The sequence below is a fragment of the uncultured Campylobacter sp. genome, from assembly GCF_938039205.1.
Taxonomy (GTDB): domain Bacteria; phylum Campylobacterota; class Campylobacteria; order Campylobacterales; family Campylobacteraceae; genus Campylobacter_A.
In genome coordinates this window covers 1-94,868 of record NZ_CALHVM010000049.1, presented here as the reverse complement: position 1 = coordinate 94,868, position 94,868 = coordinate 1, and the positions used below count along the sequence as shown (strand labels likewise).

At 44.0% G+C, this 94,868-nt stretch carries 93 protein-coding genes, 6 tRNA genes, 1 other RNA gene and 2 pseudogenes; 43 read left to right on the top strand and 59 right to left on the bottom strand.

Features of this window, described 5'->3' with window-relative positions:
- Positions 1-169: pseudogene (locus Q0394_RS07225) on the bottom strand (dihydroxy-acid dehydratase); the annotation flags it as partial.
- A gap of 108 nt (positions 170-277) precedes the next feature.
- Here Q0394_RS07225 and Q0394_RS07220 point away from each other — a divergent pair.
- Complete coding sequence (locus tag Q0394_RS07220) at positions 278-1,729, top strand: MBOAT family O-acyltransferase (protein WP_298946435.1); 1,452 nt, start codon at positions 278-280, stop codon at positions 1,727-1,729.
- 8 nt (positions 1,730-1,737) lie between these two features.
- Positions 1,738-2,775, top strand: coding sequence for a hypothetical protein (locus Q0394_RS07215; RefSeq protein WP_298946434.1), 1,038 nt, complete (start codon positions 1,738-1,740; stop codon positions 2,773-2,775).
- Positions 2,776-3,047: 272 nt separating this feature from the next.
- On the opposite strand, the gene Q0394_RS07210 is transcribed toward Q0394_RS07215, so the two are convergent.
- Entirely contained in the window at positions 3,048-3,866 is an 819-nt protein-coding gene (locus tag Q0394_RS07210; protein WP_298057662.1) for a CsgG/HfaB family protein, read from the bottom strand.
- Between the two features lie 112 nt (positions 3,867-3,978).
- Here Q0394_RS07210 and Q0394_RS07205 point away from each other — a divergent pair, with 112 nt between their 5' ends.
- From Q0394_RS07205 to Q0394_RS07185, 5 genes are all read left to right on the top strand, one after another.
- Complete coding sequence (locus Q0394_RS07205; RefSeq protein ID WP_298946433.1) at positions 3,979-4,374, top strand: hypothetical protein; 396 nt, start codon at positions 3,979-3,981, stop codon at positions 4,372-4,374.
- Positions 4,375-4,458: 84 nt separating this feature from the next.
- Complete coding sequence (locus Q0394_RS07200) at positions 4,459-5,799, top strand: Na+/H+ antiporter NhaC family protein (RefSeq protein WP_298946432.1); 1,341 nt, start codon at positions 4,459-4,461, stop codon at positions 5,797-5,799.
- Positions 5,800-6,084: 285 nt separating this feature from the next.
- On the top strand, positions 6,085-8,355 hold the full coding sequence (flgE, locus tag Q0394_RS07195; protein ID WP_298946430.1) for a flagellar hook protein FlgE: 2,271 nt from the start codon (positions 6,085-6,087) through the stop codon (positions 8,353-8,355).
- Positions 8,356-8,444: 89 nt separating this feature from the next.
- Positions 8,445-9,065, top strand: coding sequence for an FAD-dependent thymidylate synthase (thyX, locus tag Q0394_RS07190; protein ID WP_298946429.1), 621 nt, complete (start codon positions 8,445-8,447; stop codon positions 9,063-9,065).
- A gap of 86 nt (positions 9,066-9,151) precedes the next feature.
- Positions 9,152-10,168, top strand: coding sequence for a hypothetical protein (locus tag Q0394_RS07185; RefSeq protein WP_298946428.1), 1,017 nt, complete (start codon positions 9,152-9,154; stop codon positions 10,166-10,168).
- A 94-nt stretch (positions 10,169-10,262) separates the two neighbouring features.
- Here Q0394_RS07185 and ruvC read toward each other — a convergent pair whose 3' ends face one another.
- Positions 10,263-10,736 carry a crossover junction endodeoxyribonuclease RuvC gene (ruvC, locus tag Q0394_RS07180; protein ID WP_298055869.1) on the bottom strand — a complete coding sequence of 158 codons (474 nt, stop codon included), beginning with the start codon at positions 10,734-10,736 and terminating at the stop codon, positions 10,263-10,265.
- 113 nt (positions 10,737-10,849) lie between these two features.
- Here ruvC and dnaA point away from each other — a divergent pair, with 113 nt between their 5' ends.
- The 6 genes and pseudogenes from dnaA (at position 10,850) to Q0394_RS07150 (ending at position 19,034) form a co-directional block, all read left to right on the top strand.
- Positions 10,850-12,160: a chromosomal replication initiator protein DnaA gene (dnaA, locus tag Q0394_RS07175; protein ID WP_298946427.1), complete on the top strand. Its 1,311-nt coding sequence runs from the start codon at positions 10,850-10,852 to the stop codon at positions 12,158-12,160.
- A gap of 138 nt (positions 12,161-12,298) precedes the next feature.
- Entirely contained in the window at positions 12,299-13,366 is a 1,068-nt protein-coding gene (dnaN, locus tag Q0394_RS07170) for a DNA polymerase III subunit beta (protein ID WP_298946426.1), read from the top strand.
- Positions 13,367-13,383: 17 nt separating this feature from the next.
- Positions 13,384-15,693: a DNA topoisomerase (ATP-hydrolyzing) subunit B gene (gyrB, locus tag Q0394_RS07165; protein ID WP_298946425.1), complete on the top strand. Its 2,310-nt coding sequence runs from the start codon at positions 13,384-13,386 to the stop codon at positions 15,691-15,693.
- Complete coding sequence (locus tag Q0394_RS07160) at positions 15,694-17,085, top strand: EAL domain-containing protein (RefSeq protein WP_298946424.1); 1,392 nt, start codon at positions 15,694-15,696, stop codon at positions 17,083-17,085.
- A 9-nt stretch (positions 17,086-17,094) separates the two neighbouring features.
- Positions 17,095-17,493 (top strand): annotated as a pseudogene (gene queF / locus Q0394_RS07155) (preQ(1) synthase); the annotation flags it as partial.
- A 311-nt stretch (positions 17,494-17,804) separates the two neighbouring features.
- Entirely contained in the window at positions 17,805-19,034 is a 1,230-nt protein-coding gene (locus Q0394_RS07150; RefSeq protein ID WP_298946422.1) for an HD domain-containing protein, read from the top strand.
- A gap of 4 nt (positions 19,035-19,038) precedes the next feature.
- Here Q0394_RS07150 and ffs read toward each other — a convergent pair.
- An RNA gene (gene ffs / locus Q0394_RS07145) (signal recognition particle sRNA small type) lies at positions 19,039-19,136 on the bottom strand.
- Positions 19,137-19,189: 53 nt separating this feature from the next.
- Between ffs and Q0394_RS07140 the strand changes: the two genes are divergently transcribed.
- Both Q0394_RS07140 and Q0394_RS07135 read left to right on the top strand, forming a co-directional pair.
- Entirely contained in the window at positions 19,190-19,624 is a 435-nt protein-coding gene (locus tag Q0394_RS07140; RefSeq protein WP_298792704.1) for a hypothetical protein, read from the top strand.
- A 132-nt stretch (positions 19,625-19,756) separates the two neighbouring features.
- Entirely contained in the window at positions 19,757-20,272 is a 516-nt protein-coding gene (locus Q0394_RS07135; RefSeq protein WP_298946421.1) for a hypothetical protein, read from the top strand.
- Between the two features lie 129 nt (positions 20,273-20,401).
- Here the strand turns inward: Q0394_RS07135 and Q0394_RS07130 are convergent, their stop codons facing one another.
- Both Q0394_RS07130 and nrdD read right to left on the bottom strand, forming a co-directional pair.
- Entirely contained in the window at positions 20,402-21,088 is a 687-nt protein-coding gene (locus tag Q0394_RS07130) for an anaerobic ribonucleoside-triphosphate reductase activating protein (RefSeq protein ID WP_298946420.1), read from the bottom strand.
- A 17-nt stretch (positions 21,089-21,105) separates the two neighbouring features.
- Positions 21,106-21,267 carry an anaerobic ribonucleoside-triphosphate reductase gene (gene nrdD / locus Q0394_RS07125; protein WP_009494742.1) on the bottom strand — a complete coding sequence of 54 codons (162 nt, stop codon included), beginning with the start codon at positions 21,265-21,267 and terminating at the stop codon, positions 21,106-21,108.
- Between the two features lie 148 nt (positions 21,268-21,415).
- Between nrdD and tpx the strand changes: the two genes are divergently transcribed.
- Complete coding sequence (tpx, locus tag Q0394_RS07120; protein ID WP_298946419.1) at positions 21,416-21,940, top strand: thiol peroxidase; 525 nt, start codon at positions 21,416-21,418, stop codon at positions 21,938-21,940.
- 263 nt (positions 21,941-22,203) lie between these two features.
- Here the strand turns inward: tpx and Q0394_RS07115 are convergent, their stop codons facing one another.
- Positions 22,204-24,579 (bottom strand): ribonucleoside-diphosphate reductase subunit alpha, encoded by a 2,376-nt coding sequence (locus Q0394_RS07115; RefSeq protein ID WP_298946418.1) that lies wholly within the window; start codon positions 24,577-24,579, stop codon positions 22,204-22,206.
- Positions 24,579-25,922, bottom strand: a complete 1,344-nt coding sequence (gene purB, locus Q0394_RS07110) for an adenylosuccinate lyase (protein ID WP_298946417.1) — start codon at positions 25,920-25,922, stop codon at positions 24,579-24,581. The genes Q0394_RS07115 and purB overlap by 1 nt, the downstream gene beginning before the upstream one ends.
- Positions 25,923-26,046: 124 nt before the next feature.
- Between purB and Q0394_RS07105 the strand changes: the two genes are divergently transcribed.
- Entirely contained in the window at positions 26,047-26,955 is a 909-nt protein-coding gene (locus Q0394_RS07105; protein ID WP_298946416.1) for an RluA family pseudouridine synthase, read from the top strand.
- Positions 26,956-26,965: 10 nt separating this feature from the next.
- Positions 26,966-27,139 (top strand): hypothetical protein, encoded by a 174-nt coding sequence (locus Q0394_RS07100; protein WP_298946415.1) that lies wholly within the window; start codon positions 26,966-26,968, stop codon positions 27,137-27,139.
- Between the two features lie 671 nt (positions 27,140-27,810).
- Here the strand turns inward: Q0394_RS07100 and Q0394_RS07095 are convergent.
- Genes Q0394_RS07095 through hisF form a run of 5 tightly spaced genes read right to left on the bottom strand, consistent with a single transcriptional unit; the run spans position 27,811 to position 30,564 of the window.
- The gene (locus Q0394_RS07095) at positions 27,811-27,936 is read right to left on the bottom strand and encodes a hypothetical protein (RefSeq protein ID WP_298946414.1); all 126 of its coding nucleotides are present in this window, start codon (positions 27,934-27,936) and stop codon (positions 27,811-27,813) included.
- Positions 27,917-28,021: a cellulose biosynthesis protein BcsF gene (locus Q0394_RS07090; RefSeq protein ID WP_295147635.1), complete on the bottom strand. Its 105-nt coding sequence runs from the start codon at positions 28,019-28,021 to the stop codon at positions 27,917-27,919. The genes Q0394_RS07095 and Q0394_RS07090 overlap by 20 nt, the downstream gene beginning before the upstream one ends.
- Entirely contained in the window at positions 28,018-29,109 is a 1,092-nt protein-coding gene (rlmN, locus tag Q0394_RS07085; RefSeq protein ID WP_298946413.1) for a 23S rRNA (adenine(2503)-C(2))-methyltransferase RlmN, read from the bottom strand. The genes Q0394_RS07090 and rlmN overlap by 4 nt, the downstream gene beginning before the upstream one ends.
- Complete coding sequence (locus Q0394_RS07080) at positions 29,106-29,771, bottom strand: purine-nucleoside phosphorylase (protein ID WP_298946412.1); 666 nt, start codon at positions 29,769-29,771, stop codon at positions 29,106-29,108. Before Q0394_RS07080 ends, rlmN begins: the two co-directional genes overlap by 4 nt.
- Positions 29,772-29,808: 37 nt before the next feature.
- Positions 29,809-30,564, bottom strand: a complete 756-nt coding sequence (gene hisF, locus Q0394_RS07075; RefSeq protein ID WP_298946410.1) for an imidazole glycerol phosphate synthase subunit HisF — start codon at positions 30,562-30,564, stop codon at positions 29,809-29,811.
- 103 nt (positions 30,565-30,667) lie between these two features.
- Between hisF and rsmA the strand changes: the two genes are divergently transcribed.
- Genes rsmA through Q0394_RS07055 form a run of 4 tightly spaced genes read left to right on the top strand, consistent with a single transcriptional unit; the run spans position 30,668 to position 35,373 of the window.
- Positions 30,668-31,531: a 16S rRNA (adenine(1518)-N(6)/adenine(1519)-N(6))-dimethyltransferase RsmA gene (rsmA, locus tag Q0394_RS07070; RefSeq protein WP_298946409.1), complete on the top strand. Its 864-nt coding sequence runs from the start codon at positions 30,668-30,670 to the stop codon at positions 31,529-31,531.
- Positions 31,479-33,629: a ribonuclease J gene (locus Q0394_RS07065; protein ID WP_298946407.1), complete on the top strand. Its 2,151-nt coding sequence runs from the start codon at positions 31,479-31,481 to the stop codon at positions 33,627-33,629. Before rsmA ends, Q0394_RS07065 begins: the two co-directional genes overlap by 53 nt.
- A 9-nt stretch (positions 33,630-33,638) precedes the next feature.
- A complete protein-coding gene (locus tag Q0394_RS07060; protein WP_298789647.1) occupies positions 33,639-34,598 on the top strand; it encodes a KpsF/GutQ family sugar-phosphate isomerase in 960 nt (319 codons plus the stop codon).
- A gap of 1 nt (position 34,599) precedes the next feature.
- Positions 34,600-35,373, top strand: a complete 774-nt coding sequence (locus Q0394_RS07055; protein WP_298946406.1) for a pseudouridine synthase — start codon at positions 34,600-34,602, stop codon at positions 35,371-35,373.
- 366 nt (positions 35,374-35,739) lie between these two features.
- Here the strand turns inward: Q0394_RS07055 and Q0394_RS07050 are convergent, their stop codons facing one another.
- The 15 genes from Q0394_RS07050 to Q0394_RS06980 all read right to left on the bottom strand — a co-directional run bounded on the left by Q0394_RS07050 (position 35,740) and on the right by Q0394_RS06980 (position 50,930).
- Positions 35,740-36,249, bottom strand: a complete 510-nt coding sequence (locus Q0394_RS07050) for a hypothetical protein (RefSeq protein WP_298946405.1) — start codon at positions 36,247-36,249, stop codon at positions 35,740-35,742.
- The gene (locus tag Q0394_RS07045; protein WP_298946404.1) at positions 36,246-37,199 is read right to left on the bottom strand and encodes a hypothetical protein; all 954 of its coding nucleotides are present in this window, start codon (positions 37,197-37,199) and stop codon (positions 36,246-36,248) included. The genes Q0394_RS07050 and Q0394_RS07045 overlap by 4 nt, the downstream gene beginning before the upstream one ends.
- Entirely contained in the window at positions 37,196-37,870 is a 675-nt protein-coding gene (locus Q0394_RS07040; protein WP_004321767.1) for an ABC transporter ATP-binding protein, read from the bottom strand. The genes Q0394_RS07045 and Q0394_RS07040 overlap by 4 nt, the downstream gene beginning before the upstream one ends.
- Positions 37,867-38,976 (bottom strand): FtsX-like permease family protein, encoded by a 1,110-nt coding sequence (locus Q0394_RS07035; RefSeq protein WP_298946403.1) that lies wholly within the window; start codon positions 38,974-38,976, stop codon positions 37,867-37,869. Before Q0394_RS07035 ends, Q0394_RS07040 begins: the two co-directional genes overlap by 4 nt.
- Complete coding sequence (locus Q0394_RS07030; RefSeq protein ID WP_298055323.1) at positions 38,966-39,154, bottom strand: hypothetical protein; 189 nt, start codon at positions 39,152-39,154, stop codon at positions 38,966-38,968. The genes Q0394_RS07035 and Q0394_RS07030 overlap by 11 nt, the downstream gene beginning before the upstream one ends.
- Positions 39,151-40,287 (bottom strand): nitrous oxide reductase accessory protein NosL, encoded by a 1,137-nt coding sequence (locus Q0394_RS07025; RefSeq protein WP_298946402.1) that lies wholly within the window; start codon positions 40,285-40,287, stop codon positions 39,151-39,153. Before Q0394_RS07025 ends, Q0394_RS07030 begins: the two co-directional genes overlap by 4 nt.
- A 14-nt stretch (positions 40,288-40,301) precedes the next feature.
- Entirely contained in the window at positions 40,302-41,147 is an 846-nt protein-coding gene (locus Q0394_RS07020) for a tetratricopeptide repeat protein (RefSeq protein WP_298946401.1), read from the bottom strand.
- Between the two features lie 11 nt (positions 41,148-41,158).
- Positions 41,159-43,855, bottom strand: a complete 2,697-nt coding sequence (gene ccsA / locus Q0394_RS07015) for a cytochrome c biogenesis protein CcsA (protein WP_298946400.1) — start codon at positions 43,853-43,855, stop codon at positions 41,159-41,161.
- Between the two features lie 18 nt (positions 43,856-43,873).
- On the bottom strand, positions 43,874-44,845 hold the full coding sequence (gene nrfD / locus Q0394_RS07010; protein ID WP_298946399.1) for an NrfD/PsrC family molybdoenzyme membrane anchor subunit: 972 nt from the start codon (positions 44,843-44,845) through the stop codon (positions 43,874-43,876).
- Between the two features lies 1 nt (position 44,846).
- Positions 44,847-45,530 (bottom strand): 4Fe-4S dicluster domain-containing protein, encoded by a 684-nt coding sequence (locus Q0394_RS07005; RefSeq protein WP_298946398.1) that lies wholly within the window; start codon positions 45,528-45,530, stop codon positions 44,847-44,849.
- A gap of 36 nt (positions 45,531-45,566) precedes the next feature.
- Positions 45,567-46,379, bottom strand: coding sequence for an FKBP-type peptidyl-prolyl cis-trans isomerase N-terminal domain-containing protein (locus Q0394_RS07000; RefSeq protein WP_298791448.1), 813 nt, complete (start codon positions 46,377-46,379; stop codon positions 45,567-45,569).
- Positions 46,380-46,433: 54 nt separating this feature from the next.
- Positions 46,434-48,500 carry a cytochrome C gene (locus Q0394_RS06995; RefSeq protein WP_298946397.1) on the bottom strand — a complete coding sequence of 689 codons (2,067 nt, stop codon included), beginning with the start codon at positions 48,498-48,500 and terminating at the stop codon, positions 46,434-46,436.
- A gap of 97 nt (positions 48,501-48,597) precedes the next feature.
- Positions 48,598-50,037 carry a DUF3365 domain-containing protein gene (locus Q0394_RS06990; protein ID WP_298946396.1) on the bottom strand — a complete coding sequence of 480 codons (1,440 nt, stop codon included), beginning with the start codon at positions 50,035-50,037 and terminating at the stop codon, positions 48,598-48,600.
- Entirely contained in the window at positions 50,021-50,716 is a 696-nt protein-coding gene (locus Q0394_RS06985) for a response regulator transcription factor (protein WP_298946395.1), read from the bottom strand. Before Q0394_RS06985 ends, Q0394_RS06990 begins: the two co-directional genes overlap by 17 nt.
- A 138-nt stretch (positions 50,717-50,854) precedes the next feature.
- A tRNA-Ala gene (locus Q0394_RS06980) sits at positions 50,855-50,930 on the bottom strand.
- A gap of 117 nt (positions 50,931-51,047) precedes the next feature.
- Here Q0394_RS06980 and Q0394_RS06975 point away from each other — a divergent pair.
- The 5 genes from Q0394_RS06975 to Q0394_RS06955 all read left to right on the top strand — a co-directional run bounded on the left by Q0394_RS06975 (position 51,048) and on the right by Q0394_RS06955 (position 51,613).
- Positions 51,048-51,122 (top strand) — tRNA-Gly (locus tag Q0394_RS06975).
- 25 nt (positions 51,123-51,147) lie between these two features.
- Positions 51,148-51,234 (top strand) — tRNA-Leu (locus tag Q0394_RS06970).
- A gap of 10 nt (positions 51,235-51,244) precedes the next feature.
- A tRNA-Cys gene (locus Q0394_RS06965) sits at positions 51,245-51,318 on the top strand.
- Between the two features lie 19 nt (positions 51,319-51,337).
- Positions 51,338-51,493 (top strand): hypothetical protein, encoded by a 156-nt coding sequence (locus Q0394_RS06960; protein ID WP_004321784.1) that lies wholly within the window; start codon positions 51,338-51,340, stop codon positions 51,491-51,493.
- A 30-nt stretch (positions 51,494-51,523) separates the two neighbouring features.
- Positions 51,524-51,613 (top strand) — tRNA-Ser (locus Q0394_RS06955).
- A 124-nt stretch (positions 51,614-51,737) separates the two neighbouring features.
- Here the strand turns inward: Q0394_RS06955 and Q0394_RS06950 are convergent.
- Together Q0394_RS06950 and Q0394_RS06945 are read right to left on the bottom strand one after the other, a co-directional pair.
- Positions 51,738-53,510, bottom strand: coding sequence for a DUF4209 domain-containing protein (locus Q0394_RS06950; RefSeq protein ID WP_298946394.1), 1,773 nt, complete (start codon positions 53,508-53,510; stop codon positions 51,738-51,740).
- 26 nt (positions 53,511-53,536) lie between these two features.
- Positions 53,537-54,025, bottom strand: coding sequence for a YbaK/prolyl-tRNA synthetase associated domain-containing protein (locus Q0394_RS06945; RefSeq protein WP_298946393.1), 489 nt, complete (start codon positions 54,023-54,025; stop codon positions 53,537-53,539).
- 206 nt (positions 54,026-54,231) lie between these two features.
- Here Q0394_RS06945 and ung point away from each other — a divergent pair, with 206 nt between their 5' ends.
- The gene (gene ung / locus Q0394_RS06940; RefSeq protein ID WP_298946392.1) at positions 54,232-54,918 is read left to right on the top strand and encodes a uracil-DNA glycosylase; all 687 of its coding nucleotides are present in this window, start codon (positions 54,232-54,234) and stop codon (positions 54,916-54,918) included.
- Positions 54,919-55,129: 211 nt separating this feature from the next.
- Here ung and Q0394_RS06935 read toward each other — a convergent pair whose 3' ends face one another.
- On the bottom strand, positions 55,130-55,435 hold the full coding sequence (locus tag Q0394_RS06935; RefSeq protein WP_298791979.1) for a hypothetical protein: 306 nt from the start codon (positions 55,433-55,435) through the stop codon (positions 55,130-55,132).
- Between the two features lie 79 nt (positions 55,436-55,514).
- On the opposite strand from Q0394_RS06935, the gene Q0394_RS06930 reads away from it, so the two are divergent.
- Positions 55,515-56,033, top strand: coding sequence for a pyridoxamine 5'-phosphate oxidase family protein (locus Q0394_RS06930; RefSeq protein ID WP_298946391.1), 519 nt, complete (start codon positions 55,515-55,517; stop codon positions 56,031-56,033).
- Positions 56,034-56,133: 100 nt separating this feature from the next.
- Here the strand turns inward: Q0394_RS06930 and Q0394_RS06925 are convergent, their stop codons facing one another.
- Positions 56,134-56,406 carry a DUF5339 family protein gene (locus Q0394_RS06925; protein ID WP_298946390.1) on the bottom strand — a complete coding sequence of 91 codons (273 nt, stop codon included), beginning with the start codon at positions 56,404-56,406 and terminating at the stop codon, positions 56,134-56,136.
- 156 nt (positions 56,407-56,562) lie between these two features.
- Between Q0394_RS06925 and Q0394_RS06920 the strand changes: the two genes are divergently transcribed.
- Entirely contained in the window at positions 56,563-58,716 is a 2,154-nt protein-coding gene (locus tag Q0394_RS06920; RefSeq protein WP_298946388.1) for a TonB-dependent receptor, read from the top strand.
- A gap of 214 nt (positions 58,717-58,930) precedes the next feature.
- Here the strand turns inward: Q0394_RS06920 and Q0394_RS06915 are convergent, their stop codons facing one another.
- Entirely contained in the window at positions 58,931-59,284 is a 354-nt protein-coding gene (locus Q0394_RS06915; RefSeq protein WP_122867015.1) for a hypothetical protein, read from the bottom strand.
- 109 nt (positions 59,285-59,393) lie between these two features.
- Between Q0394_RS06915 and Q0394_RS06910 the strand changes: the two genes are divergently transcribed.
- The 4 genes from Q0394_RS06910 (at position 59,394) to Q0394_RS06895 (ending at position 62,797) form a co-directional block, all read left to right on the top strand.
- Positions 59,394-59,813 (top strand): helix-turn-helix domain-containing protein, encoded by a 420-nt coding sequence (locus tag Q0394_RS06910; protein WP_298946387.1) that lies wholly within the window; start codon positions 59,394-59,396, stop codon positions 59,811-59,813.
- A gap of 45 nt (positions 59,814-59,858) precedes the next feature.
- Positions 59,859-61,043, top strand: coding sequence for a replication-associated recombination protein A (locus tag Q0394_RS06905; protein ID WP_298946386.1), 1,185 nt, complete (start codon positions 59,859-59,861; stop codon positions 61,041-61,043).
- A gap of 51 nt (positions 61,044-61,094) precedes the next feature.
- The gene (locus Q0394_RS06900; protein ID WP_298946385.1) at positions 61,095-61,283 is read left to right on the top strand and encodes a hypothetical protein; all 189 of its coding nucleotides are present in this window, start codon (positions 61,095-61,097) and stop codon (positions 61,281-61,283) included.
- A gap of 110 nt (positions 61,284-61,393) precedes the next feature.
- Complete coding sequence (locus Q0394_RS06895) at positions 61,394-62,797, top strand: sodium:alanine symporter family protein (RefSeq protein ID WP_298946384.1); 1,404 nt, start codon at positions 61,394-61,396, stop codon at positions 62,795-62,797.
- 133 nt (positions 62,798-62,930) lie between these two features.
- On the opposite strand, the gene Q0394_RS06890 is transcribed toward Q0394_RS06895, so the two are convergent.
- Both Q0394_RS06890 and purM read right to left on the bottom strand, forming a co-directional pair.
- Positions 62,931-64,175, bottom strand: coding sequence for a Zn-dependent hydrolase (locus tag Q0394_RS06890; protein ID WP_298946383.1), 1,245 nt, complete (start codon positions 64,173-64,175; stop codon positions 62,931-62,933).
- A 401-nt stretch (positions 64,176-64,576) separates the two neighbouring features.
- Positions 64,577-65,560 carry a phosphoribosylformylglycinamidine cyclo-ligase gene (gene purM / locus Q0394_RS06885; RefSeq protein ID WP_298946381.1) on the bottom strand — a complete coding sequence of 328 codons (984 nt, stop codon included), beginning with the start codon at positions 65,558-65,560 and terminating at the stop codon, positions 64,577-64,579.
- A 70-nt stretch (positions 65,561-65,630) separates the two neighbouring features.
- On the opposite strand from purM, the gene coaE reads away from it, so the two are divergent.
- Positions 65,631-66,299 carry a dephospho-CoA kinase gene (coaE, locus tag Q0394_RS06880; RefSeq protein ID WP_298946436.1) on the top strand — a complete coding sequence of 223 codons (669 nt, stop codon included), beginning with the start codon at positions 65,631-65,633 and terminating at the stop codon, positions 66,297-66,299.
- Between the two features lie 121 nt (positions 66,300-66,420).
- Here the strand turns inward: coaE and Q0394_RS06875 are convergent, their stop codons facing one another.
- From Q0394_RS06875 to rpmI, 3 genes are all read right to left on the bottom strand, one after another.
- Positions 66,421-66,909, bottom strand: coding sequence for a hypothetical protein (locus Q0394_RS06875; RefSeq protein ID WP_298946380.1), 489 nt, complete (start codon positions 66,907-66,909; stop codon positions 66,421-66,423).
- 171 nt (positions 66,910-67,080) lie between these two features.
- On the bottom strand, positions 67,081-67,434 hold the full coding sequence (rplT, locus tag Q0394_RS06870) for a 50S ribosomal protein L20 (RefSeq protein WP_002944116.1): 354 nt from the start codon (positions 67,432-67,434) through the stop codon (positions 67,081-67,083).
- 82 nt (positions 67,435-67,516) lie between these two features.
- Positions 67,517-67,708 (bottom strand): 50S ribosomal protein L35, encoded by a 192-nt coding sequence (gene rpmI, locus Q0394_RS06865; RefSeq protein ID WP_298792879.1) that lies wholly within the window; start codon positions 67,706-67,708, stop codon positions 67,517-67,519.
- 212 nt (positions 67,709-67,920) lie between these two features.
- Here rpmI and Q0394_RS06860 point away from each other — a divergent pair, with 212 nt between their 5' ends.
- The 5 genes from Q0394_RS06860 to Q0394_RS06840 all read left to right on the top strand — a co-directional run bounded on the left by Q0394_RS06860 (position 67,921) and on the right by Q0394_RS06840 (position 75,157).
- A complete protein-coding gene (locus Q0394_RS06860) occupies positions 67,921-69,420 on the top strand; it encodes a C69 family dipeptidase (RefSeq protein ID WP_298946379.1) in 1,500 nt (499 codons plus the stop codon).
- A gap of 462 nt (positions 69,421-69,882) precedes the next feature.
- Positions 69,883-72,156 (top strand): 5-methyltetrahydropteroyltriglutamate--homocysteine S-methyltransferase, encoded by a 2,274-nt coding sequence (gene metE / locus Q0394_RS06855; protein WP_298946378.1) that lies wholly within the window; start codon positions 69,883-69,885, stop codon positions 72,154-72,156.
- A 225-nt stretch (positions 72,157-72,381) separates the two neighbouring features.
- Positions 72,382-73,263 (top strand): methylenetetrahydrofolate reductase, encoded by an 882-nt coding sequence (locus tag Q0394_RS06850; RefSeq protein WP_298946377.1) that lies wholly within the window; start codon positions 72,382-72,384, stop codon positions 73,261-73,263.
- Between the two features lie 457 nt (positions 73,264-73,720).
- Positions 73,721-74,680, top strand: coding sequence for a DUF3137 domain-containing protein (locus Q0394_RS06845; protein WP_298946376.1), 960 nt, complete (start codon positions 73,721-73,723; stop codon positions 74,678-74,680).
- A 156-nt stretch (positions 74,681-74,836) separates the two neighbouring features.
- Positions 74,837-75,157, top strand: a complete 321-nt coding sequence (locus Q0394_RS06840; protein ID WP_298946375.1) for a hypothetical protein — start codon at positions 74,837-74,839, stop codon at positions 75,155-75,157.
- Between the two features lie 722 nt (positions 75,158-75,879).
- On the opposite strand, the gene infC is transcribed toward Q0394_RS06840, so the two are convergent.
- From infC to Q0394_RS06770, 14 genes are all read right to left on the bottom strand, one after another.
- Positions 75,880-76,395: a translation initiation factor IF-3 gene (gene infC, locus Q0394_RS06835; RefSeq protein WP_122872973.1), complete on the bottom strand. Its 516-nt coding sequence runs from the start codon at positions 76,393-76,395 to the stop codon at positions 75,880-75,882.
- A gap of 172 nt (positions 76,396-76,567) precedes the next feature.
- Positions 76,568-78,388 (bottom strand): threonine--tRNA ligase, encoded by a 1,821-nt coding sequence (thrS, locus tag Q0394_RS06830; protein WP_298946374.1) that lies wholly within the window; start codon positions 78,386-78,388, stop codon positions 76,568-76,570.
- 543 nt (positions 78,389-78,931) lie between these two features.
- Positions 78,932-79,267, bottom strand: a complete 336-nt coding sequence (locus tag Q0394_RS06825; protein WP_298791792.1) for a phage head closure protein — start codon at positions 79,265-79,267, stop codon at positions 78,932-78,934.
- Positions 79,254-80,903: a terminase TerL endonuclease subunit gene (locus Q0394_RS06820; protein ID WP_298946373.1), complete on the bottom strand. Its 1,650-nt coding sequence runs from the start codon at positions 80,901-80,903 to the stop codon at positions 79,254-79,256. Before Q0394_RS06820 ends, Q0394_RS06825 begins: the two co-directional genes overlap by 14 nt.
- Positions 80,903-81,241 carry a hypothetical protein gene (locus tag Q0394_RS06815; protein ID WP_298946372.1) on the bottom strand — a complete coding sequence of 113 codons (339 nt, stop codon included), beginning with the start codon at positions 81,239-81,241 and terminating at the stop codon, positions 80,903-80,905. The genes Q0394_RS06820 and Q0394_RS06815 overlap by 1 nt, the downstream gene beginning before the upstream one ends.
- A 104-nt stretch (positions 81,242-81,345) precedes the next feature.
- Positions 81,346-81,639 (bottom strand): HNH endonuclease, encoded by a 294-nt coding sequence (locus Q0394_RS06810; protein ID WP_185898160.1) that lies wholly within the window; start codon positions 81,637-81,639, stop codon positions 81,346-81,348.
- Positions 81,636-81,911: a head-tail connector protein gene (locus Q0394_RS06805; protein ID WP_298946371.1), complete on the bottom strand. Its 276-nt coding sequence runs from the start codon at positions 81,909-81,911 to the stop codon at positions 81,636-81,638. The genes Q0394_RS06810 and Q0394_RS06805 overlap by 4 nt, the downstream gene beginning before the upstream one ends.
- Positions 81,911-83,122: a phage major capsid protein gene (locus Q0394_RS06800; RefSeq protein WP_298946370.1), complete on the bottom strand. Its 1,212-nt coding sequence runs from the start codon at positions 83,120-83,122 to the stop codon at positions 81,911-81,913. The genes Q0394_RS06805 and Q0394_RS06800 overlap by 1 nt, the downstream gene beginning before the upstream one ends.
- A 10-nt stretch (positions 83,123-83,132) precedes the next feature.
- On the bottom strand, positions 83,133-83,678 hold the full coding sequence (locus tag Q0394_RS06795; RefSeq protein WP_298946369.1) for an HK97 family phage prohead protease: 546 nt from the start codon (positions 83,676-83,678) through the stop codon (positions 83,133-83,135).
- Between the two features lie 2 nt (positions 83,679-83,680).
- The gene (locus Q0394_RS06790; protein WP_298946368.1) at positions 83,681-84,835 is read right to left on the bottom strand and encodes a phage portal protein; all 1,155 of its coding nucleotides are present in this window, start codon (positions 84,833-84,835) and stop codon (positions 83,681-83,683) included.
- Between the two features lie 448 nt (positions 84,836-85,283).
- Positions 85,284-85,733 carry a hypothetical protein gene (locus Q0394_RS06785; RefSeq protein WP_298793318.1) on the bottom strand — a complete coding sequence of 150 codons (450 nt, stop codon included), beginning with the start codon at positions 85,731-85,733 and terminating at the stop codon, positions 85,284-85,286.
- Entirely contained in the window at positions 85,733-86,083 is a 351-nt protein-coding gene (locus Q0394_RS06780) for a hypothetical protein (protein WP_298793316.1), read from the bottom strand. Before Q0394_RS06780 ends, Q0394_RS06785 begins: the two co-directional genes overlap by 1 nt.
- The gene (locus Q0394_RS06775) at positions 86,080-86,316 is read right to left on the bottom strand and encodes a hypothetical protein (RefSeq protein WP_298946367.1); all 237 of its coding nucleotides are present in this window, start codon (positions 86,314-86,316) and stop codon (positions 86,080-86,082) included. The genes Q0394_RS06780 and Q0394_RS06775 overlap by 4 nt, the downstream gene beginning before the upstream one ends.
- A 214-nt stretch (positions 86,317-86,530) precedes the next feature.
- Entirely contained in the window at positions 86,531-86,755 is a 225-nt protein-coding gene (locus Q0394_RS06770; RefSeq protein WP_298793313.1) for a hypothetical protein, read from the bottom strand.
- A 135-nt stretch (positions 86,756-86,890) separates the two neighbouring features.
- On the opposite strand from Q0394_RS06770, the gene Q0394_RS06765 reads away from it, so the two are divergent.
- A complete protein-coding gene (locus Q0394_RS06765; protein WP_298793311.1) occupies positions 86,891-87,106 on the top strand; it encodes an XRE family transcriptional regulator in 216 nt (71 codons plus the stop codon).
- Positions 87,106-87,327: a hypothetical protein gene (locus Q0394_RS06760; RefSeq protein WP_298793309.1), complete on the top strand. Its 222-nt coding sequence runs from the start codon at positions 87,106-87,108 to the stop codon at positions 87,325-87,327. Before Q0394_RS06765 ends, Q0394_RS06760 begins: the two co-directional genes overlap by 1 nt.
- A 252-nt stretch (positions 87,328-87,579) precedes the next feature.
- Here the strand turns inward: Q0394_RS06760 and Q0394_RS06755 are convergent, their stop codons facing one another.
- The 7 genes from Q0394_RS06755 to Q0394_RS06725 all read right to left on the bottom strand — a co-directional run bounded on the left by Q0394_RS06755 (position 87,580) and on the right by Q0394_RS06725 (position 92,875).
- Positions 87,580-89,058, bottom strand: coding sequence for a hypothetical protein (locus tag Q0394_RS06755; protein WP_298946366.1), 1,479 nt, complete (start codon positions 89,056-89,058; stop codon positions 87,580-87,582).
- A gap of 1 nt (position 89,059) precedes the next feature.
- A complete protein-coding gene (locus tag Q0394_RS06750) occupies positions 89,060-89,698 on the bottom strand; it encodes a hypothetical protein (protein WP_298946365.1) in 639 nt (212 codons plus the stop codon).
- Between the two features lies 1 nt (position 89,699).
- A complete protein-coding gene (locus tag Q0394_RS06745) occupies positions 89,700-89,900 on the bottom strand; it encodes a hypothetical protein (protein ID WP_298946364.1) in 201 nt (66 codons plus the stop codon).
- 122 nt (positions 89,901-90,022) lie between these two features.
- A complete protein-coding gene (locus Q0394_RS06740; protein WP_298793299.1) occupies positions 90,023-90,274 on the bottom strand; it encodes a hypothetical protein in 252 nt (83 codons plus the stop codon).
- 118 nt (positions 90,275-90,392) lie between these two features.
- Positions 90,393-91,328 (bottom strand): hypothetical protein, encoded by a 936-nt coding sequence (locus Q0394_RS06735; RefSeq protein ID WP_298946363.1) that lies wholly within the window; start codon positions 91,326-91,328, stop codon positions 90,393-90,395.
- Positions 91,329-91,347: 19 nt separating this feature from the next.
- Entirely contained in the window at positions 91,348-92,616 is a 1,269-nt protein-coding gene (locus tag Q0394_RS06730; RefSeq protein WP_298946362.1) for a site-specific integrase, read from the bottom strand.
- A gap of 183 nt (positions 92,617-92,799) precedes the next feature.
- Positions 92,800-92,875, bottom strand: a tRNA-Val gene (locus tag Q0394_RS06725).
- A 334-nt stretch (positions 92,876-93,209) separates the two neighbouring features.
- Between Q0394_RS06725 and Q0394_RS06720 the strand changes: the two genes are divergently transcribed.
- Entirely contained in the window at positions 93,210-94,763 is a 1,554-nt protein-coding gene (locus tag Q0394_RS06720; protein WP_298946360.1) for a flavocytochrome c, read from the top strand.
- The last annotated feature ends 105 nt before the right edge of the window (positions 94,764-94,868 follow it).

Here is a 94,868-nt window from a genome sequence, read left to right as displayed (position 1 = left end):
AAATTTCGGAGTATTTGTTGAGGAAAAAGTGCCCCGGGATGATCTCGATGAAGCTGTTTGCTACGCCGATAAAGGGTTTTTCAAAGTCCTCGTCCTTTAGCCCCGTCGCTCTTAGCAAGCTTCTGTGCGGCGCGCGCGTATAGCCTTTTTTGATGATGTCGCTTCTCAAATTTGATCCTTTTGGTGAAATTTGGGCGATTTTATCGAATTTAGCTTTAAAAAGCTTAATTTAAATCAAATTTGAGTATATTTAAACTCTTTTAAAATAAGGGTAAAAATGCTTTTTAACTCATTTGCGTTTATAGTTTTTTTCTTACCGATTACTTTTGGAGTTTATTTTGTTTTAAATAAACTTAAATTCGTTCAACTCAGTATCTTTTGGCTCACGGTCGCTTCGCTATTTTTTTATGGATATTGGAATTTTATTTATATCCCGCTTATTTTAGGTTCGATTACGTTTAACTTCTACGTCGGTCATCTGCTCTGCGCTCACCCATCTCGCAAAAAACTTATTTTATGGGCGGGCGTCGCGGCAAATTTAGCCCTATTGGCCTACTACAAATACACCGACTTTTTGATAGAAAATTTTAACGGAATTTTCGGTACCGACGTACCTTTGCACCACGTTATTTTGCCTCTTGGCATTAGCTTTTTTACATTTACGCAAATAGCGTTTTTAGTGGATTGCTACCATGAAAAAGTAAAAGAACCCAGCTTCCTTCGCTACGCGCTTTTCGTTACGTATTTCCCGCATCTTTTAGCCGGTCCTATCATCCACCACGCCGAGATGATGCCGCAGTTTGCAAATTTACGTTTAAAGCGCATAAACTATAAAAATTTAAGCATCGGACTTTTTTTATTTTCGATCGGACTTTTTAAAAAGGTCGTAGTGGCCGATTTTTTCGCTAGATTTGCCCTTCACGGTTTTGACGTGTATACGACTCTTAGTATGAGCGAGGCATGGATCACGAGCCTTAGCTACACTTTTCAGCTATATTTTGACTTTAGCGGTTACACCGATATGGCGATCGGCATTTCATATATGTTTAACATTATCTTGCCGTTAAATTTCAACTCCCCCTACAAAGCGCTAAATATCCAAGACTTTTGGCACAGATGGCATATGACGCTTTCGAGATTTTTACGCGACTACATCTATATCCCGCTAGGCGGTAACCGTAAGGGCGAATACCGCACTTACGCTAACGTTTTTGCAGTATTTTTGCTAGGCGGACTTTGGCACGGGGCTGGTTGGATGTTTATCATCTGGGGCGCGCTACACGGGTTTGCGATGATGATTTGCAGATTTTACGGCGCGCATTTTCGCCCGATGAATAAATTTTTAGCTTGGTTTATAACGTTTAATTTTATAAATATCACTTGGATATTTTTCCGCGCCAGAGACCTAGATAGCGCGATGAAAGTGCTAAAAGGCATGTTTGATTTTAGCTCGGTTAAGATAAATTTTAACTACTTAGAGTACATAAGCAACTCTCTGGGATACAATCAAATAAATTTTATGGAAACACCGCAAATAGCCATGGGTACGTTCTGCGCTATTATGGGTATTACGCTTTTGGTTACGATTTTTGGGCGAAACTCGAACGAAATGGCCGCTAGAGCAAAATTTGGCTTTCTTACCGCACTCTTTACGGCATTTTTGCTTGCTTTGGTTTTTGCGATTAACTCCGGCGCGCAGGAGTCGCCGTTTTTGTACTTTAACTTTTAGGATTAAATTTGAAAAAATATAAAATTTTTCTTTTGACGCTTCCTATTTTGACGCTAGTTATGATCGCGTTTTATATGGCGTTTGCGATGTTTCTCATCAGGGTTTCGTCGGCTCATCACTACGCGTATAAAAACTACCTCATCTCAAATACGACCGAACAAAACCGTATCATCGTCGAAAGCGGCTCAAACTCCTATCACGGTATCAACTCCCAGATGCTTGAAAAGCACTTTGGCAAGCTGGTTATAAATTTAGCCGATCACGGCGGTTATCCGCTACGCCACAGACTCTACCGAGCGGCCAAACTAGCGCATAAAGGAGATATTTTTATCCTGCCTTTGGAGTACAGGTACTACATTAACGATGTTCCGCCCGATACTTATTACTACGGACTTTTTTTTGAGATTCACCATTTTTACGACTATTTACCGTTTTTTGAAAAGCTAAAAACTATATCGCAAATCCCGTTTCAAGCATTTATAAACGCGGCGATAAGAGACTATAAAGAAATAGCGGCGTTTGAGATAAATTTCGATAACTTTATCAACAAAAAACCTCAAGCCGTGCATGATTTTTCGCCGGATTTTAAAAACGGCGAACGCGGCGACTACAAATACATCGGCAAAGTAGAAGAAGCCAAAGACACGCAGATGGCGTGCCAAAAATACATATTTTTCACCGATTTTTCAGGCGGCAAAATCGGTATAAGCGATATTTTCAAAGAAAATTTAAATTTTATGAAAAAGCTTGAGCGCGAAAAAGGGATTAAATTTATCTTTACCTACCCGGCCGTCGCGGGCGATGATTGCTACGATCTAAACGACCCGCACGCCGCGGATAATCAAAAATTTCTAAAAGAGGTAAAAAAGCTCATCGAAGATAACGGCTTTGAGATGATCGGCGATTATAAAGATAGCTATTTCCCGCGTAAATTTCTGCACGACACGTGGTTTCATCTAGTACCCGAGGCCAGAGATATGCGCACGCAAAAGCTAATCGAAAATCTCGAAAAGTCAAAATACGCAAAAGAGCTACACGCGAAGTAAAATTTAATATTTACTAGCGAGCGTAAATTTGGACTTTTGCTTTCTAACTAAGTTAAATTTGAGTAAATTTTACTCACCGTCATAATTTTTCGAACTAGAATTTGAAGTAAATTTAACGCAGGTCTTTTTAAATAGGAAATCGAAATTTGACGTAGAAAAATATGCAAATTTGAGCCCGAAAGCCCAAATTTAAGCGCAAAGCAGAGAGATTACCTTGCGCTTAAAAAAGCTAGAACGCCTTTTGGTCGCATCTAGCCTAACGAAGATAAAAATTAATCCGCTACTTTCATCGCGCCGCCCGCGCCCAAACCGCCTTTTACGGTTTGCATTTTGTAGTTTCTGACGGCTTCTATTAGGTTATTCATCGAGTCGGTGAAGGCTGCTACTATAACCTTACCTTCAGGCGTATTAGCATAGGCCCCAAGTCCTCCGCCTACCTTACTACCAAATAAGCCTCCAAGTCCTGCAAAGTCCGTGTTTCTAGCGCTTCCCTCGGCTGCCGCTAACTGTACGCCCGATCGGTTTTCGATTAGCGTTAGAACAGTACTTACGTCGCTCGTGCTAAACCCGCCGGCTACGGTACCTGCAACCGAGCCGAAAAATGCGCCGACAACGCCGCCTAGTCCGCTAGTATTGCTCTCGCTAAATGTTATCGTAGGAGTTAAGGTATAGTCCGCGGCGACCATCTGACCTTTTTTGAAATTTGAGTTCTTTCTAAGCTCGCCCGACTCCATCAACGCGCGCTCTTCTAACATTTGGTTAAATGCCTTGCTACGCTCGACGACTACGAAGCAGTTTGACTGCTGAGCTAGGAGCCTAAGAACCGGGATAGTAGATGTTAGTTTGTACTGCCCGGTTACGACGGAGTACCAGTCGCTATTTCTATCCTCATAAATCGTAACCGTACCCATAGACTCGGTACATCTGGTTAGTCCAGAGTTAGTATTGTGCGCGCTTGAACCCGCAGCTGAGCCAGTAGCCGTCGTTTTAGCCCCAGGCGATCCCATACTCATCGACGACATACAACCCGTCAAAAGAAAAGGCAAAGCCAAAGTCGCAATCTTCGATGCGTTAAAAAACGATTTTTTCATTTATAACTCCTTAGATAAATTTACAAAATTGTAATATATTTGCGCTAAAAATTTACTTTATTTTAAATTTGATGTTATAAAATGATTTAGAAATAACCAGGAAGGATTTAACATGAAAAAACTTGTTTTAATCGCTATTTTTTCAGCGTTTTGTTTAAATTTGGCAAACGCTTACGACCGTTATTCAAACGAATCTTTAATAGTCATCCCGGATAACAGCTACAAATACAAAAAACGCCGCCACCGAGATAGATACGACGACGACGTAGTGATATATATGGACCCTCCATACGGCGGCTACAAACAAACCGACCGAGGCAGGGACTACCGCGACAAACTAGTCGATCAGTACATAAAAAACAATAACATAAAAAAAGGCGGCTCGAGCAAATCGGACGATCGAAGCTACGAGAGAGGCTATGACGACGGATACGACGATGGATACCGCGATAGACGCGACGATTATTACTATTCGCCTCGCCCGCAAGTAGGCATCCGCGTTAGATAAATTTGACGCCCGTTCGCCGCTAGTCGTCAAATTTGACCGGCGGCGAAATTTGATTTACGAATTTGATTTACAAAAAGGAAAATAATGCTAACCAACCCCGTCGTGATCAGTATCCTAGTGATGACTGCGCTTTGTTTGCTGAGATTTAACATCCTGCTTTCCATCCTCGTCTCCGCCCTAGTCGCGGGTCTCATCTATCACGGCGGATTTGCCGGCGTAGAGGCCTTTTTTGGCGCGCTAACAGCTACCACATCGACGCTGATAACCGGCATGAAAGGCAACCTAGAAACCTCGCTCAGCTACATCCTGCTCGGCGCTCTCGCAGCCGCGATAGCTAATACGAACCTAACGGCGATCCTCATAAACGCCGTTAGCAAGGCTCTAGCAAAAACCAGTACCTATTTCGCGCTTATCATCGCCGCGATCGCGTGCTTGTCGCAAAATTTGATTCCCGTGCATATCGCTTTTATCCCGATTCTCATTCCTCCGCTTTTGCCGCTGATGAACCGCCTAGGCATCGACCGCCGAGCCGTCGCGTGCGCACTAACTTTCGGACTAAAGGCGCCATACGTGAGCCTTAGCGTCGGTTTTGGCCTTATCTTTCACGGTATCATACAAAAAGAGCTCGCAAACAACGGCGTAACGGTACAGATGAGCGAGATCTCAAGCGTGATGTGGATAGGCGGAGCCTCGATGCTAGTCGGACTTTTTTTGGCGATTTTCGTCTTTTACCGCAAAAGACGCGACTACGCGCACACTAAATTTGAAACGAGCGAAGAGCAAGAGGCACAGTTGGCCGCAAGCCTAGAAATGACTAAAAAAGAGTGGGCGGTGCTAGGCGGCGCAGTAGTAGCCTTTGGGGTGCAAATTTACACAGAAAGCATGCCTCTTGGCGCGCTTCTTGGGCTTTTAGTCATGATAGCTTTGGGCGGTATCGAGTACCGTAAAATCGACAAAATCATGGATAGCGGCCTAGCGATGATGGGCTTTATCGCATTTATTATGCTCGTTGCCGCAGGCTTTGGCTCGGTTTTGCGCGAGAGCGGCGGTATCGAGCAGCTAGTGGGCTTTGCTAGCGAGGTGGTGGGCGGCAAAATAGGCGGCGCGATACTGATGCTAGCTATCGGTCTGCTCGTTACTATGGGTATAGGCACGAGCTTTGGCACGATACCGATCATCGCGGCGATCTACGTGCCGTTTTCGCTATCGCTGGGATTTTCTCCGGCGGCGATCATCTTGTTAGTTGGTATCGCGGCGGCTCTGGGCGATGCGGGCAGTCCCGCTAGCGACAGCACGCTAGGGCCTACGAGTGGTCTAAACGCCGACGGCCAGCACAATCACATCTACGATACGTGCGTGCCGACTTTTATATTCTTTAATATACCGCTACTAATCGGCGGCGTTATAGGCGCGATGATTCTCTAAATTTGGCGGCTCGTCTTTTTCCGCTATACGGCATTGAAATTTAAATTTTAAGCTCGGCAGACTATATGTCTAGCCTACGCTTAAAATTTAAATTCCGCCTTGCCTAGCGAAAAAATACTTCGCCTTGACTTTTTACGTTCAAATTTGAAGCCGAATTTGTAAATTTTGACTCATACACTCTTTTCCGTCGTTACCTTCTACAACACTAAACTAAAATCAAATTTAAATTTGGAACGTCTTTTGCTTAAGTCATCTTAAAATTCACTTTTCAAAAAGGATAAAGCTATGATGAGATCACTTTGGTCGGGCGTTACGGGACTACAAGCTCACCAGATCGCTATGGATGTTGAGGGTAACAACATCGCTAACGTCAACACAGTCGGATTTAAATACAACCGTGCAAATTTCGACGACCTTATCTACCAAACTTCGCGTATCGCCACCGCACCGCAAAATCAACACGGCGGCGTAAATAACATGGAAGTTGGCCTAGGCACGCAGATAAACTCCACTACGAGGATTTTCAAGCAAGGCTCGTTGCAAACCACCGACAAGCAAACCGATATCGCGCTTCAAGGCGACGGATTTTTCATGGTGAGCTCCGACGGCGGCAAAACCACCTACTACACCAGAAACGGCGACTTTTCAAGAGACAGCGAAGGTAACTTCGTCGATAACGGCGGTAACATCGTACAAGGCTGGATGAGAGATGAGGAAACAGGAGAGATAGATCCTACTAGACCTATCGGCGATATAAAGATCCCAGTCGGCCTAACCGTGCCTGCGCGCGCTACGACAAACATCGCGCTAAAAGGAAACTTAGACAGCGGTAACGACGTAGGAAATAAAAAGATACCTATCTACAAACTAGACCAGTTTCATAACGGCGTAGATTTAGATAACGACGGAACTATAGCCGGTAGCGAAGTGCACGACGAAAATAACGTCGGTGCAAATAGATTCTACGTAAATAAAAACGGCGAACAAAGGATGACGGAGCGCGGAGCCGATTTAGGAGTATTATTTAACGGAAACGGCGATGCATATAACCTAAGAGACGCTCAGGGAACCGGCGGACAAGGTATATGGGCTAGCTATGCAGACGCCAAAACCGATGGATTAACCGTAGCTGGTGTAGGAGCTGATGGGTCTTTCGCTGCTCCTGGCAAAAAACTCAATATAACGCTAAATGGGAAAAATATAACTGGTGAAAATATACTAACTATCGGCCAATTAGCAGGTATAATAAACGGTAAATATAGCGAAACCGGCGTAGAAGCTAGCGTAGTAAACGGCAATAAACTAGTGCTAACTAATAGAAATAATCTTGGCACTACGGCAAATATGAAAAATATAAAAATGACCGTAAATACAGGTGGAGTTCCTGCAGATGACACAGGATTAACCGATATAAAAATTATAACTGCGTATCAATACGTATATAATAAAACACACGTATCTGCTACGCATGCTTACGACGATACAAAAGAAAGAGAAGTAACCACTACTGAGGATTTACGTGAAGCCATGCAAAGAGATGCAAGAGAATTTACCAACTATGATCATGTGCAAAATCCAGCAGTAACCGGAACTAACCCATTACCGGCAGCAAATCAAAATAACGGCGCACAAGTTATCGTAAACGAACACGGCCAATATCAATTTAAAAATCCTAGCGCTGCCGGCGCCAAAGACATGAATATTGCCGTAACCGGTTTAACAAACGCTACTAAAAACGTAACCGAAAACGTCAAATTTACAGCATCTATGGCGCCTATTTCAGGATCTTTAAGCGCAGGCGGAGCAACTAGGGTAACCGATAGCTTAAATATGGCTGCCCATAGTTCAAGTACCGATCTTTACGATAGCTTAGGCACAAAACATAACGTAAAAATGGATTTTATAAAACGCGGCTATACAGAAAACGGAGGAACAGAGTGGACGATGGTCATCCAAGTGGCCGAGCCAAACTCTATAAATACCGTAGAACCTAGAAACGTAGTAACAGGTTACGTGAGATTTAACCCGGACGGTTCGCTAGCGACGTATAGTCCTGCCAGTATCACTTTCGGCGCACAAAACGGTTCGGCTATCGGCCAGCACATCGAGCTAAAATTCGGTACTACGCAGACCACCGACGGACTAACGAGCACCGATAATAACTCAAGCACCGCAGACATCAGTCAAGACGGCTACGCTAGCGGCGAGCTAAACGGTATCAGGATAGATCAAAGCGGAACGCTAGTAGGATCATTTACGAACGGCCGAAGCCTAGGACTAGCGCAAGTGGGCGTGGCTAAATTTGCAAATAACCAAGGCTTAGCCGGCGAAGGCGGAAACCTCTTCTCACGCACGGCAAACTCCGGCGATCCGATCATCGGTGCGGCTCAGACGGCTGGACGCGGTAAGATCTCAGCCTCGAGCCTAGAGATGAGTAACGTCGATCTATCTCGCTCGCTAACTCAGCTCATCGTCGTACAGCGCGGCTTCCAGGCCAACTCAAAGACGATAACCACGAGCGACGAAATGCTAAACACGCTGCTTCAATTAAAATAATTTATTTCTTCGGGCTTTAGTTTCGTCTAAAGCCCTTTTTATTCATTTTTAGCTAAATTTACCGCTAAATTTAACTAAAAGAGTCAAAAATGCAAGTAACGCTTCTAAATTACACCCCGCTAAACATCTGCTCGCACGCTATCCGAACGTGCTGGCAAAGCTTTGAAAAAGGCGACAACGGCGGCGAAAAAGATGTCGAGCTCATCGAGCGCGTCGGTAATAAATTTAAACACGCCAGCACGCTTGAGCACCTCTACTACAACTTCTACATCCAGGGTATCTCGCGCGCCCTACTGCAAGAGCTAGCCCGTCACCGCGTAGCTAGCCTCAGCGTCAAATCAACGCGCTACACGCTAAAAGAGCTCAAAAAAGAGGCTAAATTTGAGCTTGGCGACTTTGATCGAGCGGCGAGATTTATAGTATTAACGGGCGACGAAACGGTCGATAACGCAAGCATCAAAGCGCTGGAAAACCTGCGCGAAATCCTCGCAAACACGACAAAAAGCCTCGACATCGTCAAATACTGCCTACCAGAGTGCTACAAAACCGAGCTAACGTGGAGCGTAAACGCGCGCAGTTTGCAAAATTTCCTCTCGCTTCGCAGCTCAAAATCAGCTCTTTGGGAGATCAGAAACCTATCGCTAAAACTTTACGAGTCGCTACCGCAGGAGCATAAATTTATATTCGAGGATCACGTAAATCAGGAGTAATAGAGCGCTTTGTGACGCCTCCAAGATAAAAGCAATGCTATGTGAAAATTTTAAGACGAAATTTAAGGCAAGATCAGGGGCGATAAATGGAACTATTTGATATTTTTAAAAAGGATAAATTTGACGTCGATGTGCGCTCGGACGGCGTTTTCATCGGCGGCGTAAACTGCGGGTTTGATCTAGCTAAATTTAATGAAGCCTTGGGCCAGCCGCGCGTGATCGATGACGGAGAGGGCATAAGCCGCTATTTTTGGGATGAGGCGGGGATTTTTGCCTTCGTGCGCGCAGACGAGCTCGCAGAACCGAAGCTTTCCGAGATAAATTTGATGCTTGAGGTCGCAAAGGGCGTGCAGCACGAGGTTCCGCGCAAGCTATACTGCGGCGCGTTCACGCTAGAGGGCAGACCGCCGCTTGAGGCTGTACCGGAGCAGGAGCTGCGCGGCGCATATATATTTTTGGAGCTTAGCCTGGGTAAATTTGAAGTATCACTAGCTCTCGCGCAGGCCGTACAGGAGCGCATAGGCGCGATGGACTTCGCCGAGCGCTTCGCTAAGCGCGACACCGACGAGATCGCAGACATCGTGCGAGCTGCGAAAATGCCGATAGGGCGCGTCTGTATCAATCAAAAAGAGAAAAAGCTAAAGCCGAGGCCGAGCGATAAATTTAAGCTTCCGTGTGCGGTGGGCGAGACGCTAGCGTTTAAAAATTTCAATTTTAAAATCGCCGTGATGAACGAGCTGATGTACGAAAAAGCCCTGCTACAGCCTAAATTTGACGTGTTTGAATACTGCGAGGAGCGCGGCATCGATCCGTACGCGGACTTCGGCGCGCTGCCGCAAGCCAAAAAGTGGTTCAAGGACTATCCGGTTCCTGTGGATTTGGCGGAGCAGCTGAGCGAGCTATATCTTGACGGCGGAAATGAAATTTATCTGCAAATCGCGCCTGATTGGGACGGCGAGGACGAGATTTTCGACATTAAAAACATAGATGCCGCCGAGCTTGCGCCCCTCAAAAATCTTAAAAAAATCGAAACGACCGGCATCGGCATATCCAAAAAGGCGCGAAAAACCTGCGCGGATGCGGGAATTACGATAGTTGATTAGGCGCGGAGATAAATTTTAAACAATCAAATTTTGCACTCAAAAATGGCAAAATTTGAAGCCAAATTTTACTAAAAAAACAAGCGAAAATTTGAGCTTATTTTAAGCGTAAATTATTCGCGTGCGTTAGCGCGATAGCGATGGCGTCGGTGATATCAAGCGGTTTGATCTCCTTTGTTATACCGAGGATTTTCTTAACCATAAAGGCCACCTGCTCTTTGTCGGCCTTGGCTTTGCCCGTGACCGTTTTTTTGACCTGAAGCGGCGTATACTCGGCAAAATCTCCGTGAAGCTGCAAAATTTTAAGACTAAGCGCTCCTCGAAACTGCGCGAGTTTTAAAACCGTTTTTGGATTATAAGCAAAAAATATGTCCTCGATCGCCACCTCGTCAAATTTGTGATTTTTAAAAATCAGGTCGAGTCCCTCGCAAAGTTCGGTGATTTGATACTGCAAAGAATTCGGTTTTATTTTGATTAGTCCCGCCTCGATCAAAATAGTTTTCACGGGCGTCTTTTCGACGATCGCATAGCCGCAATTTCGCGATCCCGGATCGATTCCTAAAATTTTCATCTCATCCTTTTCAACGGTTTTTCACGCTTTTTTCACGGCGTGAAAAACGAATTTCAACGCCATTTTAACAAATTTAAGATAAAATCTAGCGAATCAATCTTAAAGGCAAAAATTTGGTCGCAAACGAGGTTTTGGAGCTACTTTCCAAAGAAATTTTACCGTCAGAATTTGAATGCTACATCAAGCAGCTTAAATTTAACGAAAAAAGCTCAAATTCGACAAACGTCGTATTTAACGCGCCAAACGAGATTATCGCCAAATTTATCCAGACCAAATACGCCTCAAAAATCGCTCACCTTTTTGAAGTAAAAACCGGGCAAAAACCGGTCGTTGAAGTCCAAGCCCCGACCAAAACCGCAAGCAAACCGGCCAAAAAAGTGGACGTCAAAGAGATAAAAGCGCAAAGCAGCCTGCTAAATCCAAGCTACACGTTTGAAAATTTCGTCGTCGGCGACTCGAACCAGTTTGCATTTTTAAGCGCAAAAGCTGTTTCCGAGCAGCTGGGTAAAATTTACAATCCGCTTTTTATCTATGGCCCGACTGGACTTGGCAAAACTCACCTTTTACAATCGGTCGGAAATTTTTGTCTAAACGGCGGCAAAATGGTCATTTGCGTAACAAGCGAGCAGTTTATCACGGACTTTACTTATAACCTCAACAACCACTCGATGGAGCGATTTCGCGAAAAATACCGAAACTGCGATGTTTTACTCATCGACGACGTGCAGTTTTTAGGAAAAACTGATAAAATCCAAGAGGAATTTTTTCACACGTTTAACGAACTTCATGCCAAAAACGGTCAGATAGTAATGACCTCGGACCGCCAACCAAAGCTGCTAAAAGGCTTTGAAGATAGGCTAAGAACGCGTTTTGAGTGGGGTATCATCGCAGACATCACGCCGCCGGAGCTCGATACTAAAATCGCAATCATCAAGAAAAAATGCGAGTTTGATAAAATTTATCTCGACAAAGACGTCATAAACTACATCGCAACGAATATGGGCGATAACATCCGAGAAATCGAAAGCGCGATAATAAATTTAAACGCTTACGCAAGACTAATGAGGCAGGAAATCACGCTAGAGTTTGCTAAAAATATCCTGCGCGATCAGATAAAAGAAAAGCGCGAAAATATAAACCTAGAAAATATCGTAGAAATCGTAAGCAAAGAGCTAAACGTCAAACCAAGCGAGATGAAAAGCAAATCACGCTCAAAAAATATCGTCGAAGCTAGGCGCATCGTGATATATCTGGCTAAAAATTTGACGCCAAACTCGATGCCGCAGATTGCGCAATTTTTCAACATGAAAGATCACTCCGCTGTAAGTCACAGCATAAAAAAAATAAACGAACTAATAGAAACGAACGAATATTTTAAAGTTCGCGTCGAAGAACTAAAAAATAAAATTTTAACCAAAGAGTAAAAACGTGAATAAAAGTGAAAAAATAAGCAGTTTTTTTAACGCTGCAAATGCCCTATTTAAAGCAAATAAAAGCAGTTTTAAACTTTTCACGCCCACTACTAATGCTACTAAAAGAAATTTAAAAACAAAAGGAAAAAAATGAAAGTCGCGATTAATAAAAACGCTTTAGAAAGCATCGTAACAAATAGCAATTCTTACCTAGAGAAAAAAGATCTAAGCGCTATAACTTCGCATATATTTATTGGAGCTAAAGACGGTATCCTAAATATAAAAGCAACAGACCACGAGATCGGTCTAGCCTATAAGCTCTCAAACGTCAAAATCATGGACGAGGGAAATGCTACTGCAAACGGTAAGAAGTTACTTGACATCATAAGAAGCTTAAAAGACGAAGAAATAACGCTAGAGACGGTAAATAACTACCTCTACATAAAACAAAAAAACTCAAAATATAAGCTTCCAATGTATAAATTTGAGGATTTTCCAAATTTTCCGACGATAGAAAACAAAAATAAATTTGAAGTCGACGCCGTAATGCTTGGACGAAGTTTAAAGAAAATTTTTACAAGCATAGATAATAATAACCCTAAATTTGAGCTAAACGGCGCTCTTATTGACATTAAGCAAAACTATATAAACATAGTCGGCACCGACACGAAAAGGCTTAGCGTTTTTAGATTTGAAACGCCAACTCAGAACGAATTTTCCCTAATAATCCCAAAAAAAGCCATTAGCGAGATACAAAAGCTATTTTTTGACAAGATTGAAATTTACTACGACGATACGACTCTGATCGCTCAAAGCGCAAATTTCGAGTTTTTTACAAAGCTTATAAACGGCAGATTTCCTGACTACAACAGAGTAATCCCGCAAGAAATCAAACGAAGACTAAGACTAAGCAGAGATAAGATGATAGAAGGCATCAAAACCGTCTCAATCATCTCTGAGAGCACGAAAATAGTATTTGCTCCTCAAACCATAAGCTTTGAAAGCATCGTCGAAGATAACTCGGAAGCTAAAACGACGATAGAATTTGCAACCGGACTTGAAGAAGAGATCTACGTCGGCGTGAAAAATAGATACTTGCTTGATTTCCTACAAAACATCGAAGAGGAATATTTCGAATTTGGATTTAACGACTCAAATTTAGCCTTTACGGTGAGCTCAAACGAGCTAAAAACGGTAATCATGCCGATAAATTTATAAAATAACAAAGGTAAATAATGCAGCAAAATTACGGCGCGGAAAATATTAAAGTTTTAAAAGGGCTCGAAGCGGTTAGAAAACGCCCCGGCATGTATATCGGCGATACTAACATAAGCGGCCTACATCACATGATCTACGAGGTCGTCGATAACTCAATAGACGAGGCGATGGCTGGCTACTGCGATACGATCGATATCGAGCTAACGCGCGAAGGCTCGGCGATAATCAGCGATAATGGTCGCGGTATACCGGTAGGTATGCATCCGACGGAGAAAATTTCAGCTGCAACGGTCGTTTTAACCGTGCTTCACGCTGGCGGTAAATTTGATAAGGACACTTACAAAGTCTCAGGCGGCTTGCACGGAGTTGGCGTTAGCGTAGTAAACGCCCTTTCTAAAAAACTGGTCGTAAATATCAAACGTGACGGCAAACTACATAGACAAGAATTCTCAAAAGGTATCCCGCAAAGCGACCTTGAGGTTATAAAAACCACAAATAGAACCGGAACTCAGGTAGAGTTTTGGCCGGATGACAGTATTTTTGAGGTTACGGAATTTAACGATGAAATTTTAGCTAAACGTTTTCGCGAGCTAGCCTATCTAAATCCAAAAATAACGATAAATTTTAAGGATCAAAGAAACGGTAGAAGCGAGAGCTTTCACTACGAGGGCGGACTTGAGAGCTTTGTAACGGATATGAATAAAAACGAAGCCGTAAGCAAAGCCGTATCATTTAGCGGCGGCGAAGAGGACGTTTTAGTCGATTTTGCACTGATGTACAACGATACTTATAGCGAAAATTTACTAAGCTTCGTAAATAATATCAAAACCCCTGACGGCGGTACGCACGAAGCTGGATTTCGTGCGGGTTTAACTCGCGTGATAACAAACTATATCGCAGCAAACGCTGCAGCCCGCGAAAAAGACACGAAAATCACGGGCGAAGATATCCGCGAAGGCCTCATCGCAGTTATAAGCGTCAAAGTACCAGAACCGCAGTTTGAAGGCCAAACGAAAGGAAAATTAGGCTCAAGCTACGTAAAACCGATCGTTCAAAAGATGGTTTTTGAGGTACTTAGCAAGTATTTTGAAGAAAATCCGATTGAAGCTCGCGCGATAATGGAAAAAGCGTTAATGGCGGCACGCGGACGTGAAGCTGCTAAAAAAGCTCGCGATCTAACGCGTAAAAAAGAGGGTCTAAGCATAGGAACTCTGCCCGGTAAACTAGCTGACTGTCAGAGTAAAGATCCAACGATCAGCGAGCTTTATCTGGTGGAGGGCGACTCCGCGGGCGGCTCGGCCAAGCAAGGACGCGATAGGGTATTTCAGGCGATTTTGCCGTTAAAAGGTAAAATTTTAAACGTTGAAAAATCACGCTTAGATAAAATTTTAAAATCAGACGAAATAAAAAATATGATAACTGCTCTAGGCTGCGGTATCGGAGACGAATTTGACGCCGAGAGGCTTCGCTACCACAAAATCATCATCATGACCGATGCCGACGTCGACGGTAGTCATATTCAGACGCTACTTTTGACGTTTTTCTTTAGATTTTTACACAAAGTCGTGGAAAACGGTCATATTTATCTAGCTCAGCCGCCTCTTTACCGCTATAAAAAGGGTAAAAAAGAAATTTATCTAAAAGACGAAAGAGCGCTCAATGAATTTCTAATAGAAACTGGCATCGAAGGTGTCGAGTTTGAAGGTATAGGAAACGCTGATCTCATAGACTTTTTAAAGATAGTCGCGGCTTATAGAAGCGTATTAAAAGAGCTTGAAAAACGTTTTAGCGTGATTTCTGCTGTTAGATATATGATCGAAAATCCTGATATCGTCTCAAAAAGCTACGGTGAAATTTATGAAATTTTGAAAAATTATTTAGAAGCTCAGGGACACAATATCCTAAACTCATACGTCAGCGAAGAAGAAGCGCGAATTTACGTACAAACCGAAAGTGGCTTGGAAGAGCTTTTGGTAAATGAAAATTTGTTTACAAATCCTCTTTACGAAGAAGCGCTTTACATCAGCCAAAAGATAAAAGAGCGCGGTATTGAGCTAAAAGGCGACGTAATAGACGTACTAGACGAGATCGAAAAAAATGCCAAAAAAGGCGCCTATATACAACGCTATAAAGGCCTTGGTGAGATGAATCCAGAACAGCTATGGGAAACGACGATGAACCCTGAAAATCGCCGTTTGTTAAAGATAAACATAAACGATGTAGTAAGCGCCTCAGATACGTTTAATCTATTTATGGGCGACGAGGTTGAACCGCGAAGAAACTACATACAAGAGCACGCAAAAGACGTGAAACATTTGGACGTATAAATGCTAAAATCAGAACTAAAAGAACGATCAAATAGGTTTAAAACTGCGCTCGAGATCTCTTCTATTTTTATTTTCAGCGTTATTATTTTGATGTATATTTTCGTTAAAAAAGATGATATAGATTTTGACATCAATGACATCATTTTGATCACTATTTTAGTTCTATGTCAAGTTTATTTTACGGCCTACAAAATTTATCAAAGCTTTCAAACGAGCGTGCTTGATCAAGTTACGAAAGCCTATAATAGAGACGAAATTTTAAGACTTTTATCAAAGCAAGCTTCTAAATTTAAAGGCAAAAATGGCGGCAATATGCTAATGCTAAAGATCGAAAATTTAAACGATCTAAATGAGCGTTATAGCTTTGTTAGTACCGATATTTTGCTCAAACGACTAGTCGAGCGACTGGAGAAATTTTTAAACGAAAAAGTATCTAAAAACACTCTAATCGGCAGATATTCAAATGAATATTTTTTGATATTTTGCGAGAGTAAAAGCACCGAGCTAATCCATCTTTTAAACGTTTTTGAAAAGAGCATTTTGAGCGACGGAATTTACAATATCGAGCTAAAGATCAAATTTGACGCTATCGACATAAATCACTCGGCAAGCCTCAAAAACTCGGTTTCTTATCTCATCCAAAAGCTAAACGAGAGCGATAGCGAAGATAAAGTGGACATCACGGACGATCTTGAAAAAGACGTCTGCAACTGTATCGACATGCAAAGGTTTATCTTTCAAACTCAGCTCGTAAAAAGCCTTCGTTTCGGCCAAAATTTGAAAAATATCATCATAAAAGTTTACACCGATAAGCAAGGTCTCGTCTCAAAAGCAAAAGTGCAAAATATCGCGAACAAAAACGGCTATGAGGTGCTTTTTGACATAAACGTTATCAAAAAGCTATCCGAGCTTAAATTTAAAGACGAAGATCCGATCGTGATTGAAATTTCGTCGGTCTCGATTAGAAATTTGAAATTTACGAATTTTATAAAAGAGTTCGTGCAGCTAGGTAAAATCGATCCAAATCGCGTTATTTTCGAGTTTAGCGAGAAACTAGTATATGACGAGATAAATAGATTTAGAGAAATTTTGACGGAGTATAAAAACCTCGGTTTCCGCTTTGCGCTTAATAAATTCGGCGGCAACAACGCTGGCTTTGAATATTTTAAATATTTGCCGATAGATTTTGTTATTTACGATATCGAATTTAACAAAAATATCAAAAACGACAAATTTAAAACTCTGTTTGAAAATCTAAATTTGACCGCAAAAAGAGTAGGCGTAAAATCCATCGTGAGATTTGTGGAGGACGACGAGTTTTACAACATCGCGGAGCGCTATCAGACCGACTTCGCACAGGGCTTTTTCATAGAGAAGCCAAAAGAAATTTAAAGGAAAAAAATGCAAGAAAATGAGGTCGTAGAGCCAAAATACGGCGAGAAAATAGTAAGCGAATTTGACGTAGAAAAAGACCTGGAAATCTGGGAAAACAAGCACGAGCGCGATTATAAGATCAAAATCACGTTGCCGGAGTTTTGCTGCCTATGCCCGCGCTCTGGTTATCCTGATTTTGCGACGATATATCTTGAGTACGTGCCTGCTAAATTCGTCGTCGAGCTAAAAGCGATCAAACTCTACATCAATAGCTTCATGACGCGCAACATCAGCCACGAAGATAGCATAAACGAAATTTACGACGTTTTAGAGCGAAAGCTAGCGCCAAAATGGATGAAGATCACGGGCGACTTTAACCCGCGCGGCAACGTCCATACGGTGATCGAAATTTGCTCTGACGAGATAATCAAAAAAACGCAAGAACAAAGCTTTGAAGCACCTAAATTTGAGAAATTTTCGCGAGATAGCGAGCGTAGTTTTGATAGAGGCGGTTACGGCGGACGCGAGTCTAAATTTAGCAAAGACGGCTCTCGCGGTAAGAGTTTCGGAGCCGATAGAAGAGATACAAAAAGCGGCGATAGAAAACCTCGCGCGAGTGTGAGTAAAGATAAATTTGACGATAAACCGCGAAGATCGGGCAGCAAAGACGGCTTTAAAAAGCCTGAATTCGCCGGCGAAAAACGCGCTAGAGTCGTGAAAAAATCATCGGAAGATAAATGATAAGCGCGCAGCTCATCGAACACATCTTTAAGGCTGCGTCCATCTCGCGCTGGAACGACTATCCCAAGATGACGAATTTAGTCGAGCTTGATAAGCAAGCGCACAAATTTATCATCGCGTATTTCATCGCAAAGCTCGAGCACGGCGTCGATATGAACTACATTATCGAGGCCGGTATTTTCGAGTTTCTCGCGCGAGTCGTGGTCACGGATATACGCCCAGATGTGTTTCATCAGATGCAAAAAACCAAAAACGAACAGATCAACGCCTGGGTGTTAACGATCCTAGAAGGGCTCGTAAAGGACGTCGAGGGTGGTAAATTCTTAGAGCGGATGCGCCGCTATCTCACGCATAAAGACAAGGCTCACGCTAAAGAGCGCCTGATCCTAAAGGCCGCTAGCTACCTCGCGACGCGCTGGGAGTTTTCGATCGTTTATCAAACGAGCAAATTTTTAAGCGATATAGACGAGCTAAAAGCGCGCGTGGAGGAGGAGCTGGAGGATTATTACGAGCTAATAGGCGTGCGCAAAATCGTGATGAATCAAAAGCTAGCTAAGCTAGTCGATCTAGCCGGCAGACTGCGCTTTCAAAAGCGCTGGGCACAGACGCCGCGTATACCTGAAACGGCAGTGCTTGGCCACATGCTAGTCGTGGCGATTTTGAGTTATTTTTACTCGCTTGAGGTTAAGGCCTGCAAAACTAGGCTAGAAAATAATTTCTTTTGCGCGCTCTTTCACGATCTGCCCGAATCGCTAACGCGCGATATAATCAGCCCCGTAAAATACGGTATCGAAGGGCTAAACGAGATAATCAGCGAATACGAAATGCGCCTGATAGACGAGAAAATTTTGCCTTTCGTGCCTGAAAATTTTAGAGACGAGTTTAGCTATATCCTGGGCATCCGTATGGAAGGCAGCAAATTTATCAAAAACGAGTTTGAAAACAGGATCTGCGAGAAAAAGCCTCTGCATCACGAGGGCACGATGGAGAACGTAAACGAGGATAAATTTAACGCCATCGACGGCAAAGCACTTAAATTTTGTGACAAGCTCGCGGCGTTTTTTGAGGCGGGGATCTCGATCAGCTACGGCGTAAAGTCAAACGAACTAACCGAAGGCTTTAATAATATGGATAAATTTTTTCAGAAAAATCAGAGCTTGGACGGAGTGAATTTCTCAAAAATCTGTGATGACTTTAAGGAGCATTTTTCGCTTTTACAGGTTTAAAAACCCTCCCTCAGATGACTGCGGCACACGCCTAGCCTAAGTGCTCTGCTGTGTTCCCACCCTGAAGCGGTGCTTAGAAGAGACATTGCACAGGTCTAAGAAAGGGCAAGAGCGATTTTACTCAAATTTTACTTAAATATATTTTAGGCGGCAGCATGGGATTTGATATAAAATGTAAATTTTTGTCGTTGTTTAGGGAGTTTTTGGTCTATCACCACCGCTCGCTGGAGTTTCGCGCGAAGATCTTCGCGGCTATCATCTCAGCCAAGCTCAATCCCGAAGAGGACGATTTTGCAAATTTATACGACATATCAAGCGAAATTTACGGCAGTGACGAGAACCGCAAACGCGTACTTATCGAAACTACCAGAGAGTATGTTTCCCGCATCAAACGCAAAGACCCGATGACGCTTGATAGCTTGCTCTTAGCGATCGATCAGGCCATCAGAGCAAACAAAAACTACGCGCTAAAGATCGACTTCGAGCATCTGCGCAGGCTCATAGACGCCGACGAACACGAAGGTCTCGTGCAGCAGCGCGTGTATGATTTTTTACTATATGAGGTAAAAACCTACGCGCCAAACAGATAAAACCTCAAATTTGAAGCTCAAATTTTGCCTATTTTTACTGCTCTTTAGCGGTGTTTTTTATGTGGCTTTTTATTATGGATTTGATTTTTTGGGAGGCGATGCGCTTGATGACGGCATTTATAAAGGGTCGGCATGCCTGAGGCCGGTAGCGCAACCGACATAAATTTTACCGTCAAAAAAGCCGGTATCTACGAGATAAGTTTCATCTACGCACAAGATCCGCAAAAGCAAAAAGAGGAAGAAAAGCTCAGCGAGGAGGCCTTCCCGGGATACGGCAGCGATGCATTTACGAAGTGGTTTTGCGAGAGGTCTATAGCTGCTAAGCTGGCTGGATACTACGGTTATACGGCGCAGGGCGTCCCTGAGCCAATTGGCACGAGTGAAGAGGAAAAAGCGGCCTGTACTGGCGAAAAAATATTGCTAAAAGTAGTGCTAAAATCCATACAAAACCGCAAAATAAGCTACGCAAAAGGTGGCGAAATAAACGAGCTAAAGCAAAATTTGAGCGCCATAACCGAAACGTTTGATCTGTCAAAATACGGTGAGACTTCATGGTGCAGCGTGCAAAACGGAGGCTTTGCGCACGGTAAAGTTTTGCTTCGTGCTGAGCTCAAAAAAGGCAAATATGGCATAAAATGCAGGCTCTAAGCGATGCGCCCGAGCTAAAAAAGATCGTGACATTTATTAAAATCAGCAAATATCACAACTGGAAGTGATGATTTGCGAGATTTTGAGCGCCAAATTTGCCCTTTTGAGCGTCAAATTTGACTAAATTTACTAAAAATTCCTAAGCCCTATTTCCAAATTTGAACGTATCAAATTTGGATCAAATTTAGCCTTTGCCTGCGCTAAATTTCCAAAATTTTCGCCCGTGTTTAGGAAATTTTGTAGATAGTAAACGCCTCTGTATCCGTGCTCGTACAATATCTCGCTCATCGCCGAGATATCGCCCTCATCCAGCAAGTCCGCGTGCACCGTCGTTCTAACTTCAAATTTAAGGCCATTTTGCAGCAAAAACTCAAGCGTTTGCAAGAAGTTTTTATACAAATTTGAGCTGGTAACCTTTAGAAATTTCTCTTTCGGCGCTTTAAAATCAAGCGCGATATAGTCGATCAAATTTAATGAGATAGCCTGTCCAAGCGCGGTTAAATTTGAGCCGTTAGTATCGACTTTGAGCGAAAAGCCGCGCGACTTTACCTCGCGAGCTAGCGGCAAAAAAGCTGGACTAAGCGTGCATTCGCCGCCGCTAAAAACTACACCGCTAAGTTTGCCTTTGCGCTTGTCTAAAAATTTGATAAACTCAGCACGGCTGATCTGTCCGACGCCCGTGACGATAGGGACGTTGTAACAGTAGGCGCAACGCATGTTGCAGCCTGCAAACCACGCTATACAGGCCGTTTTGTCGGGGTAGTCGAGGGTCGTAAATGAGGTGAGCGAGTAAAGCGGAAAATCAGCGTCTTTCACGTTTTACTCGCAAGATTTTAGTGGGATTTGGGCTCGCAAAATTTGACGCGCTCTTTGTGCTCGCCTTTTTTGCCGAGGTTAAAGCTCTCTACAGGGCGGTGGTAGCCCATTACGCGGGTGTAGACGACGCATTTCGTGCGTTTTGCTTCGAGTGAAGCTAGGATTTCTTTGTCGCTCATTTGTCACTCCTTGATAATTGATGTCAAATAGTATAGCACTTTGTAGATAACTACCGTCTTAAATTTCTCGGCACGTCTTTATTTTTCAGCCATTGTTAAAAGTATGGTAATATCCACGTTACGATTAAATTTAAAACAAAGGAAAAATATGACAAAAGTCAAATTTCACGGCGCAGACGTCGCGCTAAAAGGCGAAGAGGTATTTGTAGGTTCGTATGCGCCAGAGGTCGCGCTAGTCGGGCAGGATCTAGGCGAGTTTAAGGTTGGCGGCAACAGCGGCATCGAGATACTAGTCGCAGTGCCGTCGCTAGATACGGGCGTTTGCGCGACTGAGACGCGTAAATTTAACGAAAAAATGGCAGCGAAACAAGCGATCAAACTAAGCTTGATTTCTATGGATCTGCCGTTTGCGATGGGGAGATTTTGCTCTACGGAGGGCATCAAAAATTTAAAAGTCGGCAGCGACTTTAGAGCTAGAGAGTTTGGCGAAAAATACGGCATAATCATCGGCGAAGGGCCGCTTGCGGGGCTTTTAGCTAGAGCCGTTTTCGTTATCAAAGACGGTGTCGTCATCCACAAACAAATCGTCCCAGAGATCACGGACGAGCCGAACTACGACGCGGTATTTGACGCGATAAAATCAAGCGGAGGTTGTGGGTGCGGGTGTATGTAAGCCGCGAAATTTAAAGGCCGCGAGAGCGGTCTTTTCTGCAAAAATTATCAAATTTTTACACCTAAATTTGCTTCTCATCTTTTAATATAACGATATCAAATTTTAACTAATATCCATAAAATTAAAATTATTTTTGCCAGCGCCTGTGAATTAACGGTGTAGAGAGTTTGGTAAAACCAAATATAGAAAAAGCGAGCCACGCTTAAATTTGCTTGGATTTTATGGCAAATTTAAGCACTCACCAGTAAAATTTAATCTAAATTTTACTGACACCCCTCGCACTCGATTGAGCGATCGGCGACGTTGTTTAGTTTTTCGCTATCTGGGCTTTCGGAGCGTAGATAGTAGGTCGATTTTAGTCCCAGCTCCCACGCTAGCGTGTAAATTTCGCTCAGATATCCGCCGCTAGCTTTGTCTAGGCTCATAAATATATTTAGGCTCTGTCCCTGGTCGATCCACTTTTGGCGGATGGCGCCGGCACGTACGAGTACGCGCTGATCTAGCTCGTAGGCAGGCGTGTAGAACTGCCACGTCTCAGGGCTGAGATTTGGCACGACGTTTGGTATCATACCGCTTAGGTTGTGCTCGAACCATTTGCGCTTATACACGGGCTCGATCGTCTGCGTGGTGCCCACGAGTATGCTGATGCTCGACGTCGGTGCGATCGCCATCAGATAGCCGTTTCGCATACCGTCTTTTTTGACCTTTTCGCGTAGTTTGCTCCAGTCGCAGGCGTTCTCGTCAAACAGCCCGCCTCTATCGTTTAGAAGCGCTTTGGCGTTTGCATTTGCCGTGTCGATAGGCATCACTCCCCTACTCCACTTTGAGCCTTCAAAAAGCGGATACACGCCCTTTTCTACCGCCAAATTTGAGCTGGCGTAGATGGCGTTGTAGCTTATGTTTTCCATCACGCTATCGATCAGCGCTAGGTGCTCGTAGCTGCCCCATTTCACGCCGCGCTCGGCTAACATCTGCGCCTCGCCCATGACGCCAAGGCCGATCGAACGGGAGGCTAGGTTGGTGTGCTTGACCTTTTTGTGCGGGTAGAAATTTAGATCGATGACGTTATCTAGCATACGTACGGCGATCGGTACGACGCGCTCGATGTCCTCTTTTTTGTTGATTTTGCTTAAATTTATGCTCGCGAGGTTGCACACGGCGGTTTTGCCCTCGACGCTTTCTTTTTCGACGATGAAAATTTGTTTCCCATCGATGCTATCTAGCGCGCTTAGCTTTTTGGCCTTTTTGGTTATGCCGCTATCAACCGTGACGTCTTCTTCTTCGTCAAATAGCTGCTCGGAGCCGCCCTCAAACGTGATCTTGATCTTGTAGTAGTTTGGCTGCGTATTTTGGAAAATTTCGGTGCATAAATTTGAGCTTCTGATAATGCCGTCGTGGTCGTTTGGATTGGCTTTGTTGGCATTATCTTTAAAGCACAAAAATGGCATGCCAGATTCAAAATAGCTAGTTAAAATTTTCTTCCACAGCTCCTTTGCCATGACGACGTTTTTTTGGATCTTTTCGTCGTTTTCGTATGCTAGGTAGCGTTCCTCGAATGCTTCGCCGTATAGATCGCACAGATCGGCAACCTCTGCTGGATCAAAGAGGCTCCAGCGAGCGTTTTCTTTGACGCGCTTCATGAAAAGGTCGTTTATCCAAAGCGCAGGGAATAGCTCATGCGCTCTGCGTCGCTCTTCGCCCGAGTTTTTGCGTAGATCGAGGAAATCGCTCACGTCCATGTGCCACGGCTCGACGTAGACGGCTATCGCACCCTTTCTTGTGCCTAGCTGATCGACGGCGACGGCGATGTCGTTCGTGACTTTTAGAAACGGTATGATGCCGCCGGCCGCGTTTTTATGTCCGTCGATGCTGCCTCCCATAGCGCGCACCTTGCACCAGTCCCAGCCGATACCGCCGCCAAATTTGCTAAGCAAGGCCATCTCTTTGTAACTATCGAAAATCCCCTCGATATTATCGGGCGTGCTTCCTACGTAGCAGGAGCTTAGCTGGTGACGCGTCGTACGGGCGTTTGAAAGCGTCGGAGTGGCGAGCATGACTTCAAATTTAGATATGAGGTCGTAAAATTTCTTCGCCCAGCCTTGGCAGTCTAGTTCGTTTTGCGCGAGAAACATCGCTATGGCCATAAACATCTGCTGCGGTAGCTCTATCGGCGCGCCGCTGCGGTCTTTGATCAGGTAGCGGTCGTATAGCGTCTTGATGCCTAGATACGCAAACTGTAAGTCGCGCTCGGGCCTGATGTAGTCGTTTAGGTCGTCCAGGTCGTATTTTTCTTTTAGCCCTGGGATAACGCGACCTGTTTTTTCGCCTTTTTGCAGATAGTCGCGTAGGTGGTTGTAGCCGCTAAAGCCCGTAACCTTGTGATAAAGGTCGTATAAAAATAGCCTTGCTGCGACAAATGTCCAGTTTGGGCGGTCGATGTCGATCTTTTCGACGGCCGTTTTGATGAGGGTTTGCTGGATCTCCTCGGTCGTTATCATATCGCGAAATTGAATTTTCGCATCCACCTCAAGCTCACTTAGGCTTACGTTTGCTAGCCCTGCGACCGCCTCGCTCGTGTATTTTTTGATCTTGCTTACGTCAAGCTCTTCCGTGCGTCCGTTTCGTTTGAGTACTTTCATTAAATTTCGCCCTGCTTTCCGAATACTCTCGCGAAAATCCCATCCACGTGCCTGGCGTAATACGCATAATCAAAGCACTCTTTTATCTCTGCCTCGCCTAGGCTAGCGCGTAGCTCCTCGTCGGCGAGCAAATTTTGTAAAAACAGGCTCTCGCCGTTTTCGTTTATCGCCTTTTTGCCCCCTTGCAGATCCGCCCAAACCTTCATCGCGTTGCGCTGTACGATCTTGTACGCGTCTTCGCGCGAAATCCCGCGTTGCGGAAGCTGCAGAAGCACGCGCTGAGAAAATACTAGCCCACCGGTCAAATTTAGATTTTTCATCATATTTTCCGGATAAACTACCAAATTTGCGATCAAATTCGTAATGCGCGCTAGCATGAAATCAGCCGTGATGAAGGCGTCCGGCAGGATAAATCTCTCGACCGAGCTGTGGCTGATGTCGCGTTCGTGCCAGAGCGCGACGTTTTCGAGCGCGGGCGTCACGTATGAGCGTAGCATCCTGCAAAGTCCGGTGATGTTTTCGCTAAGCACGGGATTGCGCTTGTGCGGCATCGCGCTAGAGCCCTTTTGACCTGGGCTAAAGTACTCCTCGGCCTCGTAAACCTCCGTCCTTTGGAAGTGGCGCACGGCGACGGCGATCTTTTCGCAGGTGGCGGCTAAGACAGCGATCGCGCTGATGACGTGGGCGTAGCGATCGCGCTGGATGACTTGATTTGACGCTGGGGCTGGCTTTAGGCCTAGCTGCTCGCAGGTTAGCTCCTCAAACTCGAGCGGAGCGTGAGCGAAATTTCCCATCGCGCCGCTTAGTTTGCCGTATGCTGCGACCTCTTTGGCGTCTTGCAGTAGCTTTAGTGCGCGCGCGACCTCGTCGTACCACACCGCGAGCACGAGCCCGAAGGTGATCGGTTCGCCGTGGATGCCGTGGCTGCGGCCGACCATCATCGTGTTTTTGTGCTCCTGAGCTCTGGTTTTGATCGCGCTCATGAGGCCTTTTACGTCCTCGATAATAAGCTCCATGCTGCTTTTGATCTGAAGCGCGACGGCGGTGTCGATGCAGTCTGAGCTAGTCATGCCGTAGTGCACGAAGCGGCTCTCCTCGCCCAGACTCTCGCTCACGCTCGTTAGAAACGCGATCACGTCGTGCTTGGTCGTCTTTTCGATCTCGTCAATGCGTGCTACGTCAAATTTGGCGTTTTTGCAAATTTTCTCGCAGTCCACATCGCTGATGAAGCCCAGCTTATTCCATGCCTTGACCGCAGCCTTTTCGACTTCCAGCCACGCACTGTATTTTGCCTGCATATTCCACTTCTGCGCCATCTGTTCGCGCGAATATCTCTCTACCATCTTTAGCCTTTTTTATGCGAATTTTTATATAATTTTTTAAGGAAAGATTATATAAAAACTGGGCTGAAAAGGCGGTTAGTATCCGCTAAATTTGCCCTTAAATTTTAGATTTAAAGAGTGAAAATTGCCTTATATTCATAAATTTATCGCGAATGCCGAAGGGCAAAAAGCGTACGAAATTTTACTGCAAAACGGCTATAAGATGCGCGAAGCCCAGCGGCTCATTGACAAAGGCAGACTTATCTGCGACGGCGTAGTCGTCAGCGAGAAAAACGCATTGCTAAGCGGCGAAATTTGCTTGATAGAGTATGAGACGAACCCGCGCGGTTTACAGCCGATTTTTGAGTGCGATAAATTTGCCGTTTTTGATAAACCTAGCGGCGTGCTCAGTCACCCAAACGGCAGGCACTGCGAGTACTCGCTAAATGACGAAATTTGGTCGCTCTACGGCCGCGAGGCGTCGGTCGCACATCGGCTGGACTGTGAAACTAGCGGACTCATCGTCGTTGGTAAAGATAAAAATGCGGTCGTAAATTTGAAAAAACTTTTTGAAAACAGACAGGTTTATAAAAGTTACGTCGCGCTCGTGTACGGAAAAATAAGCGAAAATTTGCGTATCGAAGCGAATATGGATCTAGCAAACGACTATGACGACGTGAAAATGCGAATGCGAATTTGCGAGGATGGCAAAAGTGCAGTAACGGAGATTTTGCCGATAGAGTATTTTGCCGATATCGATGCGACGCTGGTTCGAGCTGTACCACTCACGGGCAGGCAGCATCAAATTCGCTTACATTTGTTCCACGTGGAACATAAGATTTTAGGCGAACCGCTCTACGGGCTATCACGACCGCAAATCGAGAAAATTTTAGATAAAGAGATAAGCGAAAGCGAGCGAATTTTAACGACTGGTGCACTGAGGTTGCTACTACATTCGGATGAAATTAGTTTTAAATTTGATGGCGTAGAGTACAAAATAAAATCCAAATTTGACGCTAAAAATGAGTTTTATAACCTCGTAAAATTAAAATAAAAGATAAGCAATGAATTTAGACATCAAGCAATTAAAATCAGAATTTGAAAGCGGACTAAATACGCAAAACTGGTTTAAAAGCGTTGGCAAACACTCGTTATATGTTGATAAAATTTTCGCTCCGTTTCGCGTTAAATTTACAAAATTTAAGCAGCTACCAAAGCTGTTAAAATCAAACGAGTGAGCGATATCGATCTTGATATTTTTGCCGAAATTTGCCGTTTTAGCGATCAAATTTTACGGCAATACTTGCTTACGGATGATCTCGCAGTTACTGCGCGAGAGATTTTGTCAACTAAAAAAGAGCGATTGATTCAAGATATTCAGACATGCGACTTTCCGAGCGAGACCTATGGCTATTCGGTGCTTCCGATTGTTTTGCGCGCATTTCAAGAGTGCGGTATACGTAAAATTTGCCTAAATTTCCGCATTGATTTCAATACAAATTTGCTAAAAATATTAAATTTAGGCTACCTTCCTTGCGGTTGGGAGTGCAATGCGCCAAAGCCCCGACAGGCTTATAATCCGATTACATTTGTAGGCGATAGCGTAAGAAGGCAGGATAAATTTAGCTACGACGACGGAATATTGTATGTTTATTAAAAAATAAAATTTAATCGCAACTCATAAACTTTACGGTTTTGTTTTCGCTGTTATTGCATTATAAATTTTTACCGATCTGCCTTATGGTTTAAAAATAATCGCCGAATTTTTTTCTACTTTTTTGAAATTTTTTATCTTGTATACATCCTTTTTATCACGGTGACAGAGCATCAAATAGGTCGTAAAGTGCAAAATATCTAAAATTTCGGTCCTTAAATTTTTTATCTTCTATCTCGGTTTCTAGGCAGATTTTTAGGATTTTTTGAAAATTTTCTTATCAAAATAGCAAAAATCGTAGAGCAAAACAAAAAACGAGCTGTCGTTATTTCTGTCTATTTGCTCTCTCAAAAATGCTATATCATCGGTTTTGTTCATCATAAAAAGCCGTCTTTATAATCAGTCCGAGCCCTGCAAAAACAACAACGCAGACGAAAACTATCTGGGATATATCAAGTAGCGTCATTTTGCCGCCTTGGCTATCGTTTTGCCGCTCGTTTGGTTGTCGCGCTCTTTTAGCTGACCGCACGCTGCGCTGATATCTAGCCCCTTGCTCTGCCTGATGGTGCAGGTCACGCCGTGATCGCGCAGATACGTCTGAAATGCCTCCATGTCGGCTGTGTTTGGGCGTCCGTATTCGCTACCCTCGTGCGGATTAAAGTAGATCAAATTTACCTTTGCCTTGATGCCGTGTAGCAGCGAAACGAGCTTTTTGGCGTCCCTTATACCGTCGTTCATATCTTTTATGACGAGATATTCAAACATCACTCGCTTGCGCATATCGATGGGAAACCCCCTCACCGCCTCCATAACGGACTCGATTTTGTAGGCGTTATTTATCGGCATCAGTTTGCTGCGAAGCTCGTTAGTAACGGCGTGCAAAGATATCGCTAACAGCACGCCCAGATCCATCTCGCCGAGCTTTTTTATCTGGCTGCCTAGACCGCTCGTACTAACGGTCTGGCGGCGCGGTGCGATAGCTAACCCGTCGTTTTCCTTTAAAATTTTTATGGCTTTACTAACGTTTTCTAGGTTATCTAGTGGCTCGCCCATACCCATATATACGACGTTTACGCGGCGTTCGTAGGGGATTTTATTTTCTCTTTTTATCCATAAAATTTGCCCTACGATCTCGCCCGGCGTTAGGTTTCTCGTTAGTCCGCTCTTGCCCGTTAGGCAAAACGAACAGCCCATGCGGCAGCCTACCTGCGAGCTAACGCAGATCGTATAACGAGCGTGGCGCGCCACCTCGCCGTTTTTATCGTTGAGCTCCTCTTTCATCGGCAGCAACACGCTTTCGATACGCAGCCCGTCTTTGAGCTCGAAAAGATACTTTATAGAGCCGTCGCTGCTCTGCTCAAATTTGACGCATTTTAACGGATCGAGGTAAAACTCCCGCGCCAAATTCGCGCGCAAATCCTTTGGCAAATTTAGCATTTCATCAAAACTAGTTGCATTTTTCTTATATAGCCATTCGAAAATTTGCTTCGCGCGAAACGGCGGCGAGAGCTGTTCTTTTAGCTCGTCAAATGTAAAATCAAGCAAATTTTTCAAATGTTTCCCTTTTGTTTTAGGTATTTTTCGAGCTCTTTTTTGGCTTGCTCGTGGTTTTTGCTAAAGTCTGCGTGCGCGTTTTTGTCGCAGAAATTCGTCGCTACGAATATGCCGTAAGCGGGGATTTGAAATTTTTGTGCGACTTTAAGGACGGCAAAAAATTCCATATTTTCTAAAAAATATCCGCGATCAAAAAGCTCGTGAGCTAAATTTTGATCGGTCGTGATGAAATTTGAGGAATTTACCTTGCATGTTCCACGTGGAACAACAGAAGCTATTTCACTCTCTATCGGCGAATAGTTTTTGTTCTCTAGGCTTGAAATTTCAATATTTGCTACGACCGAGCTCTCGTAAATTTTAAAAATTTCACCTTCCTTGTAAAGTCCTGCCGAGCCTATAAAAATGATTTCACTCGGTAACGCGTTAAGAATTTTATCCGGGTTTTGTGAGGTTTTTACACTTTGCAAAATAGGCGAATCTATCAAATTTAGCCTCTCGTCAAGCTGCTGCTTAGCCGTCAAATTTTGCTCGTATCTACCGCGACCATCAGCCATAGCTCGCTTTTGCAAAAGCGCCGTCAAATTTATGCTCATATCCACTAGCCCCACGCCCATAGGTAGAGCGAATGCAAATATTTCGTTTCGTCCGGCTGAGATAATCACGTCCCGTCCTTTTGCGCACTAAATTTGAGCTCAAATTTCACAGCCTAACCTCGATACCTTGCTCTCGCAAATATCTCTTAAGCCCCTTGATTTCGATCTCTCTAAAGTGGAAGATAGAGGCTGCCAAGCACGCGTCTGCACCCGCCAAAAATGCGTCCTTAAAGTGCTCCATATTGCCCGCACCACCGCTTGCGATCACGGGGATATCAAGCGCGCTAAAAATCCGCGTCAAATTTAACTCAAAGCCGTTTTTGACGCCGTCGCAGTCCATCGACGTGAGTAAAATTTCGCCTGCGCCTCGCTCCTGCGCCTCTTTTGCCCAGGCAAGAGCATCTTTGCCGGTATTTAGCCTGCCGCCGTTTATAAAAACGCTATAGCCCTCGTCCGTTTTCTTCGCGTCGATCGCAACTACGACGCACTGCGAGCCGAATTTATTTGCCGCTTCGTCTATCAAATTTGGATTTTTTATCGCGGCTGAGTTGAGGCTGATTTTGTCGCAACCGACGTTTAGTAGGCGCGATATATCGTCGATCGTGCGTATGCCGCCACCAACAGTCAGCGGGATAAAAAGCTCGCGCGCGACCCGCTCTACGACGTCTACGATCGTATCGCACTCAAGGTGCGACGCCGTGATATCGAGGAAGCACAGCTCGTCTGCGCCCTCCTCGTTGTAGCGTTTGGCTATCTCGACCGGGTCGCCAGCGTCCACGAGACCTACGAAATTTACGCCCTTTACCACCCGTCCGTCTTTGACGTCTAGGCATGGGATTATGCGTTTTGCAAAATGATTCATCGCTCTTCTTTAGCTAAAATTTTGCTTTATTTTACCTAAATTTGACTTATCTAATCATTACATAAGATATTTTTGGGTAAAATCGGCGAAATTTAGGAAAAAAATGGAAAATATCAAAGCAAAAAAATGCTTCGGACAAAATTTTTTACACGACGAAGCGACGCTAAACAAAATCATCCAAGCGATTCCCAAATATACGCAAAATATCGTTGAGATTGGGCCTGGCTTAGGTGATTTGACATTTAGAATTTTGCGGATTTGCGGCGTAACTAGCTACGAGATAGATACCGAGCTTTTTGCGTTGCTACAGAAAAAATTCGCAAACGAAATTCAAAACGGACGATTGAAACTTTTTTGCAAAGACGCGCTGGATCAGTGGAGCGAAAGCGGCTTAAACGATGAGCCGTATTTTTTAGCGGCAAACCTGCCCTACTACGTTGCTACGAAGATGATCCTAAATGCGATCGAAGACGAGAAATGTCGCGGCCTGGTCGTGATGATACAAAAAGAAGTCGCGCTCAAATTTAGCGCGAAAAGCGGCGATAGAGATTTTAGCTCTTTGGCGATTTTAGCCTCGCTTCAAGGTAGCTGCGAGCTGCTTTTTGACGTGGATGCGAGCTACTTTAACCCACCGCCGAAGGTGACTTCCTCGGTTATAAAACTGCAAAAAAGTAAAAATTTAATAGGCGAAACGGGTATATTTGAGAGTAAATTTGAATACGAAAAATTTAAAACTTACCTCAAAATCGCCTTTAGCGCGCCCAGAAAAACGCTGATGAAAAATTTGAGCTCAAGCTACGAAAAGCCCGAAGTCGAGCGAATTTTCAGCATGCTAAATTTGAGCACAAACATCCGTCCGCATGAGCTAAATGTCGATCTTTATCTAGAAGTATTTAAAAATTTAAAGGAAGATAATGAACGACAAAAACGAAGAAAAAGCGGTAGTTTCTCAGGGCAAGAGCAATAAAAAGCGCAGATTTCGCCCGAGAAATAAAAATAAGCAAGAAAATTTAGACCAAAACACGCAAAATGGCGAGCAAAAAGCTAGTCAAAGCGTGATAGATAATTTCTTTTTAGAGCCTTTTGACGGCGGCGAACAGCAGGCGCAAAACGGCGAGCAAGCTAATACTAACAAACAAAACGGCAAAAGAAATCGCAGTAAAAATAACAAACAAAACTCTCAAAACAGCGTGCAAAACGATAATAAAAACGCTAACAAACAAGCTGCTAACACCGAAAATCAAACGGGCGAAGCTAAACCGAAAAAACAGAGAAAACCAAAGAAAAATTTACCCGCTAAGCTAAACGGTAACGAGCAGTGGCAGCAAGATATCGCCGCGTCTATGGAGGCAAATAAGGCCGTCCACGAACTGCGCCTGGAGCCGATGAAATACCTAAACTCGACCGATCACAGGATCCGCATCACGCCTCTTGGTGGGCTGGGCGAAATCGGCGGAAATATGACCGTTTTTGAAACTGACACGAGCGCGATCATCGTAGATATTGGCATGAGCTTTCCTAGCGAGAGTATGCACGGCGTGGATATCCTGATCCCCGACTTTGACTACGTACGCAAGATAAAAGACAAGATAAAAGGCGTCGTCATCACGCACGCACACGAGGATCACATCGGTGCGGTTCCCTACTTTTATAAAGAGTTTAAATTTCCTATTTACGCCACGCCGTTGCCGCTGGGTATGATAAATAACAAATTTGAAGAGCACGGCCTAAAGCAGGAGCGTTCGCTTTTCCGCTCGGTTGAAAAGCGTAAGCCGTATCTGATAGGAGATTTTGAGGTCGAGTGGATACATATCACGCACTCTATCATCGATGCCAGCGCGCTTGCCATCACGACAAAGGCGGGTACCATCATCCACACGGGCGACTTTAAGATTGACCACACCCCGATCGACGGCTATCCTACCGATCTGGGGCGCCTAGCCTATTACGGCGAACGCGGCGTACTGTGCCTCATGAGCGATAGCACGAACAGCTACCGAGAGGGCTTTACTAAAAGCGAAAGCAGCGTGGGTAAGACCTTTGACGCGATATTTTCCAAAGCCAAAGGCCGCGTGATAATGAGCACGTTTAGCTCCAACATCCATCGCGTTTATCAGGCGATCGACTGGGGACTAAAATACAACCGCAAGGTCTGCGTCATCGGCCGCAGCATGGAGCGCAACCTCTACACTGCGATGGAGCTTGGCTACATCAAGCTGGATAAGAAAATTTTTATCGACGCTAACGAAGTCGGCAAATTTAAAGATAACGAGGTGCTGATCGTCACCACCGGCTCTCAGGGCGAGACGATGAGCGCGCTATACCGCATGGCTACCGATGAGCACAAATATATAAAAATAAAGCCGACCGATCAGATCATCATCAGCTCAAAGGCGATCCCGGGCAACGAAAGCAGCGTCTCTACGGTGCTAAATTTCCTCATCAAATCAGGCGCTAGCGTCGCGTATCAGGACTTTAGCGAGATACACGTGAGCGGTCACGCAGCGCAAGAGGAGCAAAAGCTGATGCTGCGCCTGATAAAGCCTAAATTTTTCCTCCCGATCCACGGCGAGTACAACCACATCGCAAAACATAAAGAAACGGCCGTGGCATGTGGCGTGGACGAGCGAAACATCTATCTGATGAGCGACGGCGATCAGATAGAAATTTGCCAAAAATACATGAAGCGCGCCAAGACGGTAAAAACTGGCAAAGTCTTTATCGATAACCAAATCAACAAGCAAATTTCAGACGACGTCGTGATCGACAGGCAAAATTTGGCCGAAGCGGGCGTCGTGATGATCATCGCGCAAATTTCCCGCCACGGCGCTAAGCTCATAAACAAGCCTCGCGTCATCAGCTACGGACTCGTGGGCGATAAGCAAGACGGCGAGTTTAGAAAAGAGATGGAGGGAGTGCTGGAGCAGTATCTAAGTAACGTTAAAGAGGAGCTTTTAAAAGACGGCAGGATACTCGAGGGGCAGGTGCGCCAAGTCATCCGCAAGCATATATTTAGAAAAGTCAAAAAATACCCGACTATCGTGCCGATCATATACCTGATGTAAGGGCGTAAAATGAGCGAGATGATAAAAATAGCTGCTAACGTGCTAAAGACCGAAGCTAACGAGCTAACAAGAAATGCCGAAATTTTAGACGGCGAATTTGAAAAAGCGGTCGAGATTTTATACCAAACCAAAGGCAAAGTCGTGGTTACGGGCGTGGGTAAAAGTGGACACGTCGGCGCAAAGATCGCCGCGACGCTTGCTAGCACTGGTACGCCTAGCTTTTTCATGCATCCGACCGAGGCGATGCACGGCGACCTGGGTATGATCGGCAAGGACGATACGCTGCTAGCTATCAGCTTTAGCGGCGAGAGCGAGGAGCTAACCAAGATCCTACCTCATGTGCAGCGTTTTGGCGTACCGATAGTTGCGATGGCGAGGGATAAATTTAGCACGCTGGGTAAATTTAGCGACGCGTTTGTGAAGCTTGACGTTAGCAAAGAGGCCTGCCCGCTAGATGCCGCACCGACTAGCTCGACGACGCTAACGTTAGCTCTAGGTGATGCGTTAGCCGTTTGCCTGATGGAAAAGCGAGGCTTTAAAAAAGAGGATTTTGCAAATTTTCATCCAGGTGGAAGTCTTGGCAAGAGATTATTTTTAAAAGTAAAAGACGTGATGAGAAGCGAAAATTTGCCGATAGTACGCTGGAATGCGAGCTTAAAACAGGCGATCGACACGATGACGCACGGCAAACTCGGTACAGTTTTGATCGTCGATAAAGACGGCGTTTTGGATGCGATTTTAAGCGACGGAGACCTTAGGCGCGCGCTGATGAGAGAGGACTTTGATCTAAACGACGCTGCGATCAAATACGCGACGATAAAGCCAAAAGAGCTAAATGATAAAGAGATGTTAGCGATAGATGCGTTAGCGCTCATCGAGCGGTATAAGATACAGCTACTAGCCGTCGTAGAAAACGGCGTTCCGGTCGGCGTTTTACACATACACGACCTTGCAAATTTAGGACTATAAAATGCAAAAAAGCAGATTAAATAAATTTATATCGCATAACACGAGTTATTCGCGTAGAGAGGCTGATGAGCTCATAAAACAGGGCAAAGTTAGCGTAAACGGCCGCGTCGTTAGCGAGCTAGCCACTAGCGTTAGCGATGAGGATAAAGTAAAGATAAACGGTCGCATAGTAAGGCTAAAAAAAGAATTTACGATGATCGTTTATCACAAACAAAAGGGCGAACTGGTTAGTAAAAAAGACGACCGCGGACGCAAAACTATCTATGATAGCCTTGACCGACAGTTTGCTAAATTTGTTAGTATCGGGCGGCTTGACTACGCTAGCGAGGGACTACTTTTGCTAACGGACGCTCCAGCGATCGCTACCGCGCTGATGAATAGCGACATCGAGCGCGAGTATTATCTCAAGGTAAAAGGTGAGATAACGCCTGAAGTGATAACGGCGATGAACGAGGGGTTTTTCGCTGCGGACGCTACCAAGGGCGCACATGCTAAAACTGCGATAAAGTCGATGGAATTTAAGCCTTTTTTAGACTATAAAATTTTTGGCTCGAGCGGCGGCTTTACGAAGCTAAAAGTCGTGATAAACGAGGGACAAAACCGCGAGCTACGCCGATTTTTCGGGTATTTCGACCTTGAAGTGATGGATTTAAAGCGCGTTAGTTTCGGTCGCGTCGATCTTGGCATGCTAAAGCCCGGTAAATGGCGATACTTTGAAAACGGCGAATACGAAGCGCTGAGAGATTTTCTAAAGGTAAATAACGTTAGGTACTAACCTTTTGTAAAACTTTATCCGTCAGTTATGTAAAATTCATAGTTAAAAATTAACGTTAGCTAATAGTTCATCAAACTGGTAAACTGGCGGAAAAATTGATCAAATTTTTGGAATACGTGCAAATTTAACCGACAAAGATGAAATTTCAACATTTACCGTTAATAAGTCATCTCCTCTAGCAGTAAATTTACTAACGTTTAAACGCCTGTTTGGACGTCAAATTTGCAAACTATGAGGAGACTTATTAAGTTTTTTACTAAATTTTAGCCGTAAAATATAGGCAAATTTAAAATTAAATCCGTCAAATTTAACTATCTTACTTTGTAGAGATAATTTAGGAGAATAAAAACAAACAGGCTTTAAAAGCTAAATTTTATTCTCCGAAAGCAGTATAAAAATCAGCGGATTTATCAGCGTTTCTCCGCGTGCGGCGTAGAGCATGACGTCCTCGAAATAGTTGTCGTTTATGCCGTAAACATGATACTCGTACGCACCGATGCCGTATCCCATCGGAGTGATGTCCACGCGCGAATACCAGGCGTTTTTAGCCAGGATATAGCGGCTGGTGTCCTGAGAATAGACCCACAGCACGACGTCGTCTTTGTTCTTTTGTCGCATTAGCCACGTAAACGAGTTTGAGATGTCGTAGAAAAAGTACGTATCGCCGTTTGGCATTACCGCCTGAGCCGTGTTGTTTAGGTCGCTGATAAGAACCTTGCTCTCAAAGCAGAGGTATTTGCCAAGCTCGATGTCTAGCGGTTTTTTTTCTGTGTTGTCGTGGCGAACGACGATCTTGCCCTCGCTAGTATCCACCGAAAACGCAAGTAGCGCCACCACGCCGATGAGTAGCACGGTGGCGAAAATTTGCTTTATCATAATAAAACTCCTCGCAAAAGGTAGTATTTAGCGACGAAAAAGCTACAAACAAGAGCATTTACGATCAGCCAAAAAGATGAAATTTTGAGCAAATGCTCGTAAGGTTTTTTCACGATTAGCTCCACCAAAAACGCCGCGATACCGTAGAAAATGCCCAAAAACAGCGAGCCCCAGATGAGGTAACCGACGTAAAAATACTCACCCTTTAGCATGCAGTACGGGCATTTGTGATTTGGCTGTTCGTAGACGTAAAGCCCGAAAAAATAAGTAATCGCGTAGTATGCGATAAACAAAAACAGCAAGTTGCAAACAAAGCTCGCCATCGTCTGTTTGAGTAAATTTAGCGTCAAAATGACCGCAAAAATGGCGTAGTAAAATATGACCAAATTTAACTTCGTGTAGCCAAACGGTAGCTTTGGCGCCTGAAACACGACCGAGCAGCAAAAGACGGGCACTTTTAAAGGCACGTTGCTAAAAAATAGAATCTCGGTGGCAAATTCGATCAAAACGGTGATAAAAAGTATCGTGAAAATGATGTATTTTCGCTTTAAATACGGGAAATTTGTCGCCTTTAAATCAAGCGAATTTATGATGAGCCACAGCCCAAAGCCAAAGATGAGCAGCAGTTTTAGCAGCAGCAAAATGCCGCCAAATTGATTTGATCCGATGACGCCAGCCGAGCACATGGCGCCGGGCACCACGTCTGCTAGCTCGTTTAGAGATAGCGCGAAAAATACGAACAAAACGATCTTGCAAACTACGGCAAAAAACAAAATCGTATTTACGAGGTAGTTGCGTTTTTCTAGGTCGTACTGTAAATTTGACGTCGAGTTAAAGTCCCATAGCCGCATGATACGCACGACGAAATACTGCGAAATACCCATCAGCACGATGATGATGAGCTCGATTAGCAAAAACGCGATAACAACGTCCGATAAAAATACGCTCACAGCATCTCTCCGTCCTGCATCCTCACGTAGCCGTCCACGAAGTCCAGATCGTCAAATAAAATATCGTGCGTGGCGACGACGACGGTCTTTTTTAGCTCTTTAAATTTTTTTAGCATTTCGATAAAAATAAGCGAGTTTTGCTTGTCCAAATTTGCCGTCGGCTCGTCGGCTAGTATGACGCTAGGATCCATCGCTAGAGCCCTTGCTATCGCGCATCTTTGCTTCTCGCCGCCGCTTAGCTTTGAGATTATTTGATCTTTTTTGTGCGCGATGTTGGCGAGATTTAGCGCGCGATCGATTTGCGAATTTAGCTCGGCTTTTTTAAGACTTGTTAGGCTTAGCGGCGCCAGTACGTTTTGATAGACGCTAAGGCCCTCGATCAGGTTAAAGGACTGAAATATAAACCCGACCTCGCTGTGTCTAAAATTTGAACTCATGATATCGGGCAGCTTTGAGACGTTGCGACCGTTAATCAGCGCTTCGCCGCTGCTTGGTTTGCTAAGCGCGCCTAGAATGCCTAGCAGCGTGCTTTTGCCGCTACCGCTCACGCCTTTTAGGATGACTAGGTCGCCGCTTTTTACGGTCAAATTTATATTTTTCAGCGCGTGAAATTCATTTGGTTTATTTTGATTGTAAATTTTACAGAGATTTTTTACTTCTATCGCGTTCATTTTACCGCCTCGCTCATGTCGCTAACGGCGATACGCCACGACGGGATGATGACGAATGCCAAAAACGGAATCACGCTAAAAACGAAGATCAAAAATAGCATATTAAAGTCGATGATTGGCGTGAAATCAGTAAAATTCGCCACCTCGCTGCCTAAAAATATATCGCGTAAAAACGGCGCGCCGAATAAAAACACGTAGATATAGGCTCCCGCAACGCCTAGCAAATAGGCACTAAAAGAAACTACTATGTTTTGGATAAATTTAAGTGCGATGATGTTTCTCACGCTAAAGCCGATACTGCGCAATATCGCGATCTCCTTTTTCTTCTCGCCGTAAGCGAGCGAAATTTGATTTTTCAGCAGGATAAAAAACGAAACCATCGCCACGACGTAAAGCACCATGAAAATGCCGCCTTTGTAGTAGTAAAGGTGCCTTATTTTGGCTACTCCGTCCTCGATACTCGTAACCTCGGTGTTTGGATAGACGTTTTGGATCTTTAGCGCTACTTCGCTGATCTCGTTGACGTTTGGTACTTCAACGTAGAGTCTCGTGTATTCGCCCTCTTTTAGGCTTAGCACCTCGCGAGCGGTGGCTGGATTCATATAGATGACGTCGTTTGAGACGATGCCCGTTTCATGCGGCGCGGTTTTGTTGATCTTTATCGGGATCATCTTTTCTTCGGTTAAAAAGTTAAAAACATCCTCGTAATAAAGCTCCGCCATCTCTTTTTTCACGCCTTCGCCCACGATCATCTCGTTTTCGTCTAAATTTTCATCGCCGACGATGTGAAACCAGACTCTTTTTTGCGCGAAATAATACTCTCCCTCGACCGCGCCCTCGACGCTAGCAACGCCGGGGATCTTTGAGACGTCGTAGATGTAGCCGTCGTGCATTAGGTCGCGTTTGCCTGCGCGTAGAGCATCGACCGTAACTTCCGGTTTTGAGCGGGTCAAATTTGTAAGGTCGCTTTGGATGGAGCTTGAAACAAAAAGAACCGCACTTAAGATAAACACGATAAAAGCGAATATAAAAAAGCTAAAAGCGTGATCGGCGCGGTCTTTATAGAGCAGCGTAACGGCGTAATCGATAAAATTTTTACTCGGCATAGATAAACTTCCCGTACTCTTTTGAAATAAAATTCGTCGAAATTTGCGCGTCTTTGACGGATTTTTGGATCAAATTTAGCTGAGCTTCCTTGCCGGCTCTATCAAAGCCCAGATAATGCGCCCCGATACAAACGTAAAGGATCGCAAAAAAGCCCGCTAAAACGCAGATGAGTCTCACATCAACCTCTCTACTAAAAGAGTCGTGATCTCGTCAAATTTGACGATCTGTTTGCCGCCGTGATCTTTGGCAAAGGTCTTAGCGTCCTCTTCGCTGGCAAACGGTATCAGCTCGTTGCCCATAGGTCCGAGTACGTTTGAGCCGGTTACGTAGTAGGCGGTTCTAGCGTCGATTTTGTTTAGCTTGTAGTAGTCGCTAACGTAAATTTGATCGTCCTTTTTGCCTTTTTCGAAATAATACTTCATCATATCCTTGACGCCGTCAAAATAAAGCTCCTCTTTGCTTGTTTTCATCATCGTCGCCCACTGTGGGTTTTTGCCGATTAGCATACCGCAAACAGGGCAGCGCGCGCCTTTTGGCACGACGATTCTCTCGGCTTTTTGCGCTTTTTGTTTAGATTTTGAGGCTTGATCGCTCGCGCCTAAATTTGCCGGAGCGTCCCATAGATACAAAGCGGCGGCTTGTAGGTGTTTGTCGTATTCTGGAGCTTTGCTTGCGCCCTTTGCGTCGCATGTTTTTTTGAGGTGAGCTTTTAGCTCTGAGATGGCTTTAAAGCTTTTTGGGTCGACTTTCTCGCAGTTTGCTTCGTAAAATTCCTTACCGTGCGCATAAACGCCGCCTTCGCGTTTAGCTTTGATCATCTTGTTATCGCCTTCAAAGTCCTGTCCAGCGATCTCGTATGCTTTGGCAAAGTCCATTATCTCGCCGCCGTTTTCAGCCTGGAACTCTTTCGCGTCGGTCTCGGTTGAAAAGGCGTATTTGCTATTTCTAGTCATCGTGCCGCCGATCTTGCTGCCGACGACGTAAAAGGCTTTATTTGCATCGATCAATTTTAGATTTTTCGTATCGACGACCTGCGCGTCGCTTGGGATTTTTCCTTCCGTGAGCTCGTATAGGCAGTGCAGCGATGCTACTTGCTTGCCGTTATAAACGTGGTTAGTTTTGTAAAATTTAACCAAATTCATCCCGCAAACGGCGCAGTACTCTTTATCCTCGCCGCTTCCTACTAGTGTAGCTTTGCTTGGATCCACGCTTTGAAACATCGGCTTCATCTTGCCGGCTTGCTCGTTTGCTTCGGCACCGAAAAGTAGCGCCGCTAGTAGCGCCGAACCCAAAATAGAACGTAAAATCATATTATCTCCTTAAATTATTTAGTTTTATTTGTTTCCGGTTTTAAAAACTCTGCATTCTCGCACGCTACTTTTAGGCCTTTTGCACAGCTTTTGTCAAAGAGCTCTTTAGCCTTGGCGATATCGGCCGCGACGCCTTTGCCCTCGGCGTACATTATGGCTAGGTTGTTGCAGCCTTTGTCGTAGTTTAGGTTGCAGGATTTTTCGTAAAATTCTTTAGCTTTGGCGTAGTCTTGCTCCGTGCCTTGGCCGAATGCATATAAAAAGCCGAGGTTGTCGCAGCCGATACCCACGCCGCCAGCGCAGGCCTTTTCGTAAAAGGCTTTTGCTTTAGCGTAGTCTTTTTCTACGCCCATGCCCTCAAGGTGTAGGTAGCCTAGGTTATTGCAGCCCATCATATCGCCGTAGTTGCAGGCTTTGGTGTAGAGCGAGATGGCTTTTTTGATATCGGTTTTGACGCCCGCGCCGTTTGCATAAAGTAGTCCTAGTGCGGTGCAGCCTTCGTCGTCTTGGCAGGCTTTTTCGTAGTACGCAGCGGCTTTAGCGAAGTCCTGAGTCGCGCCGTTGCCGCTTTCGTAGATGTAGCCTAGGTTATTGCAAGCAAGCGCAAATTTGGCGTTGCAAGCTTTTTGGTATAAATTTATCGCCTTTTCGTAATTTTTCTCCACGCCACCCGTGCCTTCAAAATACACCACTGCAAGGTTGTAGCAGCCCGATGCCTTGTTTTCCTCGTGGCAGGCTTTTTCGTAGATTTCTATCAGCTTTTTATGGTCGCCGCTTTGCTGGGCCTGCATGCCCTCCTGGATAAAGCCTGCGTTTGCGCTAGCGCATAAAATCGCCGCCGCTAGTAGTTTTTTATACATTTTTTCTCCTTTTAAATCGTTTTTACGTCACGTCCTCTAAAGGCTAGCGCGGTTATCAAAAGTATGCAACCAAGCGCGATATAGACGCTAATATGCACCGGCGGCAAATCTCCGCTAGCGTAAGAGTGCATGCCCGTTAGGTAAAAATTTACGCCAAAATAAGTCATCGCGATCGAAGCGTAAGAAAACACCGATGCGATCAAAAATACGTAGAGTGAATTTAGCTTTGGTATAAAGCGCAGATGTAGCGCGATCGCGTAAACTAGGATCGATACGTACGACCACGTCTCCTTGCTATCCCAGCCCCAGTAGCGCCCCCAGCTCTCGTTTGCCCAGATTCCGCCGAAGAAATTTCCAAGCGTTAGCAAGCAAAGACCTATGATTAGACTAGCTTCATTTATCGCTGCGATATATCTGATCTGCTCGTTTAGCCTCGCCTCGTTTGCTTTGTTTTTAAACGCCATAAGCCCTAGCGCGATAAGACCCAGCACGCAACCAAGGCCTAAAAATCCATAGCTAGCAGTGATAACCGATACGTGGATACTGAGCCAATATGACTTTAGCACCGGGACTAAATTTGTTATCTGCGGATTTACGAAGCTCATATGCGCCACCAGCATCACGATGCCAGCTAGCAGCGCGGCCGCCGCAAGCGCAAGCAACGAACGCCTAAAAAATATCATCCCCGCTAGCGCTCCGGACCAGCCGATGTAGATCATTGATTCGTAGCTATCGCTCCAAGGTGCGTGTCCTGAGACGTACCAGCGCAGAGCTAAGGCGGCCGTATGCACCGCAAAACCTAGCACGAATGCCGCTAAAATGGTTCGCTCAAGCGGTAAAATTCTCCTTGATAAAAATACGGACGCAAGCCCTAGTAAAAGCGCAGCAAAACCCAAAATCCAGTAGAAATAAACCAGCTTTTTAAACACCGAAGCGCGGTTGTAAAAGACCTCGGCATCGACTCTGCTAACGCTAGGTAAAATTTCCGCCGAGGCCGTTCGCTGATAGTTTCTTAGTGCGGCTAGTGCGGAGTCGGCCTTGCCCCAGTTATTATCCGCGATACCTTCTTGCAGGCCAGTTATATAGTCGTTTAGCGTACTTTTTGTGCTAGTATCGACTCGCTCGTCGCCAAAGGCGTCGTTTGGCGAGAGCCACGTGTGTTGCGGGTCGTTTGCTACCGGGATAAATTTAAAAAACGTGCCCTTAAACGTGAGATACGCGATGTTTAGCCGCTCGTCAAATTTGATGAGGTCGTTATCGAGCGTACCTCGTTTTGATAGAGGTTTTTCGTTCGCGGCTTCGACCTGCGCGGCTAGTTTATACTCGCCGTTTGCGTCAAACGCATCCCTAAAGCTCGCGTAATCTCCGCTCAAATTTAGCATTTTTTTGATCTCGCCATTTTTTATTTTGACGATTTTGATATCTTGCCACAGCGCTGGATTTAGATTCATCCCAAGTACGATTTGTTCGGCGCTTAGGCCGTAAAGCGAGTCCGTGCCGGAGATTTTATTTACGATTTCGCCCGCTTCGGTGCTAAGCGGCTTTATCCTGCCCGCGTAGTCTTGCACGAGAAGCTTTGCAAATTCGCCATTAGCGTGAGCGGTGGTGTTTGCGGCGAAAGTTTTTAAAATCTCGCTCTGGTTTTGCTCGGCCGCGTTTGCGTTAAAATTTAAAAAACTAAGTGCGATAAACGCCGCAACGAGAGAAAAGCGGCTATTTTTAATAAAATTTATGAGCTTTAAAAATCGGCTGTTTTTAGTAAAAAAGTTGCCGATGACGCCGATGCAAAGCAAGAAATATCCGATGTAGGTCGGGATTTTGCCCGGATCGCGGTTGACCTCTAGTACCGTGCCTTGCTCGTCCGCGTCGTAGGAGGACTGAAATAGCTTAAAGCCTTGCAAATTTAGCGGATGATTCATGTAAATTTTATATCTCGTTAAAACTTCGCCCGCGTCTGAAAGTGCCTCTACGTCGCTAGAGTATGAGGACGGGCTTTGCGAGCCGGGGTAGCGCTCAAGCTCAAATTTAATAAGCTTTATCGAAAAGGGCAAGCTAACTAGCTTTGAGCCCCAGGTTAGCATTATCTCCTCGCCGTCAAAATTTAGCATACTAGGCTCGCCAAGCCAGCCTACGCCGCCGTGGATTTTGGCCGTTTGTTCGCGCTGTCCTTCAAAGCCCGCTTTTACTACGAGAGTGCCTCGCTCGCCTTTGGGCGCAGGTTTATAGGAGTCAAATTTAACGGTGAAATTTTTTGAGTTTATGGTTTGCGTGAAGCTAAAATTATTATCGCCGATTTGGGTTAAATTTAGCGGATACTCGAAAAATGCGTCTTTGGTTCGGATCTGCAGATACGGCTTTACGCTCACTATCTCGTTTCCGCTCTCGCCCGCTCTTACGTGCAGTACGCCCTCAGCGCCCAGATACCGCGTCAAAGCCGCACCGACAAAGATAACTATAAATGCAACGTGAAGTACGAAGGAGCCGAATCGGCGCCACATTTTGGTTTTAATTATAATACCGAGCAGGCTCAGCGTCGCAGCGCTCATGACGCACTCGTACCAGCGCGCCTCATAGACTAAAATTTTAGCCGTTTGCGTATCGTAAATGCTCTCTAAGAAGGTTGCGACGCCGGCGCCTGCGGCTAGGACAAAGAGGAGGCAGAGCGCAAATTTGTAAGAAGTTAAAAATCTAAATAAATTTACGCCCAAAATCGCCTCTCCAAGTTTTTACATTATTATATCGTAAGTTTGCCCTGCGTATAGTATAAACATTCTAAGAAGTAATACTCCGACCACGCTAGCAAGCGCGCTAACGTAGAATGCAAACGCAGTATGAGCGATCTTTTTGCCCAGTGCGAAATTTAAAACTAGCGGTACGCAAAATCCTACGCCCACGACGCCGAGCCAAAATAGCTGAGCGTAACCGCCCTCGCTAAAGGCAATGCTGGCAGCTTTTTGCACGTCGCTTCCGGTGATGAGCGAAACGAAAATCATGCCGATTAGTAAAATTTCCATCGCTAAAACCGGCCACTCGACCGCGTGCAAGGTTTTTAGATCGCCGCCGTGCGGGTCGGCTTTAAAGAAAAGCGCGGCTATGAGGCTTGAGCCTGCGATACCGGCAGATAGGCCCGACGCCACGAAAAGCGCAGGTAAAACGGCAGTATTAAGGATAGGAAATCTAACTAAAACCGAGATCAAAAAGCCGGTATAGGCGCAGATAGCAACCGCAAAAAGAAGCGTAAGCGCAAGAAGCAGCGGACGAAGCGCGTTTACGATTTTCATCGCAAGCTCGAAAAGACCTTTTAAAAAGCTAAGATTGCGCGTCAAAAACTCTCTTAGGCAATCTTCAAACGCATAAAGGCAGGCAACGAAGCTAAGCGGGATATAGACGCAAAGTGCCGCAACGCCCACGGACATGACCGAGGTGAAGTTGTAATTAATCAAAATTTTCCAGAAAAGTAGCGGTCTCTCAAGGTCAGCTACCAGGCAGACCATACCGAGTAAAATCGTGACGAAAGATAGCAGCGACGCAGCCTTAAACAGTGGCGTGCTTTCGGTTTGCTTTTTGTAAAGCTTAACGAGAATCGCGACTATCAAAGCGCCGCCGCTCATACCCGCTAGCAAAAGATAAACCGCTATTGGCCAGCCCCACTCTACGCCGTGCGAGAAGGTCGCAGTGAAATTTATAGCTCCGTTCATATCACACCCCCAATCTAACCGCAGGAATATAGCGCAGGCTCGGCTTCGTGCCGCACTCAGGATGCATTCGCAGGCTGTCTTTTACGCGAAGTAGCTTGCTGATGTGCGAGCTTTCGTCGTTTAGATCGCCGAATACGATCGCCTCGTATCTGCACGCCTCGATGCAGGCGGGCTCGTGACCGTCTTTTAAATTCGTATCCAAGCAGAAGTTGCAGCTCTCTGCGGCTTTGGTATCGTGGTTTATGAAGCGCACGTCGTAAGGACAGGCGACGATGCAGTATTTACAGGCGATGCAGTCGTCGGTATTCATCGTCGTGATGCCGGTTTTTTCGTCCTTGTGACAGGCTTTCGTCGGGCAAACAGTCACGCATGGCGCATCCTCGCACTGCTGACAGGAAACCCTGACGTAGCGCTTTTCTTTCAAATTTAGCGGATCGGTTTTATCCTGGATAAAAAGCCTCATCTGGCCTTTTGGGACCAAATTTACCTTTTGACAGGCGACCTCGCAGTCGGTACAGCCGACGCATTTGTTCTGATCAAAGATCATGCCGTAGTGCGGCTTTTTGCCGTTTTCCGTTTGGGCGTCTAAATTTATACTCTTGCCCAGTACGCCAGTCGCTCCCGCAACCGCCGCGCCCGAAGCAAGGAATTTAAAAAACGTCCTTCTTGTATTTTGCTCTTTCATATTCTTCTCCATCCGTATGGATTAAATATCCTAAATTTATCTACCAACGCTACTTCCGTGGCTATGCGCGCCATGGAAATTGCGCGGCTGAGTTTCGCTTAGTTTTTTGGCTGCGCCGGCTAGTTCGCCAGGTTTTAGCGCCTTTACTAACTCGACTTCAAAAATCAGCGTCGAGCCGCCCGGTATCTCGTCTGCGCCCTCGTCTCCGTAAGCTAGGTGAGACGGGATGACGAATTTATATTTTGAGTTGCCGTTCATCATCATGAGGCCCTCTTGTAGGCCGTCTATTAAATTTACCATCGAAAGGATCGCAGGCTCGTTTCTAGAGTACGTATCGTCAAAAACTTTACCGTTTATGAGGTAAGCTTTATAGTTTAGCGCGACTACGCTCTCAGGTCTTGGTTTGTCGCCGTCGCCGACAGCCATGACTTCGTACTGAAGCCCTGATTTAGTCGTTTTGACCTTTTTGTTTTTGGCGTTTTTCGCCATAAATTCTTCGCCCTCTTTTAAATTTTTTTCAAGCGCTTTTTTTAGCGCGTCTTGGGTTAGCTTATTTAATTTTTCGTCCCTTTGATTGAGTAGAGAGATTATTTCTTCGTCCGTTAGTTTTTGTTCTTTTTTAAAGGCATCTGCAAAACCGTCTAAAATAGCCTTGCTGTCAAATTTAACGCCTAGGCTTTCTTGTTTTTTTAGTTGTGTGGAGATATAGGTTCCGGTTGAAATTCCGATACTGTATGATTCTTTTTGCTCTTGCGTCATCGTCTCTTTATCCGCCGCGCTAGCGCACAAGACGCAACCGGCCGTTAGGCAAAGAGCTAAAATCGGGTTTTTGCTAAGTTTAAAACGCATAAATTTTACCTTATTAAATTTGGACGCCGCACTTTTGCGGCGTCCGTAATCGCATCATAAATTGTTATTTATGATTCTTTGGGCTTCTTTGATGTACTCTTTAGAAGCGTCGAGTCTTTGTTTTGTATATTTAAAGCCGTGCATACCCCATGAGCCGTCTTTTTGTAGCAAGTCAACTGTGTCTTGCGCTTTTTCGATTAGCTCATAAACTCTTGTCTTATCGCTAGGGCTTAGTTTCTTAGTTTCTAAGATAGCGTAAAGTCCCTCGATACCGATTTTGACTTGAGAGAAGTCGTTTTTAACAGGGGTTTGCCATCCCATTACTTCGTCGTAAACCTGTTTTTGGTTCTTGAAGTGTAGGGTAGGTTTTAGCTCAGATAGTACTGGGCTGTGGCAGCCTTTAGTATCTTGCATATCTTTATCCGCCCAAGACGTTCTAGCGCACGCCCACATTAGGTCAACGAAGTTATGTCCGTTTTTATCTCTTTGGAAGTGCCAATCTTTAGCGTCTCTTGGTCCTTTAGCAGCGTCGCCCGCAACTAGAGATTTTCTAGCTGGATCTACGTCGATCTTCCAGATGTGAGATCTTCTTTGAGTATCAAATCCAGCGTTGTCTTGGAACTGGATAGCATAGAAGTTCTCGCAGCTCATCATGAACGGCATGTGGCAAGATGCGCAAGTGTTGTCTTTGTGCGTATCGGCTCTAGAAGCGATATATGCTTGCTCTTTGTGGCAATCTTGACAATCTTTTCTGATTTTTGGTTTGGTGTAAAGCGCACTTAGGTAGCCTTGCTCTGAGTTATAGTTTACGCCCTTGATAGTCTTATCGCCTACAACCGGACCTGTGTTATCGTGAGGATCGTGGCAAGTGGTGCAGCGCATACCTTTATCGTAGTGAGCGGTAAAGTATGATTGTGAACCCTCAGATCCGCATCCTGGTCCCATTGATTTAAATTTAGAGCTTAGAGATAGGTCAAGCTTGCCTTGGTTTAGAGGATTGGCTCTAGCTAGGTCTGGGCTATAGTTAAATCTTTGGTGACAGCGTTCGCAGTTTGATGTTCTAAAGTTTGTAGCTCCGTCAAGGTGACCGCCGGCTCCGTGACACTCCTCACAGCTTACGCCTTTAGAGATAGTGTGTTTTTGAAGCTCTTTAGCATTACCTAGAGCCGCATAGAACTCTTTCTTGGTTTTAAAGTCAAATTTGAACGGGTGGCAAACTTCGCAGTAAGAAGCGTTTGCTTGGAAGAACATTGACTTTTTGTATTTAGCGGCGTATGAGGCTAGACCTCTGACGTATCCGCCGTTATCGCCGTAATCAGCTAGAGTTTCCGGAAAATCAGGAACGAAATCTTTGATTTTCTTAACCGTTTCAGGAGTTAAATTTAGCGCCCAAGTTCTTTGGAATTGGTTACCGCCTGCTACGATCTGACCGGTGCCGTCTCGTAGCAAACCGCCCTCTACGTGGTAAGTTCCTCGCAGCAACCACGCGTCTACGTAGCCGAATTTGGTTCTTAGGTGTCCGACGGTCGCATAAATAACGTCCGGAGTAATACCTTGAGGCAAGATGGACGCAGTGTCTGGGCTAAATACCGGATCGGTTAGGTTGTTGTTAACCTCAGGGTGCTCGCCAGGGAAGCGGATAGTAGTGGCGTGGCGCGATCTGCTCCATACCTCGTACTGCGCAGGGTGGCACTCGCCGCACTTTTCAGATCCTACGAATTTGTTAGGAAACTGCAAAGACGAACCCGCAGGTATCCTATACATCATAGAGCTGTAGCCTTTACCGCCGTCTCTTTTACTAGCTTTTGACATGTCAAAGCCGTGACCTTCGGCAAGCCACTCAAGTCCACGGTCGTGAACGTCTAGTTTACCGACTGTTTTGCCGCCGTATTTTGTGAAAATCGGGTGGTTTTTAAACAGCCACTCATACATCTCTTGCTCTTCTACGATATAGTCTTGCAAGGATATTACGCCTCTACTTTGAAGCGTACCTTTTGGGTTTGCTATGACGTCTCGCGCTTGTTGAGACATCTGCATGTTGTGTTCTTCGCAACAGGCTTGCGATGCGAAGACGCTAACGCCCATAAGCAAACCTAATAAGGTTTTACTTAAATTCCTCATTGCGCCCTCCTTATAAATTTTGGATCTAAAATCAAAAAGATTTCATACTGATAATGCTATCGTAAAAAGGGGGCGAAAAAAGGGGAATATTAATAAATTATGAATTTTTAAATTTAATAGTAAATACTACGCCGTTATTTATATTTTGCGCGCAAATTCGGGCGTTATTTTTTTCGGCTATTACCTTGCTCATATATAGTCCAAGCCCGCTACCTGATTTTTTCGTAGTAAAATGCGGCTTGAAAATTTTATTTATCACCGCTTTATCTATATTGCCGGCGTTATTTTCGAGCGTTATCGCGCGTTCTCCGTTTTGCAAAAGGGCTGTTATTAAAATTTGCCATCGGTTTGCTTGCGCCCGCTCTTGCGGCGCGTTTAAAAATGCTTCTTTGGCGTTATTTATAATGTTAATTAAAATTTGAATAAGTTCGTTTATGTTGCCGTAAAGCGTAAAATTTTCTTTTATTTCGACTTTTACGTCGATGACGTGCTTTTTGAGCGTCGCGTTTAAAATTTTACAAGCCTGTTCTATGGCCTGTTTTACGTCAAATTCGCTCTTTGGCATATTTGGATTAAAGAAATTTTTAAAATCCTCGATAGTGCTGGACATAAATTTGACCTGCTCGTTTGCTTCCTCGATGGCCTCTTTTAGCCTCTGTTCGCTTAGCTTGCCTCGCTCGGAGTAAAGCTCCAAATTTACCAGAGTCGAGCTGATCTGCGCTAGAGGCTGGCGCCACTGGTGCGAGATATTTCCGATCATTTCGCCCATCGAGGCCAGGCGGCTTTGATTTATCATCAAAAGCTCGTTTTGCAACTTGGTTTTTTCGTTGCTTTTGTGGATTTTATAAACGAAAAATAAAAACGCCGCAAATATCGCCGTGATCGCCACGCCGCTAACGATAAATTCTTGTTTATGATAGAGCAAAATGCTTTTTACCGGGATTTTAAAGCTCACCATCGCTATCGTGTCGCCGACTTTGCCCTCGAAATTATTTAAATTTCCGTATTGTTCGAGCATTTTTTTAGGCGCGCTGTTTATGTTGTGACATTCGACGCATGACGGGTGGGAGTTTTTGATAGGAAGGCCGACGAAAAAGTATGAGGCGTTTTGGTCTTTGATTACGTCAGAGTAGACCTCGTATTTGCCCTCTTTAAACCCTTCTAAAATTTCATTTTCAAACTCCGTGCCTTCGTGCTCGGGATTTAGCGGATTCGTCGCCGTTAGCCTGTAGTCGTAGTTTATGTTTTTTTTGGCGAGCTGGATTTTGTAAATTTGACGCGTGATGTAGGATGAGGACATGAGTCTGGGGTCAAAAAGGTCTTTGTCTATGATGCCGTGATCTTTTAGCTCATCTATGAGCGGGCGCTGGACGGTAGAGATGTAGTCGCGTATGCCGTTCATCGCATCTAGCACGTAAACGGCCTCCTGCTTGGCGTCTTTTAGCGCAAGATCGCGGTAAAAGTTAAAAACCAAAACGGTAATGGCGCCGTATAAAACGACGAGCAGTAGGATAATAAATTTAAATTTGGACTTCACATAGATATCCTACGCCGTATAAATTTTTGATCGTGTCCTTGCCGATCTTGCGGCGCAGCTCTTTTACGATGGTTTTGATGGCTTCTTTGGTCGGCTGCTCAAATTCCCACATGTAGTCAAACAGCTGCTCGTAAGTGATCGTCTGGTTTTTGTTGTTTAAAAAATACTCCAAAAGCTTGCTCTCGCTTTTGGAGAGGTGACAGGCCTCTTCCTTTATATATATGATTTTTTTGCTAAAGTCGTATTTGAGGTCGTCGTTGATACTAAACATCGGCGTATGGTCGATAAGCTCCATCGCGACGTCTTCTAGCGCCTTTATAAAAGTGTCTTTGTCATAAGGTTTTGAGAGATATCTCGTGATCTTTAGCTCCACTGCGCGCCACAAGTACTCTTGCTCGGTGTGGCTTGAGATAATTACGATCGGGATTTTGCGATTTGCAGAGCGGATCTTTTTGGCTACCTCTAGTCCGTCCATGTGCGGGACGCTGACGTCTAGGACGAGCGCGTCGTATGAACCGCTCATAGCCTCATCTAGCGCCTCGATGCCGTCGCTTACGCCTTTTACTTCGGCAAAAAACAGCTCGAGAGAGTCGATCATATTTTTTAATATATATGGTTCATCCTCTAAACAAAGGACTTTTTTGTTGGATAAAACGTCTAAAACGGAGTAATCTTGCATCTTTTTCCCGTACTAAATTTTGCCGATACTAACACAAGCAAGCTTAAAATACTATTTTCAGAGGTTGCGATATTAACTATAAAACATAAATTAATCAAAGTTTTTGATGATGTAAAATTTGGGGAAGAAATTTAAAGATGGTGGAGTTAAGCGGGATCGAACCGCCGACCTCTTGAATGCCATTCAAGCGCTCTCCCAGCTGAGCTATAACCCCAATTGTCGAAAAGATTTTGGAATTATATCATTTTTATCTTACGAAATTTTGAAATTTGACGAAATAAAATAAAATTTTAAGCAAAAATCAGCTAAAATCTCATTTTTCAAACAAAATGCGGGAATAGCTCAGGGGTAGAGCACAACCTTGCCAAGGTTGGGGTCGCGAGTTCGAATCTCGTTTCCCGCTCCATCGGTTTTAAATTTAGGGAATTTTTGCCCGGGTGGCGGAATGGTAGACGCAAGGGACTTAAAATCCCTCGGTAATTTTTACCGTACCGGTTCAAGTCCGGTTTCGGGCACCATTGACTTTTAGGCGACATAGCCAAGTGGTAAGGCATGAGCCTGCAAAGCTTTGATCCCCGGTTCGAATCCGGGTGTCGCCTCCAAAAATTATAAGGAGAGAAAATGCGTTATTTACTAGTGCTATTATCTGCCGCTTTGTTTATGGTTGGCTGTTCAAATACTTGGCGCGGAGCCAAAGAGGACACAAATAACGCCGTTGAATGGTCAAAGGAAAAAGTCAACAAAGGCGCTTCCTACGTTAAGGAAAAAACCGAATAAATTTGGCTATAATTAGCCAAAATATTTTTACGGGAGATGGCTGAGCGGTCGAAAGCGGCGGTCTTGAAAACCGTTGAGGTGTGAAAGCCTCCTGGGGTTCGAATCCCTATCTCCCGGCCACTATTTAATTATTGTATTAACTCCTAATATATGAGTATCCCCAACTTTTAGTTGTATTTTTTTAAATTTTAGTAATTTTTTTTGATTTTATCGCGTGTATTATTTGCAGTTAAAGTAATAAATTCTAGCGAGTAACCCCGAATAAAACACAATTATTAACCACTAGCCTAAGGCAAAGCCACCAAATATAAATATCGGCATCGTTTGGAGATTCGCCGACTAGTCCGTGACATATTTTATTTCTGTAGTTTAGCCCCATCGGCTCCGTTAGTAGAAATTTTAGCTCTTCCGTCAAATCTCTCCCGAGCAATTCATATATTTTTGGTTCTTGTAAAAGCGAGTTTATGCTTTTTTCCGATTCTACGCCGTATTCATCGATAGTAGTCGTAGGAATTTTTTCTTGTTGTAGCAAAATTCTCGTCAAATGCTCTATTTGAGGTATCAGCAAATGACTTGAAACCAAAAAATCTCTGTCAAAACCGTAATATAAACCTTGCGCCCAGATATCTGCCCTGCCAGCCGGAACCGTGCTAGAATTTCTGCAAATATCATAAATGAAGCGTATAGGCACTCTATGTTCCTCTAAAATTTGCCAAAATGCGGGCAGTATACTGCCGTCTACCGCCAACTTGACGTGTATATAGTATTCCTGGTACATTTCATGTTTTAATCGATCATCTTTTGTCGTTATTTGCGATGGTTTCCTTCCGTCGGTATCTACGTAAATTTGAGTAATAAAATTTGAAAGCAGAGACTCCTTTAAAATGCTCTCGGATGACTTTTTGATATCTTCATATAGCGGATTTGCTGTGATATTAGCTAGGCATAATATCGCTTCAGTTAGTTGCTTGCCTTTTACTGCTAGCTTTGCATTATTTTGATAGCGTGAAATATCAATCTTATCGGTAGCAATTAAGCTCATTTCACTTCCGATATCTTGATTATTTTGCTCTATCAGCTCGCGTATCTCGTCTATTTTTTGATCGATTCCTAGCCTATTTCTATCTTTTTTGGGAACGCTTCTAAGCTCTTTTAGCGCTTGCTCTAGATCTATTTTTGACGATATAGCGCCATTTCCTTTTGCTTTTTCTATTAAGATATTAGCTATTTTAAGTGCAGTTTCGGCTATTTTATGGCTATTTTCGAGCTTCCTATACCATTTTTGCGACTCTTGGTAATAGTCTATTGCTGCAATAAATTCTTCCTCTTTGGCAAAGGTATCGGCAAAATTTTCTAATTTTTCAGCTACGCTTGATTGCAGTTTTTTGTCTAGCTTAGCGATATCTAATAAATACGACATCCTTAAGCAGTAGTATTTATCGGCCGGTTCTGCCTTATTAAAACATTCTAAAATTTTATTCGATATTTCGGCGTATTGATTTTTTGTAATTTTAGATAGCTGCGATAGTCTAATAGCTCTTTCAAACGCATCTATCTTAAATTGATTTAGCGAGCTTGGCTCTAGAGATATTTTCGAGTACTCATTTGCGGCGATCTCTAAAAATTTAGTATTTTTGGGACTTTTTAAAATCCATAAAATATCGGCTATCCTTGATTTTAGTCTGCAATCGGTTATTTCATCCAAAATACTTTCGAAAAATTCCAAATCTTGCTCGGTAAAATCATCCAATATTGCCGGTCTGCCATTGCCCCAGATGCACCCGGCTTCGTACGGCTCGTTTAGGCTTCCGGGTTTTAAAGTCATAGAGCAAGCATTTCTTAATAAATAAAATACCTTGCTCGCTTTTAAATTTCCATTTCTAAAATTTTCCTTGCACAAGTCCGCAAATTTAAAACTGTAATCGTCAAAATATTTTGCGTCTTTGAGTATTTCGTTCAAGTTTATACCCAAAAAATTATCTTTAGTTATCGTTGTTTGCTGTATTTTTTCGATCAAATTTTATCCTTTTTAGACTAAATTTCTTACTCCGTCATCGCAAATTTGACCAATCTCGGCCGCGCGATACGTTCGTAGTCTTTCGTATTTAAAATGATAGAATGATCTAGCAAGCCTGCGTTAAAAGCAAGCTCGGCGTAGCGCGTAAATAAGTTAGGATCGGCGATTAGCTCTAACTCCTCGCAAAAGCTAAAGGGCGGAACGCTGCCGGGTACGCAGTCCGTTAGCCTCGCGACCTCGTCGGGGCTTGCTAGGCTAGCTCTTGATCCGCCAAGTGCGCGCGCGATGAGCTGTAAATCAGCCTTATAATCCGCCGGCAGTACCGCCAAAACATATCGTTTGGCGCCGCCACCTTTTATGGCGCAAACGAGCGCCTTTGCGCCCTGTCCTAGCTGCGTTCCGCGCGCTACGGCGACCTCGGCCGACGTTTTGGCGCTCGCATGAGATACGGTGCGAAAGTCTGCATTTTGCGCGCTTAGCAGCTCTTTTAGCTTCTCAAAAATTTGCTCGGACATCGTTATTCCTTTATTTAAAATTTAGTTTAAATTATACAGCAAATTTTTAAAACTGCCCTGCTCTTTTTTGGAAATTTAACAAGCTAAATGCATCTAAATTTGACCACATCTTGAGCCGCTTAAATTTAAATATTTTTGGCTATCATTTCGTAAATTTGCCTTAAAATAAACGTAAAGAAAAAGAGCAAATTTACAAAGGAAAAATCATGCAGATCGACAAAATCCAAATCGAAGCGGGTTGGAAAGAAGCGCTAAAAGATGAATTTTTGAGCGAAAATTTCGCCCGCATAAAGGAAAATTTCTTGCGCGCAAAGGCTACCGGCGAGGTCTATCCGCCAAACGCGCTGATATTTAACGCCTTTAATCTCACGCCGTTCAATACCGTCAAAGTCGTGATCCTGGGCCAAGACCCGTACCACGGCGCGGGTCAGGCGATGGGGCTAAGCTTCTCCGTGCCGCACGGCGTTAAAATTCCGCCGAGCCTCGCCAACATCTACAAAGAAATCCGCGACGATTTGGGCGTAACGGAGCCAAACTCTGGCGATCTGAGTTACTGGGCGAAGCAGGGCGTGCTACTGCTAAATGCGACGCTAAGCGTTAGTGCAGGACAGGCTAACTCGCACTCGAATTTCGGCTGGCAGGAGTTTACGGACGCTGCGATCAGGAAGCTTAGCGAACGCGCCCAGAACGTCGTTTTCATGCTCTGGGGTAACCCGGCTAAGGCCAAAATCCCTCTCATCGACGCTAACAAACACCTTGTACTAACGGCGGCTCATCCAAGCCCGTTAGCACGCGGCGCGTTTTTTGGCTGCAGGCACTTTTCAAAGGCGAATTTGTATCTCGCCGAGCACGGCAAAGCGCCGATAGATTGGGATTTAAATAACGCTAGTTAGGGTGCTTTTATGCGGCTGCGACAAAACGAGCTTTTATGATTTGGCTAAAACTAGTTTGCAAAATTTGGTAAGCATGCGGTTTTAATTGCGCCAGGCTACGTCAAATTTGCATTCAAAAGCTTGCCAGACTAGGTTTGGCGGGTTTCAAATTTGATTGTAGAGCTTTTGGCTTTGCTAGGCAAAAGCGACTCAAATTTGTCTATACAAACGCCTACTTTTGCGCCTTTTCCGCTCTCATCTCATCTAACATGGATTTTATCTTGGCCGATTCGCGCTCACAAAATTTCTCGTCGCCGCTTTGTATGATTAGCGCTGCTTGGCCCTCCTGAGCTTTTTGCAGCTCGCTAAATTTGAGCTCAAAGAGCCTAAAGGCCTGCGGATCGTCTTTTAGCTGCTTAGATTTTATTTCATAAAGCTCGTTTAGGTAAATTTTGCTTTGATTCACGTACTCCTCGCATGCGTTTTGAGCGCCTAAAGCCAGTGTACCCAGAGCGTAAAATATCAATATTTTTCTCATCGCCGTCCTTTAAATTTGCGAAATTATACACTTTTTTAGGTTTTAAATTTTATAATTTTCAAAAATTTAAAGGTGGAAAATGAGACGAAAAGATAGAGAACTAACCGCGCAAGAAGGGCTTGCGATCATCGATGCGTGCGAATACGGCACGATCTCTTGCATTGGTGAGGCGGGCGAGATCTTTAGCGTGCCAATCTCGGTCGTGCGCGAGGGCGAGAGCGTGTTTTTGCACGGCGCGCCTGCAGGCTCTAAGGCAAAGCTACTAAAAGATGGCAAGAGCGTGACGCTAGTTTGCGTGAGCTACGCGCGGGTACCGGTTCTAACAGACGAGCAGCTAGATGCGATCAAGGACGACGGTAAGGCGCTTGGCGCGAAAGTCTTTACGACCGAATACAAATCCGCCGTCGCCATGACCAAGGCTTACGCCGTGACGGACGAGGCGGCGAGGCTGCACGCGCTGCGGCTACTTAGCAAAAAATACACGCCAAACTACATGCGTACCTTCGACGTCGCGGCAGCTCACGGGCTAAAAGCGATGAATATCTACGAGCTAAAGATCGCGAGCATAACGGCAAAGGCGAAGATTATTCGGGATTAAATTTGCGCTTTGGGGCGGCAAATTTGATAAATATATAAAATTTGGATAGTAACTAAGAATTTGAAAAAACAAAAAATCCCTCCAAGCGGAGGGATAAAAATTATTTAGGTAGCGTAGCTATAACTTGCTTCATTTGTTCAAGGGCAGGTTTGCAAGCGGCCTCTTGTGAGTCTTGCGGAAGCTGAGCGAACTGGGCTTTTTGATCTTCGTAAGTAGATTTCATAGCCGCCATTTGCGGGTTGTCTTTAGTTTTTTCGACGAACTCGTTGACTAGCTTAAAGTACTCTTCGCAAGAAGGCGAAAGCTCAACCGTGGCAGCGGCATTTGCGCCCATTACGCCAAGGGCGGCGATTACTAACAATGACTTTTTCATATATTCTCCTTAGATGAAATAGGCGGGCATTATATCCTTTTTCTTTCCTTTTTTCGTAAATCAAATTTAAAAATCTCGTTAAAAATAAAAGTTAATTTAAATAAAAAATAGATAAAATTATACCTATTATCAATTTCTTAATATAAAGGGGATGTTATGGGTAAATTTAGCATTATTGCGGCTGTAGTTTTACTGAGTGCAGCCTCGGCTCTCGCACAGACGGGAGGAGTGGATGGCAAATTTAAGCGAGCCGACAGCAATGCAACCGGATCTGTAAAGCTAGATATGGTTTCCGTCACGGCAAATAGGAGTGAAACAGACGTCGCTAAATACGCCGGCCAGGTCAGCGTCCTAAATCAAAACGACCTGGTAAAATCGCCGTCCGTCATCGACGCCCTTGGCTCGGTGCCCGGCGTAATGCTCGGAAACGACCACGGTAGACAAGTCGGCCAGTACTACAACATCCGCGGCTTTGGTTATCAAAGTGAAGCGCGCGTCATCATCGAACAAGACGGTATCAAGCGCTCGCCTTCGCTTTTTTCTAATCAAATTTCAACCTTTCGCGTGGATAATGACTTGCTAAAACGCGTCGAGGTCGTAAAGGGCGCTAGCTCCGTGCTGCACGGCAGCGGCGCGATCGGCGGTATCGTTAGTATGAGAACCAAGGACGTGAGCGACTTTATAAACCCGGGCAGCGACTACGGCGTCACGATCGGCCACCGCCAAGAGAGCAACCACATGAACTCAAATCGAGCCGCCATCGCAGCTAAACCTACGGAAAATTTCGGCATTTTACTCTATGGCAAGCACGCGGATTTCGGCAAGATAAAGATGGCTAGAGACGGCAAACGCTCGGGCGTGAAATACGCGGAAAACGACGAGCAGGTAAACACCGTCTTTGCCAAAGCCGAGTGGGCGATAACCGACGAGCATGCTTTGGAGGCTAGCGTATTTAACTATCACGAAAAATTCTCCTCCTCGCCTTGGCAGTCGCTTTTCTGGAGCGAGGACGCGGAGCTACCTACCTCGGGACGTCTAAAACAGCGAGACTATAGCGTGATATACAAATACACTCCGCTAAATAACAGGTGGATAAATTTCTCCGCTCAGTACTACAACGCAAAAGCCCTAAATCACAGGATCAGAACAGGCTTTAGTAGAGGCAATCCCGTCTACATCGACTACAAAAACAAAGACGACAGATGGGGCGTCAGGCTCAAAAACGAAAGCCTCTTTGACACCGGCATGCTAGAGCACAGGCTGGTTACCGGCATCGACTACGAACACAGAAAAGAGGACGCGATATTTTGGTACAACGGCGCGCTTAGCGACTTCGGTTCGTTTCCGAATTTTTACAAAGACCTCGGTATCTACGCGCAAGATGTATTTAGCGTAGGTAGATTTGAGTTTACTCTGGGCGGCAGGTTTGATAAATTTAAACGCGGAGTCAAAAGCGGCGATCGCAACTCATACTCCGAGTCTAGATTTTCCCCAAAACTCGGCCTTGCATACGAGGTCTTTGACGGCGTAAATTTACTCGCGGGTTATGCGGAGACCTTTAGAGGACCTACTCCAAACGAAACGTCATCGGCCGGCCCGTTAAATCCGCACTACTGGTACATACCAAACCCAGACCTAAAACCTGAAATCGCAAAAGAGTACGAAGTGGGCTTTTCTATCGACAAGCAGGGGCTTTTGGGCGATGACGAGCTGTATTTTAAGGCTACCTACTACGACGGCAACATCAAAGATATGATAAATTTAAAAGCGAGACCGGATAAAGGCAATCCGCCATTTGACGCCGAAGCGCCGGGCAGACGCTACGGTATGTACGAAAACGTCGATAATGCAAAGCGCCGAGGCGTCGAGATCGAGTCCAAATACGCGATAAACAACCTTACATTCTCGCTCGGATACGACCATACGAAAATTTACGACAAAGCGACCAAAAAGATACTCACCGTCTATGCTGATAAGCTAACTTTGGGCGCGATGTATAGATACGAGCCGTGGGGGCTTAGTCTGGGCGGCGACATGACGCATTGGTTTAGGCCTAACAACGACGAGAAATACTACGTCATGCGCGGCCAAAAATACGAATACGTAGACGAAACCTTTACTATCGTAAATTTTAAAGGCCGATGGGAGCCGAAAAATTTCGACAGCTATCTGCTAAACAAAGGGCTAAAAATCAGCTTTGGCGTAAACAATATCTTTAACAAAGAGTACATTTTCGCAAACGGATTTAAAAATACGACCAGAGTGGGCAAAGGCAGGAACTTCTACGTAGATTTTGAAAAGACGTTTTAAGTTTATGTTAGAGGCGATAAATCGCCTCTAAGTTTTATTATTTATAACTTACAAAGACTTCACTATTTTTTATTTGTATAAAAATATTTTTCTTGCAGCAGTCACATTTTTTGGTAAAAGAAGCGGATGTATTTTTTGATATATTTCTGTTTTCAAGTAGTTTGCCGCATAGACAAACTATATTTACGTTTTTTGTATTTAGCATAATATATCCTTAATTCCAAGTAAAAGCCCAACTGCCATCATTGGTAACAACTTCAGCTTCCAGTATTTTTTTGCAAGTCGCGGTGCGTTTTATACTATTGCCATATGTTAATTTCATAGGAAACAGCTCTTCTATTTTGCCATTGGCGAGCATCATCTTTCTAATAACGCAGTTGCCTTTATTGAGTCTTACGTCTTTAATAACCAAGTCATTTGATAGCGAAGTTATTTCAATTATAGAATAGCGCACCCCTGAAAATCGGTTAACTTGTGTGGAATATGACATCTTAAGAGGCGCTTCTTTTACACTACTACCGCTACATCCAATCAGAAACAAACAAGATATCAAAAGTATCTTTTTCATTTTTTCTCCTTTTCAAAATATTAAAATTATAGTTTATCAATACTTAAATTATTCTTTATAGATAATTTATCTGCATATAATCATAAAAATCTGGAAAATAGAGAATTTTATGAAAGTCGTACAAAGAATAAATGAAATTTTACAAGAGAAAAATATCAGTAAAAGAGAACTCGCAAAACGTCTGATGAACCTCGATATGAAAGCCTCAAGAACGGGCGAAATACCTACAGAATCGAGCATCTATGCCTATCTAAACGGAAATATAGAAATAAAAGCCGATATGCTTCCTTTTATTGCCAATGCGCTTGGGGTCTTTGAGCAAGATTTTTTTAGCGACGATAAAAGGCAAAATGACAAAATACTAAAACGGTTATATGGGGATGATGAACTAAACTATAAATATAGAGATATTATAGAACTTCTAGAATACTTATCGCCAAAAAGCCTTGAAATACTCAAAGGCTCTCTTAGCCAAAACAGACAAAATGTCGAGAAATTAAACCTAATTTTAAAGCAAATTGCTGAATAACGCCAAATTTCCATTATAATGTCTTAAAAATTAAAAGGAGCAAATTTGCAAAATTTCGCCTTGAAATTTCGCCCGCGCAGCTTAGACGAGATCTGCGGACAGCGCGAGTTGGTGGGCGTTTTTAAAAAATTTATCGAAAACAAAAAAATCCCGCACAGCATATTTTATGGGCCGGCAGGCTGCGGCAAGACTAGCTTTGCTCGCGTCGTCGCGCGGTCGATGGAGTATGATTTTTACGAATTTGACGGCGGAAACCTAAAGATCGAGGAATTTCGCAAAATCCTAAAAAACCACGAAAATGCGCTTTTTAAGCCGTTATTTTTCATCGACGAGATCCACCGCCTCAGCAAAACGCAGCAAGAAGCTCTGCTGATACCAATGGAAAACTACCGCGCCGCCATCATCGGAGCTAGCACCGAAAATCCATATTTCACGCTAAGCTCGGGTATCCGCAGCCGCTCGATGCTCTTTGAGTTTAAGCCGCTTGCGAGCGAGGATTTTGAAAAGTTGCTTGAGCGCGTGAGGGGCGAGGTAAAATTTGATATCTCAGACGAAGCTAAGGCCTATCTCGTAAAAAGCAGCGGCGGAGACGCACGCGGACTCTTAAATTTGCTCGAGTTTGCCGTGAGTCTGAGCGAGGAAATAACGTTAGAAAATTTAAAAACGCTGCGAGCTAACGCGGTTAGCGAAGGTGTTAGCGAGGACGATGTGCATTATGGACTAGCAAGCGCATTTATAAAAAGCCTGCGGGGAAGCGATGAAAACGCCGTCATGTACTATCTGGCACGGCTTATAGACGCGGGCGAGAGTGCTGATTTTATCGCGCGCAGGATGGCGATATTTGCCAGCGAGGACATCGGTAACGCAAACCCTAACGCGCTAAATTTAGCCGCTAACGCGCTAGCTGCCGTTAGCAAGATCGGCTTCCCCGAAGCGCGTATAATCCTGGCTCAATGCGCGATATATCTGGCTCACTCGCCAAAGTCAAACTCCAGCTACAAGGCCATAAACGCCGCACTAGCCTACGTAAAAACCGAGCCGCCGCTAGCCATCCCGCCCTATCTCATCAACACCGCGCCCGAGGCCAAGGACTATCTGTATCCGCATAGTTTCGGCGGCTGGGTAGAGCAAAAATATCTCGAAAAACCGCTTAAATTTTACGAGAGTAAGGGCATCGGCTTTGAAAAAACGCTGGACGAGTGGCTGGCTAAAATAAAATCTAAGGGCTAAATTTGGAGTGCCCGCGATGGGCGGTAAATTTGAGCGGCTTACATTAAATTTATGCCGATCAAATTTACCTATGGTGTCACGCCAAATTTTACAAAAAGCATTGCGCTCAAATTTGCCGTATTTCATCTTTTGGTTTTTACCAGGCTTGTTAAATTCCTCGGTAAATTTGCGCAAACTCCAAACGTAACGGCAAAATCAAATTTAAAAATGCTTCAAAAATCGGTGTTTTGCGAAATTTGATCCAAATTTGACGTATATTTTTAAAATAGGCTAAAAAATTTTTATTATTTATTTTAGTTTTATATTTTTTTAAATATACTTGAAGAATTTTAAAAAATAAAGGCAAATCCATGCTCACCGACCTCGTAAGCTCTATAAATTCATTCCTTTGGGGGCCGTATTTCCTCATCGCGCTACTTTGCGGTACGGGGCTTTATTTTACTATTAGGCTTCGTTTCGTACAGATTTTTAAGTTTAAAATGGGGCTTAATAGGCTTTTCGGTAACTTCTCATTGCACGGCGAAGCGGCGGGAAAATCGGGCATGAGTTCGTTTCAGGCAGTCGCCACGGCCGTCGCGGCGCAGGTGGGCACGGGTAACCTCGTGGGTGCCACAACCGCGCTCATCATGGGCGGGCCGGGATCAATATTTTGGATGTGGTGCGCGGCGTTTTTGGGCATGGCAACGAATTTCGCAGAGATCTGCCTAGCTCAAATTTACCGCGCCAAAGACGACAGCGGGCACATGATCGGCGGACCCGCGTTTTATATCAGCCGCGGGCTAAAGAGCCGCTATGCCAAGGTTTTGGCGGCGTTTTTTGCGCTGGCTATCATTTTGGCGCTCGGCTTTATGGGAAATATGGTGCAGGCCAACTCGATATCGGACGGCTTTAAGGGCGCATTTGGCATACCGCAGTGGGCGAGCGGACTGTTTTTGGCGGCGATTTGCGCTATGATCTTTATCGGCGGCGTCAAAGCCATCGCCAGAGTCGCCGAAAAGATTGTACCTATCATGGCCATCCTCTACGTCGCGGTCGGACTTGTGATCATTTGCTTTAATCTTGATAAAATTCCCGGCGTCATAGCGCTTATATTTGAAGCCGCGTTTAATCCGTCCGCAGCTTGGGGCGGTGCGACTGGAGCCACGATAGCTACGGCGATGAGATACGGTATCGCGCGCGGACTGTTTTCAAATGAAGCAGGTATGGGCTCGACTCCTCACGCGCACGCTGCGGCTAACGTCAAACACCCGGTCGATCAGGCGGTGCTCGGCATCATGAGTGTGTTTGTTGATACATTTATCGTGCTAAATATCACCGTTTTTGTCGTGCTTAGCGCCGACGTGATACATTTTGAAAACGGCAAAGCCGTGCTAACTGGCATCTCGCTCGTGCAAGAGGCGTTTTCGACGCATGTTTTGGGGCACGCTGGCGGCTACGGATTCGTGGCGATTTGCTTGTTTTTCTTTGCTTTTACGACGATTTTGGGCTGGTACTACTTCGCCGAGATCAACGTGCGTTACCTTTTTGGAGCCAAATTCGTGCGAATTTTACAGATATTAGTCGTTGGATTTGTGTTCGCTGGTAGCTTGCTAAAGATAAATTTCGTCTGGGAGCTGGCCGATATGTTTAACGGCCTCATGGTGCTTCCAAACCTGATTGCCATCATCGCGCTTAGCCCGATCGTGGTTAAACTTCTAAAAGATCACGACGAAGGCAAAGAATACGATCCAAACGAGTATATAAGGAAGGCTTGAGCGGCGTAGTAAATTTTACGGCAACAGACATGTGCCGTAAAATTCGTTTTTTATTGCCGTTTTACGCTACGTCAAATTTATGACTCAAATTTGCGCTACCGATAACTTTTGCAGCATCAAATTTGGTCTAAACTTAAACCCTTTCCGCTGCCTCTAAAACCACGCTTTTTAGTAAATTTACGCCGTTAGCGATGTCGCTCCAGCTGGAAAATTCCGCCGGATTGTGGCTGATACCGTCTTTAGACGGAATGAAAATCATCGCAGTCGGACAAAGTGCGCTCATATGCATCGCGTCGTGTCCTGCGCCGCCTGGCATGATCTCAAAGCTAAGACCGAGAGCTGCGGCTTTTTGGGCGATGAGCTTGATGAGGCGGCTGTCCAGTGCGCACGGCTCGTCAAAGGCTAGCTGCTTGATCTCGCATTTGACGCCGTGCTGGGTTTCGATGCGCGAGATTTCGGCTAGGATCTGCTCGTAGGCCTCCTCGCGCGTGACTAGGTCAATGCCGCGCAGGTCGATTAGTAGCGTTGTCTCGCCCGGCACGACGTTCATGACGCCCGGTTTTACCGTGCAGTTGCCCGCGGTCGCTACCACGCCGTTTGCCACGTTTTTCTGCGCGACGCCCTCGACGGCTAGCACTATCTGCGCCGCTGCGCAAAGCGCGTCGTGGCGATACTTCATCGCGGTCGTGCCGGAGTGCTGGGCTTGACCTTGCACGCGTACGCCAAATCTATGCGGCGCGGCAATGGCGCTCACTACGCCGATTTGGATGTTTTCGTTATCTAGTAGCGGCCCCTGCTCGATGTGCAGCTCAAAGAAACTCTCGTAGCCCGGCGTTAAATTTTTAGCCTTTTCGATGCTCGCTAGATCGATGCCAAACTCAGAAAAAATCTCGCCGATAGCGCGCCCTTGAAAGTCGCGCACGTCTTTAAGTTTCTCAAAACCTAGCTTGCCGCACATTACCTTGCTGCCAAGCGTCGCGATGTTAAATCTACTTGACTCCTCGCACTCAAAGACGATGAGCTCGAGCGGTCTGCGCGTCTGCACGCCCTCGTCGTTTAGCGATCTAATCAGCTCTAGCCCGCCCAGGACGCCCAGAATCCCGTCAAATTCGCCGCCGTTTATCACGGTGTCTAGATGTGAGCCAAACGCTACCGCTGGCAGCTCGGGCTCAACACCTTCGCGCCTAGCAAAGATATTTCCGATGGCGTCTATGTGTACTTTTAGCCCCGCCTCCTTACAGCGCGCGATAAATAGCTCTCTGGCGGCCTTATCCTCGCGCGTGTAGGCTAGGCGACTCATCCCTGCGCCGAAGCCCTCGTCGTTGATCGCGTTTATCTCGCTAAAAAGCGCCTTAAGTCTATCCAAATTTATGCTCATCGCCCATCCTTCGTATTTAAAATTTACCAAATTCTAGCCAAGAAGCATTAAATTTATACTTTAATATTTTTATTTAATACAATATTTAATTTTTTGGATTTTAGATAATGTTTGGGATCTAAGAGCTAACAAACGCTAACGTTAGTTTTATTAGAATTTAGCTCTAAAATCAGCTTTGAATATAAAATTTATAAACAGCAAAGTAAAAACTTTATACCATAATATACTAAATTTTACTAACAAATTGCCCGGTTTGAGATATAAATTTGCAGAAAATATGATGGTCAAATTTAAACAAAAGCAGTGGTTTTTGAGGAAAGCGGTTGGCAACATAAATTTACCGCCTATAAATCTTTGGCTCGTAGCGTATTTGCTGGCGAGCCAAAGTTAAATTTGACCGTTTAAACTAGCTGCGCACCCTGTCCTTTTACGATCTCGCCGATGACGTAGCCGTCGGTACTTGCTAGCACAAAGTCGGCGTTTTCTTTTGGCGCTACGACGATCATACCCACGCCCATGTTAAACGTCCTCATCATCTCGGCAGGCTCTACCTTTTGCGCGATGATTTTAAAGATCTCAGGCGTGCGGATCGCGGCATGCTCGATCTTCGCGCCCAGCCCCTCCGGAAATACGCGCGGCAGATTTTCCACGATGCCACCGCCAGTGATATGTGCGAGCGCGTGGATTTTATCTTTTAAATTTAAAAAGTCGCCGACGTAGATCCTAGTCGGCTCCAAAAGCACGTCGATGAGTGCGCGACCGTCCACTTTGTCGTCAAATTTTAGCCCCAGCTCGGCGACCACTTTTCGTGCGAGCGAGAAGCCGTTTGAGTGCAGGCCGCTGCTAGGAAGCGCGATGAGTACGTCGCCCTCGCGGACGAATTTTGAGCGGTCGATCTCGTCCTCCTCGGCGATGCCCACTGCAAAGCCCGCAAGGTCGAAGTCGCCTTTTTCATACATCGAGGGCATCTCCGCCGTTTCGCCGCCGATCAGTGCACAGCGGGCGAGTTTGCAGCCCTCGGCGATGCTTTTTACTACCTCTTTGGCATCCGTGATCTCGAGCTTTGCCGTCGCGTAGTAGTCGAGGAAAAATAGCGGCTCGGCGAAGTTACAGATGAGGTCGTTCACGCACATCGCGACGAGGTCTTGACCTACGCCGTCAAATTTGTGCGCGTCGATCGCGAGTCGCAGCTTTGTGCCCACGCCGTCGGTGGCGCCCAGGATCGCAGGTTTTTTATAGCCTGCAGGTAGCCTCACAGCGCCCGAAAATGAGCCGATACCGCCCAAAACGTGCGGAGTTTGCGTTGCTTTAACGAACGGTTTTATCGCGTTTACGAAGTCATTTCCCGCGTCTATATCGACGCCCGCGTCTTTGTAGCTTATCAAATTTTATCCTCCAAGATGGTATAATTTCGCAGATTTTAGCCAAAATCGAATAAAAACGCTATAAAGGCCCATCTTGAAATTTAAACACGCCGTCGTCATCACGGGCAGCATCGGTAGCGGCAAGAGCGCGGTTTGCGAGCTGCTTCGTGATCGCGGATTTGAGATCATCGACGCCGATAAGATTTCGCATGACATTTTGGATCGCTGCGCCGCTCAGGTGGCTGAAATTTTCGGCGCGCAATACGTCGTACAAAAGGACGCGCAGGCCGGAAATTTAGGCTCGCACGCGGAATTTAACGCTAGATCGGATGAGGAAATTTCGTCCGCGCCCTACGTTTCGGTGGACCGCAAAAAACTAGGCGAGCTGGTGTTTAAAAACCCCACAGAGCTTGCAAAGCTCGAAGCGTTGATGCATCCAAAGATAACGGCTGAAATTTTATCGCAGGCGCGGGCTTTGGAGGCGAAAGGAAAGCTTTATTTCGTCGATATTCCGCTATTTTTTGAGGGTAAGAGGTATGAGTTTTTTGACAAAGTAGCGGTCGTTTATGCACCTAAAGAAACGCTAATCGCGCGCGTGATGAAGCGAAATGGGCTGGATCACGCTGCTGCAAAGTGCCGCGTGGAGCTACAAATAGATATCGAACAAAAGCGCACTATGGCGGATTTTGTTATAGATAATAGCGGTGATTTGCAAAATTTAAGAGATGAAACCGGGTCTTTTTTGGAAAAAATAGCTTAACTTGTTATGACACGGCATTTTATGCTATTTGAACACTGCTTTAGTCACTTGGCAGCGACAGTTTGTCGTCATATCCAGTCCTGCTGCTACTTGTGACGCAAGCTACGTTGATTATTTTAGTTTATTTGCAGTCTTTGCTTTCAAGTTTTACCCGAATCAGCTCTTTGTTCTTTATATAATAAACAAAATCCACGCCGTCAGCTATCTCGCGTACGGCCTTTAACCGCGTATCCTCGCAAAATTCTTTTTTGAGTTCCTTTGTTTGCTCCTCTTTTAGCTCGGCGATATCTTTATCATTTAACGCGTTTTCATCCATTTCTAGCCCTTTACCAAGCGCATAATGATAAACAAAACGGCGGTTTTCGCAGACGATTTTTTCTAGCGTATTTATCTCGTCTAGTTTTCTCGGAAGATCTGAATTTAGTCGCGCCAGCATTTCTTTTACATTTGATGCTTCGCATAAATTTTCTTTCATCTGCTCTTTTGTGTATTCTACTTTACTGCCTACAAAAACTTCTACACCGATCCAGATCGCGACGGCAATGCCTAAGATAATAAATAAAAATTTGTTGAGTTTATTTAGGTTTTGATTTAGTTTTTGTATATCCATTTTTGCTCCTTAAATTTGAGGCGGTATTTTATCGGAAAAAACGAAAAACAAAAATTAAAATTTGGAGCGGAATTTGTTTTATTGCGATTTTTTTTTGGGGGGGGGGGTGAACGATCAAATTTAATTAAAATAAATAATCAAAGAAAAAGGAGCGGGAACCGCCCCTGGGTATTATAAAGCAGCCTTTGCTTTTGAAGCTAGCTCGCTGAAAGCTTTTGCGTCATTCATAGCTAGATCGGCTAAGATTTTTCTATCAAGCTCGATATTTGCTTTTTTAAGTCCCGCGATAAAGCGAGAATAGCTAATGTCGTTTAGGCGGCACGCAGCATTGATGCGCACTATCCACAAGCGGCGGAAGTCGCGTTTCTTGCGGCGTCTATCACGGTATGCATAGACCAAACTTCTTTCTAATTGCTCTTTAGCTTTTCTAAAGTGTTTGTGTCTAGCGCTGAAAAAACCTCTAGCTAGTTTTAAAACTTTTTTATGGCGTCTTCTTCTAACTACGCCTGTTTTTACTCTTGCCATATTTATCCTTTACAAATCGGCGCTCACTGAGTGAGTCTTGCCCCAAATTTGGGGGAGTTTGGAATGACTTTTCGTCAAAAACTTAAATTCCGAGCATCGCTTTGACGCTTGCGACGTTTGTGCTGGCTACGTATTGAGGCGAGCGTAAATCTCTCTTGCGGTTGCGAGATTTTTTTGTCAAAATGTGGCTTCTAAAAGCAGAGCCTCTTTTGATCTTGTTTTTGCCCACTTTAAAACGTTTAGCAGCGCCGCGAACTGTCTTCATCTTAGGCATACTAATCCTTTTAAAATTTCTTTTACGCCTTACGCGTAAGAGTGGGATTATACCCAAAATTCCTTTAAGAAATTTAAATTTGAAGGTGCGCGCGTCAGAATACAAAACAAATTTATAATACAATCTTGAAAATAGCTTAAATTTTAGATTTAATTAATATTTTTAGTCCTATAATTTCACTTAGATTTATTATCTCAAATCAAGGAGTAACGATGAAGATGAAGTTTCTCGCCTCTGCGGCGGTAATAAGCGCGATGTTTTGCGCAAACGCGCTAGCTTGCACGACTATTTTGGTTGGAGAGGGCGCCTCTGACGATGGCTCTATGTTGATAGCCAGGAGTGCCGATAGCAAGGCGATAAAGGCGCAGGTATTTTTGATACATCCGAAAAAATCCAATCAAAAAGGCGTCCACAGCTCAAAGGCGCACGACGGGGCAAATGATTTTACCTATCCGCTACCAAAAGAGAGCATGAGATACACGACGATAGCAAACTCCCATACCAAGCTTCACGGCGCTGTCGGCTACAATGACGCGGGCGTGGGCATCAGCGGCACCGAGACCATATATGCTAAAGACGAACTGCTAAAAATCGATCCGTATAACGAAGCAACCGGCATCACGGAGGACGATATCCCAGACGTCTTGCTACCTCGTATGAAAAGCGCGGCGCAGGGCGTGAAGCTGCTCGGTGAGATCGTAGAAACTACGGGTGCGGGAGAGGGTTTTGGCGTAGTGTTCGTCGATAAAAACGAGCTTTGGTACTTTGAAACCGGCACCGGTCATCACTGGATGGCGGTTAAACTACCCAAAGACGAGTATTTTGTTTCCGCAAACCAAGGCAGACTACAAAACTACAAAGAAAACGATCCGAATTTTATGGGGTCGAAAAATTTGATCAAATTTGCCCAAGATAACGGTGCCTACGATCCGGCAAAAGACGGAGAATTTCAGTTTACCAAGGCCTACACCAGGGACGATGAGAGAGATATGACCTACAACTATCCGCGCGTTTGCTGGGTGCAGCAGATGTTTAATCCCGAGTTAAAAGATAAGCAGACCCTTGACGGTGGCAACTATCCGGTATTTTTAAAACCGGCTAAAAAGCTAAGCGTGCAGGATCTAAAAACCGCGCTCAGATCCCACTACGACGGCACTGCATACGATAACTACGCGAGCAAAGACGAAAATCAAAAAAACATCTACCGCGCCGTGAGCGTTTTTAGAACCTACGAGTCGCACGTCATGCAGGTGCGCCCGTGGCTACCGCAAGAGATCGGCAGAGTGACATACGTGGCGCTTGGTATGTCGGAGCTTGGCGTTTATTTGCCGTATTACTATGGCCTCGACAAATTTATCGACGGCTACGACAAGGGCTCGTATAAGGCCGACGACGAGTCCATTTATTGGACATATAGAAAGCTGCAAACCCTCGTGATGATGGACTATGAGAAGTATTCGCCTGTCGTGAAAAAGGCCTACAAGGAGTTTGAGGACGCGCTCGCGGTCAAGCAGGCCAAATTTGAAGACGAATACGTCAAACTCTACAAAAAAGACAAAGCCAAAGCAAACAAGCTGCTAAACGAATTTTCGACGAATATGATGAAGGAAGCCAAGGCTCTAACGCAAAATTTGACGAATGAAATCTTTACGATGCTGACCGACGACACCGACGCCAAGCTAAAATCGCTAAACAAAGGCAAAAAAGACTAGGCAAATTTAAGGGGCGGGCTGCGGCCTGCCTCAAATTAGCCCAAATTTGATAAAAACTTCTTGATTTATTTTTTAAAAATCTTTATAATACGGCTCAAATTTGACCCCAAAAGGATGAGCTTAATGCCTTGCCCCATGCCTGAGACTCTTTAATCTTAGCAAAAAAACCGCAAACGACTTTAAAAAAACAGCCAAATTTTTAAATAATTTCACGTTTTTAAACATTAATATAAATTTATTTCTATCGCCGCGAAGGGTGCATTGTAATTGCATTTTTAAAAACAAAGCGAAGCAGCGTCTGAAATTCGGGCGAAATTTATTTAGTAGAGTTTTTTATAAATTCTATTTTAGTTTGAGAAAATCGGGTTGCCACCCGCCGTTTCTAAGCCCGCTCTTTTCAAAATATCAAGCTTATAGCGCATAAAATTTAAAAATAAAAAATCAAAATTTAAAGGAATTAAAATGATAAAAAGTTATGTTACGGGTTTCCCACGAATCGGAGAAAAAAGAGAGCTAAAACGCGCACTTGAAGGCCTTTGGGCCGGCAAAGAGGGCTTTAGCGAGGAGAATTTGCTAAGCGTCGCTAAAACGCTAAAAAACAGACACTGGCAATACCAAAAAGACGCCGAAATCTCGGCTATCAGCGTAAATGATTTTTCGTTTTACGATTTGATGCTTGATAGCATCGTCGCGTTTGGCGCCGTACCGCCTAGATTTGCAAATTTGAGCGGACGAGAGCAGTATTTTGCCTGCGCGCGCGGTAACAAAACCGGCGTAGCGATGGAGATGACGAAGTGGTTTAACACAAACTACCACTACATCGTGCCTGAGCTTAGCGCCGAGACGTCGTTTAAGCTTGATGCATCAAAAATCCTTGCCGAATACGAAGAGGCAAAGGCTGCGGGCGTAAAAGGCAAGGTAAATTTGATCGGCCCTATCACGTTTTTGGCGCTTTCAAAGACCACTGACGGCAGCTGCCCGTTTAAAAAACTAAACGCTCTAGTCGCAGAGTACAAAAAGCTACTTGAGCTACTTTCGACGCTTGACGATGAGATTTTGGTGCAGTTTGACGAGCCGATTTTTGCGACCGATAAAAACGAAGATATCCTACTTAGCGTCATCGGTAAGGTGTATAACGAACTAGCCGAAGCCGCCGGCAACGTAAAAATCGTGTTTATGACGTATTTTGAGCACGCGCTAAAGGCGGTCGCTGAAGTAGCGAAAACTAAAATTTATGGTATCGGACTTGATTTCGTTCACGGCAAAAGAAATTTCGAAGCGCTTGAAACTATCAAAAATAGCCATTTAACGCTATTTGCAGGCGTCATCGACGGACGAAATATCTGGAAAAGCAACATCGACGAAAAGGTAAATTTAGTCCGCGAAATCAGCGAAAAAATCGGCGGCAAAGATTTCTACGTCGGACCTAGCTGCTCGCTGCTTCACGTGCCTTATGCCCTAAAATACGAAGAAAAACTAAACTCCGAGGTCAAAAGCTGGCTGAGCTTTGCCGTAGAAAAACTAGACGAGATCAAAATCATAACCAAACTAGCTAACGGCGTAGCGCTAAACGCGGTGGAGAGCAAAATTTACGAAGAAAACAAAGCTGCGGTTAAAACGCGCGCAACGTCAAATTTGATCCACTCGTCAAGTGTGCAAAACCGCGTGAAAAATCTAGTCAAATTTGAGCGCGAAGATAAATTTGAAGATCGCATCAAAATCCAGCGCGAAAGCCTAAACTACGGCATCTTGCCGACTACGACGATAGGTAGTTTCCCACAAACCGTCGAGCTAAGAGTGCTTCGCCAAAACTTCAAAAAAGGCGAGATCGACGCAGCTGCATACGAAGCAGGTATCAAAAAATACATAGACGACTGCGTCAAATTTCAAGAAGATATCGGCCTAGACGTACTAGTTCACGGCGAGCCTGAGCGCAACGACATGGTCGAGTATTTCGGCGAGCAGATCGAAGGGTATGCATTTAGCGAAAACGGCTGGGTGCAAAGCTACGGCAGCCGCTGCGTGAAACCGCCTCTACTTTTTGGCGACGTGAGCCGCCCAAAGGCGATGACCGTCGAGTGGATGAAATACGCCCAAAGTCGCACTAGCCGCATAATGAAGGGCATGCTAACTGGACCTGTAACCATGCTAAACTGGAGCTTCGTGCGCGACGACCTACCTCGCAGCGAAGTGGCCAAGCAGCTTGCGCTTTGCATATTTGACGAGATCGCAGACCTGCAAGATGCCGGCATCCGCATCATCCAAGTGGACGAAGCTGCGTTTAAAGAGGGCTATCCGCTACGCGCCGAAAACATCCCTGCGTACGAGAAATTTGCGGTTGATTGCTTTAAACTTTCCGTTAGCTCGGCCGAGCCTAAAACGCAGATCCACACGCATATGTGCTACTCCGAGTTTAACGACATCATCAAGACGATCGAGGCGATGGACGCTGATGTCATCAGCATCGAGACGGCTCGCAGCGGCAACGAACTGCTAAAGATATTTAAATCCGTCGGCTACAAACAAGAAGTCGGCCCTGGTGTCTACGACATCCACAGCCCGCGCGTACCTAGCACCGATGAGATCGTGCGCCAGATCCGCGCGCTACTCGAGGTTCTACCAAAAGAACAGCTCTGGATCAACCCTGACTGCGGCCTAAAAACGCGCAAATGGGAAGAGGTCGAGCCGAGCCTAAAAAATATGGTCGAAGCCGTCAAAATCGTAAGAAATTCATAATTTCGACCGCTTGCGACTCGGATAAATTTGCCGCTTTTGCCGCTTAAATTTGCGACGAGAGCGGCTTTGCCCGCTAAATTTTGAGCTCATGTTTAAAACCGGCTCAAATTTGACGCGGGTCAAATTTGTCGGTCGCGGCGAATAATTTATCCTGCGCACGCGCCGCCACGGCATAAATTTGACCGCAAACGGCGCGGTTTTCTACATTTTAAATTTGGAAATTTCATGCTAAAAGAAAAAATTTTAAACAAAGAAAAGGGGCTCGTACTCTACGGACTAACGCCGCCCAAGGCCGAATTTGACGAGGCTAAGCTGCGCGACATCTCGGATCGTTGGACGGGCAGGATAGAGAGCATAAACGCCGACGGGCTCGTACTTTACGAGGTGCAAGACGAGAGCGAACGAAACGATAGCGAGCGGACATTTGAGTTCAGCGGCACGCTAAGTCCCGAAATCTATTACCGCGACTACCTAAACGTCTCGACTCCAAGCATCTTTTACCGCGTGGCTAGCGGCTACGACGAGGGCGTATTTCGCGCGGCGATTGCGGCTCAAAGCTCAAAATTAAACGTACTCGTCGGAGCTACGTCTAGCTCGCAAAAAGTTCGGTTAAATTTGGCTCGCGCGTACGAGATTGCGGGCGAATTTGAAAATTTAGCCGTCGGCGGCGTGTGTATCGCCGAGCGTCATGCCAAAAAGGGTGATGAGGCGCAAAGGATGCGTGAAAAGATCGCGGCTGGGGCGAAGTTTTTCATCTCGCAGGCCATTTTTGACGCACAGATGACGCGTAAATTTTTAGAGGACTGCGCCGCCGCGAAAATAACCGAGCCGATATTTCTCACGTTTTCAACAGCGGGCAACCCAAAAACGCTAGAGTTTATCAAATGGCTGGGCGTTAGCGTGCCTAGCGCGGTTGAGGCGCGTCTAAACGCTAGCGAGGACTATCTGGCGCAAAGTTGCGAGATAATCAAAGAAATTTGGCGCGAGCTAAAGAAATTCGGCGACGAAAACGGGCTAAATTTGAGCGCAAACATCGAAAGCGTAATGGCTAAGCGCGCCGAGATCGAAGCGAGCTTAGAACTAGCCCGCGAGTTTAGGCTGCTTTAAGGCAAGCGGTAAATTCGGGCGACAAGAGCGTGAAATTTAGGCGTTAAGGTTGCGCCGCAAAGTAAATTTTACCTTCGCGTAGGTTTGTTTAAATTTATATGCTTTTGTCCAAAATCTTAAATTTCCGTAAGGCGCTAAATTTGAAAGAGCGAAATTTAAACGAAAAGAGGCGGCAATCTCGAGAAAAAGGAGCATGGATCGTTTAAATTTGCAGACAATCGGAACGAAATAAAGCGGCGGACGGATTAAATTTAAGCAAAAAATGCGAGATAAAAAAGCGGCGTAAATTTAAGCGCGAGTCCGGACCGCGCGGCCTAGGCTTAATTACCGCGCCGAAATTTAACCGCACTTGGCGGCTTTGGTTTGCGAGCCAACAAGCCACAAAATAAGCGGCCAAACGTGTAAAGGAGTTAAAACGGAGACTTTATTTACCTTTATTTTTGTCGGCGCCATAGCCGTGCTTTTTGCACTTCCCGCGGCTTCTAATCTTTTTGCGGCCTTAGGCGAAAAACCCGCCCAAAATTTAAGCGAGAACGCTCAAAACTCAGCCCAAAGCGAGCTTTCGCCAGAGCTAAAAGAGCTAGAAAACGAGCGCGTAAATTTAGTAGCCGCCGTCAAAAAAGCAAACCTAATCGCCCTTGCGGTAGGCGTTTGCGTAGGCGCAGCTGCGGCGTATTTTTTAGACGCGATTTTCGGCGTGACGCTGGGCGCGATCTCATATGCTGCGACGACTAGCCTTTTGACTGCGTCTAAAAGGCGAGAATTTAGGGCAAATTTTAAACGTCAAATCATAGAAAAGATCATAAAAAAGCACGGCCTTAGCTACGATAAAGACCGCGGGCTAGGGCTTGATGATTTTTTTACGATTTACGATTGCAGGGTTGATGAGTGGAGCAGCGAGGATCTCGTTGAGGGCGTTATAGATGGTGTTAGCGTCAAATTTAGCGACTTTTACGCGGCTAAAAAGGTGAAAAAGAAAAACAGCACCGATACGGTCGTGCAGTTTCAAGGCGTGCTTTTTAAGGCGGATTTTAATAAAAAGCTAAGCTCCATAACGCAAATCGCGCACGTAAATTCGCGAAATTTAGCGGTTTACGGGCAGAAGGCAAATATGGACGACGTGAGATTTGAGGAGATATTTGACGTCTATACGACCGATCAGATCGGCGCTAGATACGCACTTAGCCCGGCGCTGATGGAAAATTTTACTCAGCTTTGCCTCAGGCTAGATGCGCCTGTAAATGCCGTTTTTAAGGATGGTCGAATTTTTATCGCCGTCGAGACCCGGCGCGACGACTTCGAGCCGCAGCTTGGCAAATCGCTAGCGGATGAAGCGACGCTAACTGCCTATGAGAGCGAGATAGAAAGCTTTACGCAGATAGTAAAAGAGCCAAATTTAAACCGCAAAATTTGGTAATTTTGAAATTTGGACGGCTTTGTGAGTCGCAGCTCAAATTTGAATGCAATGATAAAATTTTACATAAATTTAATCACGATATAGCGTAAATATTTTCCAAACATAAAAGCGTTTTTGTAGTATAATCGCTTTATAAATCCACATAAAAGAGTCGTCATGAAAAAGTTGATTTTCGCGATCTTTTTGACTTATTTGGCGTTGTCTTCGGCCCAGGCCGGCAAGAGCCATGGCGATGGAGCGCAGGCTGTATCAAAGGGGGAGTGGGCTACGGCGGTACAGATTTTTACGAAAGGTTGCTATAGTGAGGATGATACCGCATCATGCAAAGGCCTTGGCGAGATATATGAGTACGGTAGAGGCGGCGCGACTGATCAGCGCGTGAAAAAGGACGCCGTTCTATCAAAGCAAGCTTATGAAAGATGCTGCGAAAAAAGCAATGGATTACGAAAAGACTGCTGTAGAAAAGTAGGCAAATAATCGCGGCTGGCTTTGGGCACTAGCTTTAAATATGCGGTCACTTTGGGCGTGAAATTTGGCTTTAGGCAGTTCGCATACGAAATTTATTCTTTAGCGATTTTAGCTCAAATTTATCAAATTTTACGTTTTTGGCGTCGTAGCACAAGTCTGTTTTTTGTGAGACTGTAAATTTATACTCTGGCGCGATATTTTCTAAATTTGCCGAGCCTGCTTGGATTTTGTTCAGTCAAATTTTGTTCGGCGGCTTGAAGAACTTTTTCTAGCTTTTTGTTATTTTTACCGTCTTTTTCGAGATACAGTCGCTGTTGCTCTTTAAGGGCTAAAAATTTGCGCTCGCTCTTCGCCGCTCGTTATTTCAAGTAGCGCTTGCGCCCAGTTAGCAGGGAAACCAAAGCCGTATTCGCCTATACCGGCAAGAGTTTTTCTCATTTGGTTGGTATAGATTTTGAGATTGTGGGCTGGATATGTCGGGACGATTTTTAGCGTTTCTCGCTCCGCTACTTCATAAGAAATAAACCCTTTTGATAGCTCTATTATTATTTTAAAATTTCTTTGATCTGATCGTTTGTGTAGCGATTTGACTTGCTTGAATTTTCTTTTTGCATGATTATAAAATGCCTTAAAATTTAAAAACCAGGATCTAAAAGTAGATACTTATCGTCAAATTTTGCCGAATTTTAAGGTTAAAATTTGAGCGATTTCTCGCCCAAATTTATCAAATTTTACCTCTTCGGCGTTACCAACATATTGACGTAGCGGCCTTCTAGCAGCGGCTCTTTATCGCGGTCGGAAACGTCTTTTACCATCTCCCAGACTTTTTGTAGCATCGCGACGCCGGCTTCGGGATTGCTCATCTCGCGGCCTTTTAGAAATACGCGAAATTTGACGTGTTTGCCGTCCTCTAGAAACTCAAGAGCGTGCTTGACTTTGTAGTTGATGTCGTTTTGAGCGATTTTGACGGAGAGTTTGATTTCTTTGACTTCGATCGTTTTTTGCTTTTTCTTGGCCTCTTTTTGCTTTTTTTCCTGCTGGTAGCGGAATTTGCCGTAGTCCATTATCTTGCAAACGGGAGGTTTAGCGTCAGGTGCGATTAGCACTAGATCAAGCCCCATTTTCTCGGCGATTTTCAAGGCCTCTACTCTTGGGATGACGCCGTATGCGGTGCCGTCGTCTCCCACGCATCTTACTTCGCTCGCTCTGATATCTTCGTTGAGCAACACTTCGTTTTCTTTAGCCAATTAGTTTTTTCCTTTAAGTTGAAATTTGTTGATTATATCCAAAAATATTGTGTTTTTATTGTATTTTTCGTAGAAATTTATTGCGCCGTGACAATTTTTGCAGATTTTGGTAAAAGCCAGGCTTAGCATAAAGCCGCGCCTAGCTCAAATTTAGCGGATTTTCGCTGGTGTTTCAAAAACTTACCTCGGCGAGTTTTGATTTTAGCAGCTCGACGAATTCATCCAGCTTCATATCTTTTTGTTCTCTAGTCGTGCGGTCGCGCAGAGCGATGGCGCTATTTGCCACTTCGTTGTCGCCTAGTACCGCGATCATAGGCACGCGTTGTTTTTCTGCGGTACGGATGCGTTTGTTTAGACTCTCGTTTTTGCTCGCGATTTCGCTATCTACGCCGATTTTGCGAAGCTCTTTAGCGACGGTTTTGGCGTAGTCTAGGTGCGCGTCGCCAATCGGCACGATGACTACTTGCGTAGGCGCTACGAAAAACGGTAGCTCGCCGCCCGTGTGCTCGATTAAGATCCCGATAAATCGCTCAAAGCTTCCTAGTAGCGCGCGGTGTAGCATGACGGGTTGCTGGCGTTCGTTATTTGCGTCGATGTAGCCCAGATCAAAGCGCTCAGGCAGGTTAAAATCGACCTGGATCGTGCCGCACTGCCATTTTCGTTTTAGCGCGTCGGTGATTTTGATGTCGATTTTTGGACCGTAGAATGCGCCGCCGCCTTCGTCGATACCGTACTTAAAGCCGTTTTCATCAAGCGCTTCTTTTAGCGCTTTCGTCGCCGTTTCCCAAATTTCGTCCCCGCCGATCGCTTTTGCGGGCTTGGTCGAAATCTCCATCTCGTAGTGGAAGCCGAAATTTTCCATTATTTTGCCGGCAAATTTTAAAATTTCTAAGATATTTTCTTTGATTTGGCTTGGCATACAAAAGATGTGCGAGTCGTCCTGGGCAAATTCGCGCACCCTAAAAAGCCCGTGTAAAACGCCGCTTTTTTCGTGGCGGTGCACGACGCCGTATTCGAAAAATTTAAGCGGCAAATCGCGGTACGAGCGGATATCTGACTGATATACCTTGATGTGGCCGACGCAGTTCATCGGCTTTATGCCGTATTCGGCCTCGTCGATCGTCGTAAAGTACATATTTTCTTTATAGTTTGCGTAGTGGCCGCTCTTTTTCCACACGTCGGCTTTTAGTAGCTCAGGACCTCTAACCGGCTCGTAGCCTCGGTCACGGTGCGCTTTGTATAAAATTTGCTCTAGTTTGGAGCGCAAGCGTCCGCCGTTTGGTAGCCAGATCGGCAGGCCACCGCCGACTTCTTCGTCAAATGTAAATAGCTTCATCTCCACGCCTAGCTTCCTGTGATCGCGTTTTTTGGCCTCTTCGATGATGCGGATGTGCTCTTTTAGGCTCTCTTTATCGGCAAATGCCGTGCCGTAGATGCGGTTTATCATCTCGCGCGTCTCGTCGCCGCCCAGATAGGCTCCTGCTACGCGGGTTAGTTTAAAAAATCTTAAAAATTTGGTATTTGGCAAGTGCGGTCCGCGGCACAAATCCTCGAAATTTCCTTGCTTGTAGCTGCTGACTTCGCCTTCTGGGATGCGTTTTAGCACCTCTTGTTTTAGCTCGTCGTCTTTAAATTTATCGCTCATAAAGGCTTTTGTGGAGCTTGCTTTGACGATGTCAAGCTTTGCTTCGGCTAGCTCTTTCATCTTGGCTTCTATCGCCTCTAGATCTTCGTCGCTAAGCTTGCTGTTAGCTTCATCGACCTTAAAATCATAATAAAATCCGTCCTCGACGTTTGGTCCGACGAAAAATTTGGCCTGCGGATAAAGCTCTTTGATCGCCTGCGCCATGAGGTGCGCACAGGAGTGTCTGATGACGTTTAGCGCGTCTGGGGAGTTGTCAAAATAAATCGGTTCTGCGGCGTTTTCTCGCCCGTTGATACTCTGGGTATCGACTATGTTTCCGTCCAGTTTGTATGCGATGATATCGCTCATTTTACGTCCTTTTTATCGAAACATCTTTCTTACGCTGAAAGAATTGGGCTTGATTTTAGCTAAAATGTTTTTAAGCTTTACTTAATGTTTTATTTGATTTGGGTTTAAACGGCGGTCAAATTTGAGTTTTGAATATAATAGAATATATTGATTAAATTTTAAATATTGTTAAATCGGTAATATTCTCAATATAGTTTATTATATTTTAAGAAAACTAACGCTAATATTTCATCGAATGAATCATGCATTTATCTCGTCTTTGCACTGTTTTGATTCATTTTTCTCCCAAATTGCGCAAAGGAGTGGTTGCCTTTGCGCTTTAATCATTAAATTTTACTTCAAAATAAAACATAATATACTTTTGGCTTTAGTGGGCAAATTTGACGTTTGGATTTACGATGCGAAATTAAGTAAAATTTGATGAAATTTGAATCAAAAGAAGCGAAATGGTGGCCCCGAATGGACTAAAACTATACCGCTTTACATACGATAAAATCGTAGTTTAAGGTTTAAAATTAGAATATTTCTTACCCAATTTCTTACCTAATTGTGATTATTGCCTTTTGGCTTAGCATAAATTTTAATATCTCGCTTGCCAAATTCATAATAGTCTATGCCGGTTATTTGGTAGGTGTTGTCTCTAAATTTGATCTCGTAGTCGATCAGGCTCTGATCTTTTAAAACCTCATTGTAATTTACCACGAATAAAATCTCGGCTTCAGATTGAATTTGCGCTCGCTCGTAAGCCTCTTTTGCCGATAGTTGCCTTATGTAAGCCCAAATATCCTTTAGCAAGTATTGCTGCTGTTTTTCAACCTCGCCGTATTCATTTCTGGTCGAGATGTAACCTAATATACTGATCTTTTTATCTTTTATCATCGCAAAGCCTTTCAAATTCTGTTAAATGTTCGCACAACCCGACGTAAGCGTTTAGTAGTGATGCCGTGCCGTCTATTCTTTGGCGCGGATTGTTGCTCTTTACTGGGATTATGTTTGCGTTCCTATCCTCTACGACTCCAGTATTACTCAAGCACCATTTTAGGATCGGGCTATTGTTGTAATTTACTCTCTTAGCTTGCAAATCAGCTCCTAGGATTTGCAAGGGTAGTGATAGGGTTTTAGCCCCCTGAATGCATCTAATCATCTTAAAGCCCTCTGTTTGCATTTCATCCACCCAATACCTAGCCGAATAGCTATCATAGTAAATCCATAGCACCGTAATCCCGTTTTGTTTGACTTGCTCTAAATACCACGCCGTAACGTCCGAGTAGTCTATGGTGTTCCCGTCGCAAAGCCTTAAAAGCCCGTTTGCGTGCCAAATATCGTAAGGTATCTTGTCTTCTTTTATTCTAGTCTCCAGGTTGTCTCTAGGTATCCAATACATCTGCTTAACTAGCCTTTCGCCGTCGCTTATCGTTACTAGCGTAGCGCAGGTTAAATCAGTCGTTATTGATAGGTCTGCTCCGCCTATGGCGTATACGTTCTTAAATTTAGACTCGTCGTAGGTTTTTGGATTGTTGATAACGTCAAAGCTTAGCCATGCGTTGCGCGAGCTCTCTCTAATGTTAAAATCTTTAGTAAGGATGCCGATTAAATCTTTCGGGCTGTTTTCTGCTCTTTTGGCCTTATCTGATAAATCGGCGTATTTTTTAATACTTCCTAGCCCTGGATTTGCTTTGATCCATTTTTTCTCGTCTTTCCATTCGTCTTTGCTATCAAGCTCATAGATGATAGGTAAAAAGCTATCGTCTTTGAAAATGCCGTCTGCGATATTACAAGCATATTCGTAAATATCGTCGAATATACACTCTCTGACCGTGCCGGCAGTCGTGATCATAATTACCAATGGTTCACGGCGCGCGGATTGGCTTTGCTTCATAACCTCGTAAAGATTTCTGTCTTTTACGCCGTGAAGCTCGTCGATAACTACCAAATGGGAATTTAGCCCGTCCAGGGTGTTGCTATTCTTGCCTAGCGGCATCATCTTGGACATATTAAGAGAAAAATATAAATCGCTCTTTCTCTTTTTTAGAAATTTGCTAAGTTGCGGGCTTTGCTTTACCATATTTAAGGTTTCGTCAAATACGATCTTGGCTTGCTCTTTTTTGGTAGCTACCGAATAAACCTCCGCGCCCGCTTCGCCGTCTGCGATCAGCATATAAAGACTAAGGCCTGCTAATAGAGAGCTTTTACCGTTTTTTCTAGCCACCATAAAAAAGGCCTCTTTGTATTTTCTTAGTCCCGTCTTTTTATCCACAAAGCCGAATAGCGCAGAGATAAAAGCTTTTTGAAATAGATCTAGCTTTAGCGGACTGCCGGCCCATTCTCCTTTTGAGTGTTTGCAAAATTTCTCTATAAACTCGATAGGCCTTAAAGCTTTTTTCTCGTCGAATTTATACTGGCCGCTTTTGTCTTTCATGTCGTTTATTAGCTTGTCGTAAATTTTTTCTACTCTTTTGCTGACTAATATTTCGCCCGTTTTAATTTTGCGATAATACTCTTTTATGAAGTTCATTATTTGCTCGAGATAAAATTTATCAGCTCGCTATCGTCGGCTGGAGACGGATTTTTATCTATCAGCTCCATAAGCTGCCTATACACTAGCGAATACCGCTGAATGGTCGTGTTGTAGCTTTTTAGCGCGGAATTCTCTCTAATAAAGCTTTGTTTGCCCTGATTAAATTCCTCTAAAATTTCGCCGTTTTCCACTACTTCTTTGAGTCTTTGCATAGTTTTATTCATAAATTTTAACTCGGTTACCAAATCTTTTGCCACTTTTTGTCTACTTTGCGGCGCAAGCTTGATAAGCTCGTCTAGCTCGTCATTACTTGATATTTTTCTTACTTTTGCCATATTGACCCCCTTGTGGTTTTGCCCTGGAGGGAATTTAGAAACTCCCCCGCCGATTTTCCCCGAAACTTAGATTAAACTTAAGACGGGGGCTACTTAGCTAAAATCTACCCAAAGACCTTAACTAAATCGCCGTTCTCGTCAAATTTTAATCCCTCTACCGTGCAGCTTCTCTCAAAGTGTTCTTTGTTGTGGCAGTCCTGACAAAGCAGCTCCAGGTTCTCCCAATGCAATGTTAAATTAAAATCGTTCTGATTGGCTTTGCTTAGATGCTTTTTGTGATGGACTATCCTACCTATACCGCCGCAACGCTCGCATATTCCGTTCTGAGAAATATAGTAAGCGTTGCGCGTCTTTTTCCAATTTTGGCTTTGATAGAATTTATTATCAATGCTTCTCATCTACTAAACCTGGCTTTGAGCGATAACGCTTTTAAGAGATTATCTATAACCTTGCTTAGCTTCTCACTCTCGCTTTGCTCGGCGTTGTACCAAAGTATCAAGATAAATTTACTTAGCTGTTTGGCTAGCGGCTCTTTTTCTTGCGCCCGCTTGTTTAGCCCGGTGCTTACCTCGATATAATCAGGGATTGCATTTAGCAACCCCTTTATTATTTCGTCGTTCTCGTTGCCGTCGAGCCTTAGCCACTCTCTAGCTTCCGCGACCTCTATCATCACGCCGCCCTTGATAGTTTGATAAAGGCTTCGTCTACTATCGGCTTGCAGTCAGCTATTGCCAAAGCCCTATAATCTATCTTGCCGGACTTAAAGCTTGACTGCGTTGAGCTTTCAAGCATTATGCCGCTTGGTAGGTTGTAGCCTAGGTAGTCAAAGTTTCCGAATATTACGTTATCATTTGCCATGTAGTCATCCACGATAACCTCAAAGCCTAATATTTTACCTACGTTCTCACTCTTTGGATCAAGCACGAATATTGGGCGTCCGTTTGTGTCGGTTAGGCCGTAGAATAGATTAAATAGCGTTGCGTTGCTCATCACCCATTTAGCGTTTGACGCATAGCCTCGCTTTAACGCTCCCGCTACTTTTACCACGTCGGCATAAGTTAGTCCGGCTTTTTTGAATTCAAAGTGGTTGCTGTCTTTTACCCAAGATATACCGCTTAATACGCCTTTGCCCTGATTAGTTCCCGTGCCGTTGATAAGTGCATCCGAGATACAATTCATTACCGAGCTTTGAAGTTCTTCTATGATGTAAGCCTCAAATGCCGATATACTCATTTTTGAGGCGGCTACCGATAGAGAAAAGACTTTCATTATCTCGTAAGCTTTAAAATTAACTATTGCAATATCCGGTCTTTCCTCGCTCACGTCCGCGCCCTCTGTGTGCCAGCTGGCTTTAGCAGTTGGAGTTCCTACCGGTATATCCATATTACACGGCATCGCAAAGCCTCGCGAAACTCCGATCGTGCCGCCTTGCGTTCTAGCCTTACTTATTACTTCGTTTAGCGTAGATGTAGGGATTACGCCTGCGACATTGCTTAGGCTTGCAAAGCCAGACGCTCTTAGCTCCATCTGCGCCGCATTCATAGCTCTTTGTTCGGTCGCGTTTAGCGGTTGATTTAGTAAGGTTTTGAAAAAAGCTTGCTTGTATTCGTTTGTACCAAATACGTCTTTTGGCTCTGCGCTTCTTACCTCAAAGCTCATATTGTCAAGCTCTTTTAACCCGTCCTCTTTGCTTCTAGTCTGCTTTTCGCCTAGATGCGCTTTAGCTTCTTTTAGCCCGTCGATTTCGATATTTATCTCATTCATATCGATATTGGCGTTAGTGTTGATCTCTTGTTTGATCTCCTGCGCTCTAGCTTCAATTTCTTTTAGTGTTTTTGTTTTGTAGTGATTAAAGGCTTCCGCCACGGTCTTAAATTTCATCGTTTTTCCTTTAGTGTAAAATTATGTTGTTTAGTTCGATAAGCTTTTTTGTTCGCTCGTCGTCGTTAAAAGCGTTTATCCTACTCCTAGCCTCTACGCTTGTCGCGCTGTATGCCGGATATGGCGTTACGCTAACCTCGTATACCTTATCTATCTTATGAATAGTTCGGGTCTTGCTCGCTCTGTCGTAGCTGTCTCCGCCCTCGCTCACTTTAAAGCCGAAACTCATTGCCGTTAAGTCTCCGCGCTTTACAGCGGCGTATATCGATTTGGCTTCCGCCGTATCGGGTAAAGTAGCTATCATTTCAAGCCCTGCCGAGCTTTTATTAAATTTCATCGTTTTTGGAGTTCTTGCTAGCGGCACTTTTGAATTATCGTGGTTGTATAAAAGCCTCGTGTCGCTTAGATCGCACCCATCAAGCGCAGTCGGTAATATAACCTCATTGTAGCTTAGTCCGCTATCGTTTATGGTGGCCGTTTGGTTAAAGACTATCGGCAAACCTGTTAGTATCATATCCTCACTCGCCTTGATCTCGCAGCTTCTGATTTCTTTCATTTCTACTCTCCTACCTGATATTTATTAGCCTTGTCTGCATCTACTACGTTAAGCGTTTGAAGTCTTTTATCTCCGTCTTGCACGGCCGGTAAATTTAAAATTTCCAATGCCTGATTTATACTAAGCAGCCCATAAGGCATAAGCTCGGAAATTAAATTTATTTTAGTGGCGTTGCTTGAGAATTGAAGTCTACCGCTCTCAAATGTAATATAGTTTTTAAATTTAATCTCTCTTTGGGTGAAAATCTTTCTAGTAAATTCTAAGCTCATCTGCACGGCCAAAGGCTCTATGACGCTCTCGTAAAAAGCTCCCCATTCGTTCTCGTTGTAGTTGCTCTTTACGATATTTTCGCTAATGCCCAAATAGTCGTAAATTTTATTTTTTATCGCAGCTAGCTGTTTATCGTCTATGCTTACGGGCTTGCTCTCGATCGGTAGAAATGAGCTTTTGGCATCTGTTATCACTACGCCGCCGTTATTAGACACACCTAAAAAGTCTTTTATAAACCGCTCGCGCATCTTTGTCATTTCAGCATCGGGTAGTACCTGCTCGTATTTCATAATGCCTCTGATATTGGCTCCGGCTTTTATGGCGATATTTAGCCCCTCGTTTTGAGTATGAGCCAAATCTAAAGTATTGTTGATCGCATCGTTGCTGTCGCCGAAATATTTAGAGCTATTAAAATGACGTCTTAGGTGAATAATATTTTTGTATTTTTGGATTAACTCCCCGTCTTTAGCGATAAACCTAATATAAAGCTCTCCGCGTCCATCCTGCAAAAAGGCTGCGTTGGTCGCATCGATAGGATAAAAACCTTTGATACCCGTTTCGTCCTCATCTATCAAGATAAAGGCGTTATTATGAATATAAAGGCGAGTTACTACCTTATACAAAAAATCGTAAGCGTTCATTAGTTCGTTTGGTTGAATTTGGAGTAAGTAGTTAATGTTGCTTACGGCTTGCTTGTTTAGCTCGTCTTTGATGACGTGCGAGCCTTTGAGTTTTGCGGCGTTCCTTGCTATCGCATCGATCGCCCCTCTGTAAATGTCGCTTGAGTATGCATCGCCGCCGAATGCTCCAAATGTGTTTTGATTAGCGATCAAGCTAAATTCTTGCGGCTTGGGTTTTCTTTTGAAAAAATTAAAAATCGTCTTCATCTCCTAGCTTCCTAATATTTGGATATTCCACGATCTTACCGTCTTTAATGATGGCGGCTACGAATTTTATATTTATGCCCATAACTCTTTTCCCGTTTTCGTTAAGCCATAGCATAGATTTATCTTGTATAACTTCGTCGCAGGTCCGGCAGGGCTGATTAGTAAAAAGTACGGTTATCATAAAGCCTATTATAGCTTTTTATTGTAAAGTTTTCAATACTAAATATAATAAAATCTCTATATATAGGCATTATATTAAATATTGAAAAGTAGATTATGGTATTTTTAACCCTAATCTAATCTCTTATTTTAAAACCCTGCATCAGGGCTGATCCTAGCTAGGACAATATCGCTTCCCTAGTGCGCTTCCCATATCTACAAAGCCGGTAGGGTCGTTCATTTAGAATTAGGCTTATTCAAGAGGGCAAATTCGCCCCCTTTGATAAACTTAATTTGCCTGCTTTTTCAAAAACTCATCTAAATACCTGCGCTGTTCCTCAACGTCCGGCACGTTCGCCCAAGGATTTGCCCATTTATCCAAAAAGCTTTTTAGGCTCGCCTGCGTTATGCTAATAGTTTCTATCATCTCGCTTATGAATGTTCTTTCCTCGTCGGTTAGCTCATCCGTATCCTCTTTGTCGTTTAGGAAAAAATCGTAATATCTTTTATTGACCTCTAGCGCCTCGATAAACTCTAACGTCTGGAGACAAAACTCCTTTAAGTATTCTGGTCTATCTCTGTAAAAAATAGAGGCTAGCTCGCGCTCTATTTTATTCTCGTCTATCCGTATAATTAACCGTCCCTCTTCGTCCATACGCCTAGGGTTAAAAATTTGCGGGTTATTCTTTGATAAAGCCACCCTGCTGGCTTCGTAAAAGGCATTCATATTTTTCATCATTAATCTCCTTGTAATAGTTTTTCCATCTCTTCGCTTCCCTCATCGGTCGCATTATCTATTCTAAGCTCAAGCAGCTGCTTGGATAGCTCTATTTTCTCGTCTACCAACTCCTCTATGCGTTCTTTTAGGTCAATTATCTCTAGTCTGAGTCCCTTGAGTTCGTCGGTTGTGGCCTCAAGCATTATTTTTAAAGCTTCTTTTTTGTCGGTTACGCAAGCTAGCGAGCAATAAAGCTCGTATGCTACGTCGTAAATAGCCTTATGCGACAAGTTGTCCACCCCGCCCGCTCGTTCTGCAAGTAACTTATTAAAGCTCTCTTTGCTGCCGTCTTTTGGTGTAAACAAAATCATTTCTTTATCTCCTCTCTTTGTTCTTGGTTTTCGCTCTCCTGATCCGCGTTTTCTACATAATCCCAAAAAATACCCTGGTTAAGCGCATGGGCTTCATCTGCTAGTTCGTCGATAGTTTTAAAGCCTAAATGCGCAGCCCTTACGGCTCTTTGCAGGTTTTCAAATCTATCTTTTAAAAATCTGACTTGCTCCTCTAGCTCTGTGATACGGGTGTCGGTATGGACTAAAATCATTTCTTTGCCTCCTCTTTTTTCGGTTAGCTTCTTTTCTGCATATTGGGTTACGGCCTCCGCAATATCATCAATAACGCCGCTTAAAAAATAGCCCGCATTTATCTTGTAGCCTTTTGGAGGTGCGGCAAAGCTAATACTAGCGTGCTGATGTTGCTTAGCGCACTTGGTACTTCGTCCGCCAGGTCTAGTTCGTCATTTATTTCAAATACGAGTTTCATTTCTTCACTCCTTTCGTTTTCTCGTCAATGTAGCCTTGGGTGGCTATTGCGGCTCCGCCTATTAGCGTAGATAGAAAATAGTTTACGTTCTGCTCCGCTTTCTCGTTCGTTCCTACGGCTTTCTGATAATGCGGCAAAGCCTCTACGAGGTATGCTATTGCGCAAAGTGCATCAGGCAATTCGTTTTCTATGTCTAATGCATCGTCAAAACTTAGTGTCATCTGGGCTCCTTTAAAAGTATTTTGTTGTATTTATGATTTAATTATACAACATTTTACGATATAAGTCAATACTTAATACAACTTTTAGCAATAATTTTATAGAATAATACAACTAATTGAGATATGGAGTTAAAAATGAATAAAGAGAGATTTAGTGAAGAATTAAAAAAACTAAATATAACAAAAAAAGAATTTGCCGACATGTGCGGAATTTCTTATATGACTGTAAATAATTGGAATGATGAAAATAGACCTATTCCGGCTTGGGTCGATAGCTGGATACAAAACTACAAATTTAAAAACTTCTATGACGTCGTAAAAACGGAATTTGATAAACAAAAGGATATTTGATGTTTTACTTCCCGCAAAACGCTAGCGTATTTGTTTTTCTGCTCGTTACGTTTGTAGCTTATAGAGTCTACAAAAATATGGCTAGAAATAGCGCTTTGCACGATGCCGAGCTTAAAAGCGTGAAAGAAATGTATCAAAGAGGCTATGAAATACGCCTTAGCGATCTTAAGCACGTTACGGAGGAAGAATTAAACGATCTGCATATAAAATTTATACTTTGACGTTTCTACTTCTAAAAACTATTTAGATTGAAATCTAAAACCCAAAAAAGTTATGACACTATGACAAATTACTCGCCAGCTCCCTAAAATACGGCGTTTGATTGTCATAAATTATGTTATGACACCTTATGACACTATGACAATTTTATAGTCTCTGTCATATTGTCATAGGCTGTCATAGACTGAATTATGACACACTAACCCCCTAGAATACGGGCTTAGCGGTCATTTTGTCATAGTGTCATACAAATTCTAAATAATAGATATGATATTCCCATTCTCTATTTTTAATTTTGACTTGGTTAGGTTTATTAGCTCGTTTTTTGTCATATTGAATTTTCTATAAACTTCTCTTGCACCCATGGGTAACCTCTGTTTTTTTACAAAATCTAATATTTTATCCGCTAGTTCTAATTTATCAGATACGGTTGTGTTTGTGATCTTGTCGATTAATGGGCTAAAATCAAGATACCCTCTTAAAAACTCAATTCCTTTTTTTACCGTCTCATCGGATACTAAGTGTTCAAATTTATACTCTTTGTTGCTTTTTTTGCAGTCTCTGTATTTGGTAAATTCTTGCAAGTAGTGCAACGTTATAATAATAGAGCTTAGATTATAGGTTGTTCTTCTGTTTGCTAGACTCATAACCTTATATATCGTGCTATTACTTTGCTTGTATAGCCTACTGCTCTCTTGCTCGGCAGCCCTAACCCCTTTTGCAAAATTAATCAAAATATCATTAGTGGCTAGGTAGTTTCTATTTATTTCATATCCTGAAAATTCTTTTGCAAATTCGTAAATCTCGCTAGATAATTCCATGCATTCATTTTCTTTATGTGCCGGAATAGGAATTATTTGCGTATCCTTATAGTCTAGCTCATCTTCGCAATAAACCATAATACAACGGTTAAAAAAGCCGCCCTCTAAATGGTGCATAAGCTGTTTGGATGATAAATAGGCCAGGTTTGTATCGGCATAAAAAAAGAAGTTGGCTTGTTCTATGTAAGGCTCCGCATGGGCATTAATTTTTTGGCTAGGCGTCTTTATCCTATCCTTTCCATGTGCCGATACTATAAAGTCAATTATTGCGTCTTTATCCATTTTTAGGGTATTTCCTAGTTCTTCCATCTCTAGTATTTGCGTTTTTGTGGTTTCAAAGCACTGGCATAACCCTTCCAGGCTAGTATTTTTCTCGTGAATGCTACCTATGAGTTTATATTTTTTATCTGCATCTGCCTTTGAAATTTCCTTATCTTCAATCATTTGCCTTATTCTGTCTTTTTGCTCCTGCCTTGCTTCACGATCCGATCTACGTATGGGATCAAATAGTAGCTTGTTCTGAGTGCTAAAATTTATACCTTTTCCCACTCCGCTATCGCTTAGATCAAGCATATAAAAACCGCCCACTCTAAGGCCGCCATGCGATAGTAAAAAAGCGAGATTTTGGATCGCTTTTAGTTCTATTTGGGGATATGTGCTAGGAAGTGATTTTTTTAAAAGACCGGTATAGTCATTAAGCCAGCCAATACCAAAATCAAACTGCGACATATACCTACGCTTTAACCTATCGCTTTCTTCTTTTGTAATTTCTTCAATCTTCTCGGTGCTAGGTTTAGTTTCTTTGGGTATAATCTCTTCATTCTCATAGTTGAAGTCCTTTCGCCTAGCTTCCCTCGCTTTTTGGCTAGGCGAGGCTTTTGTTTCAGGTTCGTATCTATCTGCAAACGACATACTAATTCTCCTTTATTAATCCGTCTAGTATATTTTTAAATTTGTTCTCATAGTGCTTGTTGTCATTGGCACTAAACCTTATAAACTCGTAAAAATACGAGCCCACTAGCTGCACATCGGCATCTAGCTCTTTGTTCAAAATTTCCTTAGTCGCATCGTTTAAGCGTCTATCAAAAAGTATAATCTTTTTGCTCTGATAGGCCTTTAGGGCCTCTGTAAATTTAACTCCTGCGCTAAATTCGAATTCATCTTTGAAACATAGATAATCAAAGCCTAAAATCTCGAATAAAGGCGCATCCTGATAAGCTCCGCTTACCATCAATACGCGCCTGCCCGTTATCTTTTGGATGCAGATATTGGCGTTTCCGCTTCTAAACGGATCGCTTTGCGAGTAAAGCTCATTGTATAGCTCGCAATTAGCATAATCCAAAACGCGCATAAAGTGGCCTTTGTCGTTTTGTAGTATCAGAGTGATTTTATTTTTGGTATTTAGCCCTAAAAAGCCTACTAGGGTATCAAGGCCGCCAAAACTATCAAAAAAGCGTCTATCGTAAGATTTGTAAATTTTACCAAACACGCCTTTTTTATCATTTTGTAGGGCTTTTGTTAGCCTTTGTCTTTGAGCTTGTAAAATATCCATATCAAGCCCCTATCAAATCGCGCAGCTCGGCCTCGAGCTTGGCTAGTTCGCGGGCTCTAGCTTCTTTTTCCTCTCGCTCCTTTGCCACTCTTAGCTCCAGCTCTCTTTGCCGCAAGAATTCTTTGGCTTCTTTGATCTCTTTTTCGCTGTCTATCCCTAGCCTATATTCGTTGGCCCGGCTACCGTTTCCATAATGTCTCATAGTCTATCCTTTTTAAGAGATTAGATTAGGATTTTCTTGACTTTTTATGGGCAAAGGGTATAATAATCGTCTCACTTATTATTATAGTTCCTTGTCTTGCCCTTAAAAAGCTAGACAAGGATTTATCCCTTTTGTTCGTTATTTAATAGCCACTCATTAATTCTTTTTCTGCTGTAGCGTATCACTCTGCCAAATTTACTAAACGGTAATGGGTTTTTATCGCCCAGCTGTCGTTTTCTCATGCGCATACGCTCCTGGGCTGCTATGTTCAAGCCGATTTCTGCTTCTAATTGCTCGGGGGTCATCCATTCATCAGCTAAACTTTGAGGTGTTGGTAGTGGTGTGGTGTTCGTATTGTTTGAAGTGACTAACATTGTAAATACTCCTCTTTTAATTTTGATTTGGAGTATTTTATTGCATAATGAGAAAAACCTTAAACAATTTTATTTTTAAAAACTAAAAACAATTTTGAGAATAACGCATGGAGATATTTTATGATGTAAAATGAGTTTTTTTCACAAATTTTTTTAAAACATTTAAAAGCTCATTTCTTTCAAACTCTTCTTTTGGAAGATTGTATATTTCAGCAATTCTAAGAAAATGTTTTTGATAATGCTCTGTAAGATCTCTTCTATTTTCGTATTTTTTCTCCATACTAATTCCTGAAAAGAAATTCATTTTAGCAGGCGTTTTGTAAGCATCTTTTAACATCTCTTTGTAGTTTGAACATCCTTGAAGTGCTATTGTTTTAATGGTTTTTAAACTATTTGAAGTTGGTATTCTTAATGTCTCTAAAATTTCCCTTTCTTCAACAGAAAGTATTAATGGATTATTTGGTATATATTCATCCAGTAGATATTCTACTACTTCAATATGATGGCTAATCTCTTTTTTTATCTTATCTATTTCGTTAAGATGCTGTATTCTCTCTTTTTCGTTTCTATTAAGCTTATAAAAAAGATTACAAAATTCTACTATTAAAAATGCTATCATTAGAGCGATATTTTTTGTTATACTTTTATCTTTAACTTTTGATTCGTGAAGCCTATTAAATATATATATTTTTGAATTAAAATCATTGTCTTCAATTAATTTTTTATAAAAATCAACTGTATTATCAGATGCTACTAATATCATAAATGCCCTTATTAATTCACTCTGCAATGTGTAAGTATCGTTATTTTCTTTTTTAACATTTTCAGTAACTTCATCAATAATTTTATATACATCATTCGCAAATTCTTTGTGTTGCTTGTCAAAATTTTCATCTTTTTTATATAATTCATTAAGTTTTATATGCAGTTCGTGTGCAATTTCTTTATTTTCTTCAGAAGATACATCAATGCTTTTTAGTTTATCTTCTAATTTTTTTATCATTTCACCATAGTCGTTGTAGCCTTTTTGATAAAAACTATCTTTAGATTTCAAATTATTGTTAGTGTGTTTTTTACCATATCCCTAAATCTTCTATCTTATTAAGGTGATCGCCATACCACTGCATCAGCTTGACTCTTACATCATCCTTTGCCATCTTGCGCTGGTAGTGTTCTTTTATTTGATTTTTCTCTTTATGTGCCAGACTAGCCTCGATCGCTTCCTCTGTTACGCCATATTTTAACAGATCCGCTTTGTTCAAAGTGCAAATGGTCCTAAACACCGATCTAAAGCCATGTGCCGTTGCTAGCCCTTTGTATTTATTTTTGTACCCCATGTTCTTTATTGCTTTATTTATAGTTCCGCTTGCAATATGACCCGTTTCCGCTTGTATGCTAGGAAAAACATATATACTATTCTGACTATACCTAAACTGTTCTTCTAAAATTTTAAGGGCATAAGTGTTTAAAAATACATGGTGGGTTTCTCTCATTTTCATTTCAGTAGGTCGTATAGTCCAAATCCCGTTTACCATATCAATATCTTCCCATTTAGCCTCGGCCGTATTCCCGGCTCTATTGCCTGTAAGTATTTGTAGGTAGATGGCCCGCTTTGTATTAAGCTCAACGGTGTTATTGTTTTTCAAATCTTGGATAAACTCTTTTATCAAATCATCATCTATTAGCGCAGGATGTCTTGTATCAATTCCATTTTTCTTATTAAACAATTTAGCTGTTGGAAAATCTTCACTCAAATACTGCGTCGGATCGAGAGAAATATAGCCGTCTCTACAAGGTGTTTTAAAAATATCTTTCAGATACCCTATTATTCTGTGGATCGTCTCAAGTCTTGATTTGTTGGGGTTATTTGGATTAAAGATGGGCGTTAATAAAGATTTTAAGTCCGATGCCTTTATATCTTTTACGTCTTTGGTAGATAGCGAGGGCAGTATATACGTATCTAAGCGACTTTTGATTTTTACATAGTAGCTCTCAAGAGTTATGGCCTTTTTTTGATTTAGCCATTCGTTGGCTAAATTACCAAAAATATACTTACTGCTTTTGTGATCAAGGCTTTCTAGACTCTTGCCCTGTTCTAGGTTGTTCAATATGCCTAATGCGTCTTTTCTTGCCTCTTCTACGCTATAAATGCCAGGTCTAAAGTCTTTTAGCTTTTTCCGCTTCTTGTCTTTTAGCCTAATGAAAAAACTTTTAAGCCCGCTTGGGTTAATGGAGATGTATAGTTCTTTTGGGGCTCCTACAGCCTTAATATACTCTTTGTCTTTTGGGTCAAGTTTTCTTATATCCCGATCTGTTAAATAGTTTCTTGAAACATTGGCCATTTTATCGACTTCTTACCTAATAAATATTTCTTACCTAATTTCTTACCTTTTAAAACTACAACGAATTATATTTGAGTAAAATTAAAAAATACCTAAATGCATATAAAAGTGCCTTTTATAGGGTGTTTATTGAGTAAAATTAAACCGAAATGAATATTAAGAATAGGTGAAAATGGGGATAAATGGTGGCCCCGAATGGACTCGAACCATCGACCACTACCATGTCAAGGTAGTGCTCTACCAACTGAGCTACGGGACCGAAAAATGGAAATTTACCCAAAATAATATTGAAATTAGCTTAAATTTTGCGATTTTTCGTAAAAAGCAAAATTTGAGCGCGGTCACATTTCGTCAAATTTGACCATGCAGGGCAGTCTCAAAATAAAAATACATAAAGATTATATTTTAGTAGAAAAGTCTTGATAAATATTAAAAATAAAATCTCATAAATTCATATCTTCTCGGTCAAATTTACATTAAATCCCCTAAATTTAGGGATATTTATGACAGAGCAAATTTTTAATAAAACTCACAGCAAACTCACGATATTATAATTATAATGCCATTATGATATTTCATCCAAAGGAGAATGTATGCAAGAGCAAATGTCAAGACGCGACTTGTTAAAGCTAGGTATGGCGAGCGCGGGTGCGCTAGCACTTGGTGCGGTAAATGCGCAAGCAAGCGCGTTAAACGCAAAAGACGTCAAATTTGACGAAGAGTGGGACGTGATCATCATCGGCTCGGGCTTTGCGGGGCTTGCGGCGGGCTTAAAAGCGGCGCAAAAAGACAGCAAGGTACTAATCCTGGAAAAAATGGGTCGCATCGGCGGCAACTCCGTAATCAACGGCGGCGGCATGGCGGTCGCAAACAACCCGGTGCAAGCAAAAACCAACATCAAAGACAGCAAAGAGCTATTTATCGCTGACTGTCTAAAAGCCGGCCTTGGCATCAACCACACCGAGCTTTTGGAGACTTTAGTCGATCGCGGTATGGACGCGTATAACTTCCTCGTTGAAAACGGCGTTCAGTTTAAAGAGCACTGCGCGCACTTCGGCGGTCACACCGTAGCTCGCTCGCTGCTAACGACAAACGACTCGGGTTCAGGCTACATCCAGCCGATGCTTGAGAAATTTGAAGCGCTAAAAGACAAAGGCTGCGAGCTTCGCCGCCGCGCCAAATTTGACGACTTCGTGCTAGATGATAGCGGCCGCGTCGTGGGCGTAACGATCAGAGAGGAGTATAGATTCGACGATAAGCTTTACAGCGACGATCTAGAAAATACGAGCGGCACGAAAAAAACGCTAAAAGCAAACAAAGGCGTCGTTTTAGCGGCCGGCGGTTTTTGTCGCGATAAAATTTTCCGCAAGCTTCAAGATCCGCGCATTCCCGACGACGTCGATAGCACAAACCACCCTGGAGCGACTGCTGGCGCGCTACTAAAAGCATTTGAGATCGGCGCGTATCCGGTGCAAGTAGACTGGATACAGTTTGGTCCGTGGGCGAGCCCGGACGAAAAGGGCTTTGGTACGGCTCCGATCCTAACTCAGCAAGGCACCTTTAAATACGGCATCGCGGTCGATATTCGCACCGGCAAGCGCTTTATGAACGAGCTAGCCGACCGCAAAACACGCGCGGACGCCGAGTTTAAAATTTTACGCGAAAAACCAGGCGCATATCCGATAACCTTCGCCGACACCAAAATGGCGTTTAAAGACCTAAGCGAAGAGATCATCCAAAAAGGCATGGGTAGCGGCAAGATAGTTGGCGAGTGTGCTACGCTCGATGACATCGCAAAAAAATACGGCGTACCTGCCGACGCGCTAAAAGAAACCGTCAAGAAATATAACGAAGGCGTCAAGGCTAAAAAAGACGAATTCGGCAAACAAGAAAGCGCGCTAAGCGAGATCAACGAGGCAGGACCGTTCTACGTCATCCGCCTATCGCCAAAGCCTCACCACACCATGGGCGGCCTAAAGATCAACGCCAAAGCCGAGGTTATCTCAAGCAAGACGAATAAGCCGATCCTTGGCCTTTATGCCGCAGGCGAGATCACAGGCGGTACGCATGGCGCGAGCAGACTCGGTACGGTTGCGATCACCGATTGTATAGTGTTTGGGATGATTGCCGGAGAAAATCTGGCCTAAATTTGCGGCGTCTTTTGAGTATCTTTGAATGAGTTTGAAATTTTAAGTCTGCGGCAGACTACTTGTCTAGCCTTGACTTAAAATTTCTGCACAACATTCAAATCC

What these genes read in the sequence shown, in the direction of transcription:
- Q0394_RS07220 (WP_298946435.1), top strand. Translation starts at nt 278, where the DNA reads ATGCTTTTTAACTCATTTGCGTTTATAGTTTTTTTCTTACCGATTACT.
- Q0394_RS07210 (WP_298057662.1), bottom strand. Translation starts at nt 3,866, where the DNA reads ATGAAAAAATCGTTTTTTAACGCATCGAAGATTGCGACTTTGGCTTTG.
- Q0394_RS07205 (WP_298946433.1), top strand. Translation starts at nt 3,979, where the DNA reads ATGAAAAAACTTGTTTTAATCGCTATTTTTTCAGCGTTTTGTTTAAAT.
- Q0394_RS07200 (WP_298946432.1), top strand. Translation starts at nt 4,459, where the DNA reads ATGCTAACCAACCCCGTCGTGATCAGTATCCTAGTGATGACTGCGCTT.
- flgE (WP_298946430.1), top strand. Translation starts at nt 6,085, where the DNA reads ATGATGAGATCACTTTGGTCGGGCGTTACGGGACTACAAGCTCACCAG.
- thyX (WP_298946429.1), top strand. Translation starts at nt 8,445, where the DNA reads ATGCAAGTAACGCTTCTAAATTACACCCCGCTAAACATCTGCTCGCAC.
- Q0394_RS07185 (WP_298946428.1), top strand. Translation starts at nt 9,152, where the DNA reads ATGGAACTATTTGATATTTTTAAAAAGGATAAATTTGACGTCGATGTG.
- ruvC (WP_298055869.1), bottom strand. Translation starts at nt 10,736, where the DNA reads ATGAAAATTTTAGGAATCGATCCGGGATCGCGAAATTGCGGCTATGCG.
- dnaN (WP_298946426.1), top strand. Translation starts at nt 12,299, where the DNA reads ATGAAAGTCGCGATTAATAAAAACGCTTTAGAAAGCATCGTAACAAAT.
- gyrB (WP_298946425.1), top strand. Translation starts at nt 13,384, where the DNA reads ATGCAGCAAAATTACGGCGCGGAAAATATTAAAGTTTTAAAAGGGCTC.
- Q0394_RS07160 (WP_298946424.1), top strand. Translation starts at nt 15,694, where the DNA reads ATGCTAAAATCAGAACTAAAAGAACGATCAAATAGGTTTAAAACTGCG.
- Q0394_RS07150 (WP_298946422.1), top strand. Translation starts at nt 17,805, where the DNA reads ATGATAAGCGCGCAGCTCATCGAACACATCTTTAAGGCTGCGTCCATC.
- Q0394_RS07140 (WP_298792704.1), top strand. Translation starts at nt 19,190, where the DNA reads ATGGGATTTGATATAAAATGTAAATTTTTGTCGTTGTTTAGGGAGTTT.
- Q0394_RS07135 (WP_298946421.1), top strand. Translation starts at nt 19,757, where the DNA reads ATGCCTGAGGCCGGTAGCGCAACCGACATAAATTTTACCGTCAAAAAA.
- nrdD (WP_009494742.1), bottom strand. Translation starts at nt 21,267, where the DNA reads ATGAGCGACAAAGAAATCCTAGCTTCACTCGAAGCAAAACGCACGAAA.
- tpx (WP_298946419.1), top strand. Translation starts at nt 21,416, where the DNA reads ATGACAAAAGTCAAATTTCACGGCGCAGACGTCGCGCTAAAAGGCGAA.
- Q0394_RS07115 (WP_298946418.1), bottom strand. Translation starts at nt 24,579, where the DNA reads ATGAAAGTACTCAAACGAAACGGACGCACGGAAGAGCTTGACGTAAGC.
- purB (WP_298946417.1), bottom strand. Translation starts at nt 25,922, where the DNA reads ATGGTAGAGAGATATTCGCGCGAACAGATGGCGCAGAAGTGGAATATG.
- Q0394_RS07100 (WP_298946415.1), top strand. Translation starts at nt 26,966, where the DNA reads ATGAATTTAGACATCAAGCAATTAAAATCAGAATTTGAAAGCGGACTA.
- Q0394_RS07095 (WP_298946414.1), bottom strand. Translation starts at nt 27,936, where the DNA reads ATGATGAACAAAACCGATGATATAGCATTTTTGAGAGAGCAAATAGAC.
- Q0394_RS07090 (WP_295147635.1), bottom strand. Translation starts at nt 28,021, where the DNA reads ATGACGCTACTTGATATATCCCAGATAGTTTTCGTCTGCGTTGTTGTT.
- hisF (WP_298946410.1), bottom strand. Translation starts at nt 30,564, where the DNA reads ATGAATCATTTTGCAAAACGCATAATCCCATGCCTAGACGTCAAAGAC.
- rsmA (WP_298946409.1), top strand. Translation starts at nt 30,668, where the DNA reads ATGGAAAATATCAAAGCAAAAAAATGCTTCGGACAAAATTTTTTACAC.
- Q0394_RS07065 (WP_298946407.1), top strand. Translation starts at nt 31,479, where the DNA reads ATGAACGACAAAAACGAAGAAAAAGCGGTAGTTTCTCAGGGCAAGAGC.
- Q0394_RS07060 (WP_298789647.1), top strand. Translation starts at nt 33,639, where the DNA reads ATGAGCGAGATGATAAAAATAGCTGCTAACGTGCTAAAGACCGAAGCT.
- Q0394_RS07055 (WP_298946406.1), top strand. Translation starts at nt 34,600, where the DNA reads ATGCAAAAAAGCAGATTAAATAAATTTATATCGCATAACACGAGTTAT.
- Q0394_RS07050 (WP_298946405.1), bottom strand. Translation starts at nt 36,249, where the DNA reads ATGATAAAGCAAATTTTCGCCACCGTGCTACTCATCGGCGTGGTGGCG.
- Q0394_RS07040 (WP_004321767.1), bottom strand. Translation starts at nt 37,870, where the DNA reads ATGAACGCGATAGAAGTAAAAAATCTCTGTAAAATTTACAATCAAAAT.
- Q0394_RS07035 (WP_298946403.1), bottom strand. Translation starts at nt 38,976, where the DNA reads ATGCCGAGTAAAAATTTTATCGATTACGCCGTTACGCTGCTCTATAAA.
- Q0394_RS07025 (WP_298946402.1), bottom strand. Translation starts at nt 40,287, where the DNA reads ATGATTTTACGTTCTATTTTGGGTTCGGCGCTACTAGCGGCGCTACTT.
- Q0394_RS07020 (WP_298946401.1), bottom strand. Translation starts at nt 41,147, where the DNA reads ATGTATAAAAAACTACTAGCGGCGGCGATTTTATGCGCTAGCGCAAAC.
- nrfD (WP_298946399.1), bottom strand. Translation starts at nt 44,845, where the DNA reads ATGAACGGAGCTATAAATTTCACTGCGACCTTCTCGCACGGCGTAGAG.
- Q0394_RS07005 (WP_298946398.1), bottom strand. Translation starts at nt 45,530, where the DNA reads ATGAAAGAGCAAAATACAAGAAGGACGTTTTTTAAATTCCTTGCTTCG.
- Q0394_RS07000 (WP_298791448.1), bottom strand. Translation starts at nt 46,379, where the DNA reads ATGCGTTTTAAACTTAGCAAAAACCCGATTTTAGCTCTTTGCCTAACG.
- Q0394_RS06995 (WP_298946397.1), bottom strand. Translation starts at nt 48,500, where the DNA reads ATGAGGAATTTAAGTAAAACCTTATTAGGTTTGCTTATGGGCGTTAGC.
- Q0394_RS06985 (WP_298946395.1), bottom strand. Translation starts at nt 50,716, where the DNA reads ATGCAAGATTACTCCGTTTTAGACGTTTTATCCAACAAAAAAGTCCTT.
- Q0394_RS06960 (WP_004321784.1), top strand. Translation starts at nt 51,338, where the DNA reads ATGCGTTATTTACTAGTGCTATTATCTGCCGCTTTGTTTATGGTTGGC.
- Q0394_RS06945 (WP_298946393.1), bottom strand. Translation starts at nt 54,025, where the DNA reads ATGTCCGAGCAAATTTTTGAGAAGCTAAAAGAGCTGCTAAGCGCGCAA.
- ung (WP_298946392.1), top strand. Translation starts at nt 54,232, where the DNA reads ATGCAGATCGACAAAATCCAAATCGAAGCGGGTTGGAAAGAAGCGCTA.
- Q0394_RS06935 (WP_298791979.1), bottom strand. Translation starts at nt 55,435, where the DNA reads ATGAGAAAAATATTGATATTTTACGCTCTGGGTACACTGGCTTTAGGC.
- Q0394_RS06930 (WP_298946391.1), top strand. Translation starts at nt 55,515, where the DNA reads ATGAGACGAAAAGATAGAGAACTAACCGCGCAAGAAGGGCTTGCGATC.
- Q0394_RS06925 (WP_298946390.1), bottom strand. Translation starts at nt 56,406, where the DNA reads ATGAAAAAGTCATTGTTAGTAATCGCCGCCCTTGGCGTAATGGGCGCA.
- Q0394_RS06920 (WP_298946388.1), top strand. Translation starts at nt 56,563, where the DNA reads ATGGGTAAATTTAGCATTATTGCGGCTGTAGTTTTACTGAGTGCAGCC.
- Q0394_RS06915 (WP_122867015.1), bottom strand. Translation starts at nt 59,284, where the DNA reads ATGAAAAAGATACTTTTGATATCTTGTTTGTTTCTGATTGGATGTAGC.
- Q0394_RS06910 (WP_298946387.1), top strand. Translation starts at nt 59,394, where the DNA reads ATGAAAGTCGTACAAAGAATAAATGAAATTTTACAAGAGAAAAATATC.
- Q0394_RS06900 (WP_298946385.1), top strand. Translation starts at nt 61,095, where the DNA reads ATGCCGATCAAATTTACCTATGGTGTCACGCCAAATTTTACAAAAAGC.
- Q0394_RS06895 (WP_298946384.1), top strand. Translation starts at nt 61,394, where the DNA reads ATGCTCACCGACCTCGTAAGCTCTATAAATTCATTCCTTTGGGGGCCG.
- Q0394_RS06890 (WP_298946383.1), bottom strand. Translation starts at nt 64,175, where the DNA reads ATGAGCATAAATTTGGATAGACTTAAGGCGCTTTTTAGCGAGATAAAC.
- Q0394_RS06875 (WP_298946380.1), bottom strand. Translation starts at nt 66,909, where the DNA reads ATGGATATACAAAAACTAAATCAAAACCTAAATAAACTCAACAAATTT.
- rplT (WP_002944116.1), bottom strand. Translation starts at nt 67,434, where the DNA reads ATGGCAAGAGTAAAAACAGGCGTAGTTAGAAGAAGACGCCATAAAAAA.
- rpmI (WP_298792879.1), bottom strand. Translation starts at nt 67,708, where the DNA reads ATGCCTAAGATGAAGACAGTTCGCGGCGCTGCTAAACGTTTTAAAGTG.
- Q0394_RS06860 (WP_298946379.1), top strand. Translation starts at nt 67,921, where the DNA reads ATGAAGATGAAGTTTCTCGCCTCTGCGGCGGTAATAAGCGCGATGTTT.
- metE (WP_298946378.1), top strand. Translation starts at nt 69,883, where the DNA reads ATGATAAAAAGTTATGTTACGGGTTTCCCACGAATCGGAGAAAAAAGA.
- Q0394_RS06850 (WP_298946377.1), top strand. Translation starts at nt 72,382, where the DNA reads ATGCTAAAAGAAAAAATTTTAAACAAAGAAAAGGGGCTCGTACTCTAC.
- Q0394_RS06840 (WP_298946375.1), top strand. Translation starts at nt 74,837, where the DNA reads ATGAAAAAGTTGATTTTCGCGATCTTTTTGACTTATTTGGCGTTGTCT.
- thrS (WP_298946374.1), bottom strand. Translation starts at nt 78,388, where the DNA reads ATGAGCGATATCATCGCATACAAACTGGACGGAAACATAGTCGATACC.
- Q0394_RS06825 (WP_298791792.1), bottom strand. Translation starts at nt 79,267, where the DNA reads ATGATAAAAGATAAAAAGATCAGTATATTAGGTTACATCTCGACCAGA.
- Q0394_RS06820 (WP_298946373.1), bottom strand. Translation starts at nt 80,903, where the DNA reads ATGAACTTCATAAAAGAGTATTATCGCAAAATTAAAACGGGCGAAATA.
- Q0394_RS06815 (WP_298946372.1), bottom strand. Translation starts at nt 81,241, where the DNA reads ATGGCAAAAGTAAGAAAAATATCAAGTAATGACGAGCTAGACGAGCTT.
- Q0394_RS06810 (WP_185898160.1), bottom strand. Translation starts at nt 81,639, where the DNA reads ATGAGAAGCATTGATAATAAATTCTATCAAAGCCAAAATTGGAAAAAG.
- Q0394_RS06805 (WP_298946371.1), bottom strand. Translation starts at nt 81,911, where the DNA reads ATGATAGAGGTCGCGGAAGCTAGAGAGTGGCTAAGGCTCGACGGCAAC.
- Q0394_RS06800 (WP_298946370.1), bottom strand. Translation starts at nt 83,122, where the DNA reads ATGAAATTTAAGACCGTGGCGGAAGCCTTTAATCACTACAAAACAAAA.
- Q0394_RS06795 (WP_298946369.1), bottom strand. Translation starts at nt 83,678, where the DNA reads ATGAAAGAAATCAGAAGCTGCGAGATCAAGGCGAGTGAGGATATGATA.
- Q0394_RS06790 (WP_298946368.1), bottom strand. Translation starts at nt 84,835, where the DNA reads ATGAAGACGATTTTTAATTTTTTCAAAAGAAAACCCAAGCCGCAAGAA.
- Q0394_RS06785 (WP_298793318.1), bottom strand. Translation starts at nt 85,733, where the DNA reads ATGATGAAAAATATGAATGCCTTTTACGAAGCCAGCAGGGTGGCTTTA.
- Q0394_RS06780 (WP_298793316.1), bottom strand. Translation starts at nt 86,083, where the DNA reads ATGATTTTGTTTACACCAAAAGACGGCAGCAAAGAGAGCTTTAATAAG.
- Q0394_RS06775 (WP_298946367.1), bottom strand. Translation starts at nt 86,316, where the DNA reads ATGATTTTAGTCCATACCGACACCCGTATCACAGAGCTAGAGGAGCAA.
- Q0394_RS06770 (WP_298793313.1), bottom strand. Translation starts at nt 86,755, where the DNA reads ATGACACTAAGTTTTGACGATGCATTAGACATAGAAAACGAATTGCCT.
- Q0394_RS06765 (WP_298793311.1), top strand. Translation starts at nt 86,891, where the DNA reads ATGAATAAAGAGAGATTTAGTGAAGAATTAAAAAAACTAAATATAACA.
- Q0394_RS06760 (WP_298793309.1), top strand. Translation starts at nt 87,106, where the DNA reads ATGTTTTACTTCCCGCAAAACGCTAGCGTATTTGTTTTTCTGCTCGTT.
- Q0394_RS06755 (WP_298946366.1), bottom strand. Translation starts at nt 89,058, where the DNA reads ATGTCGTTTGCAGATAGATACGAACCTGAAACAAAAGCCTCGCCTAGC.
- Q0394_RS06750 (WP_298946365.1), bottom strand. Translation starts at nt 89,698, where the DNA reads ATGGATATTTTACAAGCTCAAAGACAAAGGCTAACAAAAGCCCTACAA.
- Q0394_RS06745 (WP_298946364.1), bottom strand. Translation starts at nt 89,900, where the DNA reads ATGAGACATTATGGAAACGGTAGCCGGGCCAACGAATATAGGCTAGGG.
- Q0394_RS06740 (WP_298793299.1), bottom strand. Translation starts at nt 90,274, where the DNA reads ATGTTAGTCACTTCAAACAATACGAACACCACACCACTACCAACACCT.
- Q0394_RS06730 (WP_298946362.1), bottom strand. Translation starts at nt 92,616, where the DNA reads ATGGCCAATGTTTCAAGAAACTATTTAACAGATCGGGATATAAGAAAA.
- Q0394_RS06720 (WP_298946360.1), top strand. Translation starts at nt 93,210, where the DNA reads ATGCAAGAGCAAATGTCAAGACGCGACTTGTTAAAGCTAGGTATGGCG.